An 82,462-nucleotide genomic window follows, 5' to 3' on the forward strand; every position below is an offset into this window, starting at 1 on the left:
CATAGAACACGGGAGACCCTCGTGACCCATCGTTTACCAAAATTCACACGAGTAAAGCCTGACCACATGACTCACGCGGTGGCGGTGACCTGCAGAATGACGAATCGGTAACGACACTGTGATGTTCGTCACGTTTTGCGGTGGACGGCAAGCGCCCGCCCCACAGTCACATCACAGTGCGGCTACAGTTTTGTTACCGAAAGTTATCGGGAGGTCAAGCCCGCAGCCTGGACCTACGGGCGAACGTCCAGGCCGTCGCCAGGGACCCCGCCACGATCACGGCCAGGATGAGCACAGTCACCACGGGCCAGTTCACCGACCAACCGTTGAGATCATCGACCAGCCGGAACGTCGCCCCCACGACATCCGGGTCCCCCAGGTAGCGGTACTGCGCGGACTCGATGGCGCCCCGCGAGTGGAGGTCGCTGACGATCGCCCCGGAGTCGGGGGTGCGCACGACGACCGTCTCCAGCCCGGAGTCGAGGAGCAGATCCTGCGCGATGTCCCGCAGATCCGGGACATGCGCCGGCGTGTGCTCGAGGACGACGACGCCCAGGGACCCGAAGCCGGACTGCTCGGCGTGGGCCACGGCGTCGATAAGCCCGGGCTCCAGCTCCCCCACCCGCTCCACGGGAAGGGTCGAACTGAACGCGACGGAGTCCTCCCCGAGTTGGGAGGCGAGATCGTCGATGTCGACACCTTCAGGAATCATGGGCGGGACGGTCACTTTCTCCACGGAAACGAGCCTCGGACACCGTCATTTCTATCTGCAGCGGGTGTGACGGGGGTGGCGGCGCGCCGCCCGGCCTCGGAAAAGCCACAAACATAACGCTCGTACTGTTAGAATTGCGGACGGTCGTTGGTGCGAATCCCTAGACTCGGAGACGTACCACCGCGTTCTGCCGGTACCAGGCTGCCTTGACCGGGGTAGACGGGTGCAGGTATCGAACAATCCAGTTCAATGAAGAGGAAATGGAGCTCCCTGTGACCGAAAGCAAGAACTCCTTCAATGCCAAGCGCACCCTCGAGGTCGGCGACAAGTCCTATGACTACTTCGCCCTCGACGCCGTGCCGGGCATGGAGAAGCTGCCGTACTCCCTGAAGGTTCTCGGCGAGAACCTGCTGCGTACCGAAGACGGCGCGAACATCACCACCGAGCACATCGAGGCAATCGCCAACTGGGATCCGAAGGCTGAGCCCTCCATCGAGATCCAGTTCACCCCGGCACGAGTCCTCATGCAGGACTTCACCGGTGTCGCCTGTGCCGTCGACCTGGCCACCATGCGCGAGGCAGTGAAGACCCTCGGCGGCAACCCGGACGACGTCAACCCGCTCAACCCGGCTGAGATGGTCATCGACCACTCCGTCATCGTCGAGGCTTTCGGTACCCCGGAGGCCCTGGAGAAGAACGTCGAGATCGAGTACCAGCGCAACGAGGAGCGTTACCAGTTCCTGCGTTGGGGTGCCGAGAGCTTCTCCAACTTCCGCGTCGTTCCCCCGGGAACCGGCATCGTCCACCAGGTCAACATCGAGTACCTGTCCCGCGTTGTCTTCGACAACAACGGCCTCGCGTACCCGGACACCTGCATCGGCACCGACTCCCACACCACCATGGAGAACGGCCTGGGCATCCTCGGCTGGGGCGTCGGCGGCATCGAGGCGGAGGCAGCCATGCTCGGCCAGCCCGTCTCCATGCTCATCCCGCGCGTCGTCGGCTTCAAGCTGACCGGTGAGATCCCGGCCGGCGTCACCGCCACCGACGTGGTCCTCACCATCACCGAGATGCTGCGTAACCACGGCGTCGTGCAGAAGTTCGTCGAGTTCTACGGCAACGGCGTCAAGTCCGTGCCGCTGGCGAACCGCGCGACCATCGGCAACATGTCCCCGGAGTTCGGCTCCACCTGTGCCATGTTCCCGATCGACGAGGAGACCATCAAGTACCTCGAGCTGACCGGCCGCTCCGAGGAGGACATCGCCCGCGTCGAGGCTTACGCCAAGGCTCAGGGCATGTGGCTCCTGGAGGACGCTCCGGAGGCCGAGTACTCCGAGTACCTCGAGCTGGACCTGTCCACCGTCGTGCCGTCCATCGCCGGCCCGAAGCGCCCGCAGGACCGCATCCTCCTGTCCGAGTCGAAGGCCCAGTTCCGCAAGGATCTGCCGACCTACGCCTCCGACGAGGTTGCCGAGCCGGTGCGCGCCACCAAGGCCGAGGGCGACGACTACAACCAGTCCTTCCCGGGCAACGGCGAGTCCGCTGCCGACTCCGCCGAGGGCCGCGCCTCCAAGCCGGTCATCGTCGAGTCCCCGCAGGGTGGCGAGTACACCCTCGACCACGGCATGGTGGCCATCGCCTCCATCACCTCCTGCACCAACACCTCCAACCCGTCCGTGCTGGTCGCGGCCGGCCTGCTGGCCCGCAAGGCCAACGAGCTGGGCCTGAAGTCCAAGCCGTGGGTCAAGACCATCTGCGCCCCGGGTTCCCAGGTCGTCGACGGCTACTTCAAGCGCGCCGACCTCTGGAAGGACCTGGAGGCCCTGGGCTTCTACCTCTCCGGCTTCGGCTGCACCTCCTGCATCGGCAACTCCGGTCCGCTCCCGGCTGAGGTCTCCTCCGCCATCAACGAGCACGACCTGGCTGCCACCGCAGTCCTGTCCGGCAACCGTAACTTCGAGGGTCGTATCTCCCCCGACGTCAAGATGAACTACCTGGCCTCCCCGCCGCTGGTCATCGCCTACGCCATCGCCGGCACCATGGACTTCGACTTCGAGAAGGACGCCCTGGGTCAGGACAAGGACGGCAACGACGTCTTCCTCAAGGACGTCTGGCCCTCCACCGAGGAGATCGAGGAGACCATCGCAGGCGCGATCTCCCGCGAGCTCTACGAGGCTGACTACGCTGACGTCTTCAAGGGCGACCAGCAGTGGCAGAACCTGGACATCCCGACCGGTAAGACCTTCGAGTGGGACGAGAACTCCTCCTACATCCGCAAGGCTCCTTACTTCGACGGCATGCCGCTCGAGCCGCAGCCGGTCACCGACATCAAGGGCGCCCGCGTCCTGGCCAAGCTCGGTGACTCCGTGACCACGGACCACATCTCCCCGGCCTCCTCCATCAAGCCGGGCACCCCGGCAGCCCAGTACCTGGACTCCATGGGTGTCGAGCGCAAGGACTACAACTCCCTGGGCTCCCGTCGTGGTAACCACGAGGTCATGGTCCGCGGTACCTTCGCCAACATCCGCCTGGCCAACCAGCTGGTCGACGTCACCGGTGGCTACACCCGTGACTTCACCCAGGAGGGTGGCCCGCAGGCCTTCATCTACGACGCCGCCATGAACTACAAGGAGGCCGGCACCCCGCTGGTCGTCCTCGGTGGCAAGGAGTACGGCACCGGTTCCTCCCGTGACTGGGCCGCGAAGGGCACCATCCTGCTCGGCGTGAAGGCTGTCATCACCGAGTCCTTCGAGCGTATCCACCGCTCGAACCTCATCGGTATGGGTGTCATCCCGCTGCAGTTCCCGGCCGGCGAGTCCCACGAGACCCTGGGCCTCGACGGCACCGAGACCTTCGACATCGAGGGCATCGAGGAGCTGAACAACGGTGTGACCCCGAAGACCGTCAAGGTCACCGCCACCAAGGAGGACGGCTCCACCGTCGAGTTCGACGCGGTCGTCCGCATCGACACCCCGGGTGAGGCCGATTACTACCGTAACGGCGGCATCCTGCAGTACGTCCTGCGTCAGATGATCGCCGCTGCCAAGTAGCGAGTCATCCCCCGCAGTGTGAACTGCCTCTGAGAGGGGGCTGCATCCCCGGCTAAGGCATCCACGCCGCCGGGGAGAGCAGCCCCCTCTCCCCTTTTTCTCCCCACCCCGTACAGGAGTCCCCCATGCCCGTGGTCAGCGACAGTGAACTCACGCGTCGACAGACCGAGATCCTCGAAGGAGCCCGGCGCTGTTTCGCCGAGTTCGGCTACGACGGCGCCACCGTGCGCCGCCTCGAGGAGGCCACGGGCAAGTCACGCGGCGCGATCTTCCACCACTTCGGCGACAAGGAACGCCTCTTCCTCGCCCTGGCCCGCGAAGACGCGGCCCGGCAGGCGGAGCTCGTCGCGGAGGAGGGACTCGTCGAGGTGATGCGCGACATCCTCCACCACCCGGAGCGCCACGACTGGCTGGCCACCCGCCTGGAGATCTCCAAGATGCTGCGTACCGACGCCGCGTTCCGCGCCCGCTGGCACGCCCATCAGGAAGTGCTTGACGACGCCGTCCGTCACCGCCTCGCCCGCCTCGGCGCGGACGGGCGCATGCGCACCGACGTCACCCCCGAGGTACTCCACGCCTACCTGGAGACCGTCCTCGACGGACTGATCACCCGCCTCGCCTCCGGGGGCTCCACCGACGGTCTCGACCAGGTCCTCGACCTCGTCGAGGGCTCCGTCCGACGCGGCGTATAGGCTGTCTACCCATGGCCCACATCCTCCTCGTCTCCCTGCGCTCCGGCGACCTCGCCGATCAGATCGCCGCCGCGGAGGAGCGGGATTTCCTGTTGGCCACCCGGCTCGACCCTGCCGAGCTCACCCACGTCAACATCGGCTCGACGTCCGTCACCGCGGGAGACCTCAGCACCTACGACGGGATTCTCGTCGGGGGCTGCTCGCTCAACGTCACCAACGAGGTGTGGGATGAGTGGCAGCACCACGTCCACGCCGAGCTGAGCCGGATCTGCGACTCGGGCGTGCCCGTCTTCCTCGTCTGCTACGGCACCAGCTGGCTGGTCCACGAACAGGGCGGCACCATCGGCCACTCCCACGCGGAGACCTCGGGGCCCACCACAGTGGAACTCACCGCCGCCGGGCGCGAGGATGTGCTGTGCGCCGGGTTGCCGGAGACCTTCACGTCGCTGACGGGCCACACGGAGAACGTCGAGAAGCTCGGGGACGACCTCACCGTCCTGGCCACGGGCCCGACCTGCCCCGTGCAGTTCATCCGCCGCGGCGAGCACGTATGGGCGACGCAGTTCCACGCGGACATGGACGCCGTGGCGATGCGCTCGCGCATGGACTTCTACTACGACTACGGATACTTCTCCCCCGCCGACTACGAGACGATCCTCGCCGCGCTACCCGCCGTCGACACGACGTGGTCGAACAAGCTCCTGGAGAACTTCGTCGACCACTGCCGACGCCGCGACTAGAGTCGGCTGATCGCCGTCTCCCCCGCCCCGCCGCCGCCGGGGGCGTCGATGAACGGCAGGATCTTCGCCTGCGGCAACTCGCTGCGCCCGGCCATCTCGACGAGCACCTGGGCCACCAGCTCGCGGGAGGTGGTCACCGTGTCATCGCCCGGACGGACATTATCGACGACCGCGAGTCCCCCCGCCGACTCCAACGTGAGACGCCCCGGCGCCAGGATGAGGTACTCCAGCTCCGAGTCCAGCAGGCGGCGGTCCACCGCCTCCTTGGAGTCGGCATAGGGGTAGAAGGGATCCTCCGGGTCGATGCCGTGCTCGAGGGAGCCGAGGTAGGAGACCATGAGCAGGCGCGGCGGGGTGACCCCGGCGGCCTGCAGCTGTTCCAGGCCCGCGATGCAGGCCAGGGCGCCGTCCCGGTCGATGGCGTAGGTGGCGGCCGCGCCGTCCTTGCCCGCGTTGCCGGCGCTCCAGATGGCGACGTCGTAGCCCTGGAGCTGCTGCGCCCAGTCCTCCGGGCTCAGCGCCGTGAGGTCCCGGATGAAGGGGGTCGAGCCGAGCGCCTCGATGTCCGGCGCCTGGTCCGGGTTGCGGATCAACGAGGTGACGTCCATTCCCGCCTGGATGAGCCGGGAGGTGGCCAGTTGGGCGACCTTGCCGTGGCCGCCGATGAGGAGGATCTTCTTCGGACTGGTGTGCTGTGCATCGCTCATGGACACCACCCTACGGAAAGTTTCCGGGGCACATCCCGGCCACGTAGCGCCGATTCACCACCCGCTGGACGAAGCGCGCCACCGGCCCACCCACCTTGGCCAGCCACCACGCGTGGCGCGAGAAGGCGATGACCCGGCCGGTCACGGTGCCGTCGGGTGCCCGGGTGACCAGGAAGGCCTCCTCCCCCGACTCCACGTGCGCCGGCAGCGTTCCGTACACGAGGACGGTGCGCGTGGGCGTTCGTTCCTCATGGATGATGAGGCACGAGGAGGTGGTCGGACCGAAGTGCAGGCGCGCGAGCGGGCCGTGCCGCTCCACCCGCACCCCGGCGTGGGCGTGGGCCTGCCACGTGAGCAGGCGCTCACTGGCCGCGGCGAAGACCTCCGGCCCGTGGCCCAGAACTGCCGCGTGGTCGGTGATCCTCCACCGGCGCAGCCCGAGCTCGGCCGGGGAGCGCCCCGCGACCAGCGCGAGGGTGGCCAGCTGCAGGTGGGGCGGATACGACAGTTCGCGGCGGGTGATCATTTCCGGCCGTAGGCCCAGTAGGCCGCCGGTCCGAGGCCATTGATGAGCTGGGCCAGCGCCCACGCCCACTTCGGCCCGCGGACCGCGGCGGCCGGGCGGCGGGACAGGTCCACCCAGGCGCCGACCTTGGCGGCGAGCTCGACGAGGACCGCCGCGACGACACCCGCCCGGGCCGGGGTGGAGAGGTCGGAGAATTCGGTGCGGAGCTGGGACAGGGAGGGGTTGAGGTTGTTCATGTCATCCAGCTTATCCCTGCCGCGGGCGTACAGTGGGCGCATGTGAACGCCCCGCATGCCCAAGAGATCAGCACCGTCTTCTCCGAACTCGGCAGCCGCCCGGGAGGCCTGAGCACCGCCGAGGCCGCCGCGACGCGGGAGCAGGTCGGCCTCAATTCCCTGCCACAGGCGGTGGAGGAGACGTGGGGGCAGCGCCTGCTGCGCCAGTTCCGGGACCCCATGATCTACGTCCTCCTGGCCGCCGCCGTGGTGACCGCGCTGCTGGGTGAGGTGGTGGACACCATCGTCATCGCGGCGGTGGTCATCATCAACGCATTGGTCGGCTTCGTGCAGGAGGGCAAGGCCGCCAACGCGCTCGCCGCCATCCGGGACATGCTCTCCCCCTCCTCCGAGGTGTTGCGCGACGGCACCTGGGTCACCGTCGACTCCGCTGAGCTCGTGCCCGGCGACGTCGTGCGGCTGCGCCCCGGGGACAAGGTGCCCGCCGACCTCCGCCTCACCGAGACCGCGAGCCTGCGGCTGGAGGAATCGGCGCTGACCGGGGAGTCCGTGCCCACCGACAAGCAGACGGGGTCGGTGGCGGAGGAGGCGGATCTCGGCGACCGCACCTCCATGGCCTTCTCCGGCACGACCGTCGCAGCCGGCACCGGGGTGGGTGTCATCACGGCCACGGGCGGGGCGACCCAGATCGGGCACATCACCACCATGCTCGGACAGGTCGAGGCGGCGGAAACACCCCTCACCCGGTCGATGGGCCGCTTCTCCTCCCTGCTCGCCGTCGGCGCCGTGCTGCTGGCGGTACTGATGATCGGCGTGTCCGTCCTCATCTACGACACCTCCTGGGGCGAGGTCCTCATGTCCGCGATCGGTTTCGCCGTCGCCGCCATCCCCGAGGGTCTGCCCGCGGTCATGGCCATCACCCTGGCCCTCGGAGTGCAGAAGATGGCCGCGCGCAACGCCATCACCCGCCGCCTCACCTCCGTGGAGACCCTCGGTTCCGTCACCACCATCTGCACCGACAAGACCGGCACGCTCACCCGCAACGAGATGACGGTCCGCGCCGTCCACACCCGCAACCACACCTACGAGGTGAGCGGGACCGGTTATGCCCCCGAGGGCCGGCTGCTTCTCGACGCCACCGTGGTCACCCTCGCCGACCACCCCGACCTCGCGCGTATGGCGCAGGTGGCGGCGTACGCGAATGACGCGGGCGTCGAGAAGCGGGACGGCCGGTGGGTGCTCACCGGCGAACCGACCGACGGAGGCCTGCGGACCTTCGCGCTCAAGGCGGGGGTGAGCGAGCCCGCGCGGCGGCTGTCCGAGGTGCCCTTCGATTCCGAGTTCAAGTACATGGCCACCCTCGACGACACCGAACAGGGGCCGGTGATCCACCTCAAGGGCGCACCCGACCGGCTGCTCGAGCGTTGCGACCGGCAGTCCTCCCCCGACGGCGGCACCGAGCCCCTCGACCGCGCCTACTGGGAGTCCATGATCGAGGACTTCGGGGCCCGTGGCCTGCGCGTTCTCGCCGCCGCCTGGCGCCGCGGTGCAGGCTTGTCCGCCGTGGACGTCGCCGACATCGACGCCGGTGGCTTCGTCTTCCTCGGGCTCTACGGCATCATCGACCCGCCGCGCGACGAGGTGCTCGACGCGGTGCGCACCGTCCAGGAGGCCGGGGTGCGGGTACGGATGATCACCGGTGACCACGCCTCCACGGCCTCCGCCATCGCCCGCGAGGTCGGGTTGGCCGGGCACCGGGCCATCACCGGCACCGAGCTCGAGACGGCCACCGACTCCGAACTGCAGACCATCGTGCGCGACCACGACGTCTTCGCCCGCACCTCCCCCGAACACAAACTGCGCCTGGTCCGGGCGCTGCAGGCCAACGGCGAGGTGGTCGCCATGACCGGCGACGGCGTCAACGACGCCCCCTCCCTCAAGCAGGCGGACGTCGGTGTGGCCATGGGCATCAAAGGCACGGAGGCGACGAAGGACGCCGCGGACATCGTGCTCGCCGACGACAACTTCGCCACCATCGCCGCCGCCATGAAGATGGGGCGCACGATCTACGACAACCTGCGCAAGGCGATCGTGTTCATGCTGCCCACCAACGGTGCGCAGGGACTGGTCATCTTCGTCGCCATGCTCGTCGGCATGACGTTACCCATCACTCCCCTGCAGGTGCTGTGGGTCAACCTCATCACGGCGGTGACCCTGTCGCTGGCGCTCAGTTTCGAACCTGCCGAGGCCGGCATCATGCGGCGCCGCCCCCGGGATCCGGCAGCCGCCCTGCTCGACTCCGAGGCCATCCTGCGCATCCTCTACGTCTCCCTGCTCATCGGCGGGGCCACCATCGCGGTGTTCCAGTACCTGCAGATGAACGGCGCCCCGCTGGATGTCGCGCGCACCATCGCCGTGAACACGCTGGTCGTCGGGCAGATCTTCTACCTCTTCTCCGCCCGCTTCTCCCGGGTGAGCTCCCTGCGCCAGGAACTGTTCACCACCAACCCGGTGTCCTGGCTGTGCGTCGGCATCATGCTGGCCCTGCAGCTCGCCTTCGCCTATGTGCCGTTCATGCAGGCGGCCTTCGGCACCACCTCCGTCGGCCTGCTCAGCTGGGGTGCCCCGCTCCTGGCGGGTGTGGTCGTCTTCGCCGCCGTCGAGGTGGACAAGCTGCTGCGCCGCCGGGTTTAGGAGCCGGGGCTGGGCCTGACTAGACTACTTGGTATGTCCGGACCGACCCTCCACCCGCGCAAGCCCTTCCTGCTGCTCAGCACCCGTCCCGAGGACGTCGCGGCGGCCGCCGAGTTGCGCAGCTTCCGGGACAAGATGGGGCTGGGGGTGGACGGCATCGTCCAGACCCGCCTGGAGGCGCGTCCCCTCGGGCGTGTCGACGTCCGCGACTACTCCGGCATCATCCTCGGCGGCAGCCCCTTCAATGCCTCCGACGCCGTGAAGTCGCCCCTGCAGCTGCGCGTCGAAGCTGACCTCGCCCTCCTGATGGACGAGGTCCTCGACCGCGACTTCCCCCTCTTCGGCGCCTGCTACGGAGTCGGTACCGTGGGCACCGCCATCGGAGCCACCATCGACGAGACCTACGGGGAGAAGCCGCAGGTCATCGAGGTCAGCCTCGTCCGCGAGGACCCGCTGCTCGAGGGGATGCCGGAGACGTTCCACACCATGGTCGGGCACAAGGAGGCCGTGGCGTCTCTCCCTGATGTCGCCACCCTGCTGGTGACCGGCGAGAACTGCCCCACCCAGATGTTCCGCGTGCAGGACAACGTCTACGCCACGCAGTTCCACCCCGAACTCGCGCCCGCCCAGTTCGAGGAGCGCCTGCGCATCTACGCCAATGCCGGCTACTACGAGCCCCACGAGCTGGACGAGATTCTGGCCGGCACCCGCGGCGTCGACCTCACCGTCGACGACCGCATCCTGCGCACCTTCGCGCAGCGTTACGCGCGCTGAGCTACGGGCTCAACTGGTCCACGACCAGCTTCGCCGCGCGCAGACCGAGGCCGGTCTCCTCGCGCAGCGTCTTGATGGCCATGATGGGCTTACCCTCCGCCACCAGAGCCCGCACCCGGGCGGAGGGCTCGACCCCCATGGGCGATGGTTCCGGCAGCCCCGCCTCCCGGCACAGGGCTGCCACCATCTTCTCCAAGGCGGCGACCCGCAGGGTGAGTTCGTCGATACGTTCCTGATCGTCTGATTTCCCGAACATGGCGCCCAGGCTACGCCAGTTCCACGATCTCCATGTACTCATCGGACCAGAGGTCCTCGTCTCCGTCGGGAAGCACGATGACGCGCTCCGGCTCGAGGGCCTTGACGGCGCCCGGGTCGTGGGTGACCAGGACGACCGCCCCGGTGTAGGTGCGCAGGGCGTCGAGGACCTGCTCGCGGGACTGGGGGTCGAGGTTGTTGGTCGGTTCGTCGAGAAGCAGGACGTTGGCGCGGGAGGAGACGAGCGCGGCCAGGGCCAGGCGGGTCTTCTCGCCGCCGGAGAGCGTGCCGGCGGGCTGGTCGAGCTGCTCCCCGGAGAACATGAAGGCGCCGAGCAGGCCGCGCAGGTCCTGCTCGCCAGCCTCGGGGCAGGCCTCGATAGTGTTCTGCCACACGGACTTGGCCGGGTCGATGGTGTCGTGCTCCTGGGCGAAGTAGCCGATCTTGAGGCCGTGGCCGGTGACGATACCGCCCTCACCGTCGGTGCGCTCGACCCCGGCGAGCAGTTTGAGCAGGGTGGTCTTGCCGGCGCCGTTGAAGCCGAGGACGACGACGCGGGAGCCCTTGTCGATGGCCAGGTCCACGCCCGCAAACACCTCGAGTGAGCCGTACATCTTGGTCAGGCCCTTGGCGAACAGCGGCGTCTTGCCGCAGGGTGCCGGCTCCGGGAAGGAGATCGCGGCGACCCGGTCGGCGACGCGGATCTCGTCGAGGGAACCGAGCATGCGTTCCGCGCGCGCCAGCATCTGCTTGGAGGCGGCGGCCTTGGTGGCCTTGGCGCCCAGCTTGGCGGCCTGCTTCTGCAGGGCGGAGGCCTTCTTCTCGGCATTGGCGCGCTCGCGGCGGCGGCGGGCCTCGTCGAGGGCGCGGGCGTCCTTGTACTTGGCGAAGCCCATGTTGTAGACATCGGCCTCGGCGCGGACGGCGTCGAGGAACCAGATCTTGTTGCACACGTCGCTGAGCAGCTCGACGTCGTGGGAGATCATGATGAGCCCGCCCTCGTGCTTGGCGAGGAAACCGCGCAGCCAGGTGATGGAATCGGCGTCGAGGTGGTTGGTGGGTTCGTCGAGAAGCAGGGTGGTCTGGGACTTCCCGGAGCCGTTGGTGGCGGCGAAGAGGATCTGGGCGAGCTCGACGCGGCGGCGCTGACCACCGGAGAGCGTGTGCAGCGGCTGGTCGAGGATGCGCTCGGGCAGGCCGAGGTTGTCGCAGATCTGGGCGGCCTCGGAATCGGCCTCGTAACCGCCGAGCGAGTAGTACTGCTCCTCGAGGCGGGAGTATTTGCGGATCGCGGCGTCGCGCTTGGCGGCGGTCTCCGCGCCCTCCATGATCTCCTGCTGGCGCTCCATGGAGCTGCGGATCCGGTCGAGGCCGCGGGCGGAGAGCACGCGGTCGCGCGCCGTCTGGTCGATGTTGCCCTCGCGGGAATCCTGCGGCAGGTAGCCGATCTCCCCCGAGGAGGTCACCTCGCCGCCGTAGGGCTTCGTCTCCCCCGCCAGGATGCGCATGGTGGTGGTTTTGCCGGCTCCGTTACGACCCACCAGTCCGATGCGGTCGCCCGGCTGCACGCGCAGGTGCTGGCCGGGAGCGCTGAGCAGGGTGCGCGCGCCGACGCGAACGTCGAGGTCATTGGTGACAATCACAAGGGGCCATCCTATCAATCTATGCTGGGGGCATGAACGTCGGTCGCGACTACATCGTCGAGTACCAGGTGGGTGAGTTCCAGCACGGCTCGCTGGTACTGCGCTTCGCTACTGACCCTTCCGAGAACCAGCTGCGCGACGCCCTGCAGGATCACGGTCTGTCCGCGCGGTCGCTGCAGCAGGTCCGCGCCCGCCCCCTCACCGGTGGGCGGGCGCCGCTGCCCTCGCCGCCGGCCGCGCGGGCGCCGCAGAAAGCTTCTCGACGTAGCGCCGGGTGGCTCCTCATCCCCCTGCTCTGCGGGCTCTTCGGGGTGGGGATGGTGCGGGCCGAGATCGCCACCGAGCTGGGGCGTGGGGCCGCCGCCGAGGCGACGACCCAGTCCTGGGAGTACTGCACCGACCGGCTGGATTCCTACCGGGGCGTCGAGGGCGGCATCCTCGACGGGCAGTTCGCCCAGTGGCCGACCGCCTTTGCCCTCACCCCGGCCAACGCCGCCTTCATGGTGGCGTGCCTGAGTGACTGAGGCGGGGGTCTCAGCCGTCGACGGCGGCCTTCATGCAGCGCATGGCGGCCAGCGTCTTGGGCACCCCGATGTAGGGCATGAGGTGGATGATCGACTCGCCCACCTCTTCCCGGCTCAGGCCCGCGACCTCGAGGGCCGTCCGGATATGCCCGGTGAGCTGCGGTTCCACCCCACCCATCGCGGCCAGCGCCGCGATGTTGAGCAGTTGGCGGGTGCGCAGGTCGAGGCCCTCGCGCTGGTAGGTGCCGCCGAAGACGGCGCCGACGACCCAGTCGGAGGCGCCGGGGGCGAACTCGTCGAGCTGGCCCTTCCAGGCGGCGGCCCCCTCCGGGGACTGCGTCTGCGCGACGAACTCCGCGCCCTTGTCCATGCTGAAGGTCATGTGTGTCTCTCTCCCACCAACGGCGCAAATCCCGGGCCCCGTCTCTCGACGGGACTACCGGGATTCACTTCTTCACCCTGACTGCTGTCCGGTGAAGCATGTCCGATCAATGTAACCCACGCCACAGGGGCGTGTCAATACCTAGACGGCGAAACCGAGGGAACGCAGCTGCTCGCGGCCGTCCTCGGTGATCATGTGGTGGCCCCACGGCGGCAGCCACACCCACTCGAGGTCGACGTGGTCGACGATGCCGTTGCCCACGAGGGCGGCGTTGACCTGGTCCTCGATGACGTCGGTGAGGGGGCAGGCGGGCGAGGTGAGCGTCATGTTGATGACGGCAGCGTCCTCGCCCTCACGGTCCTCGATCCACACGTCGTAGACGAGGCCGAGGTCGACGACGTTGATGCCCAGTTCCGGGTCGATGACGTCGTAGAGGTACTCGGTGACGTCGAAGGCGAGTGCCTCCTGCTCCTCGGTGAGGGTCTCCGGACGCTGGCGCTGGACGTTGTCGGTGGGGTTGTTCTCGGTCATTTACTTCTCCCTTTCGTTGAGGGCGTCGGCGGTGGCGGCCTGGAAGGCCTTCCACCCCAGGAGGGCGCACTTGACGCGGGCCGGGTACTTGGACACGCCGGTGAAGGCGATGCCGTCACCGATGAGGTCCTCGTCCCCCTCCACGGTGCCGCGCGAGAGGATCATGCGCTCGAACTCGGCGAGCTTCGCGTTGGCCTCGTCGAGGGGCAGGCCGACGATCTCCTCCGCCATGACGGAGGTGGAGGCCTGCGAGATGGAGCAGCCCTCGGCGTGGTAGGACACGTCGTCGATACGCTCGCCGTCCGCGGACAGGCGCACGCGCAGCGTCAGCTCGTCACCGCAGGAGGGGTTGACGTGGTGCACCTCCGCGTCGAAGGGCTCGCGCAGGCCGACGTGCTGCGGGTTCTTGTAGTGGTCCAGGATCACTTCCTGGTACATGGACTCCAGGTTCATCGGTTCACCCCGAAGAAGTCTCGGGCGTGGTTGATCGCGTCGACGAGGGCGTCGACCTCCGCACGCGTGTTGTAGATGTAGAAGCTGGCCCGGGCCGTCGACTGGGCGCCGAGTGCCCGGTGGGCCGGCCACGCGCAGTGGTGGCCGACGCGGATGCACACGCCGCGGCTGTCGAGCACCTGGCCGAGATCGTGCGGGTGCACCCCCTCCAGCGTGAAGGAGATCGCCGCGCCACGGTCCTCGGCGGTGGTGGGCCCGACGATGCGCAGCCCGGGGACGGTCTGCATGCGCTCGAGGGCGTAGGCGGTGAGCTCCTGCTCGTGGGCGTGGACCTGGTCCATGCCGATCTCGGTGAGGAAGTCCACCGCCGCCCCCAGACCGACGACCTGGCTGGTCATCTGGGTGCCCGCCTCGAAGCGCTGCGGGGCCGGGGCGTAGGTGGAGCCCTCCATTTTCACCACCTCGATCATCGAGCCGCCGGTGAGGAAGGGCGGCAGCGTGTCGAGCAGCGGGGCCCGTCCGTAGACGACACCGACGCCGGTGGGACCGCACATCTTGTGCCCGGAGAAGGCCGCGAAATCGACGTCGAGCTCGTGGAAGTTGACGGGCATGTGCGGGACGGACTGGCAGGCGTCGAGGACCGTGAGGGCCCCGACCTCCTGCGCCCGGCGCACCAGCTCCGCCACATCCGTGACCACACCCGTCACATTCGACTGGTGGGTGAAGGCCACGACCTTGACCGTCTCATCGAGTTCGAGGGAGTCCAGGTCGATGCGACCCTCCTCCGTCATGGAGTACCACTTCAGCTTCGCGCCGGTGCGGCGGGACAGCTCCTGCCACGGCACGAGGTTGGCGTGGTGCTCCAGCTCGGTGACGACGATGGTGTCGTCCGCGGTCACCCGGTAGCGGCCGGCGCGGTCGTCGCCGAGGACATGAGCCACGGCGTTGAGCCCTTCGGTCGCGTTCTTGACGAAGGCGATCTCGTTCTCCTCCGCACCGACGAACGCGGCGATCTTCGCGCGCGCGTTCTCATACGCGTCGGTCGCCTCCTCCGCCAGCTGGTAGGCGCCGCGGTGGACAGGGGCGAAGGTGTGGAGCACGAACTCCTCCTCCGCCTTCCACACCGGCAGCGGGCGCTGCGAGGTCGCCCCGGAGTCGAGGTAGACCAGGGGCTGGTCGTCGCGCACGGTCCGCGAGAGGATCGGGAACTGCGCCCGGATCTTCTCGACGTCGAGGTGGCCCGGCATCACAGGAACTGGTCGTAGCCGTCGGCCTCGAGCTTGTCGGCGAGCTCGGCGCCACCGGTGGTGACGATGCGGCCGTCGGCGAACACGTGGACGAAGTCCGGCTGGACGTAGTTGAGGATGCGCTTGTAGTGGGTGATCATCACGATGCCACCGTTGGTCTCCTCCTGGTAGCTGTTGATGCCCTGGGAGACGATGCGCAGGGCATCGACGTCGAGGCCGGAGTCGGTCTCGTCCATGACGGCGAACTTCGGCTTGAGCAGGTCGAGCTGGAGGACCTCGTGGCGCTTCTTCTCGCCGCCGGAGAAGCCCTCGTTGACGGAGCGCTCGGAGAAGGACTTGTCGATCTGCAGCGCCTCGCGGGCGGCGTTGAGCTCCTTGATCCACTCGCGCAGCTTCGGGGCCTGGCCGCGGACCGCGGTGACGGCGGAGCGCATGAAGTTGGCGGAGGAGACGCCGGGGATCTCGGTCGGGTACTGCATGGCCAGGAACATGCCGGCACGGGCGCGCTCGTCGACGTCCATCTCGAGGATGTTCTCGCCGTCGAGGAGGATCTCGCCTTCGGTGATCTCGTAGCGCGGGTGGCCGGCGATGGCGTAGGCGAGGGTGGACTTGCCGGAGCCGTTGGGGCCCATGATGGCGTGGGTCTCGCCGGAGTTGACGGTCAGGTTGACGCCCTTGAGGATCGGCTTCGGCTCGCCGCTGCCGTCCGTCGGGATCACCTGTGCGTGGAGGTTCTTGATTTCCAGGGTGGACATGTACGTCTCTTTCAGGTCTAAGGTGTGCTGCGTGAAAACTTAAGCGGTGACGGACTCGAGCTCGTCGGTGACGCGCTTCTCCAGTTCCTCCCGGATCGACTCCACCGGAATACGGTTGATGACCTCGGAGAAGAAACCACGGATGATGAGGCGGCGGGCCTCGGCCTCGGGGATGCCGCGGGCCATGAGGTAGAACACCTGCTCATCGTCGAAGCGACCGACGGTGGCGGCGTGGCCGGCCCCGGCGATCTCGCCGGTCTCGATCTCCAGGTTGGGGATCGAGTCCGCGCGGGCGCCCTCGGTGAGCACCAGGTTGCGGTTGACCTCGTAGGTGTCGGTGCCCTGCGCGTTGGCGCGGATGAGCACGTCGCCGACCCACGTGGTGTGGGCGTCGGGCAGCGCGGAGGTGGGGTCGGCCTGCAGCGCACCCTTGTAGAGGACGTTGGAGCGGCAGTTCGGCACGGCGTGGTCGACGAGCAGGCGGTTCTCGAAGTACTGGCCGTCGTCGGCGAAGTAGACGCCGAGCAGCTCGGCGTCGCCGCCCGGGGCGGTGAACTTCACGCGCGGCACCAGGCGGACGACGTCGCCGCCGAAGGTCGCGGCGTTGTAGCGCAGGGTGGCGTCGCGGCCCAGCAGGGCGTGCTGACCGGACAGGTGCACCGCACCGGATTCCCAGTCGGCGTCGACGATGACGGTGAGACGCGCGTTGTCACCGACGATGAACTCGAGGTTGTCGGCGTGGGTGCCGGTGCCCGTGTAGCGCACGAAGACGACGGCGTCGGCGCCGGAGGCGACATCGACGACGACGGCCCCGAAGGAGGTGACCCCCTCGCCGCGACCGGTGATGGTCACCGTGACCGGCTCGGAGACGAGCGCGTCCTTGGCCACCGAAATGTAGGAGGCCTCGGTCATGGAGGTCCAGGCCTGCGCGGCGACCCGGTCCACCGGGGCGGCCGCGCGGCCGAGGCGCTCGTCGTCCTTGGCGACGGTCTCGACGGTGACGGCACCCGCGGCGGCCGCGGGGACGTCGATAAGCACGTCCTGGGTGACGGCCTCGTCGAACTTGCCGTTGTGCAGGCCGCGGATGCGGCGCAGCGAAATGAAACGCCACTCCTCGTCGCGGCCCGCCGGGACAGGGAAGTCCTCGACGTTGAAGGAGGAGAAGAGGTCACCCTTGGTGTTGTGCGGGGTGGCGGCGTCGACAGCGGTAGCTGTGGTCATCGGTCTAGCCCACCGATCCTTCCATCTGCAGTTCAATGAGGCGGTTGAGCTCGAGTGCGTACTCCATCGGCAGCTCCTTGGCGATGGGCTCGACGAAGCCACGGACGATCATCGCCATGGCCTCCTCTTCCTTGAGACCGCGGGACATGAGGTAGAAGAGCTGCTCCTCCGACACCTGGGACACCGTGGCCTCGTGGCCGAGCACGACGTGGTCGTTGCGGATGTCGTTGTAGGGGTAGGTGTCCGAGCGGGAGATGTTGTCCACCAGCAGTGCGTCACACTCCACGTTGGAGTAGGAGTGGTGCGCGTTGGCGTTGATCTGCACCAGACCGCGGTAGGCGGCACGACCGCCGCCCCGGGCCACGGACTTGGAGACGATGTTCGAGGAGGTGTGCGGAGCCATGTGGGTCATCTTGGCGCCGGTGTCCTGGAACTGACCCTCGCCCGCGAAGGCGACGGAGAGGACCTCACCCTTGGCGTAGGGGCCGGTCATCCACACGGCCGGGTACTTCATGGTGACCTTGGAGCCGATGTTGCCGTCGACCCACTCCATGGTGGCGCCCTCCTCGGCCTTGGCACGCTTGGTCACGAGGTTGTAGACGTTGTTCGACCAGTTCTGGATCGTGGTGTAGCGGCAGCGGCCGCCCTTCTTCACGATGATCTCCACCACCGCGGAGTGAAGCGAATCAGACTTGTAGATCGGGGCGGTACAGCCCTCGACGTAGTGGACGTAGGCGTCCTCGTCCACGATGATGAGCGTGCGCTCGAACTGGCCCATGTTCTCCGTGTTGATGCGGAAGTAGGCCTGCAGCGGGATGTCCACGTGGACACCCTTGGGCACGTAGATGAAGGAACCGCCCGACCACACGGCCGAGTTGAGGGCGGAGAACTTGTTGTCGCCGTCGGGGATGACGGTGCCGAAGTACTCCCGGAACAGCTCCGGCTGCTCCTTGAGGGCGGTGTCGGTGTCGAGGAAGATGACACCCTGCTCCTCCAGGTCCTCGCGGATCTGGTGGTAGACGACCTCCGACTCGTACTGCGCGGCGACACCGGCGACGAGACGCTGCCGCTCGGCCTCCGGGATACCCAGACGGTCGTAGGTGTTACGGATCTCCTCGGGCAGATCCTCCCAGGACTGGGCCTGGCCCTCGGTGGAGCGGACGAAGTACTTGATCTGGTCGAAGTCGATGCCCGACAGATCGGCACCCCAGGTCGGCATGGGCTTGCGCTCGAAGATGCTCAGCGCCTTGAGGCGCTTCTCCAGCATCCACTCCGGCTCGTCCTTCTTGGCGGAGATGTCACGGACGACATCCTCGCTCAGGCCACGGCGCGCAGAGGCACCGGCCGCGTCGGAGTCGTGCCAGCCGTAGTTGTACGGACCGATGGACTCGATGATCTGGTCATCGCTCATGCTCTCCGGCGACTGCGGTGTTGCCTGGGTCATGATCCGCTCCTTTCTTCTGGAAGTTTCTCGATGGGTGTCAGGGGGATATTCGTCGTGCAGATGCCCTGGCCACCGGTGATGGTGGCCAACGGTTGGACATGGACGCCGACCAGACCTGAGATCAGCTCATGTTCGGCCTCGCACAGCTCCGGGTGCTCGGCGGCCACGTGGGCCACCGGGCAATGGTGCTGACAGATCTGGATACCGTTCCCGGCACGGGTGACCGTTGCAGCGTACCCGGCACGGTCGAAGGCATCAGCCAACTCCCCCGCTGTCTTCTGGATGGAGTCCTCGTCCTCGCCGGCCGGGGTGACCCCCGCCACGATCCGCTCGATGCGGCTCGCCGCCAGACGGCGGACGGCCTCCGCCCCTCCGGTCTCCCGGAGCAGGTCCAGAGCGTCCGCCGCCAACTGATCGTAGGAGTGCCCGAAATGGGACCTCCCCTGATCGGTGAGGCGGAACGCCTTCGCCGGTCGGCCCCGCGCGGCGGAACCGGCCGATCTGGTGCGCCGGTCGAGCGTCTCCGCCAGGCCCTCCGCCACGAGGATGTCCAGGTGCCGGCGAACCCCGGCGGCGGACATCTCGAGGCGGTCAGCGAGATCGGAGGCCGTCACCGGCGCGAGTTTGAGCAGCATGAGCATGATTTGACGACGGGTGTCGCCCTCCACGGTCCGGGTCTCCGGGACCTCAGGGTGGGTGTTCATCGCGCCGTCACCTCCTCGCTGTTGCTGGTACAAGTCGTCGTCGACGCCGGGTGGTGGACCGGCGCCCTCATATTCGACAACACTAGTGTTCCCTAATTCATTCCGGGTGTCCACCCGGCTACGATGGGCAGGTGACTTCGCGACGACCGCTCGGCGCCCTCGGCGCCAGCCTCCCCCGGCTCGGCTCCGCCGGTTCCCGGTCCGCCCTCCTCCACGTCGACCCCGGCGAGGACCTCCAGCCCCGCAGCTCGCGCCTGGGCATCCGCGAACTCAACCGCTTCCAGCTGCTGCGCTGGATCGGCACCCTCGGCTCACTGCTCATCGGCCTCGGCGCGCTCGGCGCCGGCGCCCTGCCCGTCCTGGGCAACCCCTACTCCTCCTTCCCCGGCGGCACCTTCATGTCCCGGATGCTCACCACATCCTCGTCGATGGTTCTCGTCGGCGTCGGGTTGCTCGTCCTCGCGTGGGTGCTCATGGGTCCCTTCGTCGGTGCCCCCTATCGACGCGCGCGTATCGACGACGCCGTCGTCACCCCCTCGCTCATCAAACGCACCTTCGCCGCCTGGGTGCTCCCCCTGCTGGGCACCGCGCCGCTGTTCACGCAGGACATCTACTCCTACCTCGCGCAGGGCTCCATCGTCGCCCGCGGCATGGACCCCTATGCGGCGGGGCCCGTCGACCTGCTCGGCCCAGAGGATCCCCTCGCCCGCTCCGTCCCCTTCATCTGGTCCCACTCCCCCTCCCCCTACGGCCCCGTCGCCCTGGGCATCGCCTCGACCATCAGCCGGATCACGGGCGACTCCATCACCCTCGGGGTCCTCGCCCACCGCCTCGTCTCGCTCCTCGGCCTCATCGCCGCCGGGTGGGCCATCTCCCGGCTGGCGCGTCGCTGCCGCGTCAACCCCGTCACCGCCCTGTGGCTCGGCATGCTCAACCCCCTGACCATCCTCCACCTCGTCGGCGGCATCCACAACGAATCGATCCTGCTCGGGCTCATGCTGGTGGGGCTGGAGGTGGGGCTGCGGGGCGTCGATAAGCTGGGCGGCCGCAACGGGCAGCCGGTCGACCCGGCTTCCGGGGCCGGGCTCATCATCCTCTCCGCCTTCCTCATCGGCGGCGCCGGAATGGTCAAGGTGACCGGATTCCTCGCCCTCGGCTTCGTCGGCATGAACCTGGCGCGGCACTTCCTGCGCGTCGGGCGCGGGCCCGTCGCCTCCCTCGCCCTCGCCGTGCTCGTCCAGGTCACCCTCCTGGCGGCCACCATCGCCGCGGTGACCGCGGTGACCGGCATCGGCCTGGGCTGGGTGACGGGGCAGGGCGGGGCGGCGTCGATACGCAGCTGGCTGTCGATGACCACCGACATCGGCGTCATCGCCGGGTTCTTCGGCATGCTCCTCGGCCTCGGCGACCACACCGACACCATGCTGCTCATCACCCGCGGCGTCGGCGTCCTCGTCGCCGGCGCTTTCCTCCTGCGTTTCCTCTTCGCCACCTTCCGCGGCACCATCCACCCCGTCGGGGGGCTCGGCGTGGCCACCTTCGTCCTCGTCATCCTCTTCCCCGTCGTCCACCCGTGGTACATGCTGTGGGCCATCCTCCCCCTCGCCGCGTGGGCCAACCAGATGCTCTTCCGCGTCGCCGTCGTCGCCTACTCCGCCTTCTTCTCCTTCACCGTGCTCCCCCGCGGGCTGGCCCTGCCCCCGCTGACCGTGGGCTCCATCTATCTCGGGGCGGCGCTCAGCTTCCTCGTCGTCGTCGCCCTCGGCTGGTGGCTGTTGAGGCGCGGCACCCTCCGTGGCCTACACTGAATAACCGTGTCTGCAACTTTCGATGGGTCCCCTCCAGCCCTGGAACTGGAGAACGTGGTGAAGACCTTCGGCCCCACCACCGCCGTCGACGGCCTCTCCCTCACCGCCCGCCGCGGCGAGGTCCTCGCCCTCCTCGGACCCAACGGCGCCGGCAAAACCACCACCATCGACATGTGCGAGGGCTTCCAACGCCCCACCTCCGGCGCGATCCGCGTCCTCGGCCTCGACCCCGTCACCCAACCCGAGGCCGTCCGCGCCCGCATCGGCATCATGCTGCAGGGCGGCGGCTCCTACTCCGGCATCCGCGTCGCCGAGATGCTCCGCCTCGCCGCCGCCTACAACGCCGACCCCCACGACCCCGAGTGGCTCATCGACGTCCTCGGCCTCGACGGCGTCCGCCGCACCACCTGGCGCCGACTCTCCGGCGGCCAGCAACAACGCCTCTCCCTCGCCCTCGCCGTCATCGGCCGCCCCGAGCTCGTCTTCCTCGACGAACCCACCGCCGGCCTCGACGCCCAGTCCCGCCTCGCCGTCTGGGAGCTTATCGACGCCCTCCGCCGCGACGGCGTCACCGTCATCCTCACCACCCACCTCATGGACGAGGCCGAGGCCCTCGCGGACCACATCGTCATCATCGACCGCGGCCGCGTCGTCGCCTCCGGCACCCCCGCCGAACTCACCGCCGGGGACGCCGGGGCGCGCATCAGCTTCGAGACCGACTCGGCGCTGGACGTCGCGCGCGTCGATAGGGCGCTGGGCGACCACCCCGGCGTCGAGACGCTCCGTCCCCTCCACTACCGCCTGCCCACCCGGGCCACCCCGGCCGTCCTCGCCGCCCTCAGCCGTGCGGCCGCCGAGCAGGACGTCCTCATCCGCCGCCTCGACGTCGATCATCGCAACCTCGAGGAAGTCTTCCTCGACATCACCGGACGAAGCCTGAGGAGCTGACATGACCACCACCCGTTTCGCACCAGGCACCTTCCGCCCCGCCCCTCGACGCGCGTCGACGGCGCGCATGATCGCCGCCCAGGGGCGCACCGAGACCATCCTCTTCCTCCGCCACGGCGAACAGCAGCTGCTCAGCGTCATCATCCCGCTCGTCGCCCTCGTCCTCACCGCCCGGACGGCGATGTTCAGCGAGCAGACCACCCTCGCGCAGCTCCTGCCGATGGTGCTGGCGATCGCCACCTCGTCCTCCGGTTTCACCGGGCAGGCCATCGCCGTCGCCTTCGATCGTCGCTACGGGGCGTTGAAGCGCAGCGGCGCCTCGGGGGTGCCGGCGTCGACGATCATCTTCGGCAAGGTCATCGCCGTCGCCGCGATGTCCGCGCTGCAGATCCTGCTCCTCGGGTCCGTCGCCCTGTTCCTCGGCTGGCGGGCCTCCCCCGGCGGGGTGCTGCTCGGGCTGGCGATCCTGGTGCTGGGCATCACCACCTTCACCGCGCTGGGCATGCTCATGGGCGGCACCCTCAGCTCCGAGATGGTCCTCGCGCTGGCGAACCTCATCTGGTTCGTCCTCGTCGGCGCCCTCGGCTACGTCGTCTTCGCCGTGGGTCTCGACGCCGCCGGCTGGTACACCGCCGTCCCCACCGTCGCACTGGCCGCCGGGCTGACGGACGCCTTCGCCGGCGTCGTCCCCTGGCTGGAGATCGCCGTCCTGGCCGCCTGGGCCGCGGTCGCGTCGGTTCTGGCCGTCCGATGGTTCCGCTTCGAGGCCTAGAGTTTTTTCACATTCCTCAATGATCCGAACCCGCACGTCGAAACGATAGGATGAGCGCCGTGACTGACACCGTGACTCCCGACCACCCGACCACCACGCGAGGCCCCTCGGTGCGTCTACAGCGCATCCTGGCCTTCATTCTGCTGCTCGCGCAGGGCGGGATCACCGTCACCGGATCGATCGTCCGCGTCACCGGCTCCGGCCTCGGCTGCGACACGTGGCCCAACTGCCACGAAGGCTCGCTCGTTCCCGTCCAGGGGGCGGCGCCGGCCATCCACCAGGCCATCGAGTTCGGCAACCGGCTGCTCACCTTCGCCCTCGCCGCCATCGCCATCGCCGTGTTCATCGCGGTGCTGCGTGCTTCTCGACGCCGCGAGATCATCACCTACTCCGTCATCTCCGGCCTGGGCATCGTCGTCCAGGCCGTCCTCGGCGGCATCTCCGTCCACCTCGACCTCAAGTGGTGGGCCGTGGCCATCCACTTCCTGCCGTCGATGTTCCTCGTGTGGATCGCCGCCCTGCTCTACATGCGCCTCGCCGAGCCAGACGACCTGCCCCCGGTCCGCATGTTCGCGCCGATCATCCGCACCCTCACCATCGTCGCGGCGGTGTGCCTGTCCGCCGTCCTGGTCACCGGCACCATGGTCACCGGCGCGGGCGTCCACTCGGGCGACGACGGCGTCGGCATGGACGGGCGTCTCGACGTCGACATCGAGCTCATGGCCCTCATCCACGCCGGCACCATGTACGTCTACCTCGCCGCCACCCTTCTCGTCGTGTGGCTGCTCTACCGCGGCATGGCCAGCAAGGACGCGAAGAACACCGCCTGGGTGCTCGTCCTCATGATCGCCGTGCAGTGGACCATCGGCGTCATCCAGTTCAACCTCGGCGTGCCCCGCTGGACCATCCCCGCCCACGTCGCGATGAGCTCCGTCGTCGTCGCCTTCTCCGCCTTCCTCTACGCCCACGGCCGCCGTCGAATCACCCGCGCGGAGAAAAACGCCACCGTCACCGCTGAGTGATCGCTAGCCTGGTTGTCATGAAGGCAATCCAGATCACCGAAACCGGAGGACCCGAGGTCCTCGTCCTGCGCGACATCGACCCGCCGGTCCCCACCGATGACGAAGTGCTTGTCGACGTCCTCGTCGCCGGCGTCAACTACATCGACACCTACTACCGCGAGGGCGTCTACCACGCGGGCCTGCCCTTCGTCCCCGGCCTGGAGGGCACCGGCCGCGTCGTCCACGACCCGCAGGGGGAGATCGCCGAGGGCACCGTCGTCGCGTGGTGTGACGCCTTCGGCTCCTACGCGGAGCAGGTCTGCGTGCCCCGGGAGCGTCTCGTCGCCGTGCCCGAGGGCGTGGAACCCACCGTCGCCGCCTCCATGCTGCTGCAGGGCATCACCGCCCACTACCTCACCTACGGCGTGTACAACCTGCAGGAGGGCGACTCCTGCCTCATCACCGCCGGCGCCGGCGGCGTGGGCCTGCTGGCCACCCAGATGGCCGCCAACAAGGGTGTGCGCGTCTACTCGGTGGTGTCCACCGACGAGAAGGCCGAGCTGGCCCGCGAGGCGGGTGCCACCGAGGTGTTCCGCTACTCGGACAACCTCGCCGAGGTGGTGCGGCGTCGCAACGGTGGTGTCGGCGTGGACGTCGTCTACGACGGCGTGGGCAGGGACACCTTCCACGAGTCCCTCGAGGCCGTCCGCCCCCGCGGCGTCGTGTGTCTGTTCGGCGCCGCCTCCGGGGCGGTGGAGCCGGTGGATCCGCAGCTGCTCAACACGCACGGGTCGATCTACCTGACGCGCCCCTCCATCGGCGCCTGGACCTCCGGGGAGGGCGAGTTCCGCATGCGCGCCCAGGCCGTCACCCAGGCGATCGTCGACGGCACGCTGAAGTTCCGCATCTCCGGTGAGTACGCCCTGGCGGATGCCGCCCAGGCCCATCGGGACCTGCAGGCGCGCCGGACGACCGGCTCCATCGTCCTGCACGTGCAGGATTAGGACCGGGCCAGGGCCATCGCCGACAGGTCGCGGATGGGGTGTCGGTTTCTGCGGGGTGGCCCGCCGTCGGGTGGGTGGTGCACCACCCCTCCCGGTTCGCGCACCATCGTTCCGTTCTTGGGGGGCTTATCCGGGTCGTCGTCGTTGCGGGCGTTGTGCACCTGACACAGCATGGTCAGGTCCTCGATGTTCGTGTTCCCGCCCTTCTCCCAGGCGGTGAGGTGGTGGACCTGGCATTCCGAGGCCGGAGTCGTGCAGCCGGGGTGGGGGCACACGATGGTCTCCGCGGACAGCAGCACCCGCTGTTTGAAGTTGGCGAAGCGCTCGTCCCGGTAGAGGTTGACGCCTCCCTTCACCGGGTCGAAGACGCCGACGTAGTCCTCGGACACCATGGCCTCCGCCACGAGTTCCGCCCCGGTGATGGTGGTGCCGTCGGTGCGGGCGAAGATTGTCTCGTCGCCCTCCTGGCGCAGGACCTTGGTCGACTCCGCCAGGGGCAGCACTGTCACCACCATCTCGCGGGCGGCTCCCCCGCCTTGGCCGCCGGTGGCCAGGAAGGCGTCGAACATGGCCTGCTCGTAACCCAGCTTTGGGTCCTGCCGGCGTAGCTGCTTGGCTTCCGCCCGCACGCCGGAGAGCACCCCCTCGATGATGCGCTCCGGGCCGGTGACGGTGAAGGTCCGCAGCCCCTGGGCGTCGGTGTTCTTCCCTCCCCGCAGGGCGCGTCGGCCGTAGGCCTTCTTCGCCGCATCCTGCACCGCGCGGTTGTATTCGCGGACGCGGGCGGCGGCGAGGCGGTCGATCTCGGCGACGGTACCGCGCAGGGCGCATAGCTCGACGCGCAGTTCCCACTCGCTCACGGCCGCGCCACGCAGCAGCTTCTTCGTGTGCTTCTCGACGACCCGCAGCGCATCCAGCGACAAGTCCCCCGCGGCCTCCCGCGCCGCCCGCTGCAAGGTCCTCCCCCGGGTGGCGCCGTAGTAGACGGAGGCGAGGTTCGACCAGGCGCCGGCGTCCCGGTAACCGAGGTCATCGAGGGTGGCGGCGCGCAGGGTGCCGTCAAACAGCGCTCCCAGCACCCGCATGCCGCGCAGCGCGCGGAAGGCCTCGATGATCTCCATGACCGGGACGATAGACGGGGAGGAAGGGGGCGTCGATAAGAAGGAACCGCGGCCTGTGGACAACGAGACGCTATCCACAGAAACCGCGGTTCCTGTCACCCTACCGGTTGACAACTAGAAGAACGTGGTGGTCCATCCCAGCATCGAGCCGATGGTCTCCCAGCCGAGGACGGCGTCGATGGAGAGGGCGACGAAGACGAGCGCGAGGTAATTGTTCGACAGGATGAACAGCTTGAGGGGCTTGACCTTCTGGCCCTTCTTCACGCCGTTGTGTAGGAAGATCGCCATGATGAGGAAGTAGGCGCCGCCGAGGAGCGCGCCCCCGAGGTAGATCCACGAGGCCGCGGGGACGAGCAGCAGGGTGGTGATCACCGTGGCGACCGTGTACCACACGATCTGGCGGGTGACCTGGACGGGCTTGCGCACGACGGGGAGCATGGGCACCCCGGCCTTCTCGTAGTCGTCGCGGTACTTCATGGCCAGGGCCCAGGTGTGGGGCGGGGTCCAGAAGAAGATGATCATGAACAGCACGATCGCCTGCCACCACTGGGCGGGCACGCCGGCGGGCATGTTGTCGGTGATGACGGCCCAGCCGACGAGGACGGGCATGCAGCCGGCCGCCCCGCCCCAGATGATGTTCTGCCAGGTCCGCCGCTTGAGCCACTTGGTGTAGACGTAGATGTAGAACCAGTTGGTCAGCAGGATGAAGGCGGCGGCCAGCCAGGAGTTGGCCAGCAGGCCCAGCCACAGCACCGAGATGATGAGCAGGGACCACGCGAAGATGGTGGCCTTGCGGTTGGTCACGGTGTGACGGACGAGGGGGCGGGCGCGGGTGCGGCCCATCTTCTGGTCGATGTCGGAATCGGCGACCATGTTGAAGGTGTTGGCCGCAGCGGCGCCCATCCAGCCGCCGATGACGGTGAGCAGGATGAGGATGATGTTGTTCTCGCCCCGTTCCGCCTGCAGCATCGCCGGAATGGTGGCGACGAGGAGCAACTCAATGACCCTCGGCTTCGTCAGCGCAATATAGGCCTTGATTGTCTCCAAGAGAAGGTTCCTCCCACGGCGGGTCGAGAATTCATGTCGCTTGTTGTCGCGTCTACCAGTGACTGGTCGTTCGGTGCGGGCGAAAAGTTCCCGGCCCCGGAAAAATCCAGCCCTGTCATCCTAGCCCTCTCCACCTTAAGTTGGATAATCCTGACGACATCGTGCACCGAGAAACAACGCCGGAGGAGAAGTCACTAAGGTGGTGAGGTGACGTGGGCCCCGGTCCACCCCGCACAGCCCAGACAACCCTTGAAGTGAGGATCCCACCGTGACGATGACGCCCGAACTGCAGGCCCTGACGCAGCGCCGTTACCCCGCCGACTGGACCGACACCGACACCCGCGCCGTGGACACCGTCCGCATCCTGGCCGCTGACGCCGTGGAGAACTGCGGCTCCGGCCACCCGGGTACCGCCATGTCCCTGGCGCCCCTGGCGTACACCCTCTACCAGCGGGTCATCGACCACGACCCGAACGACACCGACTGGGTCGGCCGGGACCGTTTCGTCCTCTCCTGCGGCCACTCCTCGCTCACCCAGTACATCCAGCTCTACCTGGGCGGTTTCGGGCTGGAGATGGAGGATCTCAAGGCGCTGCGCTCCTGGGATTCCCTGACCCCGGGTCACCCGGAGGTCGGCCACACCCGCGGCGTGGAGATCACCACCGGCCCCCTGGGCCAGGGCCTGGCCTCGGCCGTCGGCATGGCCATGGCGGCGCGCCGCGAGCGGGGCCTGTTCGACCCGGAGACCCCGGCCGGTGATTCCCCCTTCGACCACTTCATCTACGTCATCGCCTCCGACGGTGACCTGCAGGAGGGCGTCACCGCCGAGGCCAGCTCCCTGGCGGGCACCCAGCAGCTGGGCAACCTCATCGTCTTCTGGGACGACAACCGCATCTCCATCGAGGACGACACCCAGATCGCCTTCACCGAGGATGTCGTCGCCCGATACGCCGCCTACGGCTGGCAGACCATTGAGATCGAGGGTGGCGAGGACGTCGCCGCCATCGAGGCCGCCGTCGTCGCCGCCAAGGCCGACACCGAGCGCCCGACCTTCATCCGCCTGCGCACGGTCATCGCCTACCCGGCGCCCAACGCCCTGAACACCGGAGCCTCCCACGGCGCCGCCCTGGGCCAGGACGAGGTCCGCGCCACCAAGGAGGTGCTCGGCTTCGACCCGGAGGTTAACTTCCACATCGACGACGAGGTCCTCGCGCACACCCGGAAGCTGCAGGAGCGCGGCGTCGAGAAGCGCGCCGCGTGGCAGGAGAAGTTCGACGCCTGGGCGCAGGCCAACCCCAACAACAAGCATCTCTTCGACCGCCTCGTCGCCCGCGAGCTGCCGGAGGGTCTCGCCGCGTCGATGCCGGAGTGGGAGGCCGACGAGTCCGGCCTGGCCACCCGCAAGGCCTCCGAGGCAGCGCTGCAGGTCCTCGGTGAGCAGATGCCGGAGCTGTGGGGCGGTTCCGCCGACCTCGCGGGTTCCAACAACACCATCATCAAGGGCAGCCCCTCCTTCGGCCCGCAGGAGATCTCCACTGACACGTGGTCCGCGGAGCCCTACGGCCGCAACATGCACTTCGGTATCCGTGAGCACGCCATGGGCGCGATCCTCAACGGCATCGCCCTGCACGGCCCGACCCGCCCCTACGGCGGCACCTTCCTCATCTTCTCCGATTACATGCGCCCCGCCGTGCGCCTCGGCTCGCTCATGGAGACCGACGTCTACTACGTGTGGACCCACGACTCCATCGGCCTCGGCGAGGACGGCCCGACCCACCAGCCGGTGGAGATTCTCGCCGCGCTGCGTGCCATCCCGGGTCTGTCCGTCATCCGCCCGGCCGACGCCAACGAGACCGCCCAGGCCTGGGCCGCCGCGCTGGAGTACCGCGAGTCCCCGAAGGCCCTGGCGCTCACCCGCCAGAACGTCCCCGTCCTCGCGGGCACCAAGGAGAAGGCCGCCGCGGGTGTGCGCCGCGGCGCCTACGTCCTCGTCGAGGGCTCGCAGGAGACCCCGGACGTCATCCTCCTGGCCACCGGCTCCGAGGTGCAGCTGGCCGTCGCGGCCGCCGCCACCCTCGAGGGCGAGGGCGTCGCCGCCCGCGTCGTCTCCGTGCCCTGCATGGAGTGGTTCCTCGAGCAGGATGCCGCCTACATCGAGTCGGTCCTGCCGGCCGCCGTCACCGCGCGCGTCTCCGTCGAGGCGGGCATCGCCATGCCGTGGCACCGCTTCACCGGCACCGCCGGCCGCAACGTCTCCCTCGAGCACTTCGGCGCCTCCGCCCCGTACCAGCAGCTCTTCGAGGAGTTCGGCATCACCGCCGACGCCGTCGTCGCCGCCGCCCGCGAGTCCCTCACCGCCAGCAAGTAAAGGATCCACACATGACCCACATCGACGAGCTTGCCGCGCTGGGCACCTCCACCTGGCTCGACGACCTCTCCCGTGACCGCATCACCTCCGGCAACCTGGCCGAGGTCATCGAGGCCAAGTCTGTGGTCGGCGTGACCACCAACCCGGCGATCTTCGCCGCCGCCATGAGCAAGGGCACCGCCTACGACGCGCAGATCGCCGAGCTCAAGGCCGCCGGCGCCGCCGTGGACGAGGCCGTCTACGCCATGTCCATCGACGACGTCCGCGACGCCTGCGACGTTTTCCTGCCCATCTACGAGCGCACCGGCGGTGTCGACGGCCGCGTGTCCATCGAGGTCGACCCCCGTATCTCCGAGGACCGCGACGCCACCATCGCGCAGGCCCGCGAGCTGTGGAACAAGGTCGACCGCCCCAACGTCATGATCAAGATCCCGGCCACCCCGGGGTCGCTGCCCGCGATCACCGACGCCCTGGCCGAGGGGATCTCCGTCAACGTCACCCTCATCTTCTCGGTGGCCCGCTACCGCGAGGTCATCGCCGCCCACCGCGAGGGCATCCGCCGCGCGGCGGAGAAGGGCCTCGACGTCTCGCAGATCCACTCCGTCGCCTCCTTCTTCGTCTCGCGTCTCGACGTCGAGGTCGACCGCCGCCTCGAGGAGATCGGCACCCCGGAGGCCCTCGCCCTGCGCGGGAAGGCGGGCGTGGCCAACGCCCAGCGCGCCTACGCCGTCTTCCAGGAGATCGGCGCCAAGGACCTCCCCGCGGGCGCTCACCCGCAGCGCCCGCTGTGGGCGTCCACCGGTGTGAAGAACCCCGACTACTCCCCCACCCTCTACGTCACCGAGCTGGCCGGACCCGACACCGTCAACACCATGCCGGAGCCGACGATCGACGCCGTCCTCGAGCACGGTGGCCTCCACGGTGACACCCTCACCGGCGCCGAGCCCGCCGCCCACGAGATCTTCGAGCAGCTCGTGGCCGTGGGTATCGACATGGAGGACGTGTTCGCGGTGCTGGAGCGCGAGGGCGTCGAGAAGTTCGTCTCGGCCTGGAACGACCTCCTCGACTCCATGGAATCCCAGCTGCGCTAGCAGCTGCCCGTCGGAAAGGACAACCGCATGCCCCTGCCCGTGACCGGCCCGGACACCTGGGTCAATCCGCTGCGCAACCCCGAGGACAAGCGCCTGCCCCGCATCGCCGGGCCCTCGGGCATGGTCATCTTCGGCGTCACCGGTGACCTGGCGCGCAAGAAGCTGCTCCCGGCCATCTACGACCTGGCCAACCGCGGGCTGCTGCCCGCCGGCTTCACCCTCATCGGCTTCGGTCGCCGTTCCTGGACGAAACCGGAGTTCGAGGAGTACGTGCGCGAGGCCGTGGAGAGCGGCGCCCGGACCCGTTTCCGGGAGCACGTGTGGGAGCGCCTGGCGGAGGGCATGCACTTCGTCGAGGGCAACTTCGACGACGACGGTTTCGACCGTCTCGCCGCCACCCTCGCGGAGATGGACGCCACCCGCGGCACGTCCGGCAACTGGGCCTTCTACCTGTCGGTGCCGCCGGACTTCTTCACCGCCGTGTGCCACCAGCTGGAGCGTTCCGGCCTGGCGGAGGCGGGTGAGGAGTCCTGGCGACGGGTGATCATCGAGAAGCCCTTCGGCCACGATCAGGCGAGTGCCCGGGAGCTCAACCAGGTGGTCAACGCCGTCTTCCCGGAGGAGTCGGTGTTCCGCATCGACCACTACCTGGGTAAGGAGACGGTGCAGAACATCCTGGCGCTGCGTTTCGCCAACCAGCTCTTCGACCCGCTGTGGAACGCCCACTACGTCGACCACGTGCAGATCACCATGGCCGAGGACATCGGCCTGGGCGGTCGCGCGGGCTACTACGACGGCATCGGCGCCGCCCGCGACGTCATGCAGAATCACCTCCTCCAGCTGCTGGCCCTGGTGGCCATGGAGGAGCCCATCGCCTTCGATCCGGCGGAGCTGCAGGCCGAGAAGGTCAAGGTGCTGCGCGCCACCAACCCGGTGTACCCGCTGAACAAGACCACCGCGCGCGGCCAGTACGCGGCGGGCTGGCAGGGCTCCCACAAGGTCAAGGGCCTGCGGGAGGAGGAGGGCTTCGACCCGGCGTCGACCACCGAGACCTACGCCGCCTGCACCCTGGAGATCAACTCCCGCCGCTGGGCGGGCGTGCCCTTCTACCTGCGCACCGGCAAGCGCCTCGGGCGTCGTGTCACGGAGATCGCCCTGGTGTTCAAGAAGGCGCCGCACCAGCCCTTCCTCGAGGGACAGACCTCCTCGCTGGGGCAGAACGCCATCGTCATCCGCGTCCAGCCCGACGAGGGTGTCCTCATGCGCTTCGGCTCCAAGGTGCCGGGCTCGGCGATGGAGGTCCGCGACGTCAACATGGACTTCTCCTACGCCGAGGCCTTCACCGAGGCCTCCCCGGAGGCCTACGAGCGGCTCATCCTCGACGCGCTTCTCGACGAGTCCTCCCTCTTCCCCACCAACGAGGAGGTGGAGCTGTCCTGGGCCATCCTCGACCCGATCCTCGAGTTCTGGGCCGAGAAGGGCCAGCCGGAGGAGTACGAGTCCGGCACGTGGGGTCCCACCAGCGCGGACCGCATGCTGGAACGCACCGGCCGCTCCTGGCGTCGCCCCTAACCTCGAAAGGACCGACATGAAGATCGAACTGCCGGACACCGACACCCGTCACATCGCCGCCAGCCTGCTCGAGGCCCGCGAGAACAACTCGCAGACCACCGGCCGCGTGCTCACCCTCGTCGTCGTCGCCGCCCTCGACGACGACGTCGACCACATCATCTCCGTCACCCGCGACGCCTCCCACGAGCATCCCGCCCGCGTGCTGGTCCTGCTCACCGGGGAGGAGGACGCCGCCTCGCGTCTCGACGCCGAGGTCCGCGTCGGCGGCCACGCCGGCGCCTCGGAGATGGTCATCATGCGCATCACCGGCGAGATGGTCAACCACCTCGCCGCCGTGGTCACCCCGCTGCTGCTGCCCGACACCCCGGTCGTCGCCTGGTGGCCGACCACCGCCCCGGAGAACCCCTCGGAGCATCCGCTGGGTCGGCTGGCGCAGCGCCGGATCACCAACGCGGATCACCCGGCAGGCCGCGCCGTGCTGGCGCGCCTGCGCTCGACCTACGGCCCCGGCGACTCGGACATGGTGTGGTCGAAGATCACCGCGTGGCGCGGCATCGTCGCCTCCTCGCTCGACCGGCACCCGCAGGAGGACGTCGAGGCCGCCGTGCTCACCGGCCCCGCCAACGAACCGCAGATCGACGTCGCCGCCGGCTGGCTCGCCGACCGCCTCGGCGTGCCCGTCACCCGCGAGGTGTGCGATCCGGGTTCCGATCAGCGCCTCTTCCCCATCCGCTCCCTCCGCTTCGACCGCGCCTCCGGGCCCGTCACCGTCGAGGTCCTCGATCACCGCACCGTCCGCGTGAGCATGCCGGGCCGCCCTGAGTCCCTCGTGGCCATGAACGAGCGTTCCGACGCCGACTGCCTCTCCGAGGAGCTGCGCCACCTCGACCCCGATCTCGCCTACGCCCACGCCCTCCGCGGCCTCACCCGCGTGAAAGGAATCAATGGTCACGCTGCGTCGTCCTGACACCCTGTCCACCCTCGTCGAGCAGGCCGCGACCTCGCTTATCGACGTCGTCTCGGCCCTCCAGTCAACCGGCACCGGTGTGCACGGCGACGGTGTCGCCCGCCTGGTGCTCACCGGCGGCGGGGCCGGTATCGGGCTGCTCGAGCGCGTCCGGGAACTCGAGGACGCCGATCCGCGCATCGACTGGACCCGCGTCCACGTCTTCTTCGGCGACGAGCGCAACGTGCCCGTCAACCACGCGGACTCCAACGAGGGCCAGGCACGCGACGCCCTGCTCAACCACGTCGACATCCCGGAGGCGAACATCCACGGCTATCGCCTCGACGGCGGCGACATGGAGGCCGCCGCCCGCGCCTACGAGGCCACCCTCACCGAAGTCGCCCCGGAGGGCTTCGACATCCACCTGCTCGGCATGGGCCACGAGGGCCACATCAACTCCCTCTTCCCACACACCGACGCCGTCCGCGAGTCCAAGCGCCTCGTCATCGCGGTCACCGACTCGCCGAAGCCCCCAGCGGAGCGCGTCACCCTGACGCTTGCGGCCGTGCGCCGCGCGGAGCAGGTGTGGCTGCTCGTCGCCGGCGAGGACAAGGCGCAGGCCGCCCGGGCCGTCGTCGACCGCGCGCACCCCGAAGACTGGCCCGCCGCCGGAGCCGAGGGCACCGCCGACACCGTCCTCTACCTCGCGGACAACGCCGCTACAGCTCTCTGATCACTCGCTTAGGGATCCAAGAACCGACAAGCCCAAAAGGGAGCTAGTGATCCGGAACCGTCGCTGACGGGATCGTCCCAAAAGAAGTGCCGCCAGGTGAGGCACAATCCTAGGTGAAAAAGAGCAATCACAAAGAAGGAAAAGAAACTCACTATTGATGCGAGCCCCAGAATGACCTTTCGTTGTGTAAACGCCACGATAAGCGCAAAGCCAACCGTGACAACATTTATGATGGGGCCGGACACGCTATTGAATTGCGATGGGTCTTCGACGCCCACACCGAGCGCGTGCGCTGGAATAACGGCCCTTAAGTAGGTCAGTATGACATTAAGAGCCAGTGCGACCCAGGCGATGTAGAGGGCTGTGCGGGACTTCAATGACTGCAAGATCTGCTTCTCTTTTCTGCTGGCGTGATTTCTGTCGATAGGCCCATCACCTGCAGCTGTGATTGTTGAGCGTAGTGCTAGAAGCCGCAACCGTGGGTTTTCGGTACAACTACGATTGCCGCTTCGAGATAGGCACGACCCGCCGTGCCCCACGGATACTGCGGCCTGATGACGCGGAGGTTCTGCACGAACCTATAATCACAATCACATATCGCGGTACCCTGCTGAATGCAAATATCATGGTTCATGCATGCGCGGTCCAGGGAGTCGATTGGCTCGCCCGGCCCCCATTGGTTTGGCCCACATCAGCGACCGTAATTCCAGGTACCCGCCTGCCACCCCTGAGGGCTTATCTCAGCACCTCCGACTCCGATCATGTGGTTTCGAATCACGCCAATCCGGATGATCTCGGGATCGACTCCATCAGCCTGTGCGGTTATGTCGTCGAAGACTCCTCGGTCATCAATCGAGAAATCGAGATGATCCTCGATAGCTCTCTTGATGTCATATTCCGAAGGGCCATCGGCAACAATTGCCTGGGCTTCAATCGAGTCCTCTTGATTGAGCAACATACTGTTGTGGATGTCTTGGGACGAATTGATGGGAACGACCGAATGGGCCATCGCTGATGGCACGGCAATAAGGCTTGTCAACACTCTGACTGCGATCTTAAGAAAACTGTTTACTCGGCACACTTTCGGGGAGACGCTCAGATGCCTTCCGGTGCAGCCAACAGCTTAAACGTTCCCGCGCAATTCCGAATAGCACGTCGGCGGAAGTTCCTCCCGAATTGACCAAGAGTTAACCAGCCCGCGCAACCACGCCTCTACAGCTCTCTGATCACCCGCTGGTGCCGCCGGTCGGTTGAGCCCTGCCAGAACTCGATCCGCTCGGGCACCAGCCGCCACAGGCGCCAGTCCCCTTCCGCCACACCCTCCCGGGCCTCAGCGCTGCGGGCGGCCAGGTCGGCGGCGGTCTCCGCAGCCGAGGCCTCGACCACCCGGCCATTGATCCGCACCGAGCGCAACAGTGGCTGCCACCAAAAAGTCAGCGCGGCCTCAGGGTGCGCCGCCAGCTGGCGGCCCCTCCTACTCGATGCGGTAGAGGCGAAGGCAAAACCGCGGGCATCGACTCCCTTGAGGATGAGCACCCGCGCATCGGGCACCCCGTCCTCCCCACCGTGGACAGGGTCATTGCATGCGGCTCGGGCACGCCCGCGTCGATGGCCTCACGCATCCAATCGAGGAAAAGGTGGATAGGGATCCTGCGCGGGGTCGTCGATAAGCTCACTGGGCGGGCGTCCCGTGAGGGTGGGCAGGGTGCGCAACATGTCCATGGCCGCCATTAAACGCGAAAACGCCCCCCGCAGGGGGCGTCGAGCAGCGGGAGGCTAGCCGCCGAAGGCCTGGACGAGGTTGAGCGCCACGATGCAGGCGATCCAGATGACGGCCATGATGATGGTGTAGCGATTGAGGTTCTTCTCCACGATCGTCGAACCCGAGAGGTTCGACTGCACGCCACCGCCGAAGAGGCTGGAGAGGCCGCCGCCCTTGCCCTTGTGCAGCAGAACGAACACCGTCATGAGCACAGCGGTGAGCACGAGCACGATCTGGAGAGCAAGAGTCATGACGGACATTCTACACCAGGTCTACCCGGAGTTGCGCAGTGCGGTGGCGAGTCCGTTCATCGTCAACTGGATGCCTCGGGAGACGGCCCGGCGGTCGTCGCCGGCGCGGTGGCGGCGCAGCATCTCCAGCTGGATGATGTTGAGCGGCAGCAGGTAGGGGAAGCGGCGACGCACCGAACGGGCCAGCGCCGGGTTGTCCGCCAGCAGCTCCTCGCTGCCGGTGACCGTGCTGAACATCTCGCGGGTGAGCTCGAACTCGGCGGTGATGACCTCGTGGACGCGGTCGGCGACCTCGCGGTCGTCGATAAGCCGGGCATAGAGCTCGGCGAGGTCCATGCCGGCCTTCGACATGACCTGCGCCATGTTCGACATGATGGAGGTGAAGAAGGGCCAGGATTCATAGAGCTCGCGCAGCTCGGCGATCCGCTCCGCGCGGTCCGGGCCGTCGCCGATCCACTCCTGCAGGGCGGTGCCGACGCCGAACCAGCCGGGCAGCAGCACGCGCGACTGCGACCAGGCCAGCACCCAGGGGATGGCGCGGAGGTCCTCGACGCCCCGGGTCTGCTTGCGGGAGGTGGGGCGGGAACCGATGTTGAGGTCACCGATCTCGTCCAGTGGGGTGGACTGGGTGAAGTACGGGATGAACCCGGGGTCCTCGTGGACCAGCTCGGAGTACTTGCGGCGGGAGTTCTCGGCGAGCTCGCTCATGATCTGGGTGGCCCGGGCGCGGTCGGCGAGGTCGTCGACGCGCAGGAGGCTGGCCTCCAGCGTCGCGGAGACGAGGGCCTCCAGGTTGCGGCGCGCGGCCCGCTGGGAGCCGTACTTGGCGGAGATGATCTCGCCCTGCTCGGTGATACGCAGCGAGCCGTCCACCGCACCCTGCGGCTGCGCGAGGATCGCGTCGTAGGAGGGACCGCCGCCGCGACCGACGGTGCCGCCGCGCCCATGGAAGAGGCGCAGCCGCACGCCGTACTCGCGGCTGGTGGCGACGAGGTCGGTCTCAGCGTCATACAGCGCCCAGTTGGCGGCGAAATAGCCACCGTCCTTGTTGGAGTCGGAGTAACCCAGCATGACCTCCTGGGTGTCCCCCCGCTGCTTGAGGTAGGCGCGGTAGAGCGGCAGATCCCACAGCTGGCGGAGGATGCCCGCACCGGCCTGGAGATCGTCGATGGTCTCGAAAAGCGGGATGATGTCGACGCTGCCGGTCGGGCCCTGCCCGTTGGCACGGATGAGGCCGACCTCCTTGAGCAGGACCATGGGCTCGAGGATGTCGCTGACCGACTGCGCCATGGAGATGATCTGGTGCGGGATCATCTGCTCGCCGAAGCGGGCGACGGACTCTGCCGCCTGGCTGATGAGGTCCAGCTCACGCTGGGTGGGCTCGCTGAACCCCCGGTAGCCGCGCGGGACAAGCGGGCGCGGGGTCTGCAGCTCGCGGATGAGCAGGTCGACCTTCTCCTCTTCGCCCAGCGTGTCGTAGTGGGGGTGGACGTGCGCGGTGGCGAAAACCTCGGTGAGGACGTTCTCGAAGCTCTCCGAGTTCTGCCGCAGGTCGATGGAGTACAGGTGGAAACCGAAGGAGGCCACGGCCGCGCGGATGGTGCTCAGGCGGTCATCGGCGATGATCTCGTCCTGGGAGGCGCGCAGCGAGGTGTCGATGACGGTGAGGTCGGCCTCGAACTCGGCCGGGTCGGCGTAGGGCTCGTGCTCGCGGTGCCACGTCCCCTCCACGGCGTCCTCCCCGATGAGGTGGGCCGTCGTGGCCAGGATGCGGCCGCGCACGCCGTGGACGGCACGGCGGTAGGGCTCGTCGACACGCGAGGGGACGTCGTTGAGTCCCCGGGCGGCCAGCGCCACGAGCTCCACGGTCACCGAGGTCATGCGGTCGGAGAGGCTGAGCTCGTGCTCGAGGGAGTGCAGCTGCTGGGAGTAGTAGCGCAGGACGGTCTGCGCGGCACGCCGCGAGGCGTAGTCGAGGGTGGCGGCGGTGACGAAGGGGTTGCCGTCGTGGTCTCCGCCGATCCAGGAGCCCGGGCGCACGATGGCCTGGCCGGCGGTGCCCGCCAGGTCGGCGTCGAAACGATCGCTGAGGGAATCGTGGACGTGGCGGTTGAGCGCCGGGATCTCCTTGAGCAGGGAGAGGGTGTAGTAGCGCAGGCCGACCTCGATCTCGTCCTCGATGCGCGGGCGCGCCTGCCGGATGAGCGCGGTCTGCCAGAGGATGGTCATGCGGCGGCGGATGTTGCGGTCGACCTCTGCGAGGCGGGCCTCGGTGCGGGCCGTCTCCTCGGCGTCGAGGATCGCGTGGCGCTGCAACATGAGATCGGTGATGTGCTTCTGTGCGTCGAAGACCGTGCGGCGGCGCGTCTCGGTGGGGTGGGCGGTGAGCACGGGGGCCACGAGCGCCCCGGACAGGGAACGCTCGATCTCGGCCGCGCTCACCTGCGCCTCCTCGAACTTCGCCCAGGTGGCCTCGAGGGTGGAGTCCGGTGCCCCGCCCTCGTCGAGGATGCGCTCGCGGTTGAAGTCATCGTGAATGTCCTCGGCCAGGTTCGCCATGAGGGCGAAGTGGCTGAAGGCGCGCACCACGGGGGTCGCCCGCTCCGGCTCGATGTCCCGGAAGAGGTCGACGAGCACCTCGAGGCTGGCGTTGCCCTTTGCCACCTCGAAGGCCTGCTGGCGGGCGTGCTCGACGAGGTTGAACACCTCCTCGCCCTCCTGTTCCGCGATCACCTGGCCGAGAATGCGGCCGAGGTAGCGGATGTCTTCCTGCAGATGATCACGGACGGTCATGGATGATCTCCCTGTGCTTAACGTTCAACGATGGCCCGCAGACGCAGGCACCGTGTCCATCATGGCCCATCGAGCGCCCCCGCGCGCCCTATTCGGGTGATGCGGGCCACATTCATTCGTGGACATGTCCCGGAAACGCGGAACCGGCCCCACGCCAGGTGCGCGGGACCGGTCTCAGCGACAGGCGGATCTAGACTGCGGCAGCCGCGGCGGCCGCCAGCTTGGCGAACTCCTCGCCGTCGAGCGAGGCGCCACCGACGAGACCACCGTCGACGTCGGGCTGGCCGACGATCTCCCCGACGGAGTCCGTCTTGACGGAACCGCCGTAGAGGATGCGCATGCCCTCGGCGACCTCGTCGCCCGCCAGCTCACGGATGAGCCCACGGATGGCGGCGCACACCTCCTGGGCGTCGGCCGCGGATGCGACCTTGCCGGTACCGATGGCCCACACCGGCTCGTAGGCGATGACGGTGTTGCCGAGGTCCTCGGCGGACAGGCCGGCCAGGGAGGCGCGGGTCTGCTCCACGACGTAGTCGACGTGGGTGCCGGCCTCGCGGATCTCCAGCGGCTCACCGACGCAGACGATCGGGCTCATGCCGTGCTTGAGCGTGGCGGCGGCCTTCGCCGCGACGAGCTCATCGGATTCGTTGTGGTACTCGCGACGCTCGGAGTGGCCGACGACGACCCAGGTGCAGCCGAGCTTGGCCAGCATCTGCGCGGAGACCTCACCGGTGTAGGCGCCCGACTCGTGGCGGGAGACGTCCTGGGCACCGTAGGTGACCTTGAGCTTGTCGCCGTCGACGAGGGTCTGCACCGAACGCAGGTCGGTGAACGGGACGGTGACGGCGACGTCGACCTTCTCGTAGTACTCCTTCGGCAGGGCGAAGTCGAGCTTCTGCACGGTGGCGATGGCCTGGTGGTGATCCAGGTTCATCTTCCAGTTGCCGGCGATGAGCGGGGTGCGTGCCATGTGGGTGGCACTCCTTTCAGGTCGGGAGGGGTTTAGCGGTCGAGGACGGAGACGCCCGGGAGTTCCTTGCCCTCGAGGAACTCGAGGGAGGCGCCGCCACCGGTGGAGATGTGGGAGAAGCCGTCCTCGTTGAGCCCGAGCACGCGGACGGAGGCGGCGGAGTCGCCGCCACCGACGACGGAGAAGGAGCCGTTGTTCGCGGTGGCGTCGATGATGGACTGGGCCACGCCCTCGGTGCCCTTGGAGAAGGGCTCCATCTCGAAGACACCCATGGGGCCGTTCCAGAAGACGGTCTTGGAGGTGGCCAGCACTTCGGCGAACTTCTTCACGGACTCCGGGCCGATGTCCGGGGACAGCCAGCCCTCGGGGATGCCGTCGAGGTCGACGACCTTGTGCTCGGAGTCGGCGGAGAACTCGGCGGCGGCGACGAGGTCAACCGGCAGGACGATCTTGTCGCCGAAGCGCTCGAGGAGGTCACGGCAGGTGTCGATCATCTCCTCCTGCAGCAGCGACTTCTGGGTGTTGTGGCCCTGGGCGTTGAGGAAGGTGTAGCACATGCCGCCGCCGATGATGATCTTGTCGGCCTTGCCGGCCAGCGCCTCGATGACGCCGAGCTTGTCGGAGACCTTGGAGCCGCCGAGGACGACGACGTACGGGGACTCGGGGTTGGTGGCGGTCTTCTCCAGGACGGAGATCTCCTTCTCCACCAGGGTGCCCGCGTAGGCCGGGAGGCGCTTGGCCACGTCGAAGACGGAGGCCTGGGCGCGGTGGACCACGCCGAAGCCGTCGGAGACGAAGGCGCCGTTGTCGGCGGCGAGGGCGGCGAGCTCATCGGCGAAGGCGCCGCGCTCGGCCTCGTCCTTGGAGGTCTCGCGGGCGTCGAAACGCACGTTCTCCAGCAGGAGGACATCGCCCTCGGTCAGGCCGTTGGCGCGCTCGTGCGCGTCCTCGCCGGTGACGTCGGAAGCGAGCGCGACGTACTGGCCGAGCGCCTCGGAGAGGGCCTCGGCGACCGGGGCCAGGGAGTACTTGGGGTTGACCTCGCCCTTGGGGCGGCCCAGGTGGGCCATGACGATGACCTTGGCGCCGCCGTCGACGAGCGCCTGGAGGGTCGGCAGGGAGGCGGTGATGCGGCCCGCGTCGGTGATCTCACCGGCGTCGTTGAGCGGGACGTTGAAGTCGGAGCGGACGAGGATGTGGCGTCCGTCGACGCCTTCGTCGAGCAGGTCCTGCAGGGTCTTCACGGTCATGGCGTACTCCTTGACTTGAGGGTCTGTAAGAGGGAGAAAAGGGCGGCTGAACAGGACTGCGGCCCGACGTGTGCCGAGGCACACCCCGGGCCACAGGGTCACACTCCCCCGGTCTCAGCCGTGGGGCCGGAGGGGTGCGGGGTGCTAGAGCTTCTCAGCGACGAACTCGGTGAGACGCAGGAGCTGGCAGGTGTAGCCCCACTCGTTGTCGTACCAGGCGACGACCTTGACCTGGTCGCCGATGACCTTGGTCAGGCCGGCGTCGAAGATGGAGCCGTGCGGATCGGTGATGATGTCAGTGGAGACGATCGGATCCTCGGTGTAGGCCAGGGTCTCGCCGAAGGCACCGGTGGCGGCCTCCTTGATGAAGGCGTTGACCTCCTCGACGGTGGTCTCGCGGCCGGCGGTGAAGGTGAGGTCCGTGGCGGAGCCGGTGATGGTGGGCACGCGCAGGGCGTAGCCGTCCAGCTTGCCCTTCAGCTGCGGCAGGACCAGGGAGACGGCCTTGGCGGCACCGGTGGAGGTGGGCACGATGTTGACGGCCGCGGCGCGGGCGCGACGCAGGTCGGAGTGCGGTGCGTCGTGCAGGCGCTGGTCACCGGTGTAGGCGTGGATGGTGGTCATGAGGCCGCGCTCGATGCCGAGCTTCTCGTCCAGGACCATGGCCATCGGGGCCAGGCAGTTGGTGGTGCAGGACGCGGCGGAGATGACGGTGTGGTTCTCCGGGTCGTAGTCCTCGTGGTTGACGCCGAAGACGAAGGTGGCGTCCTCGTTCTTCGCCGGGGCGGAGATGATGACCTTCTTGGCGCCGGCCTCGACGTGGGCCTTGGCTGCCTCGGCGTCGGTGAAGAAGCCGGTGGACTCGATGACGATGTCCACGTTGTGGGCGGCCCAGTCGAGGTTCTTCGGGTCGCGCTCGGCGGAGACGGCGATGGTCTTGCCGTCGTAGGTGATCGAGTCATCGTCGTAGGAGACCTCGCCCGGCAGCTTGCCCAGGATGGAGTCGTACTTCAGCAGGGTCGACAGAGTCTTGTTGTCGGTGAGGTCGTTGACCGCGACAACCTCGATGGCCTCGCTGCGCTCCAGGACGGCGCGGTAGAAGTTACGGCCGATGCGGCCGAAGCCGTTGATGCCTACGCGGATGGTCACAATAATCTCCTCGGGATTGAGTACACGTCAGGATGTGACCGCGCTGTCCGTCATGATGACTGCGGATCACGGCCCATCGGAGTCCAGTTTAGCGACACTCCCGCGCCCCCGCAGAGGTCAAACGCGCAGTCCCGGCCTCCCCCGCCCACCTGTCCGGACTTTCTTGACGAAACTCGTTGTCACCGCCCCCGGTGCGCACCGCGAACCCCCTCCCCCGAGGGATGAAAATCACCATCCCACCCCCGAATGGAACAGACGGCGAGGCCTCAGGCGTCGTCGAGGATGTCGTCGGTGACCGCCTCGTTGGTGTCGGGGATGTTGAGCTCCTCGGCCCGCTTGTCCGCCATGGACAGCAGGCGGCGGATCCGGCCGGCGACGGCGTCCTTGGTCATCTGCGGGTCGGCGAGCCTGCCCAGCTCCTCGAGGGAGGCCTGGCGGTGCTGGACACGCAACTGACCGGCCTCGGCGAGGTGCTCCGGCACGTCGTCGCCGAGGATCTGCATGGCGCGTTCGACGCGGGCGGCCGCCGCCACCGCCGCGCGGGCGGAGCGGCGGAGGTTGGCGTCGTCGAAGTTGGCCAGGCGGTTTGCCGTGGAGCGGACCTCCCGGCGCAGGCGCTTGTCCTCCCACTCGAGCCGGATCTGCTGGGCGCCCATGCGGGTGAGCAGGGATCCGATGGCCTCGCCGTCGCGGATGATGACGCGGTCCGCGCCCCGCGTCTCCCGCGTCTTCGCCGAGATTCCCAGGCGGCGGGCTGCGCCGACCAGCGCCAACGCGGCCTCCTGGCAGGGGCAGGTGACTTCCAGCGCGGCGGAGCGCCCGGGCTCGGTAAGCGAGCCCTGCGCCAGGAAGGCCCCGCGCCAGGCGGCCTCGTTGTCGGCGATGGTGCCGCTGATCACCTGCGGCGGCAGGCCGACCACCGGGTGCCCGGAGCGCGTGACCAGGCCGAGGCGCCGCGCCAGGTCCTCGGTGCCGTCCGTGACGCGCAGCAGGTGGCGCGTGCTTTTCGACGCCCCGCCCGGGCTGATCGTGTGCTCGTGCACCGTCACGCCGTAGAGCTCCCGGAGGGAATCAGCCAGGCGGCGGGCGACGTCGGCGGAATCGAGCTCCGCCTCGAGGACCAGGCGACCGGCGACGATGTGCATCAGCCCGGAAAAACGCAGCAGCGCGGCGGTTTCCGCGGCGCGCGCCGACTGCCGACTCACCGCCACCCGCGTGAGTTCTTCCTTGACTCTTGCTGTCAGCGCCACGTCCTGGACCGCCTTTCTCTCGTCACCGTCATCGAAGGTCCGATCCAGTCTAGACGGCGGCACGGAACAGCGACGTCAGGGCCGCGGAGAGCTTCGAGGGGTCGTGGATGTTGGTGGGGGTGCCGTCGGCGTCGACGGTGCGCAGATCCGCGTAGACCACCTCGGCCCCCAGGCCGGCGGCGGCACGCGCCACGAAGGAGCGTTCCGCGGTGGTGCGGATGGTGTCGGAGTCGACGAGCACCCGGTCGATCTGCAGGGAAGGCGCGTGCTGGGTGAGCATGTGGATGTGCCGCTCGGAGGAGAAGCCGTGGGTCTCCCCCAGCTCGGCGGAGAGGTTGAGCACCACCACCTTGAGGGCGGCGGTCCCGTTGAGCGCGTCGACGATCCCGGGGACCAGCAGGTGCGGGATGACAGAAGAGAACCAGGACCCCGGGCCGAGGGTGACCAGGGAGGCGTTGCGGATGGCCGCGACGGCCACCGGGCTGGGCTCCGGCTGCTCAGGGATGAGCCGGACCCGGCGGACGGTGCCGGGCGTCGTCGCCACGGCGACCTGGCCGCGGACGGGGCGGATGACGCGGGGGTCGTCGTCCAGCCCGGCGACCTCGGCCTCGATGTCGAGGGGCTGGGTGCACACCGGCACCACCCGCCCGTGGGAACGGGTGAGCTCGGCGACCTTGTCCAGGGCGGCCTGCTCGCTGCCGAGGACCCGGGACAGGCCGGCGATGAGGAGGTTGCCCACGGCGTGTCCGGCGAGGGCCCCGGTGCCGCCGAATCGGTGCTGCAGGGTCTGGGCCCACAGCTGCCCTTCTGCGTCATCGCGGGCCAGCGCGGCGAGCGCCATGCGCAGGTCACCGGGCGGGATGATCTCCATCTCCCGCCGGAGGCGGCCGGAGGAGCCGCCGTCATCGGCGACGGTGACCACCGCGGTAATGGAGCTCGGTTCGCTCAGGCGGGCAGCGACGAGGGTCTGATAGAGGCCGTGGCCGCCTCCCAGAGAAGTGATGTGCATGAGAAGTCTCCAGGGAGGGTCAGCTGGTGGCGATGTCGCGGTGCATGACGTTGACGTCCAGGTCACCGAGCTCGGACAGGCGTCGTCCGAGTTCCTCGGAGACGGCGACGGAACGGTGGTGTCCGCCGGTGCAGCCGACGGCGACGGTGATGAAGTTCTTGCCCTCGTGGCGGTAGCCGGCGAGCATCGACTCGAACATGGACACGAAACGGTCGATGAACTCCCCCGCACCGTCGCGGCTGAGGACATAGTCGCTCACCGGCTCGTCGGTGCCGCGGAAGCCGCGCAGCTCCGGGACCCAGAAAGGGTTGGGCAGGAAGCGGACATCCACCATGAGGTCGGCGTCGCGGGGGGCGCCGTTCTTGAATCCGAAGGACTCGATGGTCACGTGCTGGCGGTTGTGCGCCATGGTGCCGAAGGAGGCCTCGATGGCGCGGCGGAGGTCATGCACCGACAGGCTGGAGGTGTCGATGATGATGTCCGCCATCTCCTTGATGGGGTTGGTGATGTCCCGCTCCCGGTCGATGCCCACCTGGAGGGTGTCCTGGTCCTGCAGCGGGTGGGTGCGGCGCACGCTGTCGAAACGGCGGATGAGGACGTCATCGCGGGCGTCCATGAACAGCACCGTGGGGCTCATGTCCCGCTCCCCCAGATCCCGCAGCACCTCCGCGAGCGAGCCGCCGAAGGAACGGGTGCGCACGTCGGTGAGGAAGGCCACCTTGTCCACCGGCGGCTCCTGCGCCAGCGACTGCTCGAGGAAGGGGGCGATGAGTGTCGGCGGCAGGTTCTGGGCGACGAAGAAGCCCTTGTCCTCCAGCACCTTCGCCGCGGAACTTAATCCGCCGCCGGACATGCCGGTGATGAGCACGGGGGGCGTCGAGAAGCGGGGTGGGGTGGTCATGGGGCCATACTATCGCGGGCGTCGGGATGCAGGTGGGCGAACACCGCGGCCGCCAGTTTCGGGCCGAAGCCCTTGACCTCGGCGATCTCGGCCCGGGTGGCGGCGCGGAGCTTCTTCACGGAACCGAAGTGCCGGACCAGCTCCGTGCGGCGGGCGGCCCCCAGGCCGGGGACGCCGTCCAGCTCGGAGACCCGCATCCGCTTCGAGCGCTGCTGGCGGTGGTAGGTGATGGCGAAGCGGTGGGCCTCGTCGCGTATCTGCTGCAGAAGGAACAGCCCCGGGGCGGAACGCGGCAGGATGAGCGGATCGGACTCGCCCGGCACCCAGATCTCCTCGAGGCGCTTGGCCAGGCCGATCAGGGTGACGTCGACGATGCCGAGCTCGTCGAAAACCTTCTGCGCGGCGTTGACCTGTGGCAGGCCCCCGTCGACGATGAAGAGGTTCGGCGGGTAGGCGAAGCGTCGGGCGTCGGTGCTGAACTCCTCGATGCGCTCGTCCTCGAAGGTCTGCGCCTCGGATTCCTCATCGGGGACGGCCAGCTTGTCCTGGTTGTGGCGCAGGAATCGGCGACGGGTGATCTCGGCGATGGAGGCGACGTCGTCGGAGTGCCCGCCCCCGGCGGCCTCCTTCACCCGGTAGCGGCGGTAGTCCGACTTGCGGGGCAGGCCGTCCTCGAAGACGACGAGGGAGGCCACCACGTCCGTGCCCTGGATGTGGGAGATGTCGGTGCACTCGATGCGCAGCGGCGCCTCCTCCAGCCCGAGAACCTCCTGGATGTCCTGCAACGCCGCCGAACGCGCGGTGAGGTCCCCGACGCGCCGCAGCTTGTGCTGGCGCAGGGCCTCCCGGGCGTTGCGGTCGACGGTCTCCATGAGCGCGCGCTTGTCGCCGCGCTGCGGGATGCGCAGGTCCACCCGCGACCCGCGCAGTTCGCCGAGCAGCTCCTCCACCTCGGCGGTCTCCTCCGGCAGGTACTGGACGAGGATCTCGCGCGGGACGACGGCCCCCGGCTTCGGCGGGCGCGAGGAGAGCTGGTCGACGCCCCGGCGATGGACGGTGGCGGCGTCGTCGGCGGCGTCGATAAGCGCGCGCTCGACGGCGTCGGAATAGAACTGGATGAGGAAGTCCTGCATGAGGGCCTCGAGGGGTTCCTCGGTGCGCTCGACCACCCAGCCGCGCTGGCCGCGGATGCGCCCGCCGCGGACGTGGAAGATCTGGACGGCGGCCTCGAGCTCATCGGAGGCGACGGCGATGAGGTCCGCGTCGGTGGCGTCGCCGAGGACGACGGCCTGCTGCTCCATCACCTTGGTGATCGCCCCCAGGTCATCGCGCAGCCGGGCGGCTCTTTCGAACTCCAGCTCCTCGGCCGCCTGCTCCATCTCGCGGGTGAGCTGGCGGACGACCTGATCGGTGTGCCCGGCCATGAAGGAGACGAAGCCGTCGACGATGTCGCGGTGCTCCTCCGCGCTCACCCGGCCGACGCACGGGGCGGAGCACTTGTCGATGTATCCCAGCAGGCAGGGGCGCCCCAGCTTCTCGTGGCGGTTGTACACCCCCTTCGAGCAGGTGCGGACCGGGAACACGCGGGTGAGCAGGTCGAGGGTCTCCCGCACCGCCCACGCGTGGGAGTAGGGGCCGAAATAGCGCACCCCGCGGCGGCGCGGGCCCCGGTAGAAGAAGGCCCGCGGGATGGTCTCGCCCGTGGAGACGGCCAGCAGCGGGTAGGTCTTGTCGTCGCGGTACTTGACGTTGAAGCGGGGATCATAACGCTTGATCCACGTGTACTCCAGCTGCAGGGCCTCCACCTCGGAGCTGACCACCGTCCATTCGACGGAGGCGGCGCTGAACACCATCTGCCGCGTGCGCGGGTGGAGGGTGGTGACGTCCTGGAAGTAGTTGGCCAGCCGGGCGCGGAGGCTGTTGGCCTTGCCGACGTAGATGACGCGGCGGTTCTCGTCGCGGAAACGGTAGACGCCCGGCTCCGTGGGGATGCTCCCCGGGGCCGGGCGGTACGTGCTGGGATCAGCCATGTCAGTCCTGCGGCATGTACTGGGCCTCGAGCTCACGGAACTGCGAGACCGCGCGGACCACGGCCGGGCCGTCGCTGGCCTGCATCGCCCACATGGGCACGTACTCGAACTCGGGCAGCTCCAGGCGGGCCATGCGGGCGCCCTGCGGGAAGAAGAGGCCGTAGGCGACGGACCACGGGTAGAAGCGGGTGCCCACGATGTTGCGGATCTCCACCCCGTCCTCGTTGACCCGCACGCGCGGACGTGTGAACGCCAGGTACGCCAGCACCGAGATGACCACGCCGACCATTGGGAACGCCAGCTGATCGAGGAAGGAGACGGTGGCGCCGGTGAACTCCAGGTCGAGGAAGTAGCCCATGAACAGGTGCACGGCCATGATCACCGCGATGCAGATCCACGCCAGCCGCTTGAGGGAGGGGGAACGCACCTCCAGCTGCCAGGGCTTCGTGGAGGTCATCGCGTGGGGGTCGAGGGCGGCGTAGTAGGCCAACTCCTCGTCGCTGAGCTTCCGGGACGTGTTGTTGTCACTCACGTTCAACAGTCTAACCCTCCCGCCCGCGCAGTCGACGCAGGGTGAGGGCGGCGTCGAGGGCCGCGACCATGGCCTCCGCCCCCTTGTCCTCCACCGAGTGCGCGAAACCGGCGCGGTCCCGGGCCTGCTGTTCGTCGTTCGTGGTGAGCACGCCGTTGCCGATCGGCGTGGACTCATCCAGCGCGATGCGCGTGAGGCCATCGGTGACGGAATCGCAGACGTAGTCGAAGTGCGGGGTACCACCCCGGATGACGCAGCCCAGCGCGACGACCGCGTCGTGGGTGCGGGCGAATTCCTGGACGACGACCGGCAGCTCCAGAGCCCCCATGACGTGCGCCTCGGAGAGCGTCTCGACGCCCGCCGCACGCGCCGCCGCCACCGCGTTGGTGCGCATTTGCTCACAGATCTCCGTGTTCCACCGGGCGGTGACCACCGCGACGCGCAGTCCGGAGGCGTCGAGGGTGTCCTCGAGGACCGGCAGGCCTTCCTTGCTCACTTGTCTGCTCCTTCGTGGGTGCGCTCCCAGGAGTCCACGGAGGGCAGGTCATGGCCCATGCGGTCCCGCTTGGTGCGCAGATAGCGGATGTTGTCCTCGTTGGGTTCCACCGGGATGGAGGTCCGCCCGGTGATGTCCACACCATAGCCCGCCAGCGCCGCGCACTTGGTGGGGTTGTTGGTGAGCAGGGAGAGGGACTCGACGCCGAGGTCCCGGAGGATCTGGCCGGCCGCGGAGTACTCGCGGGCGTCCGCGGGCAGGCCCTGCTCGAGGTTGGCGTCGACGGTGTCCAGGCCGAGATCCTGCAGGCGGTAGGCCTCCAGCTTGGCCATGAGGCCGATCCCGCGGCCCTCGTGTCCCCGCAGGTAGATGATCACGCCGCGGCCCGCCTCCTGGACCATGCGCATGGACTCGTGCAGCTGGGGACCGCAGTCGCAGCGGCGGGAGGCGAAGACGTCGCCGGTGAGGCACTCGGAGTGGACGCGGACGAGGACGTCCTGCCCGCGGACGTCGCCGACGGTGAGGGCGACGAACTCGGTGCCGCCCACCAGGTGCCGGTAGCCGTGGGCGGTGAAATCACCGAACTCGGTGGGCAGGCGCGTCTCCGCGAGGCGCTCCACCTGGGATTCGGTGCGACGGCGGTAGTCGATGAGCTGCTCGATGGAGATCATCGTCAGCCCGTGCTCGTCGGCGAAGCGGCGCAGCTCCGGGCCGCGGGCCATGTCGGTGGGGTCGTCCTCGGAGACGATCTCGCAGAGCACGCCCGCCGGACGCAGCCCCGCCAGGCGCGCCAGATCCACCGCCGCCTCGGTGTGTCCGTCGCGGGCCAGCACTCCCCCTTCGACGGCGCGCAGCGGCACGACGTGCCCGGGGCGGGTGAAGTCATGGCGGGTGGTCGACGGGTCTGCCAGACGCTGGATGGTCTCGCAGCGGGAGGTGGCAGAGATGCCGGTGGTGCCGGTGTTCGCGTCGACGGTGACGGTGTAGGCGGTGTGCCGGGCGTCCTCGTTCTGGGCCACCATGGGCGGCAGGTCGAGGCGGTCACAGTCCGCATTGGTCAGCGGGGCGCAGATGTAACCGGAGCTGTAGCGGACCATGAAGGCCACCAGTTCCGGGGTGGCCAGTTCCGCGGCGAAAATGAGGTCTCCCTCGTTCTCGCGGTCCTCGTCGTCCACGACGACGACCATCCGGCCGGCGGCGATCGCGGCGATGGCGTCCTCGACCGGATCGAGGCGCAGGCGGTCGGAGTCTACAGTCACATCATTCACGGGTGTCTACCTTAGCGTTCCGGGGAGGCGGATCCGCCGTCGGCCCGGTCTCCGAGCATCTTCTCCACGTACTTGGCCAACACGTCGACCTCGATGTTGACCACCTCGCCCTCGGCCAGCTCCCCGTGGGTCGTCTCCGCCAGAGTGGTGGGGATGAGCGAGACCTCGAAGAAGTCCTCCCCCACCGCGGAGACGGTGAGCGAGGTGCCGTTGACGGCGATGGAACCCTTCTCCACCACGTAGCGCGCCAGCTCGGGCGCGAGGGAGAAGCGCAGGACATCCCAGTTCTCCGAGCGCTGGCGGTGCAGGAGCCGGGAGGTCCCGTCGACGTGGCCCTGCATGATGTGCCCGCCGAGGCGTGCCCCGGCGGCCAGGGCGCGTTCCAGGTTGACCCGGGAGCCGACCGTAAGCTGACCCAGCCCGGTGCGGTCGAGGGATTCCTGCATGACGTCTGCGGTGAAGTAACTGTCCGAGTGCTCGACGACGGTGAGGCACACCCCGTTGACGGAGATGGAGTCCCCGAAGGAGGCGTCGCTGAGCACCTTGCTGGCCCCGATGGTCAGCCGCAGGGCGTCCCCCTGCGGCTCCAGATTATCGACACTGCCGATCTCCTCCACCAGTCCTGTGAACACGTTTCTTCAGTCCTTTCGGGTCAACTCAAGTAGCACGTCATCGCCGAAGCGGGTGACGGTGCGGGTGCGGAAGCGGGCGGCGTCGTCGATGCTCAGGCCGACGGCCTCGCTGAGCACCCCACGCCCCTGCCCGAGCAACGCCGGGGCGAGGTAGGCCTGGATGTGGTCGACGAGTCCCGCCTCCAGGAAACCGGAGGCGAGCTGCGCGCCGCCCTCGACGAGAACGTCACGGGCACCTGAATCCCACAACTGCCACAGGGCGTCGGGAATTCCCCGGTACTGCTCGAAGCCGAGTCGGTGCAGGTTGGCGGCGTGTCCGGCCAGGGAGCGGCCCCCGATGACCACGCGCCGCGGTTGGGTCGGCAGCTCCCGGGTGCCGTCGCGGGCGGTGAGCGAGGGGTTGTCGGCGATGGCGGTGCCGGTGCCGACGATGATCGCGTCGCGCCGCGCGCGGTCGACGTGCACGTGCCGCCGCGCCTGCTCCCCGGTGATCCACTGGCTAGAGCCGTCGAGCGCGGCGGTGAAACCGTCGAGGGTCTGCGCGAATTTCAGCGTCACCGAGGGCCGGTTGCGGCGCACCGAGGTCAGCCACGGGATGAGCGCCTCCACTTCCACGTCGAGGCACTCGGCGTTGACGCCGTTGTCCCGCAGGAAGGCGCCGCCGCCGGTGGCCAGCGGATTGGGGTCCGGCTGGCAGTAGTAGACGGTGTCGATGCCGGCGTCGAGAAGCGCCTGCGAGCAGGGGCCGGTGCGGCCTTTATGGTTGCAGGGCTCGAGGGTGACCACGGCGGTGCCGCCCTCCGCGCGCTCGCCGGCCTCGCGCAGTGCCCTGATCTCGGCGTGCGCTCCCCCGGCGGGTTGGGTCTCCCCCTGGCCGACGAGCTCGCCGTGGCGGTCGAGAATGGCGGCGCCGACGGGCGGGTTGGGGCTGGTGTGTCCGCGCGCTTCCTCGCCCCGGCTGATCGCGACGGCCAGCGCCGCGCCGATGTCGTCCATTTAGATGGTGGCCAGGCGGCGCAGGTTCTCGACGGCCGCCGCCGGGTCCTCCTTGCCGTACACCGCGGAGCCGGCCACGAAGGCATCGCACCCGGCCTCGGCGGCCTGGGCGATGGTGTGCTCGGAGATGCCGCCGTCGATCTCAATGAGGGTGGTCAACCGGTTGTTGTCGATGGCCTCGCGCAGGGTGCGGACCTTCTCCAGCTGATCCGGCATGAACGACTGCCCACCGAAGCCCGGCTCGACCGACATGACCAGGACCAGGTCGAAGAAGCGCAGGTCGGCGAGGTAAGGCTCGATCGGGGTCCCCGGCTTGAGGGAGAATCCGGCCTTGACGCCCTTCGCCCTGAGGTGCTTGGCCAGGGCGACGTGGTCAGCGGTCGCCTCAACGTGGAAGATGACGCAGTCGGCGCCGGCGTCGATGTACTGGTCGACCCAGTCCTCCGGGTTCTCGATCATGAGGTGCACGTCCAGGTGCTGGTCGGTGATCCCGTTGACCGTCTTCGTGATGTCCGGTCCGAAGGAGAGGTTCGGGACGAAATGCCCGTCCATGATGTCCACGTGGATCCAGTCCGCGTTGCTCACGGCGCGGACCTCCTCGCCGAGCTGCGAGAAATCAGCCGCGAGAATACTGGGTGCGATGATCGGAGATGCCATGGCAATGAGTGTACGCGGCTGCTCAGTCCCGCTCTTCGACCACGACAGATCTCCGCGCCCTCCGCCGCCGGATCACCGCGCTGACCACCGCCGCCAGGAGGCCGAGCACCACCAGCCACGGCAGGAGCCCGACGAGCACGATGACCATCGTCTCCAGCGAGGAGACGAATGCCTGCCACATCCGCTCGAAGACACCGGGCGGCTGATAGCCGTCGTCGTCGACGGTGAACGTGACGCTCAGCGTCGACATGCCCACCTGATCCTGCAGCTGCTCCAGCTGCGCGGTGAGCGCATCGAGGTCCGCCTGCCGCTGGGTGAGCATCTCCTCCGCGCGCAGTAGGTCATCGACGTTCGCGGCCCCCGTCATCAGTTCCGTCAGCCGGTCAATGGACGCCTGCAGAGCCGCCTGGCGGGCCTGCAGGTCGACGCGCTGCTGCGTCACGTCCGCCGCCTGCGTCGACTGCGCGATCACCTCCCCGTACTCCCCCAGCGTGCCGACGAAGGACTCGTACTTCTCCGCCGGCAGGCGCACTGTCACCTCCGCGCGAGGTTGCTCGCCGCGGGTGCTCGTTTCGGAGAACTCGACCCTCCCGCCCGCCGCCCGGACGTCAGCCGCCAAGTCCGCAGCTGCGGACTCCGGCTCCCCGGTCCGCACGGAGGCGGTACCGGTCGTGATGACATCGCTGCTTATCGACGCCCCGCCCTCCCCCAGCCCAGCCGGTTCAGCCGGCACAGCAGGCACGGCGTGTTCGACGGCCCGGTCCTCCGGGTAGATCTCCACGTCGTTCCAGGAGTCGGTGCCGCAGGCGCTGAGGAACATCGCCAGCACGGCAGTCAGGAGAAGCGTTCTCAGCGCGTTCATGCCCCCACTCTATAGCGCACCGGCAACCTTGTGAGCTTAGTCGAGTGGGCGGCCACGGGGCTTCGGCAAGCGGCGGTTTATCCACAGGTGGCGCCGAGACCCGGAGTTATCCACAGGTTGCGGCGTCGGCGGATGCGCGGGGAGACGGACCGTGCTGGAGTGAGGGGGACATCGACCACCAGGGGGAGAACATGACATACCGGACACTGACCATGACGCTCAAGGGGGCGGAACGGACGTTCCTGCGCTCGCTGACCGTCCGCGGGGACATGACAGGCGACGAGGTGCTCGACCGGATGTGCCTGGCACTCGGCCGCTACCCCACCCCGGACGCGCTGCTGCGGGTGGGCGGGACGTACCACGGGCGGCAGGCCTACCACTTCGCGCACCCGGACCTCAGCGACGAGCTCATCACCGGGCCACTGCCCGACCACCTGCACGAGATGGAGTTTCTCCTCCACCGCACCGACGGCTGGATCTTCCACGTCAAGATCATCGAGGAGCGTTACCCTGCCTGGAGCCGCGGCGAGGAGAAGGCGCCGATCATCCTCCGTGACACCATTCCCCTGTTGCCGGGCCCGAAGCTGCGGCTGGCCGAGTACAACGCCATGACGCTCGCCCGCGACGACCGCCCGCTGCCGCCGGACCTGGAACGCATGATCGTCGTCGACGCCCTGGAGGGGCTCATGATCCCGGAGGTCGCCGACGTGGAGACGGCCATGGAGCTTTACACCGTCCTACGCGCCGAAGGGCGCCAGGCGGAACTGGCCGCCCACCACCGCTTCCTCTCCGGGGTGCCGGACCGCGAGGTGCTTTTCGAACTGCTGCGCCTGGCCACCGCGGATAAACCCCCGCGGGTGACGAAGGCCGGCTACCTGCCCGTCGCGGTGGTGCGGGCGCTGGTCGCGGAGTTCCCCGCGCTCTACCCTGCACAGCCGTGCGAGCCGGGCTCCTTCTCCTACGGCCATTACATCCACACCGCCCGCGACGTCACCACCCTCACCAGCGTGCTCGAGGTCGGCGAGGCGGCCGGGTTACTGGAGATCACACCCGGCGAGAGTCTGCGCGCCACGGAGTTCGGCCGGCAGCTGCTGGGCGGGGGCCGCGACACCTACCCCGAGCTGCAGTCCCGGCTCCTGGCAGCCTGGGTCGGCAGGCCCGCGCCCCCGGCCCCCACTGACTCCGGCGGCCGCCGCCTGACATTCCGGGAGTACCTGGAAGGCCAGCAGCCGCGCCGCCGGGAGGTCGACGAGCCCACCTACGGCCGCCACCTGGGCCTGGTGGCGGAACCTGAGATCGCCCCCTTCTAGCCCCCATGGGGCAAGATATGGAGACGCTCTGAGTTGCTCGTCCCCGGAAGGACCCCGCTTGTGACCACCCCGCTCGTCCACACCGCCGACCACGCCGCGGGCCTGATCCGCGAGATCCGGCTGAACAACCACCCCAAGCGCAACAAGCTCGACATCGCGATGTGCGACGCCATCGAGGCCGCCATGCTTGCCGCCGTCGCGGACGGCGCCCGGGTGGTGCTGCTCCACGGCGAGGGCACGGTGTTCTCCGCCGGGGCGGACCTGTCCGGTGACGTCTACGCCGGGGGCTTCTATCCACGCCTGCTGCAGATGCTGGGCACCATCCAGACGCTGCCCATCCCCGTGGTCGCCTGGATCAACGGCCCCGCCATCGGCGCCGGCACCCAGTTGTCCATGGCGTGTGACCTGCGGGTGGTCAACGACACCGCCCTGTTCCGCGTGCCCATCGTCGACGTCGCCATCGCGCTCGACGAGGTGACCATCCGCACCCTCGAGCACCTCGTCGGGGGCTCGGTGGCCCGCGCCATGCTCTTCACCGGCGCCGCGTTGTCCGCCGAGGACGCCGTCCGCTCGGGCTACGCCGTCCAGGCCGGGACCTTCGACGACGCTCTCGAGCTGGCGACCCTGGTCGCCTCCAAGGCGCCGCTCACCCTGCGCCATCTCAAGTACGAATTCGCCCACACCTCGCACGCCCCCTACAGCGATGAGGAGCGGCGCGAGGTCGCGGCCGCGGCCTGGCACTCGACGGACGTGGAGGAATCCCGCGCCGCCCGGGCCGAGAAGCGCGCCCCCCGGTTCACCGGGCGCTAGCTTTTGCGCAGCACCGCGAGGAACATGGCGTCGGTGCCGTGGCGGTGGGGCCACATCTGCACGCTCTTGTGCGAGCCGACGTCCTCCATCGGCGCGACCAGCTCGTGCGCGTCGAGTTCGACGGCGCCCAGCTCGGCGACCGCGCGATCGACGATGGCGCGGGTCTCGCGCAGGTCCGGGGAACACGTCGAGTAGACGACGACGCCGCCGGGGCGGACCAGCTCCAGGGCGGAGGCCAGGAGTTCGAACTGCAGGGGCGCGAGTCCGGCGATGTCGCCCTCGTCCTTGCGCCAGCGGGCCTCCGGGCGGCGGCGCAGGGCGCCGAGGCCGGAGCAGGGGGCGTCGACAAGCACGCGATCGTAGCCGGGGGTGAGCCCCGGGGAGCGACCGTCGGCGACGTGGACGGTGACGGGCAGGTCGCGGGTGCTCTTCTCGACGAGCTTGGCGCGGTGGGGGGAGACTTCAACGGCGTCGACGTGGGCGGCGTCGATACGCGCGAGCGCGCCCATGAGGGCGGCCTTTCCGCCGGGGCCGGCGCAGAGGTCGAGCCAGCGGCCGCCGTCCGTGCCCTCGACGGGGGCTTCGACGACGGCGCGGGCGACCAGCTGGGAGCCCTCGTCCTGCACGGCGGCCAGGCCCTCGCGGACGGGTTCCAGCTCGCCCGGGTCACCGGAGCCGAGGTGCACGGCATAGGGAGAATACGTGCCTTCCTCGCCGCCGGTCATGAGCGCCAGCTCCTCGGCGGAGATCTCCCCGGGGCGGGCGACGAGGTGGACGGTGGGGCGCTGCGAATCGGCGTCGAGGGCGGCCTCCAGGTCGCCGAGGCCGAGGACCCGGGAGAAGGACTGCGCGATCCACTCGGGGTGGGCGTGGCGGAAGGCCGCGGCCGCGATCTCGCCCGGCGGGGTGAGCTTGGTGATCCACTGCTCCGGCGAGGTCCGGGAGATGGTGCGCATGATGCCGTTGGCGAAGCCCTTGGCCTTCTCCTGGCCGGCGGCCTCGACGAGGCGCACGGTGGTGTCCACCGCGGCGTGCGGCTCCACGCGGGTGTAGAGCAGCTGGTAGGCGCCGAGGCGCAGGGCGTCGAGGACCTCGGGGGCGATCTGGGTCAGCGGGCGCGAGGAGCACTCGGCGATGACGGCGTCGAGCACCCCCTGCGTGCGCAGCGTGCCGTAGGTGATCTCGGTGGTGAAGGCCGCGTCGCGCTCGGTGATGTTCCGCTCGCGCAGCATGCGCGGCAGGAGGAGGTTGGCGTAGGCCTCGTCCTCCCGCACGCGGGTGAGGACGTCGAAGGCGAGCAGGCGGGGCTTATCCACACCCGCGGTGTTCCGTCGCTCAACCCGCCGGGACGTATTAGCAGTCTGGGGAGCCCGCGGTGCCACGGACTTCTTCTCGCCCCGGGCGCGGGACCGGAATCCTCCACTCACGAAAAGTTCTCCTTCTCTCCGGCCTGCAGGGCCGCGTTGCCGCGCGCCCAGTCGGCGGCGTTCATCATCTTCTTGCCGGGCGGCTGCGCCAACCCCAGGGTGACGGCCCCGCTGCCGGTGCCGACGAGCACCTCGTTCTTGCCCACCGCGATCTCGCCGGGGGCCAGCTGGGCCGCGGCGCCGCGGGTGACGGGGCCGATCTTGACGCGGTCCTCGCCGAGCATCGTCCAGGCGCCGGGGCCGGGCGTGTGGGCCCGGATGTGGCGGTCGACGGCGAAGTCGGGCTGGGTCCAGTCGATGCGGGCGTCCTCCGTGGTGATCTTCGGGGCGTAGGTGGCCTCCCCGGCCTGCGGCTGCGGGACGAGCGCGCCGGCCGCGAGGCCGTCCATGGTGGCGGCGAGCAGGTCCGCGCCCGAGTAGGCGAGGCGGGTGAGCAGGTCGTCGGCGGTGTCGGTGGCGCGGATCTCCTCGGTGACGGTGCCCAGGACCGGGCCGGTGTCCAGGCCCTCCTCGATGCGGAAGGTGGCGGCGCCGGTGATGTCGTCGCCGGCGCGGATGGCGGCCTGCACGGGGGCGGCGCCGCGCCAGGCGGGCAGCAGGGAGAAGTGCAGGTTGACCCAGCCGTGGGTGGGCAGGTCGAGCAGGTCCGGCGGGATGAGGTTGCCGTAGGCGACGACGGGGATGGCGTCGGGGGCCAGCTCGGTGAGGCGCTCCCGGATCTCCGCGTTGTCGCGCAGCGTCGTCGGGGTGAGCACCTCGATACCGTGCTCCTGGGCCAGGGCGCTGACCGGGGAGGGGTGGAGGGTGCGGCCGCGGCCGCGGCGGGCGTCGGGGCGGGTGAGCACCGCGAGAATCTCATGGTCGGTGTCGAGCAGGCGTCGCAACGCGACGACGGCGGGTTCCGGGGTGCCGGCGAAAATCAGGCGCATGCCTCTCCTCTACTTGGTGAACCACTCGGCGGTACGGATGGCGGCCATCGCTTCCTTACGCAGCTCCGGGGAGAGCCGCTTGAGGAAGAGCACGCCGTCGAGATGGTCCGTCTCGTGCTGGATGCAGCGTGCCATGAGCCCGGAGGCGACCATGGCGACGGGGTGGCCGTCGACGTCGACGCCCGTGACGCGCACCGTCTCGTGGCGTTCGGTCTCGGCGGAGATGTCCGGGATGGACAGGCAGCCCTCGGCGCCGAGCTGGGTCTCCGACCCGACCGGCTCCCACACCGGGTTGATGAGGTGCCCGCGCAGCCCGTCCTCGATGTGGCTGCAGTCGTAGACGAAGATGCGACGGGTGAGGCCGATCTGGTTGGCGGCCAGGCCGACGCCGCCCGCGGCGTCCATCGTCTCGAGCATGTCCTCGACCAGCGTGCGCAGGGAATCATCGAACTCGGTGATCTCTTCCGAACGCGTGGTCAGGACGGGATCACCGAAGAGGCGGATCTCGCGGAGTGTCATGGCGAACAGTCTACGTCCCCGGGCTCAGCCGATCTGGACGGGATCGACCTGGATGCGCAGGGGCAGGTCCTCCCGCCGCCCGGCCTTGGCCACCACCGCGGCCCGCAGGGCGCGCCCGAGTCCGGCGCGGGGTCCGAGCGGGGCGCGCAGGAGCAGCCGCTGCGGGGGGCCGTGCTGCGCTTCGTCGTACTCTCCGGGCAGGCTCACCCCGGGGGGCAGGTCGACGGGGCCGAGGATCTCCGCGCCGGGCGGCAGGTCGACCAGCTCCCGGAGGGTGTCCAGGGCGGCGTTCGCCCCGTCGACGGCGGCCATGTGGACGGCCGGGGGGAAACCGACGTCACGACGCTGGGCGAGCTCGCGGGCGGCGGCGCCCACCATGTCCCAGCGGATGAGCGACTGCACGACCGGCAGCCCGGGGTCCGCCACCACGACCACCTCCCCGCTGCGGAAGGCCGGGGCGACGAGGGCAGCCGCCGCCGCCCACGTCGCCAGAGTGTCCTCCGTGGCCCGCAGATCCTGCCGCCCGAGCAGGGCCCACGTGTCCAGCAGGACGGCGGCGCCGTAGGTGGCGCGGGGCTCCGCCCCCGGCGTGGCCACGACCAGGGCCTTCTCCTGCGGGACCGTGTCCAGCACGCGGTTGCCGCCCGAGGTGATCACGCGCACGCCGGGGAAGGCGCGGCCGAGTTCCTCGGCGGTGCGCTCGGCGCCCAGGACCACGGCGCGCAGCTTCACCGAGCCGCATTCCCCGCAGCGGTGCCGGGCGTCCGGCGCCCCGCACCACCGGCACGTGGGCACACCCGCGGCCGTTCCGGCCGGCAGGCCCAGCGGCCCGTTGCACAGGCGGCAGCGGGCCGGGGCCCGGCAGGAACCGCAGGCCAGGGTGGGCACGTAGCCCTTCCGCGGGACCTGCACCAGGGCCGGCTCCTCGCGGCCGAGGGCCTCGCGCAGCGCCTGAAAGGCGATGCGCGGCAGGCGGGCGGAGGCGGCGAGGGGATCGCGTTCCAGCTCGAAGTCGGAGTCGCCGACGGCCCGGATGAGCGGTGCTTTTCGACGCACCGTCTCCCGCGTCGACACCAGCCCGTGCGCCCAGCCCGATTCGACGAGCAGCTGCGCCTCGGCGGTGCGCGTGTAACCGGCGAGGATGAGTGAGCAGCCCTCCTGGGCGCTACGCGTCGTCAGCACCTCCCGCGCGTGGACATAGGGGGCGCGGGGGTCGACGAGGTTGTCGTCGCCGTCGTGGAGGATCACCGCCAGGCGTAGGTCCGCCACCGGGGCGAACGCTGCCGAGCGGGTCCCGATGACCAGGCGCCCCTGCCCCGCCAGCACCGAGAGGAATCGCCGGTAGCGGGCCTGCGGGCCCTGCGCCGCCGTGAGGACGGTGATCTGCTTCGCGCCCACCAGCTCCCGCAGCGCCGCCTCGAGCGTATCGACGTCCCGCTGGTCCGGCACCACCAGTAACGCCCCGCCCCCGTCGAGCACCACCTTGACCGCCAGGGCCGCCAGCGCCGCCGCCCAGGAATCCCCGGGCGCGATCTGCCAGGCCGCCCGGGCGGTGTGCCCGGCGAGCACGGCGTCGACGAAGGACTGGCCGTACTCGTAGGCCGCCCACGCCGAGAGGTCCGGCTCCCCCACCTCGCCGAGCTCCTCCCAGGTGGCGGAGACGTCGGCCTCCTCCGCGCGGGCGTGCCGGGAGGGCACGGCCGCGCGGATGAGATCGGAACGATTGCCGGCGTAGCGGTCGGCGAGGGCGTCGATAAGCGCGGCCGTCCGCGGCGGGTACACGACATCCGGGGAGATGATGCGGTCGATCCAGCGGAGCTGGCCCTCGTGCTCGCTGTGGGCGAGGCGTTCGAGGAGCACGGCGTCGATAAGCCGTCCGGCGAAGCGGATGCGCACGCGCACGCCCGGGCGGGCGAGGTCGTCGAGGTCGGCCGGGATGAGGTAGTCGAAGGGCCGGTCGAGGTGGGACAGGCCCAGTAACGGCAGGACCCGCGCCACCGGCAGCTGTGCTGCGGGGACGCGGGGGGAGGCCATGGCGACCACTCTAGCCGCGGACGGCGGCCTGCAGTTCCTCCACCCGGTTGGTGCGCTCCCAGGGCAGATCCAGGTCGAGGCGCCCGAAGTGCCCGTAGGCGGCGGTGCCGCGGTAGATGGGGCGTAGCAGGTCGAGCTCGCGGATGATGGCGGCGGGACGCAGGTCGAAGACGTCCTCGACGGCCCCCTGGATATCGGCGTCGGTGAGCCCGCCGGTGGCGGTGCCGAAGGTCTCCACGTACAGGCCGACCGGCTTGGCGCGGCCGATGGCGTAGGCCACCTGCACCTCGACGCGCTCGGCCAGGCCGGCGGCGACGATGTTCTTGGCCACCCAGCGCATGGCGTAGGCCGCGGAACGGTCCACCTTCGACGGGTCCTTGCCCGAGAAGGCGCCGCCGCCGTGGCGGGCCATGCCGCCGTAGGTGTCGACGATGATCTTGCGGCCCGTCAGGCCGGCATCACCCATGGGGCCGCCGAGGATGAAGGAACCGGAGGGGTTGACCAGGAGGGTGAGGTCCCCGGTCACCAGGTGGCCCAGGCCCGCGTCGGCGATGACCCAGTCGAGGACGTGCTCGCGCAGCTGCGCGTCCAGCCACTCCTGGGAGACGTCCGGATCGTGCTGCGTGGAGATGACCACGGTGTCCAGCGCCACCGGCCGGTCCGCGGCGTCGTAGGCGAAGGTGACCTGGGTCTTGCCGTCGGGGCGCAGGTGCGGGACGATGCCCTCCTTGCGCACCTGCGTGAGGCGGCGGGCCAGGCGGTGCGCCAGGGCGATGGGCAGCGGCATGAACTCCGGGGTCTCGTTGCTGGCGTAGCCGAACATGAGGCCCTGGTCACCGGCGCCGGCGCGATCATCCTCGTCGCCCTCGTCGCCGGAGCGGAACTCGTGGGAGGTGTCCACGCCGTGGCCGATCTCCGGGGACTGCTCCCCGATGGCGATGTTCACGCCGCAGGTGGTGCCGTCGAAACCGACCTCGGAGGAGGTGAAACCGATGTCGACGAGGGTCTTGCGCACCAGCTGCGGGATCTCGACGTAACCGGTCGTGCGGACCTCCCCGACCACGTGCACCTGGCCGGTGGTCACGAGCGTCTCGACGGCCACGCGCGCCGTCGGGTCCTGCTCGAGCATGGCGTCGAGGATGGTGTCGGAGATGGCGTCGCAGATCTTGTCCGGGTGCCCCTCGGTGACGGATTCACTGGTGAACAGGCGGATGGTGGCGGGCTTGTCGAAGGCCACCTGGGTGGTGGCGGGGTTCTCTGACACGGGTGGGTCCTTTTCGGCAGCTATCAACGATACGATCGCCCAATATAGACCAAGCTGTCTGCCACCGTCAATTGCGCAGCGTATCCACACCCCGCAGAATCCGCGCCGCCACCACATGCTTGGAGGCGTCCGGCACCTCCTCGACGCTCCCGTCGGCCGCCAGCAGCCAGCCCTGGTTGCGGGCCTGGCCGAAGACCTTGCCCTCCCCCACCTCGTTGGCCATGAGCAGGTCACAGCCCTTCCGCGCGAGCTTCGCCTGCGCGAACTCGAGGGCGGAGTGGGTGTTGTCGCCGGTCTCCGCCGCGAAGCCGACGATGGTGGTCGAGGCCGGGATGCGGCCCGCGCGGCGCTGCTCGACGAGCGTGGCCAGAATGTCGGGGTTCTCGACCAGCTCGAGGGTGAGCAGCGCCTCCTCGTCGCGGCCCTTCTTCATCTTGGCGCCCGCCTGCTGGGCCGGGCGGAAATCCGCCACGGCCGCCGCCATGATGATGACGTCCTGCTCGGGCGCCAGCTTCTCGACGGCCGCCGCCATCTCCCGCGCACTCCCCACCCGGATGATCGTGGCCCCCGAGGGCGTCGGCAGATCATCGGTGGCGCCCGCGACGATGGTCACCTCCGCGCCACGGTGCGCGGCGATCTCCGCCAGCGCGAAACCCTGGCGCCCCGAGGAACGATTGCCCAGGAACCGGACCGGGTCGAGGTTTTCCTGCGTGCCGCCCGCCGTGATGAGCACCCGGCGGCCCCGCCAATCGGCGCGTAGCTCCGCGCCGTCGAGGACCGCGCGGGTGAGCTCCGCGATCTGCTCCGGCTCGGGCAGGCGCCCCGGCCCCGTGTCCTTGCCCGTCAGGCGCCCGTGCGCCGGCTCCAGGACGATGACCCCGCGCTCGCGCAGGGTAGCCACATTCGCCTGCGTGGCCGCGTTCCACCACATCTCCGTGTGCATCGCCGGGGCGACGATGACCGGACACGTGGCCACCAGCACCGTCGCCGTGAGCAGATCATCCGCCCGCCCCGCCACCAGGCGCGCCAGGACATCCGCGGTGGCCGGGGCGATGACCACCGCGTCGGCCTCCTGCCCGATCCGCACGTGCTGCACCTCGTCCACCGCGTCGAACACGGTCGTGGACACCGGATGGCCGCTCAGCGCCTCGAACGTCGCGGCGCCGACGAAATTGAGGGCACTCGGGGTCGGGACGACACGCACGTCATCGCCGGCCTCCTTGAGATCGCGCACCAGGTGACACGCCTTGTAGGCTGCGATCCCCCCGGCCACTCCGACGACGATACGACGAGGACTGTTCTCATTCATGGATCCGACTCTACGTCAAGGCCCCGGTCGCGCGGCGGGGCCGTTTCTGTGGATAAGTGACGGTTATCCACAACCCCCTGCTCGCTCTTCTCGACGGCTGCGTGTTTCCGGTTTAGTGTCCGTGGCATGAACACCCTCGACGCGCTGGCAGCCCTTAGGGCCATGACCGTCCTGGAGGACCTTTCCTCCAGGGCGGTCACCCGCGCGCAGCTCGATGCCCTCGGGGTAAAAGATGCGTTGTTGTGGGAGAAGCTGGCGTTCACCTACTACGGGGCCACCAGGTACAAGAAACTCCAGCAGGCGGCACGTGTGGCGGCCGCGGAGTTGTCGTTGGACGCGGTGATCGTCATTGAGAAGCACCTCCGCTCACTGCTGCGGGGCGCCTCGGTGACCGTGGAGGAACTGCGCGTGCAACTGTGTGGTTTGCGCGGCACCGTCGCGGAGATCGACCGGGCCGCAGCCACCCGGGTGCGCGACCTCAACCGCACGGTCAAAGATGCCGCAGCGAAGGCCTACGGCAAACGCGCCCTACGCGGGGGCAAGAACACCGACGGCCACGGCATGCGGACCTTCACCGTCACCCGCCCCGAACGGGAAATCTCGGCCATGCTCTCCTACCTCACACCGACGGCTTCTGCATTGCGGGCAGCGGATAAGGGCTTGAGCCACGAGCAGGCCATGGCCGACGCCCTCTACACCCACATCATGGGCAGCACCGGGAAGGCCGCCAACCAGCCCTTGGCCCCGCATGTCGTCATGGCCGTACCCGACTACGCCAAGGTCTTGCGCCGTGAAGGAGATGACACGGTCTTCGGGCTGACCGATGGCACCACCATCACCGGAGCAGAACTGGTGGCCCATGAGATGGCCACCCACGGGTTCGTCGGGATCTACGACCCCGTCGAAGGACCCGTCGATCTCTACCGGGACCAACGCAGCGCCACCTTCAAGCAGCGCATGCTCCTGGCCGCGGAGACGATCCTCTGCCCCGTACCGGGGTGTACCACGGCGGCGGATTTCTGCCAGGTACATCACCTGGAGGCCTGGAAGGAGGGCGGGGAGACCAACATCAAGAACATGTCGATGGCCTGCAAGGTGCATAACGCGCGTAACGATGATGACCCGGACGCCCCGCCCCGCCACGGCCGGCTGGAACGCCACCCGGGTGGGGTGTTGCATCACCCACCTGATGGTGGGCCACCGAGGGCCAACATCCACCCCATCCGGAAACTCTCCGCGATGGCCCTTATCAACGCCTGACAAACGACGACCACCCCCTCCGCCGCTAGGGCGAAGGGGGTGGTCAGGGAGCGTGTTAGGCGCCTTCCTCGTGGTCGAGGAGGCCCGCGTCAATCTCGCGCAGGGCGATGGACAGCGGCTTCTCGCCGGGCTCCGGGGTGACCAGCGGGCCGACGAACTCGAAGACGCCCTCGTCGTGCTGCTGGTAGTAGCTGTTGATCTGGCGGGCACGCTTGGCCGCGAAGATCACCAGCGCGTACTTGGACGACACCTTGTCCAGCAGCCCGTCGATCGGAGGAGCGGTGATGCCCTCCGGAGCGTCGTAGACGGCCAGGGAGGCGGTGGAGTTGGACGCGTCGTTGTTCACGTACACCTTTTTCTTCGGTTGAGAGTTAAAGCCTGCCGTGCAGGATATCACTGATCGCCGCGACAGCGTCATCCACCTGCTCGTTGACCACGATGTGGTCGAACTCGTCCTGGCAGGACAACTCCTCGCGGGCGGTCTCCAGGCGGCGGGCGATGACGTCCTCCGGCTCCGTGCCCCGCCCGGTGAGGCGCGAGACGAGCACGTCCCAGGAGGGCGGTGCGAGGAAGACGAGTTCCGCTTCCGGCATCATCTGCTTGACGTTGCGGGCGCCTTCCAGGTCGACCTCGACGAGGACGGGACGTCCCTGCGCCAAAGCTTCCCGGACGGGGGCGGCCGGAGTGCCGGAGCGCTGGATACCACCGTGGATGTCCGCCCATTCGAGCATCATCCCACGGTCGATGTTCTCCTGGAACTGGTCCGCCGTGACGAAGAAATAGTCGACGCCGTCGACTTCGCCGGGGCGGGGGGCGCGGGTGGTCATCGACACGCTGAAGTACAGGCGGTCGACGTCGCTGCGCAGGCGATGAACCACTGTGGATTTGCCCACTGCGGAGGGGCCGGCCAGAACGACCAGCCGACCCGTGGGGTTCTCGCCGGACATCCCCTAGTCCTCGGAGAAGCCGAAGCGCTCCAGCAGGGCGCGACGCTGGCGGTCACCGAGGCCACGCAGGCGACGGGTCTGGGCGATCTCCAGCTGCTCCATGATCTCCTTGGCCTTGACCTTACCGACCTTCGGCAGTGCCTCGAGCAGTGCGGAGACCTTGGTCTTGCCGATGATCTCGTTGTCCTGAGCCTGGTCCAGGACCTCCTTGAGGTTGGTGTCGCCGCGCTTGAGCTGCTCCTTGAGCTCGGCGCGTGCCTTGCGGGCCTCAGCGGCCTTGGCGAGTGCCTGCTTGCGCTGCTCGTCAGTCAACTGGGGAAGGGCCACGGGATTCCTCCGATTCGATGGGGTGTTTGTTTCTGTTTGTCCGGATACATGAGTACCAGATCTCAGCGGCCAGCGGGGAAATGTTCCTCATCCCACGCGGGAAACTCACTGACTTCGGACCAGCTTAGCACCGGAGCTGTGACGTGCCTGTTGAGGCTCGTCACAGCAGGTGCGTGTTCCAAAGTACCAGGTCAGTCTTTCCCGGGGTGGATTCCGTGACCTGGGAATTCTCTGGCAGCTGTGATCGTCGCGGCACGCAGATCCTCGATCCGCGGTCCGGCGCCGAGCACGGCGCGGGAGATGTTGGGAAACGCCAGGTGCTCCACGCCCGCCGCAATGCGGGCGATATCGGACGCCGAACCACCCTGCGCCCCGACGCCCGGCATAAGCACCGGTCCGTTGAGGTCGGCGAGATCGGGGGCGTCGAGAAGCGTGGCGCCGACGACGACGCCGACGTTGCCCGGCCCCGCATGGATTGCGTTGCGACGCCCGCATTCGTCCACCACCTGCTGGGCGATGGTGCGCCCGTCCGTGCCGCGGTGATTCTGCAGGTCACGGCCCTCCGGGTTGGAGGTCGCGGCCAGCACGAACACTCCCCGGCCGGTCTCCTCCGCCAGGTCGAGGACCGGGGCCAGGGCCCCGACGCCGAGGTAGGGGGAGACGGTGACGGCGTCGGCACGCAGGGGGGACTCCTCCCCCAGCCAGGCGTCGGCGTAGCCGGCCATGGTGGAGCCGATGTCGCCGCGCTTGGCGTCGGCGACGGTGAGGCACCCGGCCTCCCGCAGCGCCGCCAGGGTGGCCTCGAGGACCCGGAACCCGGCGGAGCCGTAGCGCTCGTAGAACGCCACCTGCGGCTTGACCAGGGCGGCGGTGTCGGCGAAGGCCTCGACGCAGCGGCGCGAAAACTCGGCCAGCCCGACGACGGAGTCCTCCAGCCCCCACTCCTCGAGGAGGGCGGCGTGGGGGTCGATGCCGACGCAGAGGCGACCGCGGGTGGCGGCGGCGTCGAGAAGCCGGGAACCGAAGGTCATCAGTGCTCGAGCTCCTGCAGCGCGCGGACCTCGAGGTTGCCGGCCCGCAGGGCCTCGATGCCCTGGACGGCCGCGGTGATGCCCTGGACGGTGGTCACCAGCGGGACGCTGGCGGACACGGCGGCAGCGCGGATGTCGTAGCCGTCGTGGCGGGCCCCGGAGGACCCGGCCGGGGTGTTGAGGATGAGGTCCACCTCGCCGTCGAGAATGAGGTCGACGATGGAGCGACCCTCCGCTCCCCCACGCACGGCGGAAGCCTTGAGGACGGTCTCGCACTCGATGCCGTTGCGACGCAGCATCGCCGCGGTGCCCTCGGTGGCCAGCAGCGTGAAGCCCAGGGAGGCGAGGCGCTGGATCGGGAAGATGAGGGTGCGCTTGTCGCGGTTGGCCACGGAGACGAAGATGCGTCCCGACGTCGGCAGCTGACCGAAGGCACCGGCCTCCGCCTTGGCGTAGGCGGCGCCGAAGTTGCCGGCCAGGCCCATGACCTCGCCGGTGGACTTCATCTCCGGGGACAGCAGGGTGTCGAGCATCGTGCCGTCCTCGCGACGGAAGCGGTTGAAGGGCAGCACGGCCTCCTTCACCGCGATCGGGTGGTCGAGGGGCAGGGAGCCGCCGTCGTAGTCGGTGGGGATCATGCCCTCCGCGCGCAGCTCGGCGAGGGTGGCGCCCATCATGATGCGCGACGCGGCCTTGGCCAGGTGCACGCCGGTCGCCTTGGAGACGAACGGCACGGTGCGCGAGGCACGCGGGTTGGCCTCGATGACGTAGAGGATGTCGTCCTTGAGGGCGAACTGGACGTTCATGAGCCCCTTGACGCCGATGCCGTGGGCCAGCGCCTTGGTGGACTCGCGGACCTTCTCGATGTCCTCCGCGCCGAGGGTCATCGGCGGCAGGGCGCAGGCGGAGTCACCGGAGTGGATGCCGGCCTCCTCGATGTGCTCCATGACGCCGGCCAGGTAGACCTCCTCGCCGTCGCACAGGGCGTCGACGTCGATCTCGATGGCGGAGTCGAGGAAGCGGTCGACGAGCACCGGGTGGTTCGGCGACAGCTCGGTGGCGCGCTCGATGTAGTCGGCGAGGGACTGCTCGTCGTAGACGATCTCCATGCCGCGGCCGCCGAGGACGTAGGAGGGGCGGACGAGGACGGGGTAGCCGATCTCGTCGGCGACCGCGCGCGCCTCGTCGAAGGTGGTGGCGGTGCCGAAGGCCGGGGCGGGCAGGTTCGCCTGGCGCAGGACCTCGCCGAACTCGCCGCGGTCCTCGGCGAGGTCGATGGCCTCGGGGGTGGTGCCGACGACGGGGACGCCGGCGTCGGCAAGCTGCTGTGCCAGACCCAGCGGGGTCTGGCCGCCGAGCTGGACGACGACCCCGGCGACGGTGCCGGACTGGGACTCCGCGTGGTAGACCTCCATGACGTCCTCGAAGGTGAGGGGCTCGAAGTAGAGGCGGTCGGCGGTGTCGTAGTCGGTGGAGACGGTCTCCGGGTTGCAGTTGACCATGACGGTCTCGTAGCCGATGCGGGAGAGCTCGAGGGCGGCGTGGACGCAGGAGTAGTCGAACTCGATGCCCTGGCCGATGCGGTTGGGGCCGGAGCCGAGGATGATGACCTTCTCGCGCTCGGTCTGCGGGGCGACCTCGGACTCGGCGGCGGGGTCGAGCTCGTAGGCGGAGTAGTGGTACGGGGTCTGGGCCTCGAACTCGGCCGCGCACGTGTCGACGGTCTTGTACACCGGGCGGATGCCCAGCGACCAGCGGAGGCGGCGCACGCCCTCCTCGCCGGCGAACTCGGGGCGCAGGGCCGCGATCTGGGCGTCGGAGAGGCCGAAGAACTTGGCCTCGCGGAGGAGGTCGGCGTCGAGGACGGGGGCGTCGATAAGTTCGGTGCGGAAGTCGACGAGGGCCTTGAGTTCGGCGAGGAACCACGGGTCGACGTCGCAGGCCTCGTGCAGCTCGTCGACGGTGGCGCCGAGGCGCAGGGCCAGCTCCATGTCGTAGAGGCGGCCGTCGGTGGGGCGCTTGAGGTCGGCGAGGATGGCCGGCAGGTCGGTGGCGCGCTCGCCGGCGAAGTACTCGTCGGGGCGGGTCCAGAAGCCGTTGGGCTTCTGCTCGAGGGAGCGCATGACCTTGTTGAGGCCGGCGATGTAGTTGCGGCCGATGCCCATGGCCTCGCCGACGGACTTCATCGTGGTGGTGAGGGTGTCCTCGGCGCCGGGGAACTTCTCGAAAGCGAAGCGCGGGGCCTTGACGATGACGTAGTCCAGCGCCGGCTCGAAGGCGGCCGGGGTGACGCCGGTGATGTCGTTGGTGATCTCGTCGAGGGTGTAGCCGATGGCCAGCTTGGCGGCGATCTTGGCGATCGGGAAGCCCGTCGCCTTGGAGGCCAGGGCGGAGGAGCGCGAGACGCGCGGGTTCATCTCGATGGTGATGCAGCGACCGTCGGCGGGGTTGATGGCGAACTGGATGTTGCAGCCGCCGGTGTCGACGCCGACCTCGCGGATGATGGCGATGCCGAGGTCGCGCAGCTCCTGGAACTCGCGGTCGGTGAGGGTGAGCGCCGGGGCGACGGTGACGGAGTCGCCGGTGTGCACGCCCATGGCGTCGACGTTCTCGATGGAGGCGATGACGATGACGTTGTCGTCGGAGTCACGCATGAGCTCGAGCTCGAACTCCTTCCACCCGAGGATGGACTCCTCGATGAGGACGTTCGCCTCGGGGGAGGCCGCGAGGCCGCCGCCGGCGATGCGCTCGAGGTCGGCCTCGTTGTACGCCAGGCCGGACCCGAGGCCACCCATGGTGAAGGAGGGGCGGACGACGACCGGCAGACCGAGCTCGGCGACGGTGGCGTGGACCTCCTCCATGTTGTGGCAGACGCGGGAGCGGGCGGATTCGCCGCCGACGGAGGCGACGATGTCCTTGAACATCTGGCGGTCCTCGCCGCGCTGGATGGCGGGGATGTCGGCGCCGATGAGCTCGACGTTGTACTTGTCGAGGATGCCGAGGCGGTCGAGCTGGATGGCCGCGTTGAGGGCGGTCTGGCCGCCGAGGGTCGCCAGGACGGCGTCGATCGGGTGGCCCTGCTCGATCTCCTTCTGGAAGATCTTCTCGATGTACTCCGGCTGGATCGGCTCGACGTAGGTGTGGTCGGCGAACTCCGGGTCGGTCATGATCGTCGCCGGGTTGGAGTTGATGAGCGTCACCCGCAGGCCCTCCTCCCGGAGGACGCGGCAGGCCTGGGTGCCGGAGTAGTCGAACTCGCAGGCCTGACCGATGACGATCGGGCCGGAGCCGATGACCAGGACGTGCTTGATGTCTGTGCGCTTGGGCATGGTTTTCCTTGTGCTCCTGGTTTCTTTACTTCTCGACGCCTGCGGAGGCGTCCATCAGCTCGATGAACTGGTCGAACAGCGGGTTGGCGTCACGGGGGCCGGCGGCGGATTCGGGGTGGTACTGGACGGAGAAGGCGCGGCCGTCGGCCAGCGCGACTCCCTCGACGGTGCCGTCGTTGAGGCAGACGTGGGTGACCCGGGCGGGCCCGAAGTCGGTGTCGAAGGTCTCCCCCTCCGGGGCCGCGAGGGCGAAGCCGTGGTTCTGGGAGGTGATGTCGATCTTGCCGGTGACGACGTTCTTGACGGGCACGTTGATGCCGCGGTGGCCGAACTTGAGCTTGTAGGTGTCCAGGCCGAAGGCGCGGCCGAGGATCTGGTTGCCGAAGCAGATGCCGAACAGGGGCAGGCCTGCCTCGATGATCTTCCGGGTGGTGGCGACCATCTCGTCGGCGGTGGCCGGGTCTCCGGGGCCGTTGGAGAGGAAGACGCCGTCCGGGGAGTACTGGGCCAGGTCCTCGAAGGGGGTCGACGCGGGGACGACGATGGTGCGGATGCCGCGCTTGGCGAACTGCGCCGGGGTCGCCGACTTTACACCGAGGTCGTAGGCGACGACGGTGTAGCGGGTCTCGCCCTCGGCGGGCACCTCGTAGACCTCGTTGGTGGAGACGTCGCCGGTGAGGTCGGCGCCCTGCATGGTGGGCTGCGCCTGCACCTCGGCGACGAGCGCCTCGACGGGGCGGTCGGCGTTCTCGCCGCTGAAGATGCCGGCCGGCTGGGCGCCGTGGTCACGCAGGTGGCGGACGAGCGCGCGGGTGTCGACACCCCGGATGCCCACCAGACCCTGCTCGACCATCTCCTCCGGCAGGGAGCGCTCCGCGCGCCAGTTGGAGACGCGGTGCGCGAGGTCACGGATGACGAGGCCGGCGGCCCAGATGCGGCCGTCGCGGGACTCGTTGTCCTCGTCGTTCCAGCCGGTGTTGCCGATCTGCGGGGCGGTGGTGACGACGATCTGGCGGTGGAAGGAGGGATCGGTGAGGGTCTCCTGGTAGCCGGTCATGGCGGTGGTGAACACAGCCTCGCCGAAGGCCTTCCCGGCGGCACCGAAGCTGTAGCCGCGGAAGGTGCGGCCGTCGGCCAGCACGAGCACGGCCGGGATGCGGGAGGAGGTGGAGGACGTCAAGGCGTCACCTTTCAGGGAATCGTTGTTCATGTCTCAGTTTTCTTCGCGCGGCTCGGCGGGAACGCCGTCGACGCAGGTCAGGCGGCCACGCAGGACGGTGGTGGTCACGCGGGCGGAAAACTCCATGCCTTCGTAGGGGGTGTTCTCCGCCTTGGAGGCCATGTCGGCGCCGTGGGCGGTCCAGGTGGTGCCCGGGTCGACGAGGGTGAGGTTGGCGGGCTCGCCGACGGCGATGGGGCGCCCGTGCCCGGGGACGCGGACGATCTCGGCGGGCCGCTCGCTCATGACCTTGGCCACCCAGCGCCAGTCGGCCTTGCCGGTGGCGACGAAGAGCTCGGCGACGATCGCCAGGGAGGTCTCCAGGCCGAGCATGCCGGGCTTGGCGTACTCGAACTCGACGCACTTCTCCTCGGAGCCGTGCGGGGCGTGGTCGGTGGCGACGCAGTCGATGGTGCCGTCGAGAAGCGCCTCCCGCAGGGCGAGGGTGTCGTGCTCCTCGCGCAGCGGCGGGTTGACGCGGTAGACACCGTCGTAGGTGTGCAGCTTCTCGTCGGTGAGCAGCAGGTGGTGCGGGGTGACCTCGGCGGTCATGGGGATGCCCTGCGACTTCGCCCACTTGAGCAGCTCGACGGAGCCGGTGGTGGAGGCGTGACAGACGTGGACGCGGTTGCCGTAGTCGCGGGCGAGGAGGGCGTCGCGGGCGACGATGGACTCCTCGGCCACGCGCGGCCAGCCCCGCAGGCCCAGCTTGGCGGCGGTCTCGCCCTCGTGGGCGACGGCGCCCTGGGTGAGGCGCGGCTCCTCGGCGTGCTGGGCGAGCAGCACGTCCTGGCCCTTGGCGTACTCGAGGGCGCGGCGCATGAGCTGCGGGTCGTCGACGCACTTGCCGTCGTCGGAGAACATGCGCACCTTGGCCTGGGACTGCGCCATCATGCCGAACTCGCTGAGCTCGCGCCCCTCGAGGCCCTTGGTGATGGAGCCGATGGGGTGGACGTCGCAGATCGCGGCGTGCTGGCCCTTGAGCCACACGGACTCGGCGATGACGGGCTGGTCCATGACGGGCATGGTGTTGGCCATGGTGAACACGGCCGTGAACCCGCCCTTGGCGGCGGCCTGGGACCCGGTGACGATCGTCTCGGTGTCCTCGCGGCCCGGTTCGCGCAGGTGGACGTGGATGTCGACGAGGCCCGGCAGCAGCACGTGGCCGTGACCCTCGACGGTGCGGTCGGCCTCCACGTCCGGGGCGGCGTCGACGTCGACGATGACACCGTCGGAGATGAGGACGGTGACGGGGTCGCCCTCGCCGTAGAGGCGGACGTCGACAAGCTTGAGGGTGCCGGGCTCGGCGGCCGAAAGGGGGCCGGTGCCCGGGTAGTCAGTGTCAGTCATGAATGGCTCCATCGGTGGCGAGCAGGGTGAACAGGACGGCCATGCGCAGGTGGACACCGTTGTTCACCTGCTGCAGGACGGCGGCGTTGTCGTAGTCGGCGACGGCGTAGTTGATCTCCATGCCGCGCAGCATCGGGCCGGGGTGCATGATGATCGCGCCCTCCTTCATCCGGGCCGCGCGCGCCTTCGACAGGCCGTAGAGGGTGGCGTACTCGCGGTGGGAGGGGAAGAAACCGCCCTGCATGCGCTCCTGCTGGACGCGCAGCATCATGACGGCGTCGGCGGCGGCGATCTCGGCGTCGAAATCAGAGGAGGTGCGCACCGGCCAGTGCTCCACGCCGGAGGGCAGGAGGGTCGGCGGGGCGACGAGCGTCACCTCGGCGCCGAGGGTGGAGAGCAGGTCGACGTTGGAGCGCACCACGCGGGAATGCAGCACGTCGCCGACGATGAGGACCTTCTTGCCGGTGATGTCGCCGATGCGCTGGCGCATCGTCACGGCGTCGAGAAGCGCCTGGGTGGGGTGCTGATGCGAGCCGTCGCCGGCGTTGATGACGGAGGTGGAGCACCCCGCGTCGCCGATCCACGAGGCGACGAGCTGCGCCGCGCCGGAGGAGGGGTGGCGCATGACGATGGCGTCCGCGCCTATCGACGCCAGAGTCAAGGCGGTGTCCTTGAGGGACTCACCCTTCTTCACGGAGGACGAGGAGGCGGAGAGGTTGATCACGTCGGCGCTCATCCACTTGCCGGCGGTCTCGAAGGAGGAACGGGTGCGGGTGGAGTTCTCGTAGAAGAGGGAGTAGATCGTGCGGCCGCGCAGCGTGGGCAGCTTCTTGATCTCACGTCCCTCCAGGGCCTCCCGGAAACGGTCGGCCTCGTCCATGAGCCCCAGGATCTCCTCCCGCGACAGGTCGGAGATGGACAACAGGTGCTTCATCAGGGATTCTCCCGGTCGTTGCGGGTCAGAATGACGGCGTCGCGGCCGTCGATGGCCTCCAGCAGGACGGCGACGTCCTCGGAGCGCGAGGTGGGCAGGTTCTTGCCCACGTAGTCGGCGCGGATCGGCAGCTGGCGGTGCCCCCGGTCGACGAGGACGGCGAGCTGGATGTTCTCCGGGCGGCCGATGTCGCGCAGCGCGTCGAGGGCGGCGCGGATGGTGCGGCCGGAATAGAGGACGTCGTCGACGAGCACGACGGTGGTGCCGTCGATGCCCCCCGTGGGGATCCGTGTCGGCTGGAGCGCGCGATGCGGCTTGTTCCGCAGATCGTCACGGTAGAGGGTGATGTCGAGGGCGCCGACGGGGACGCTGACGCCCGCGAACTCCTCGATCTTCGCTGCCAGCCTCTCTGCCAGGGGCACTCCCCCCGAAGGGATGCCCAGCAGCATGACGGTGCCGACGTCGGGCGAATCCAACGCCGTTTTCTCGATGATCTGGTGCGCGATGCGTGCCACCGTGCGTGCGACGTCATCGGAGCCGAGCAGCTCGATGGTGCGCGCGTCAGTGTGTTCACTCATCGTGACCTCCTTCCCCGCCTCTCTGTGCGGTACTTAAAGGATGTCGGACAGAGACAAACTGTGTCCTCGGGTGTCTATGCTTGGAGACTGCAGCCGATATTAGCACCCGGCGCCCACCCCGTGTGCGTGCGCCGTCCGAGGAGAGGGACCACCGCCCGTGAGTCTGACCACAAGTCACGTCGTCCCCGCCCCCCGCGAGCGGGTCTGGGAGTGGCACACCCGCCCCGGCGCCCTCGTCCGCCTGGCCCCGCCCTTCCTGCCCATGACCCCCATGAAGCAGGCCGACAAACTCTCCGACGGCACCACCATCTTCGGCCTGCCCGCGGGCCTCAAGTGGGTCTCCCGCCATGACCTGTCCAACTACCGCCGCGGCCACCGCTTCACCGACGTGTGCACCTCCGCGCCCGTGAAGACCCTGGCCAACTGGCGCCACGTCCACGAGTTCGCCGACCATCCCGACGGCACGCTGGTCACCGACACCGTCACCACCCGCCTGCCCGCCGCCGCGATGACCTCGTTCTTCGCCTACCGCCAGCAGCAGCTGATCAACGATTTCCGCTTCCTCGAGCGCATCTGCCACCTGCAGCCCGAGCAGCCGCTGCGGATCGCCCTCACCGGCTCCCGCGGGCTGGTCGGCCGGGCCGTCATGGCGCAGCTGGGCACCGCCGGGCACGAGGTCATCCAGCTGGTACGCCGCAACGCCAAGCCCTACCAGCGGGTGTGGGACCCCTTCCACCCCGCCCCTGACCTGCTCGACGGCGTCGACGTGCTCATCCACCTCGCCGGGGAGCCGATCTTCGGCCGCTTCTCCGAGAGCCACAAGCAGGCCATCCGTGATTCCCGCATCACCCCCACGCACCGCCTCGCCCGCCTCGTCGCCGACTCCCCCACCGTGCACACCATGATCGCCGCCTCCGCCGTCGGGATCTACGGCGCCGACCGCGGCGACGAGGTCCTCACGGAGACCTCCGAGCGCGGCGAGGGCTTCCTCGCCGATGTCGTCGCCGAGTGGGAGGCCGCCACCGTCGTCGCCGCAGAGGCCGGCAAGCGGGTGCTCAACGTCCGTTTCGGCTCCATCATGTCCGGCATCTCTGGCATGCTGCCCGTGCTCAAGGCCCTCTTCTCGACGGGCCTGGGAGGCAGCTTCGGCGACGGCAACATCTGGTTCCCGTGGGTCTCCCTCGACGATGCCACCGACATCCTCACCCGCGGAGTCCTCGATCCCACCTGGTCAGGTCCCGTCAACGCGGTCTCGCCCGTGGAGTCCCGCAACCGCGACCTCACCGCCGCGCTCTCCTCCCAACTGCGCCGCCCCGCCTTCATTCCCATCCCCTCCATCGGCCCGGCCATCATCCTCGGCCGCCAGGGCGCCCAGGAACTTGCCCTGGCCAATCAGCGTGTCGCGCCCCAGATGCTTATCGACGCCGACCACACCTTCCGCTACCCCACCCTCGACGCGGCGCTCGCCCACGAGCTGGGCGGCGAGGACCTCTTCGACAAGGTCCGCGAGCTGGAGGCCCCGGAGGAGGAGAAGCAGCTAGGGTTGGACGGGTGACTTCAGCACCTCAATCCCCCATTCCCGACACCCCCGTCGCGCCGGTGACGCCGGAGCGCATCTCCGAGCTTCTCGACGCCGAGGGCCTCCAGCACCGCCTCGAATCCGCCCCCGTCGCCGCGGGCGAGGAGCCGACGACGATCGTGCGCACGGGCTTCCTCAACACCGCGATCGCCATCAGCATCGACGGCAACCAGCTGGTGTGCGACTCCATGTGGCGCGGCGAGATCCCCAAGGACGACGCCCCCACCTTGCTCGGCCTGTGCAACTCCTGGAACCAGTCGCACTTCATGCCGACGATGCGCTTCTTCGAGAACTCCGCCGGCACCGGCCACCTCACCGCCAGTGCCCACCGCCAGGTCGACATCACCCACGGCCTCTCGCGCAACCAGATCGGCGCGTTCATCATGTCCACCTTCGACGGCATCCTGCGTGCCTACGAGTTCGTCGAGGGCCAGTTCCCCGGACTGGTCACCTGGGAGGAGCCCACCCATGACTAACCTCAGCCCCGTCACCCTCGAGCGCGTCATCGCGACGATGAAATCCTTCGACGTCGACCTCGAGCCCCTCGGCGATGACGACGTCGCTGCGGTGGCCACCCTCAACGACACCGCCATGACCTTCGCCGTCCTCGGCTCCTCGCTCATCGTCCGCGGCGACGTGGTCACCGAGCGCACGCTGGCCGACGCCGACCCGACCCTCCACCTGGCGGCCAACCAGATTAACTCCGTCACCTTCGGCGCGCGCGCCACCATCGCCGAGCACGCCGAGAACCTCATCGTCCGCACCGAACGCGACATCCCCATCGCCGCCGGCATGAACGACGAGCAGCTGAACACCTCCCTGCGCGGCGCCGTCGACGCGGTCCTCGCCGCCCAGGACGGCATCCGCGCCGCTGCCGAGGACCTCGAGGAACTGCGCAAGCAGGTCGAAGCCGAGCTCGACGGCCCGGCCTGAGTCAGGCCCGCGGCACGATCACCAGGTCCTGCCGCGTCCCCGCCCGCACGATGTCGGCATCGAGGCCGAAGAGCCGGGCCACGGCACGGCTGTCCAGGGTCTCCGCCGGACGGCCCGTCGACACCACCTCACCGTCGTTCATCACCACCAGGTGATCCGCGAAGCGCAGGGCCTGCTGCAGGTCATGCAGCACGACGACGACGGTCCGGCCGTCGTCGTCACGCAGCTTTTCGACGAGCCCCAGGAGGTCATACTGGTGGCCGATGTCGAGGAACGTAGTTGGTTCGTCGAGAAGCACAACCTTGGTCTCCTGGGCAAGCACGAGGCCCAGCCACACGCGCTGCTGCTGCCCTCCCGACAGTTCGGTGAGCCTCCGCTCCGCGACGCTCTCCAGCCCGGTGACCGCCAGCGCCCGCGCGACCGCGGCCTCATCCGCGGCGCTCCACTGGCTCCACAGCCCCTGGTGCGGGTAGCGGCCGCGCGAAACGAGCTCCGCCACGGTGATGCCCTCCGGAATGAGGGGTCGCTGCGCCATCAGTGCAACGCGGCGCGACAGCTCGCGTCGTCCCAGGTCAGCGATGTCCGCCCCGTCGAAAATGATGCTTCCCTCCTCCAGGGGGAGGACGCGGGCCATGCTGCGGAGCAGCGTTGATTTGCCGCATCCGTTAGGGCCGATGATGGCGGTGATCTGCCCGGCGGGGATCTCGAGCGAGACGTCGCGCAGAATGCTCCGGCCGCCGAGGCTGACGCGTGCACTGCTGATACGAAAGGTGGGGGTCATGTCGTCGGTCCTTGTCTCAGAAGAGTCGGGCGGCTGATGAGCCACAGGAGATAGATCCCGCCCACGACCACGGTGACGAGGCCGACGGGGAGTTGCACCGGGGCGAACAGCCGCTGCGCGAGGAGATCGGAGAAGAGCAGGAGGAGAGCGCCGGTGACGGCCGTGAGCAGCAGGGGGCACCGCGGAGAGTGGGAGAGGCGGGCGGCGATGTGCGGGGCTGCCAGAGCGACGAAGGAGACCGGACCGGCCAGCGCTGTGGAGACCGCGGTGAGCACCGCCCCCAGGAGGACCAGCCCGGCTTTCGCCCTCTGCGGGGTGAGGCCGAGCCCACCGGCGGTGTCGTCCCCGAGCCGGAGAAGGTCGACGTGGCGTCGCATGCTCACCGCCACAGCGCTGAGCAGAAGCAGGACCGCTCCCGCGGGCAGAATCTGGATCCACTGCACGCCGTTGAGCGTGCCCGCACCCCACGTGGCGGCGGACAACGCCTGCTCCATGTCGCCTCGGAGGATGAGCCAGCGGTTCAGCGAGGAGAGCAGGTACGCGACACCGATGCCGACCAGGATGAGACGCAGACCGCTGATGTGGTGACGCGCGGTGAAGGCCAGCACGAGGGCGGCGGTGAGGAGACCACCGAGGAAGGCCCCGAGAGACACCTCGAAGAAGCCGACGTATCCGGAAGTGACGACGAGGATCACCCCGGTGTAGGCACCGGTGTTGAAACCGATGATGTCGGGCGAGCCCAAGGGGTTGCGGGTCACCGCCTGGAAGAGCGCGCCGGACAACGCCAGTGCCGCGCCCACCACGAGGGCTGCCAGGGCGCGCGGCAGGCGCCAGTCGAGCACCACCGTGCGGGCGATGCCCTCCCCTGCCCCGAGTAACGTCTCCCCCGCCTGTCGGGCGGTAATGCCGGCCCCCGGGGTGAGCAGAGTGGCGGCCAGCACCCCGAGGGTGAGGCCCGTGAGGATCACGCCGATAAGCAGGGTCCTCCCGTGCAGGCGCAGGGACAGCGGCCCCCACCGCCAGGTCAGCTGCGGCGTCATGCGGACACCACCGTTCGACGCTGGGCGACAGCGATGAGGAAAGGTGCCCCGAGGAAGGCCACGACGACCCCGGCCGGTAGCTCTCCCGGCAGGAGGACGCGACCGAGAATGTCGGCACCGAGCAACAGGACGGGCCCGAGCAGCGCCCCGAGACTGAGCAGGGCCACATGCCCGTGGAGGCCCACCTGGCGCAGGAGGTGCGGCACCATGAGACCGAGGAAGGTGATCACCCCGACGACGGCGGTGGCGCAGGCGGCCAGCACCGCCACGGTGCCAAGGACGATGATCCGGGTCCTCCGGAGGTTGACCCCGAGCGCCTGGGCGGTGTCGTCACCGAGCAGCAGCAGATTGAGCGTGCCGTGGGTGAACAGCAGCCCTACGCCCGCGACGGCCAGCCCCACCCCCAGCAGGATGAGCGGGGTGAAGGAGGCGACGTCCACGTTACCTGTCATCCACGCGCGCACCCGGCCGAAGGTCTGGGGATCCACCATGGACAGCCCGTCCCCGATCCCCTCGAGGATCGCGCTGAGGGCCACGCCAGCCAGCACCAGCTGCAGTGGGTCGATCCCCCCGCCGGCGGCGCGTCCCAGTCGGGTGACCAGCACGGTGGCCAGGGCCGCCCCGCCGAGCGCGGCACCGAGAAAGGCCCCGGGCGAGGACCATCCCGCCAGGCTGAGGGTGAGGGCGAGAGCGAATCCGGCACCCGCGTTGATGCCCAGCACGCCGGTGTCGGCCAGCGGATTGCGGGTAAGCGTCTGCAGGAGCGTTCCGGCGAGCGCCATGGCGATACCCGCCAGGATCGCGGCCAGTGTGCGGGGCAGGCGGCGGTCCCAGATGATGGCGTGCGCCGAGTTGGCAGGGTCCCGGGCGAGCAGTGCCTGGGCCACATCGGGCACGGCGATGGGCCGCGCGCCCACCGTGAGACTGAGCACGACCAGTACGAGCAGGAGCGCCGCCAGGGCAATGGCGGCGGGGACCGCCCGGTGGGGGCGACCAGTGGAGGGGGTCATGGGCGAGAACTGTACCACTAAGGCAAGGCTAAGCTAACATGCCCTCATGACAACTGTTTTCAGAGCGCCCCGCCAGGCGCTTCTTCTCATCCTGCCCCTATTCCTGCTGCTCGCCCTCGTCCTGAGCGCCTGCACACCCGCCGTTGACACCTCCGGAGCTGGCAGCACCGAGGTGGCCGCAGGTGGCGCGCGTTTCCACACCGCCGACGAGGAAACTGCCCGACTGGGGTCCGACGCCGCCCCCGGGGTGTTCCCCCGCACCGTCACCCACGATGCCGGCACCACGGAGATCACGGCCAAGCCGCAGCGTGTGGTCGTCCTCGACACCGGCGAGCTGGATGCGGTCCTCGCCCTCGGCATCACCCCCGTGGGCATGGTGACCACCCAGGGCGCCACCCCCGTCCCGAGCTACCTCGTCGACCGGGTCAAAGATGTCGCAACTGTGGGCACCATCCAGGAGATCAACGTCGAGGCCATCGCCGCACTGCAGCCTGATCTCATCCTCGGGTCCACGCTGCGCGTCGAGAAGCTCTACCCCCAACTGTCCGCCATCGCCCCGACCGTGTTCAGCATCCGCCCCGGCTACCCGTGGAAGGAGAACTTCCTCCTCGCCGCGGACGCACTCGGCGAAGAAGAGAAGGCCACCGCGATTCTCAACGGTTACGCCGCCGAGCTGGCCGCCATCAAGGGCTCCGTCGCGCCGGAGACCACCGTGTCCATCGTCCGGTTCATGCCCGGCAAGATCCGCCTCTACGGCCGGGCGTCCCTGACTGGCGTCGTGCTTGCCGACGCCGGCCTCGCCCGCCCCACCAACCAGCAGGTCGATGAACTCTCCGTCGAAATCTCCCCGGAGGAGATCTCCGAAGCCGACGCAGACATCGTCTTCTACTCCAGCTACGGCGCCCCCGACGCCACCGGGGAATCCGAGATCATCGCCTCCCGCTCCTGGCAGGAAATGTCGGCGGCCGCCGCCGGGCTCGCGATTCGCGTCGACGACGACGTCTGGTTCCTCGGCCTCGGCCCCATCGGAGCCCTGCAGATCGCCGAGGAACTCGCCGCCCACCTGGAGGAGACGAATCGCTAGGAGTATCCGGCCCAGATCTCCGGAGCGGTGAGCCTGGTTGAATTTACGACAATGTCCGAACCGAATGTGGAATGCCTCCAGCCCCGCTCCCAACTGGACGTTTTCGTGCCCCGGTGCAGCCTAATCGGGCTCTTCCGGATCGAGGGTGCGTAGCAAGGTGTGAACGTTCACGGGGCGGGGTGCAGGGTGACACAACATGTAGGGGCCCTGGCCGGTGCAAGATGAGAGTTACCACGCTTTCAATCTGACCGATCCAGGACCCTACCGTGCACACTACTGGCAACCTCACCGCAGACACTTTTCACGCCGCACCACTGAACTTGGACTGACCATCACCGGGGCTGCCGCCGAGGACCACCTGACCCACATCGATGCCGCACCGGTGACCGTCAACGACTCCTGCCCGGACTGCGCAACGTCGGGACGTCTGCGTGATCACATCACCCGAGACCTGGTTGACCTACCTGTCGTCGGGCACCCCACCCGCCTGCAGTGTGCGTACCTCGCTTCGAATGTCGCAACGACACCTGTGCCCGCCGGATCTTCCAAGCCCGCCTCAGCTGTGCCGATCACGGCCAGAAACCCACCAAGCGCACCACCCGCTGGATCCTCCAGCGCCTGGCCATCGACCGGATGAGCGTGTCAGCTACCGCGAAGGCCCTGGGGGTGGGATGGGACCTGGTCAACAAGCTGGCCCTGGATGCCTGCCGCCAGCTTGTCTATGACAACCCCTCCCACCTGCACGGAGTCCGCATCCTCGGGGTGGATGAACACGTGTGGAAACACACTCGCCGCCCCGGGCAGCCGTCCTCGTTTGTCACTGTCCTCGTCGACCTCACCCCGCTGGTCGACGGTCGTGGTCCTGCCCGGCTGCTGGACATGCGTCCGGGACGGTCCGCAGACGTGCTGCGCACCTTGTCAAGCCCCGAGTTTTGTAGAGGGTCATTTACTGGCCCTTCCGGATCCGGAGTGCGTAGCTGGGGTTCGCTGGTGATGCAGTGAGGCACTAGATGTGGGGGTCGTGGGGCGTGTGAAGATGCAGGTTCTCACACCACTCATCGAACACCCCAGGATCCGCTTTGAACGCTACCGCCAGTCTGCTTGCTGACACCATCTGCCGCACCGTCGAACTCGGGGTGACGATCACCGACGCCGCCGTGGCCGACGAGCTCACGCTCCTGTTCTGCGCCCCGGTCACACTGGACCCGATCTGCGCCGAGCGCGGGACAGCGGGCCGGATGCGGGACCTTGTCGAGCGGAAGGTCACGGATCTACCGACCGTCGGCTATCGCACCAGACTGCACGTGCGGGTACCCCGATTCACCTGCGACAACACCGAGTACGGGACGCGGATCTTCCAGCAGCGGATCTCGGCGTTGGCCGAGCCGCGGACCAATACCACCCGCCGGTGCACCCGCTGGATTCTGCAACCCTTGGCAATCGATCGCACCAGCGTGACCACCGTGGCCAAGGCCCTCGGGCTGGGGGGGCTCGTCAACGACCTGGCAGTCTCCGAGACCCGCACCATGGTCTACGACCAGCCCGGACACTTCGACGGCGTACGCATTCTCGGGGTCGATGAGCACCAAGGGAAGCACATCCGCGGCGACGGTTCCTCTTCGTTCGTCACCGGGCTGATCGATATGACCCCGGTCGTGGACGGCACCGGTCCATCTCGACTGCTGGACATGGTCCCGGGCCGCTCGGCGAAGGTGCTCACCGAGTGGCTCGACGCCCGTGACCTGGCTTTTCAAGACCGAGTCAAGGTGGTGACCATGGACGGGCTCGCCGGCTACCACACCGCCGCCGCCAACGCCGTTCCCGAAGCACGCACCGTGATGGACCCGTTCCACGTCGTGCACCTGGCCGCCGACAAGCTCACCGTGTGTCGCCAGCGAATCCAGCAGGCCACCACCGGGCACCGGGGCCGCACCGGCGGTCCGCTGTACGGCATCCGCCGCACCCTGCGAACTTGCGCTGAGTTGTTGACCGACAAGCAGAAGGTCCGCCTGTTCAAAGCGTTCACTGCCGGCGATGCGCACGTGGCGGTGGAGGTCACCTACAGTGCCTACCAGCGACTCATCGCTGCTTACGAGGCCTCGGGCAAGAGGGAGGGCAAGATCGCGATGTACAAGCTCCTGCGCTCGATCCGGGCCGGCGTTCCGAAGGAACTACCCGAGCTCGCGCAACTCGGCCGGTCATTGTGGAGCGGCACCGCGAGATCCTCGCCTACTTCGACACCGGTGCCTCCAACGGGCCCGTCGAGGCCATCAACGGTCGCCTCGAACTCCTCCGCTGAATCGCTCTGGGCTTCCGAAATCTCAAGCACTACATCTTGCGGTCCCTGATCCACTCCGGCCAGATTCAAGATCGGATCAACGCACTCTAATTCCGGAAGGGCCGGCTATCGCCCGCCGAGGGAGGCCCATCAGGAATGGAACACTCTTCAGGCTCACGCAGCCTTATCAACAAGTAAATGGGCTCTTCACGATTTAGAGTGCGTTGATCCGGTTGTGCAGCTGTCCGGAGTGGATCAGGGACCGCAAGATGTAGTGGTCGAGGTTGCGGAACCCCAGGGCGATGCCGCGCAGATGCTCGAGCCTGCCGTTGATCGCTTCAACCGGTGCGTTGGACGCCCCGATATCGAAGTACGCCAGGATGTCGTCGCGGCGACGCCACAAGGTACGCCCGAGTTGGGCGAGTTCCCCCAGCCCTGCGGGTAGGCCCTTACGCAGGGTGTTGATGATCTTTTCCATGAGCTTTTTGCCCTCCGACTTCTTCGGATGCCCGTACGCCTGGATCATGTCCTGGTAGAACATCCACGTCACTTCCAGTGCCACGTAGTCGTCATCGGTGGCCCACAGCATCTCCAAACGCTGTTTCTGCCGCTGCGTGAGGTAGTTCGTCCTGGTCAATAGTGTGCGACGGTGCTTATACAGCGGATCGTCC

75 protein-coding genes and 3 pseudogenes are annotated in these 82,462 nt (G+C 68.8%); 25 read left to right on the top strand and 53 right to left on the bottom strand.

The genetic code is table 11. The features are described 5' to 3' along the window. Positions 1–214: 214 nt before the first annotated feature. Positions 215–712, bottom strand: coding sequence for an Rv1476 family membrane protein (locus tag ACFPUZ_RS04145; RefSeq protein ID WP_377000174.1), 498 nt, complete (start codon positions 710–712; stop codon positions 215–217). Positions 713–984: 272 nt separating this feature from the next. On the opposite strand from ACFPUZ_RS04145, the gene acnA reads away from it, so the two are divergent. The 3 genes from acnA to ACFPUZ_RS04160 all read left to right on the top strand — a co-directional run bounded on the left by acnA (position 985) and on the right by ACFPUZ_RS04160 (position 5,194). Beyond that, positions 985–3,762 carry an aconitate hydratase AcnA gene (gene acnA / locus ACFPUZ_RS04150; RefSeq protein WP_377000318.1) on the top strand — a complete coding sequence of 926 codons (2,778 nt, stop codon included), beginning with the start codon at positions 985–987 and terminating at the stop codon, positions 3,760–3,762. A gap of 125 nt (positions 3,763–3,887) precedes the next feature. After that, on the top strand, positions 3,888–4,454 hold the full coding sequence (locus ACFPUZ_RS04155) for a TetR/AcrR family transcriptional regulator (RefSeq protein WP_377000176.1): 567 nt from the start codon (positions 3,888–3,890) through the stop codon (positions 4,452–4,454). Positions 4,455–4,465: 11 nt separating this feature from the next. Continuing rightward, complete coding sequence (locus ACFPUZ_RS04160; RefSeq protein ID WP_377000178.1) at positions 4,466–5,194, top strand: glutamine amidotransferase; 729 nt, start codon at positions 4,466–4,468, stop codon at positions 5,192–5,194. Here ACFPUZ_RS04160 and ACFPUZ_RS04165 read toward each other — a convergent pair. The 3 genes from ACFPUZ_RS04165 to ACFPUZ_RS04175 are packed head-to-tail and all read right to left on the bottom strand — an operon-like array spanning position 5,191 to position 6,663. Then, positions 5,191–5,901, bottom strand: a complete 711-nt coding sequence (locus ACFPUZ_RS04165; RefSeq protein WP_377000180.1) for an NAD(P)H-binding protein — start codon at positions 5,899–5,901, stop codon at positions 5,191–5,193. The genes ACFPUZ_RS04160 and ACFPUZ_RS04165 overlap by 4 nt on opposite strands. Positions 5,902–5,911: 10 nt before the next feature. After that, positions 5,912–6,427 (bottom strand): DUF1990 domain-containing protein, encoded by a 516-nt coding sequence (locus ACFPUZ_RS04170; RefSeq protein WP_377000182.1) that lies wholly within the window; start codon positions 6,425–6,427, stop codon positions 5,912–5,914. Beyond that, positions 6,424–6,663 (bottom strand): PLDc N-terminal domain-containing protein, encoded by a 240-nt coding sequence (locus ACFPUZ_RS04175; RefSeq protein ID WP_377000184.1) that lies wholly within the window; start codon positions 6,661–6,663, stop codon positions 6,424–6,426. The genes ACFPUZ_RS04170 and ACFPUZ_RS04175 overlap by 4 nt, the downstream gene beginning before the upstream one ends. Before the next feature lie 42 nt (positions 6,664–6,705). Between ACFPUZ_RS04175 and ACFPUZ_RS04180 the strand changes: the two genes are divergently transcribed. Both ACFPUZ_RS04180 and ACFPUZ_RS04185 read left to right on the top strand, forming a co-directional pair. After that, positions 6,706–9,357 carry a cation-transporting P-type ATPase gene (locus ACFPUZ_RS04180; RefSeq protein ID WP_377000186.1) on the top strand — a complete coding sequence of 884 codons (2,652 nt, stop codon included), beginning with the start codon at positions 6,706–6,708 and terminating at the stop codon, positions 9,355–9,357. A 33-nt stretch (positions 9,358–9,390) separates the two neighbouring features. Continuing rightward, positions 9,391–10,131 carry a glutamine amidotransferase gene (locus tag ACFPUZ_RS04185; protein ID WP_377000188.1) on the top strand — a complete coding sequence of 247 codons (741 nt, stop codon included), beginning with the start codon at positions 9,391–9,393 and terminating at the stop codon, positions 10,129–10,131. Position 10,132: 1 nt separating this feature from the next. Here ACFPUZ_RS04185 and ACFPUZ_RS04190 read toward each other — a convergent pair whose 3' ends face one another. Together ACFPUZ_RS04190 and ACFPUZ_RS04195 are read right to left on the bottom strand one after the other, a co-directional pair. Further along, entirely contained in the window at positions 10,133–10,387 is a 255-nt protein-coding gene (locus ACFPUZ_RS04190) for a 50S ribosomal protein L12 (RefSeq protein ID WP_377000190.1), read from the bottom strand. A 10-nt stretch (positions 10,388–10,397) separates the two neighbouring features. Then, on the bottom strand, positions 10,398–12,029 hold the full coding sequence (locus ACFPUZ_RS04195; protein WP_377000192.1) for an ABC-F family ATP-binding cassette domain-containing protein: 1,632 nt from the start codon (positions 12,027–12,029) through the stop codon (positions 10,398–10,400). A 32-nt stretch (positions 12,030–12,061) separates the two neighbouring features. Between ACFPUZ_RS04195 and ACFPUZ_RS04200 the strand changes: the two genes are divergently transcribed. Next, positions 12,062–12,553 (top strand): hypothetical protein, encoded by a 492-nt coding sequence (locus ACFPUZ_RS04200; RefSeq protein WP_377000194.1) that lies wholly within the window; start codon positions 12,062–12,064, stop codon positions 12,551–12,553. Between the two features lie 10 nt (positions 12,554–12,563). Here the strand turns inward: ACFPUZ_RS04200 and ACFPUZ_RS04205 are convergent, their stop codons facing one another. The 8 genes from ACFPUZ_RS04205 to ACFPUZ_RS04240 all read right to left on the bottom strand — a co-directional run bounded on the left by ACFPUZ_RS04205 (position 12,564) and on the right by ACFPUZ_RS04240 (position 19,290). Further along, positions 12,564–12,935, bottom strand: a complete 372-nt coding sequence (locus ACFPUZ_RS04205) for a carboxymuconolactone decarboxylase family protein (protein ID WP_377000196.1) — start codon at positions 12,933–12,935, stop codon at positions 12,564–12,566. Between the two features lie 141 nt (positions 12,936–13,076). Further along, the gene (locus tag ACFPUZ_RS04210) at positions 13,077–13,466 is read right to left on the bottom strand and encodes a metal-sulfur cluster assembly factor (protein WP_377000198.1); all 390 of its coding nucleotides are present in this window, start codon (positions 13,464–13,466) and stop codon (positions 13,077–13,079) included. Beyond that, on the bottom strand, positions 13,467–13,919 hold the full coding sequence (gene sufU, locus ACFPUZ_RS04215; RefSeq protein ID WP_377000200.1) for a Fe-S cluster assembly sulfur transfer protein SufU: 453 nt from the start codon (positions 13,917–13,919) through the stop codon (positions 13,467–13,469). It abuts the gene before it with no gap. Next, positions 13,916–15,166: a cysteine desulfurase gene (locus ACFPUZ_RS04220; protein WP_377000320.1), complete on the bottom strand. Its 1,251-nt coding sequence runs from the start codon at positions 15,164–15,166 to the stop codon at positions 13,916–13,918. Before ACFPUZ_RS04220 ends, sufU begins: the two co-directional genes overlap by 4 nt. Next, a complete protein-coding gene (sufC, locus tag ACFPUZ_RS04225) occupies positions 15,166–15,921 on the bottom strand; it encodes a Fe-S cluster assembly ATPase SufC (RefSeq protein ID WP_377000202.1) in 756 nt (251 codons plus the stop codon). The genes ACFPUZ_RS04220 and sufC overlap by 1 nt, the downstream gene beginning before the upstream one ends. Positions 15,922–15,960: 39 nt before the next feature. Further along, the gene (sufD, locus tag ACFPUZ_RS04230; protein WP_377000203.1) at positions 15,961–17,142 is read right to left on the bottom strand and encodes a Fe-S cluster assembly protein SufD; all 1,182 of its coding nucleotides are present in this window, start codon (positions 17,140–17,142) and stop codon (positions 15,961–15,963) included. A gap of 4 nt (positions 17,143–17,146) precedes the next feature. Then, positions 17,147–18,586 carry a Fe-S cluster assembly protein SufB gene (sufB, locus tag ACFPUZ_RS04235; protein ID WP_377000205.1) on the bottom strand — a complete coding sequence of 480 codons (1,440 nt, stop codon included), beginning with the start codon at positions 18,584–18,586 and terminating at the stop codon, positions 17,147–17,149. After that, complete coding sequence (locus tag ACFPUZ_RS04240; protein WP_377000207.1) at positions 18,583–19,290, bottom strand: helix-turn-helix transcriptional regulator; 708 nt, start codon at positions 19,288–19,290, stop codon at positions 18,583–18,585. Before ACFPUZ_RS04240 ends, sufB begins: the two co-directional genes overlap by 4 nt. Positions 19,291–19,421: 131 nt before the next feature. Here ACFPUZ_RS04240 and mptB point away from each other — a divergent pair, with 131 nt between their 5' ends. From mptB to ACFPUZ_RS04265, 5 genes are read left to right on the top strand one after another with little or no spacing between them, the layout of a single operon-like run. After that, on the top strand, positions 19,422–21,098 hold the full coding sequence (gene mptB, locus ACFPUZ_RS04245) for a polyprenol phosphomannose-dependent alpha 1,6 mannosyltransferase MptB (protein ID WP_377000210.1): 1,677 nt from the start codon (positions 19,422–19,424) through the stop codon (positions 21,096–21,098). Positions 21,099–21,104: 6 nt separating this feature from the next. Then, on the top strand, positions 21,105–22,046 hold the full coding sequence (locus ACFPUZ_RS04250) for an ABC transporter ATP-binding protein (protein WP_377000212.1): 942 nt from the start codon (positions 21,105–21,107) through the stop codon (positions 22,044–22,046). Between the two features lies 1 nt (position 22,047). Beyond that, complete coding sequence (locus ACFPUZ_RS04255) at positions 22,048–22,818, top strand: ABC transporter permease (RefSeq protein ID WP_377000214.1); 771 nt, start codon at positions 22,048–22,050, stop codon at positions 22,816–22,818. 50 nt (positions 22,819–22,868) lie between these two features. Next, positions 22,869–23,840 (top strand): COX15/CtaA family protein, encoded by a 972-nt coding sequence (locus ACFPUZ_RS04260; RefSeq protein WP_377000216.1) that lies wholly within the window; start codon positions 22,869–22,871, stop codon positions 23,838–23,840. Positions 23,841–23,857: 17 nt separating this feature from the next. Continuing rightward, positions 23,858–24,823, top strand: coding sequence for a quinone oxidoreductase family protein (locus ACFPUZ_RS04265; protein WP_377000218.1), 966 nt, complete (start codon positions 23,858–23,860; stop codon positions 24,821–24,823). On the opposite strand, the gene ACFPUZ_RS04270 is transcribed toward ACFPUZ_RS04265, so the two are convergent. Both ACFPUZ_RS04270 and ACFPUZ_RS04275 read right to left on the bottom strand, forming a co-directional pair. Then, entirely contained in the window at positions 24,820–25,944 is a 1,125-nt protein-coding gene (locus ACFPUZ_RS04270) for an HNH endonuclease signature motif containing protein (protein WP_377000220.1), read from the bottom strand. The two genes, ACFPUZ_RS04265 and ACFPUZ_RS04270, sit on opposite strands and share 4 nt — an antisense overlap. A 114-nt stretch (positions 25,945–26,058) precedes the next feature. After that, positions 26,059–27,105: pseudogene (locus tag ACFPUZ_RS04275) on the bottom strand (heme o synthase); the annotation flags it as partial. 154 nt (positions 27,106–27,259) lie between these two features. Between ACFPUZ_RS04275 and tkt the strand changes: the two are divergent. Genes tkt through pgl form a run of 5 tightly spaced genes read left to right on the top strand, consistent with a single transcriptional unit; the run spans position 27,260 to position 33,701 of the window. Beyond that, complete coding sequence (tkt, locus tag ACFPUZ_RS04280; RefSeq protein WP_377000222.1) at positions 27,260–29,359, top strand: transketolase; 2,100 nt, start codon at positions 27,260–27,262, stop codon at positions 29,357–29,359. Positions 29,360–29,370: 11 nt separating this feature from the next. Continuing rightward, entirely contained in the window at positions 29,371–30,450 is a 1,080-nt protein-coding gene (gene tal / locus ACFPUZ_RS04285) for a transaldolase (RefSeq protein WP_377000224.1), read from the top strand. 27 nt (positions 30,451–30,477) lie between these two features. Beyond that, positions 30,478–32,022, top strand: coding sequence for a glucose-6-phosphate dehydrogenase (gene zwf / locus ACFPUZ_RS04290; protein WP_377000226.1), 1,545 nt, complete (start codon positions 30,478–30,480; stop codon positions 32,020–32,022). Between the two features lie 16 nt (positions 32,023–32,038). Then, complete coding sequence (locus ACFPUZ_RS04295; RefSeq protein ID WP_377000228.1) at positions 32,039–32,989, top strand: glucose-6-phosphate dehydrogenase assembly protein OpcA; 951 nt, start codon at positions 32,039–32,041, stop codon at positions 32,987–32,989. After that, positions 32,967–33,701 (top strand): 6-phosphogluconolactonase, encoded by a 735-nt coding sequence (gene pgl / locus ACFPUZ_RS04300; protein ID WP_377000229.1) that lies wholly within the window; start codon positions 32,967–32,969, stop codon positions 33,699–33,701. Before ACFPUZ_RS04295 ends, pgl begins: the two co-directional genes overlap by 23 nt. Before the next feature lie 691 nt (positions 33,702–34,392). Here the strand turns inward: pgl and ACFPUZ_RS04305 are convergent. From ACFPUZ_RS04305 to ACFPUZ_RS04395, 18 genes are all read right to left on the bottom strand, one after another. Further along, positions 34,393–34,743 carry a hypothetical protein gene (locus tag ACFPUZ_RS04305; RefSeq protein ID WP_377000231.1) on the bottom strand — a complete coding sequence of 117 codons (351 nt, stop codon included), beginning with the start codon at positions 34,741–34,743 and terminating at the stop codon, positions 34,393–34,395. A gap of 170 nt (positions 34,744–34,913) precedes the next feature. Beyond that, positions 34,914–35,252, bottom strand: coding sequence for a pyridoxamine 5'-phosphate oxidase family protein (locus ACFPUZ_RS13225; protein WP_465251485.1), 339 nt, complete (start codon positions 35,250–35,252; stop codon positions 34,914–34,916). Between the two features lie 225 nt (positions 35,253–35,477). Then, positions 35,478–35,714 carry a preprotein translocase subunit SecG gene (gene secG, locus ACFPUZ_RS04320; RefSeq protein ID WP_377000233.1) on the bottom strand — a complete coding sequence of 79 codons (237 nt, stop codon included), beginning with the start codon at positions 35,712–35,714 and terminating at the stop codon, positions 35,478–35,480. A 21-nt stretch (positions 35,715–35,735) separates the two neighbouring features. After that, entirely contained in the window at positions 35,736–38,507 is a 2,772-nt protein-coding gene (gene ppc / locus ACFPUZ_RS04325; protein WP_377000235.1) for a phosphoenolpyruvate carboxylase, read from the bottom strand. A gap of 190 nt (positions 38,508–38,697) precedes the next feature. Then, positions 38,698–39,477: a triose-phosphate isomerase gene (tpiA, locus tag ACFPUZ_RS04330; protein WP_377000237.1), complete on the bottom strand. Its 780-nt coding sequence runs from the start codon at positions 39,475–39,477 to the stop codon at positions 38,698–38,700. A gap of 32 nt (positions 39,478–39,509) precedes the next feature. After that, on the bottom strand, positions 39,510–40,727 hold the full coding sequence (pgk, locus tag ACFPUZ_RS04335; RefSeq protein WP_377000239.1) for a phosphoglycerate kinase: 1,218 nt from the start codon (positions 40,725–40,727) through the stop codon (positions 39,510–39,512). Positions 40,728–40,871: 144 nt separating this feature from the next. After that, positions 40,872–41,876, bottom strand: a complete 1,005-nt coding sequence (gap, locus tag ACFPUZ_RS04340; protein WP_377000241.1) for a type I glyceraldehyde-3-phosphate dehydrogenase — start codon at positions 41,874–41,876, stop codon at positions 40,872–40,874. A 266-nt stretch (positions 41,877–42,142) separates the two neighbouring features. Next, complete coding sequence (gene whiA / locus ACFPUZ_RS04345; RefSeq protein WP_377000324.1) at positions 42,143–43,120, bottom strand: DNA-binding protein WhiA; 978 nt, start codon at positions 43,118–43,120, stop codon at positions 42,143–42,145. A 55-nt stretch (positions 43,121–43,175) separates the two neighbouring features. After that, positions 43,176–44,135, bottom strand: coding sequence for a gluconeogenesis factor YvcK family protein (locus ACFPUZ_RS04350; protein ID WP_377000243.1), 960 nt, complete (start codon positions 44,133–44,135; stop codon positions 43,176–43,178). A 19-nt stretch (positions 44,136–44,154) separates the two neighbouring features. Further along, a complete protein-coding gene (rapZ, locus tag ACFPUZ_RS04355) occupies positions 44,155–45,036 on the bottom strand; it encodes an RNase adapter RapZ (RefSeq protein WP_377000245.1) in 882 nt (293 codons plus the stop codon). Further along, positions 45,033–47,066 carry an excinuclease ABC subunit UvrC gene (gene uvrC, locus ACFPUZ_RS04360; protein WP_377000247.1) on the bottom strand — a complete coding sequence of 678 codons (2,034 nt, stop codon included), beginning with the start codon at positions 47,064–47,066 and terminating at the stop codon, positions 45,033–45,035. Before uvrC ends, rapZ begins: the two co-directional genes overlap by 4 nt. A gap of 1 nt (position 47,067) precedes the next feature. Further along, positions 47,068–47,607, bottom strand: a complete 540-nt coding sequence (locus ACFPUZ_RS04365) for a PH domain-containing protein (protein WP_377000326.1) — start codon at positions 47,605–47,607, stop codon at positions 47,068–47,070. Position 47,608: 1 nt separating this feature from the next. Next, on the bottom strand, positions 47,609–48,094 hold the full coding sequence (gene ribH, locus ACFPUZ_RS04370; RefSeq protein ID WP_377000249.1) for a 6,7-dimethyl-8-ribityllumazine synthase: 486 nt from the start codon (positions 48,092–48,094) through the stop codon (positions 47,609–47,611). Next, positions 48,091–49,353 (bottom strand): bifunctional 3,4-dihydroxy-2-butanone-4-phosphate synthase/GTP cyclohydrolase II, encoded by a 1,263-nt coding sequence (locus ACFPUZ_RS04375; RefSeq protein WP_377000328.1) that lies wholly within the window; start codon positions 49,351–49,353, stop codon positions 48,091–48,093. The genes ribH and ACFPUZ_RS04375 overlap by 4 nt, the downstream gene beginning before the upstream one ends. Positions 49,354–49,373: 20 nt before the next feature. Continuing rightward, on the bottom strand, positions 49,374–49,994 hold the full coding sequence (locus ACFPUZ_RS04380; protein WP_377000251.1) for a riboflavin synthase: 621 nt from the start codon (positions 49,992–49,994) through the stop codon (positions 49,374–49,376). A gap of 6 nt (positions 49,995–50,000) precedes the next feature. Next, positions 50,001–50,990 (bottom strand): bifunctional diaminohydroxyphosphoribosylaminopyrimidine deaminase/5-amino-6-(5-phosphoribosylamino)uracil reductase RibD, encoded by a 990-nt coding sequence (gene ribD, locus ACFPUZ_RS04385; protein WP_377000253.1) that lies wholly within the window; start codon positions 50,988–50,990, stop codon positions 50,001–50,003. Then, positions 50,991–51,647: a ribulose-phosphate 3-epimerase gene (gene rpe, locus ACFPUZ_RS04390; protein WP_377000255.1), complete on the bottom strand. Its 657-nt coding sequence runs from the start codon at positions 51,645–51,647 to the stop codon at positions 50,991–50,993. Between the two features lie 22 nt (positions 51,648–51,669). Next, a complete protein-coding gene (locus tag ACFPUZ_RS04395) occupies positions 51,670–52,509 on the bottom strand; it encodes a DUF4349 domain-containing protein (RefSeq protein ID WP_377000257.1) in 840 nt (279 codons plus the stop codon). A gap of 191 nt (positions 52,510–52,700) precedes the next feature. Between ACFPUZ_RS04395 and ACFPUZ_RS04400 the strand changes: the two genes are divergently transcribed. After that, positions 52,701–53,819 carry a hypothetical protein gene (locus ACFPUZ_RS04400; protein WP_377000259.1) on the top strand — a complete coding sequence of 373 codons (1,119 nt, stop codon included), beginning with the start codon at positions 52,701–52,703 and terminating at the stop codon, positions 53,817–53,819. A gap of 60 nt (positions 53,820–53,879) precedes the next feature. Next, the gene (locus ACFPUZ_RS04405; RefSeq protein ID WP_377000260.1) at positions 53,880–54,629 is read left to right on the top strand and encodes an enoyl-CoA hydratase; all 750 of its coding nucleotides are present in this window, start codon (positions 53,880–53,882) and stop codon (positions 54,627–54,629) included. Here the strand turns inward: ACFPUZ_RS04405 and ACFPUZ_RS04410 are convergent. The 6 genes from ACFPUZ_RS04410 to coaBC form a co-directional block, all read right to left on the bottom strand. Next, on the bottom strand, positions 54,626–56,011 hold the full coding sequence (locus ACFPUZ_RS04410; protein ID WP_377000330.1) for an RsmB/NOP family class I SAM-dependent RNA methyltransferase: 1,386 nt from the start codon (positions 56,009–56,011) through the stop codon (positions 54,626–54,628). The two genes, ACFPUZ_RS04405 and ACFPUZ_RS04410, sit on opposite strands and share 4 nt — an antisense overlap. 41 nt (positions 56,012–56,052) lie before the next feature. Continuing rightward, positions 56,053–56,985, bottom strand: a complete 933-nt coding sequence (gene fmt / locus ACFPUZ_RS04415; RefSeq protein ID WP_377000262.1) for a methionyl-tRNA formyltransferase — start codon at positions 56,983–56,985, stop codon at positions 56,053–56,055. Positions 56,986–56,994: 9 nt separating this feature from the next. Continuing rightward, positions 56,995–57,504 (bottom strand): peptide deformylase, encoded by a 510-nt coding sequence (def, locus tag ACFPUZ_RS04420; protein ID WP_377000264.1) that lies wholly within the window; start codon positions 57,502–57,504, stop codon positions 56,995–56,997. 24 nt (positions 57,505–57,528) lie between these two features. After that, positions 57,529–59,538 (bottom strand): primosomal protein N', encoded by a 2,010-nt coding sequence (locus tag ACFPUZ_RS04425; RefSeq protein WP_377000266.1) that lies wholly within the window; start codon positions 59,536–59,538, stop codon positions 57,529–57,531. 10 nt (positions 59,539–59,548) lie between these two features. Then, complete coding sequence (metK, locus tag ACFPUZ_RS04430; protein WP_377000268.1) at positions 59,549–60,802, bottom strand: methionine adenosyltransferase; 1,254 nt, start codon at positions 60,800–60,802, stop codon at positions 59,549–59,551. Positions 60,803–60,869: 67 nt separating this feature from the next. Beyond that, positions 60,870–62,111 carry a bifunctional phosphopantothenoylcysteine decarboxylase/phosphopantothenate--cysteine ligase CoaBC gene (gene coaBC / locus ACFPUZ_RS04435; protein ID WP_377000270.1) on the bottom strand — a complete coding sequence of 414 codons (1,242 nt, stop codon included), beginning with the start codon at positions 62,109–62,111 and terminating at the stop codon, positions 60,870–60,872. A 126-nt stretch (positions 62,112–62,237) separates the two neighbouring features. Here coaBC and ACFPUZ_RS04440 point away from each other — a divergent pair, with 126 nt between their 5' ends. Next, positions 62,238–63,371, top strand: a complete 1,134-nt coding sequence (locus tag ACFPUZ_RS04440) for an HNH endonuclease signature motif containing protein (protein WP_377000272.1) — start codon at positions 62,238–62,240, stop codon at positions 63,369–63,371. A 55-nt stretch (positions 63,372–63,426) separates the two neighbouring features. Here ACFPUZ_RS04440 and rpoZ read toward each other — a convergent pair whose 3' ends face one another. The 9 genes from rpoZ to pyrR form a co-directional block, all read right to left on the bottom strand. After that, entirely contained in the window at positions 63,427–63,717 is a 291-nt protein-coding gene (rpoZ, locus tag ACFPUZ_RS04445; protein ID WP_377000274.1) for a DNA-directed RNA polymerase subunit omega, read from the bottom strand. A 25-nt stretch (positions 63,718–63,742) separates the two neighbouring features. Then, positions 63,743–64,318: a guanylate kinase gene (gmk, locus tag ACFPUZ_RS04450; RefSeq protein WP_377000276.1), complete on the bottom strand. Its 576-nt coding sequence runs from the start codon at positions 64,316–64,318 to the stop codon at positions 63,743–63,745. A gap of 3 nt (positions 64,319–64,321) precedes the next feature. Continuing rightward, positions 64,322–64,645 (bottom strand): integration host factor, actinobacterial type, encoded by a 324-nt coding sequence (mihF, locus tag ACFPUZ_RS04455; RefSeq protein WP_042621502.1) that lies wholly within the window; start codon positions 64,643–64,645, stop codon positions 64,322–64,324. A gap of 191 nt (positions 64,646–64,836) precedes the next feature. Beyond that, the gene (gene pyrF / locus ACFPUZ_RS04460) at positions 64,837–65,676 is read right to left on the bottom strand and encodes an orotidine-5'-phosphate decarboxylase (protein WP_377000278.1); all 840 of its coding nucleotides are present in this window, start codon (positions 65,674–65,676) and stop codon (positions 64,837–64,839) included. Continuing rightward, positions 65,676–69,005, bottom strand: a complete 3,330-nt coding sequence (gene carB, locus ACFPUZ_RS04465; protein ID WP_377000279.1) for a carbamoyl-phosphate synthase large subunit — start codon at positions 69,003–69,005, stop codon at positions 65,676–65,678. Before carB ends, pyrF begins: the two co-directional genes overlap by 1 nt. A 25-nt stretch (positions 69,006–69,030) precedes the next feature. Next, positions 69,031–70,215, bottom strand: coding sequence for a glutamine-hydrolyzing carbamoyl-phosphate synthase small subunit (gene carA, locus ACFPUZ_RS04470; protein ID WP_377000280.1), 1,185 nt, complete (start codon positions 70,213–70,215; stop codon positions 69,031–69,033). Positions 70,216–70,218: 3 nt separating this feature from the next. Further along, a complete protein-coding gene (locus tag ACFPUZ_RS04475; protein WP_377000281.1) occupies positions 70,219–71,574 on the bottom strand; it encodes a dihydroorotase in 1,356 nt (451 codons plus the stop codon). Then, positions 71,567–72,508 carry an aspartate carbamoyltransferase catalytic subunit gene (locus tag ACFPUZ_RS04480; RefSeq protein WP_377000282.1) on the bottom strand — a complete coding sequence of 314 codons (942 nt, stop codon included), beginning with the start codon at positions 72,506–72,508 and terminating at the stop codon, positions 71,567–71,569. Before ACFPUZ_RS04480 ends, ACFPUZ_RS04475 begins: the two co-directional genes overlap by 8 nt. After that, entirely contained in the window at positions 72,508–73,086 is a 579-nt protein-coding gene (pyrR, locus tag ACFPUZ_RS04485) for a bifunctional pyr operon transcriptional regulator/uracil phosphoribosyltransferase PyrR (RefSeq protein WP_377000283.1), read from the bottom strand. The genes ACFPUZ_RS04480 and pyrR overlap by 1 nt, the downstream gene beginning before the upstream one ends. Positions 73,087–73,243: 157 nt before the next feature. Between pyrR and ACFPUZ_RS04490 the strand changes: the two genes are divergently transcribed. Genes ACFPUZ_RS04490 through ACFPUZ_RS04500 form a run of 3 tightly spaced genes read left to right on the top strand, consistent with a single transcriptional unit; the run spans position 73,244 to position 75,598 of the window. Beyond that, positions 73,244–74,641 (top strand): TIGR01777 family oxidoreductase, encoded by a 1,398-nt coding sequence (locus tag ACFPUZ_RS04490; RefSeq protein ID WP_377000284.1) that lies wholly within the window; start codon positions 73,244–73,246, stop codon positions 74,639–74,641. Then, positions 74,638–75,141 carry a YbjN domain-containing protein gene (locus tag ACFPUZ_RS04495; RefSeq protein WP_377000286.1) on the top strand — a complete coding sequence of 168 codons (504 nt, stop codon included), beginning with the start codon at positions 74,638–74,640 and terminating at the stop codon, positions 75,139–75,141. Before ACFPUZ_RS04490 ends, ACFPUZ_RS04495 begins: the two co-directional genes overlap by 4 nt. After that, positions 75,134–75,598: a YbjN domain-containing protein gene (locus ACFPUZ_RS04500; RefSeq protein ID WP_377000288.1), complete on the top strand. Its 465-nt coding sequence runs from the start codon at positions 75,134–75,136 to the stop codon at positions 75,596–75,598. The genes ACFPUZ_RS04495 and ACFPUZ_RS04500 overlap by 8 nt, the downstream gene beginning before the upstream one ends. A 1-nt stretch (position 75,599) precedes the next feature. On the opposite strand, the gene ACFPUZ_RS04505 is transcribed toward ACFPUZ_RS04500, so the two are convergent. The 3 genes from ACFPUZ_RS04505 to ACFPUZ_RS04515 are packed head-to-tail and all read right to left on the bottom strand — an operon-like array spanning position 75,600 to position 78,429. Continuing rightward, positions 75,600–76,379, bottom strand: a complete 780-nt coding sequence (locus tag ACFPUZ_RS04505; protein WP_377000290.1) for an ABC transporter ATP-binding protein — start codon at positions 76,377–76,379, stop codon at positions 75,600–75,602. Continuing rightward, complete coding sequence (locus tag ACFPUZ_RS04510) at positions 76,376–77,419, bottom strand: FecCD family ABC transporter permease (protein ID WP_377000292.1); 1,044 nt, start codon at positions 77,417–77,419, stop codon at positions 76,376–76,378. The genes ACFPUZ_RS04505 and ACFPUZ_RS04510 overlap by 4 nt, the downstream gene beginning before the upstream one ends. Continuing rightward, positions 77,416–78,429 (bottom strand): FecCD family ABC transporter permease, encoded by a 1,014-nt coding sequence (locus ACFPUZ_RS04515; RefSeq protein WP_377000294.1) that lies wholly within the window; start codon positions 78,427–78,429, stop codon positions 77,416–77,418. Before ACFPUZ_RS04515 ends, ACFPUZ_RS04510 begins: the two co-directional genes overlap by 4 nt. 46 nt (positions 78,430–78,475) lie before the next feature. On the opposite strand from ACFPUZ_RS04515, the gene ACFPUZ_RS04520 reads away from it, so the two are divergent. From ACFPUZ_RS04520 to ACFPUZ_RS04530, 3 genes and pseudogenes are all read left to right on the top strand, one after another. After that, positions 78,476–79,513 (top strand): ABC transporter substrate-binding protein, encoded by a 1,038-nt coding sequence (locus ACFPUZ_RS04520; protein ID WP_377000296.1) that lies wholly within the window; start codon positions 78,476–78,478, stop codon positions 79,511–79,513. A gap of 266 nt (positions 79,514–79,779) precedes the next feature. Beyond that, a pseudogene (locus ACFPUZ_RS04525) lies at positions 79,780–80,428 on the top strand (transposase family protein); the annotation flags it as partial. A gap of 164 nt (positions 80,429–80,592) precedes the next feature. Next, positions 80,593–81,902 (top strand): annotated as a pseudogene (locus tag ACFPUZ_RS04530) (ISL3 family transposase). Between the two features lie 103 nt (positions 81,903–82,005). Here the strand turns inward: ACFPUZ_RS04530 and ACFPUZ_RS04535 are convergent. Beyond that, the coding region (locus ACFPUZ_RS04535; RefSeq protein ID WP_377000298.1) for a transposase at positions 82,006–82,462 on the bottom strand (457 nt) is incomplete at its 5' end.

Origin of the sequence: Corynebacterium nasicanis, from assembly GCF_042658165.1 — a bacterium.
GTDB lineage: Bacteria > Actinomycetota > Actinomycetes > Mycobacteriales > Mycobacteriaceae > Corynebacterium > Corynebacterium nasicanis.

What these genes read in the sequence shown, in the direction of transcription:
- ACFPUZ_RS04145 (WP_377000174.1), bottom strand. Translation starts at nt 712, where the DNA reads ATGATTCCTGAAGGTGTCGACATCGACGATCTCGCCTCCCAACTCGGG.
- ACFPUZ_RS04155 (WP_377000176.1), top strand. Translation starts at nt 3,888, where the DNA reads ATGCCCGTGGTCAGCGACAGTGAACTCACGCGTCGACAGACCGAGATC.
- ACFPUZ_RS04160 (WP_377000178.1), top strand. Translation starts at nt 4,466, where the DNA reads ATGGCCCACATCCTCCTCGTCTCCCTGCGCTCCGGCGACCTCGCCGAT.
- ACFPUZ_RS04165 (WP_377000180.1), bottom strand. Translation starts at nt 5,901, where the DNA reads ATGAGCGATGCACAGCACACCAGTCCGAAGAAGATCCTCCTCATCGGC.
- ACFPUZ_RS04170 (WP_377000182.1), bottom strand. Translation starts at nt 6,427, where the DNA reads ATGATCACCCGCCGCGAACTGTCGTATCCGCCCCACCTGCAGCTGGCC.
- ACFPUZ_RS04175 (WP_377000184.1), bottom strand. Translation starts at nt 6,663, where the DNA reads ATGAACAACCTCAACCCCTCCCTGTCCCAGCTCCGCACCGAATTCTCC.
- ACFPUZ_RS04185 (WP_377000188.1), top strand. Translation starts at nt 9,391, where the DNA reads ATGTCCGGACCGACCCTCCACCCGCGCAAGCCCTTCCTGCTGCTCAGC.
- ACFPUZ_RS04190 (WP_377000190.1), bottom strand. Translation starts at nt 10,387, where the DNA reads ATGTTCGGGAAATCAGACGATCAGGAACGTATCGACGAACTCACCCTG.
- ACFPUZ_RS04200 (WP_377000194.1), top strand. Translation starts at nt 12,062, where the DNA reads ATGAACGTCGGTCGCGACTACATCGTCGAGTACCAGGTGGGTGAGTTC.
- ACFPUZ_RS04205 (WP_377000196.1), bottom strand. Translation starts at nt 12,935, where the DNA reads ATGACCTTCAGCATGGACAAGGGCGCGGAGTTCGTCGCGCAGACGCAG.
- ACFPUZ_RS04210 (WP_377000198.1), bottom strand. Translation starts at nt 13,466, where the DNA reads ATGACCGAGAACAACCCCACCGACAACGTCCAGCGCCAGCGTCCGGAG.
- sufU (WP_377000200.1), bottom strand. Translation starts at nt 13,919, where the DNA reads ATGAACCTGGAGTCCATGTACCAGGAAGTGATCCTGGACCACTACAAG.
- ACFPUZ_RS04220 (WP_377000320.1), bottom strand. Translation starts at nt 15,166, where the DNA reads ATGCCGGGCCACCTCGACGTCGAGAAGATCCGGGCGCAGTTCCCGATC.
- sufC (WP_377000202.1), bottom strand. Translation starts at nt 15,921, where the DNA reads ATGTCCACCCTGGAAATCAAGAACCTCCACGCACAGGTGATCCCGACG.
- sufD (WP_377000203.1), bottom strand. Translation starts at nt 17,142, where the DNA reads ATGACCACAGCTACCGCTGTCGACGCCGCCACCCCGCACAACACCAAG.
- sufB (WP_377000205.1), bottom strand. Translation starts at nt 18,586, where the DNA reads ATGACCCAGGCAACACCGCAGTCGCCGGAGAGCATGAGCGATGACCAG.
- ACFPUZ_RS04240 (WP_377000207.1), bottom strand. Translation starts at nt 19,290, where the DNA reads ATGAACACCCACCCTGAGGTCCCGGAGACCCGGACCGTGGAGGGCGAC.
- ACFPUZ_RS04255 (WP_377000214.1), top strand. Translation starts at nt 22,048, where the DNA reads ATGACCACCACCCGTTTCGCACCAGGCACCTTCCGCCCCGCCCCTCGA.
- ACFPUZ_RS04260 (WP_377000216.1), top strand. Translation starts at nt 22,869, where the DNA reads ATGAGCGCCGTGACTGACACCGTGACTCCCGACCACCCGACCACCACG.
- ACFPUZ_RS04265 (WP_377000218.1), top strand. Translation starts at nt 23,858, where the DNA reads ATGAAGGCAATCCAGATCACCGAAACCGGAGGACCCGAGGTCCTCGTC.
- ACFPUZ_RS04270 (WP_377000220.1), bottom strand. Translation starts at nt 25,944, where the DNA reads ATGGAGATCATCGAGGCCTTCCGCGCGCTGCGCGGCATGCGGGTGCTG.
- tal (WP_377000224.1), top strand. Translation starts at nt 29,371, where the DNA reads ATGACCCACATCGACGAGCTTGCCGCGCTGGGCACCTCCACCTGGCTC.
- zwf (WP_377000226.1), top strand. Translation starts at nt 30,478, where the DNA reads ATGCCCCTGCCCGTGACCGGCCCGGACACCTGGGTCAATCCGCTGCGC.
- ACFPUZ_RS04295 (WP_377000228.1), top strand. Translation starts at nt 32,039, where the DNA reads ATGAAGATCGAACTGCCGGACACCGACACCCGTCACATCGCCGCCAGC.
- pgl (WP_377000229.1), top strand. Translation starts at nt 32,967, where the DNA reads ATGGTCACGCTGCGTCGTCCTGACACCCTGTCCACCCTCGTCGAGCAG.
- secG (WP_377000233.1), bottom strand. Translation starts at nt 35,714, where the DNA reads ATGACTCTTGCTCTCCAGATCGTGCTCGTGCTCACCGCTGTGCTCATG.
- ppc (WP_377000235.1), bottom strand. Translation starts at nt 38,507, where the DNA reads ATGACCGTCCGTGATCATCTGCAGGAAGACATCCGCTACCTCGGCCGC.
- tpiA (WP_377000237.1), bottom strand. Translation starts at nt 39,477, where the DNA reads ATGGCACGCACCCCGCTCATCGCCGGCAACTGGAAGATGAACCTGGAT.
- pgk (WP_377000239.1), bottom strand. Translation starts at nt 40,727, where the DNA reads ATGACCGTGAAGACCCTGCAGGACCTGCTCGACGAAGGCGTCGACGGA.
- ACFPUZ_RS04350 (WP_377000243.1), bottom strand. Translation starts at nt 44,135, where the DNA reads ATGCACATCACTTCTCTGGGAGGCGGCCACGGCCTCTATCAGACCCTC.
- rapZ (WP_377000245.1), bottom strand. Translation starts at nt 45,036, where the DNA reads ATGACCACCCCACCCCGCTTCTCGACGCCCCCCGTGCTCATCACCGGC.
- uvrC (WP_377000247.1), bottom strand. Translation starts at nt 47,066, where the DNA reads ATGGCTGATCCCAGCACGTACCGCCCGGCCCCGGGGAGCATCCCCACG.
- ribD (WP_377000253.1), bottom strand. Translation starts at nt 50,990, where the DNA reads ATGGACGACATCGGCGCGGCGCTGGCCGTCGCGATCAGCCGGGGCGAG.
- rpe (WP_377000255.1), bottom strand. Translation starts at nt 51,647, where the DNA reads ATGGCATCTCCGATCATCGCACCCAGTATTCTCGCGGCTGATTTCTCG.
- ACFPUZ_RS04395 (WP_377000257.1), bottom strand. Translation starts at nt 52,509, where the DNA reads ATGAACGCGCTGAGAACGCTTCTCCTGACTGCCGTGCTGGCGATGTTC.
- ACFPUZ_RS04400 (WP_377000259.1), top strand. Translation starts at nt 52,701, where the DNA reads ATGACATACCGGACACTGACCATGACGCTCAAGGGGGCGGAACGGACG.
- fmt (WP_377000262.1), bottom strand. Translation starts at nt 56,985, where the DNA reads ATGCGCCTGATTTTCGCCGGCACCCCGGAACCCGCCGTCGTCGCGTTG.
- def (WP_377000264.1), bottom strand. Translation starts at nt 57,504, where the DNA reads ATGACACTCCGCGAGATCCGCCTCTTCGGTGATCCCGTCCTGACCACG.
- ACFPUZ_RS04425 (WP_377000266.1), bottom strand. Translation starts at nt 59,538, where the DNA reads ATGGCCTCCCCCCGCGTCCCCGCAGCACAGCTGCCGGTGGCGCGGGTC.
- coaBC (WP_377000270.1), bottom strand. Translation starts at nt 62,111, where the DNA reads ATGAATGAGAACAGTCCTCGTCGTATCGTCGTCGGAGTGGCCGGGGGG.
- ACFPUZ_RS04440 (WP_377000272.1), top strand. Translation starts at nt 62,238, where the DNA reads ATGAACACCCTCGACGCGCTGGCAGCCCTTAGGGCCATGACCGTCCTG.
- gmk (WP_377000276.1), bottom strand. Translation starts at nt 64,318, where the DNA reads ATGTCCGGCGAGAACCCCACGGGTCGGCTGGTCGTTCTGGCCGGCCCC.
- pyrF (WP_377000278.1), bottom strand. Translation starts at nt 65,676, where the DNA reads ATGACCTTCGGTTCCCGGCTTCTCGACGCCGCCGCCACCCGCGGTCGC.
- carB (WP_377000279.1), bottom strand. Translation starts at nt 69,005, where the DNA reads ATGCCCAAGCGCACAGACATCAAGCACGTCCTGGTCATCGGCTCCGGC.
- carA (WP_377000280.1), bottom strand. Translation starts at nt 70,215, where the DNA reads ATGAACAACGATTCCCTGAAAGGTGACGCCTTGACGTCCTCCACCTCC.
- ACFPUZ_RS04475 (WP_377000281.1), bottom strand. Translation starts at nt 71,574, where the DNA reads ATGACTGACACTGACTACCCGGGCACCGGCCCCCTTTCGGCCGCCGAG.
- ACFPUZ_RS04480 (WP_377000282.1), bottom strand. Translation starts at nt 72,508, where the DNA reads ATGAAGCACCTGTTGTCCATCTCCGACCTGTCGCGGGAGGAGATCCTG.
- pyrR (WP_377000283.1), bottom strand. Translation starts at nt 73,086, where the DNA reads ATGAGTGAACACACTGACGCGCGCACCATCGAGCTGCTCGGCTCCGAT.
- ACFPUZ_RS04500 (WP_377000288.1), top strand. Translation starts at nt 75,134, where the DNA reads ATGACTAACCTCAGCCCCGTCACCCTCGAGCGCGTCATCGCGACGATG.
- ACFPUZ_RS04505 (WP_377000290.1), bottom strand. Translation starts at nt 76,379, where the DNA reads ATGACCCCCACCTTTCGTATCAGCAGTGCACGCGTCAGCCTCGGCGGC.
- ACFPUZ_RS04510 (WP_377000292.1), bottom strand. Translation starts at nt 77,419, where the DNA reads ATGACGCCGCAGCTGACCTGGCGGTGGGGGCCGCTGTCCCTGCGCCTG.
- ACFPUZ_RS04515 (WP_377000294.1), bottom strand. Translation starts at nt 78,429, where the DNA reads ATGACCCCCTCCACTGGTCGCCCCCACCGGGCGGTCCCCGCCGCCATT.
- ACFPUZ_RS04520 (WP_377000296.1), top strand. Translation starts at nt 78,476, where the DNA reads ATGACAACTGTTTTCAGAGCGCCCCGCCAGGCGCTTCTTCTCATCCTG.